Origin of the sequence: Bradyrhizobium sp. BEA-2-5 (assembly GCF_032918025.1) — a bacterium.
Classification (GTDB): domain Bacteria; phylum Pseudomonadota; class Alphaproteobacteria; order Rhizobiales; family Xanthobacteraceae; genus Bradyrhizobium; species Bradyrhizobium pachyrhizi.
This window is the reverse complement of sequence record NZ_CP136629.1, coordinates 1036384-1150666: the sequence shown is the minus strand read 5'-3', so window position 1 is coordinate 1150666 and position 114283 is coordinate 1036384. Positions and strand designations below refer to the sequence as shown.

101 protein-coding genes, 1 tRNA gene, 5 pseudogenes and 1 riboswitch (2 of these 108 running past the window's edge) are annotated in these 114283 nt (G+C 64.9%); of the genes and pseudogenes, 44 read left to right on the top strand and 63 right to left on the bottom strand.

The window, feature by feature from the left end; genetic code table 11:
- A protein-coding gene (locus RX327_RS05240) for a LysR family transcriptional regulator (RefSeq protein WP_028333616.1) crosses the window boundary here: on the bottom strand, positions 1–98 show its start. Its footprint begins 754 nt before the window's first position; 98 of the gene's 852 nt are visible here — the first part of the coding sequence; the start codon lies at positions 96–98; its stop codon lies beyond the left edge, outside the window.
- A gap of 110 nt (positions 99–208) precedes the next feature.
- Between RX327_RS05240 and RX327_RS05235 the strand changes: the two genes are divergently transcribed.
- From RX327_RS05235 to RX327_RS05225, 3 genes are read left to right on the top strand one after another with little or no spacing between them, the layout of a single operon-like run.
- On the top strand, positions 209–592 hold the full coding sequence (locus RX327_RS05235) for a tautomerase family protein (RefSeq protein ID WP_028333617.1): 384 nt from the start codon (positions 209–211) through the stop codon (positions 590–592).
- Entirely contained in the window at positions 589–1800 is a 1212-nt protein-coding gene (locus RX327_RS05230) for a pyridoxal phosphate-dependent aminotransferase (protein WP_050385674.1), read from the top strand. The genes RX327_RS05235 and RX327_RS05230 overlap by 4 nt, the downstream gene beginning before the upstream one ends.
- Positions 1797–1922 carry a hypothetical protein gene (locus RX327_RS05225; RefSeq protein ID WP_283809412.1) on the top strand — a complete coding sequence of 42 codons (126 nt, stop codon included), beginning with the start codon at positions 1797–1799 and terminating at the stop codon, positions 1920–1922. The genes RX327_RS05230 and RX327_RS05225 overlap by 4 nt, the downstream gene beginning before the upstream one ends.
- A 12-nt stretch (positions 1923–1934) precedes the next feature.
- Here RX327_RS05225 and RX327_RS05220 read toward each other — a convergent pair whose 3' ends face one another.
- From RX327_RS05220 to RX327_RS05200, 5 genes and pseudogenes are all read right to left on the bottom strand, one after another.
- The gene (locus RX327_RS05220; protein WP_317249667.1) at positions 1935–2816 is read right to left on the bottom strand and encodes a 3-hydroxybutyryl-CoA dehydrogenase; all 882 of its coding nucleotides are present in this window, start codon (positions 2814–2816) and stop codon (positions 1935–1937) included.
- 248 nt (positions 2817–3064) lie between these two features.
- On the bottom strand, positions 3065–4015 hold the full coding sequence (locus RX327_RS05215; RefSeq protein ID WP_317249666.1) for an electron transfer flavoprotein subunit alpha/FixB family protein: 951 nt from the start codon (positions 4013–4015) through the stop codon (positions 3065–3067).
- Positions 4015–4764, bottom strand: coding sequence for an electron transfer flavoprotein subunit beta/FixA family protein (locus RX327_RS05210; protein WP_317249665.1), 750 nt, complete (start codon positions 4762–4764; stop codon positions 4015–4017). Before RX327_RS05210 ends, RX327_RS05215 begins: the two co-directional genes overlap by 1 nt.
- Positions 4765–4881: 117 nt before the next feature.
- Positions 4882–5455: pseudogene (locus tag RX327_RS05205) on the bottom strand (cob(I)yrinic acid a,c-diamide adenosyltransferase).
- A 79-nt stretch (positions 5456–5534) separates the two neighbouring features.
- Positions 5535–5729, bottom strand: a complete 195-nt coding sequence (locus tag RX327_RS05200) for a twin transmembrane helix small protein (RefSeq protein ID WP_317249664.1) — start codon at positions 5727–5729, stop codon at positions 5535–5537.
- A gap of 166 nt (positions 5730–5895) precedes the next feature.
- Between RX327_RS05200 and RX327_RS05195 the strand changes: the two are divergent.
- Positions 5896–6757 (top strand): annotated as a pseudogene (locus RX327_RS05195) (YihY/virulence factor BrkB family protein).
- Here RX327_RS05195 and RX327_RS05190 read toward each other — a convergent pair.
- Both RX327_RS05190 and gluQRS read right to left on the bottom strand, forming a co-directional pair.
- Complete coding sequence (locus RX327_RS05190) at positions 6684–8045, bottom strand: ATP-binding protein (RefSeq protein WP_317249663.1); 1362 nt, start codon at positions 8043–8045, stop codon at positions 6684–6686. The pseudogene RX327_RS05195 and the gene RX327_RS05190 sit on opposite strands and share 74 nt — an antisense overlap.
- A gap of 115 nt (positions 8046–8160) precedes the next feature.
- Positions 8161–9030, bottom strand: a complete 870-nt coding sequence (gene gluQRS, locus RX327_RS05185) for a tRNA glutamyl-Q(34) synthetase GluQRS (protein ID WP_317249662.1) — start codon at positions 9028–9030, stop codon at positions 8161–8163.
- Between the two features lie 133 nt (positions 9031–9163).
- Here gluQRS and RX327_RS05180 point away from each other — a divergent pair, with 133 nt between their 5' ends.
- Together RX327_RS05180 and RX327_RS05175 are read left to right on the top strand one after the other, a co-directional pair.
- Complete coding sequence (locus RX327_RS05180) at positions 9164–9817, top strand: DNA-3-methyladenine glycosylase 2 family protein (RefSeq protein WP_317251206.1); 654 nt, start codon at positions 9164–9166, stop codon at positions 9815–9817.
- A gap of 166 nt (positions 9818–9983) precedes the next feature.
- The gene (locus RX327_RS05175; protein WP_317251205.1) at positions 9984–11546 is read left to right on the top strand and encodes a glycosyl hydrolase family 17 protein; all 1563 of its coding nucleotides are present in this window, start codon (positions 9984–9986) and stop codon (positions 11544–11546) included.
- A gap of 9 nt (positions 11547–11555) precedes the next feature.
- On the opposite strand, the gene RX327_RS05170 is transcribed toward RX327_RS05175, so the two are convergent.
- Positions 11556–12443, bottom strand: a complete 888-nt coding sequence (locus tag RX327_RS05170) for a LysR family transcriptional regulator (RefSeq protein ID WP_317249661.1) — start codon at positions 12441–12443, stop codon at positions 11556–11558.
- Between the two features lie 179 nt (positions 12444–12622).
- On the opposite strand from RX327_RS05170, the gene RX327_RS05165 reads away from it, so the two are divergent.
- The 6 genes from RX327_RS05165 (at position 12623) to RX327_RS05140 (ending at position 20512) form a co-directional block, all read left to right on the top strand.
- The gene (locus RX327_RS05165) at positions 12623–13594 is read left to right on the top strand and encodes a nitronate monooxygenase family protein (RefSeq protein WP_317249660.1); all 972 of its coding nucleotides are present in this window, start codon (positions 12623–12625) and stop codon (positions 13592–13594) included.
- 29 nt (positions 13595–13623) lie between these two features.
- Positions 13624–14820 carry an ABC transporter substrate-binding protein gene (locus tag RX327_RS05160; protein ID WP_317249659.1) on the top strand — a complete coding sequence of 399 codons (1197 nt, stop codon included), beginning with the start codon at positions 13624–13626 and terminating at the stop codon, positions 14818–14820.
- A 15-nt stretch (positions 14821–14835) separates the two neighbouring features.
- A complete protein-coding gene (locus RX327_RS05155; protein ID WP_317249658.1) occupies positions 14836–16353 on the top strand; it encodes an acyl-CoA synthetase in 1518 nt (505 codons plus the stop codon).
- 104 nt (positions 16354–16457) lie between these two features.
- A complete protein-coding gene (locus RX327_RS05150) occupies positions 16458–17543 on the top strand; it encodes a DUF2855 family protein (protein WP_050386333.1) in 1086 nt (361 codons plus the stop codon).
- A gap of 110 nt (positions 17544–17653) precedes the next feature.
- On the top strand, positions 17654–19441 hold the full coding sequence (locus RX327_RS05145) for an NAD(P)/FAD-dependent oxidoreductase (protein ID WP_317249657.1): 1788 nt from the start codon (positions 17654–17656) through the stop codon (positions 19439–19441).
- A gap of 93 nt (positions 19442–19534) precedes the next feature.
- The gene (locus RX327_RS05140; protein WP_317249656.1) at positions 19535–20512 is read left to right on the top strand and encodes a peptidyl-alpha-hydroxyglycine alpha-amidating lyase family protein; all 978 of its coding nucleotides are present in this window, start codon (positions 19535–19537) and stop codon (positions 20510–20512) included.
- Positions 20513–20702: 190 nt separating this feature from the next.
- On the opposite strand, the gene RX327_RS05135 is transcribed toward RX327_RS05140, so the two are convergent.
- Positions 20703–22463, bottom strand: coding sequence for a chloride channel protein (locus RX327_RS05135; protein WP_317249655.1), 1761 nt, complete (start codon positions 22461–22463; stop codon positions 20703–20705).
- A gap of 194 nt (positions 22464–22657) precedes the next feature.
- Here RX327_RS05135 and RX327_RS05130 point away from each other — a divergent pair, with 194 nt between their 5' ends.
- Positions 22658–23215: an HNH endonuclease gene (locus tag RX327_RS05130; protein WP_317249654.1), complete on the top strand. Its 558-nt coding sequence runs from the start codon at positions 22658–22660 to the stop codon at positions 23213–23215.
- A 53-nt stretch (positions 23216–23268) separates the two neighbouring features.
- On the opposite strand, the gene RX327_RS05125 is transcribed toward RX327_RS05130, so the two are convergent.
- From RX327_RS05125 to RX327_RS05090, 8 genes are read right to left on the bottom strand one after another with little or no spacing between them, the layout of a single operon-like run.
- Positions 23269–23481 (bottom strand): hypothetical protein, encoded by a 213-nt coding sequence (locus tag RX327_RS05125; protein ID WP_028333636.1) that lies wholly within the window; start codon positions 23479–23481, stop codon positions 23269–23271.
- A gap of 29 nt (positions 23482–23510) precedes the next feature.
- On the bottom strand, positions 23511–23747 hold the full coding sequence (locus RX327_RS05120) for a hypothetical protein (RefSeq protein WP_152977797.1): 237 nt from the start codon (positions 23745–23747) through the stop codon (positions 23511–23513).
- The gene (locus RX327_RS05115) at positions 23744–23971 is read right to left on the bottom strand and encodes a DUF6894 family protein (RefSeq protein WP_038377383.1); all 228 of its coding nucleotides are present in this window, start codon (positions 23969–23971) and stop codon (positions 23744–23746) included. The genes RX327_RS05120 and RX327_RS05115 overlap by 4 nt, the downstream gene beginning before the upstream one ends.
- A 16-nt stretch (positions 23972–23987) precedes the next feature.
- Positions 23988–24164: a hypothetical protein gene (locus tag RX327_RS05110; RefSeq protein ID WP_167350422.1), complete on the bottom strand. Its 177-nt coding sequence runs from the start codon at positions 24162–24164 to the stop codon at positions 23988–23990.
- A gap of 58 nt (positions 24165–24222) precedes the next feature.
- Complete coding sequence (locus RX327_RS05105; protein WP_092080478.1) at positions 24223–24393, bottom strand: hypothetical protein; 171 nt, start codon at positions 24391–24393, stop codon at positions 24223–24225.
- A gap of 18 nt (positions 24394–24411) precedes the next feature.
- The gene (locus tag RX327_RS05100) at positions 24412–24756 is read right to left on the bottom strand and encodes a cupin domain-containing protein (protein WP_050386329.1); all 345 of its coding nucleotides are present in this window, start codon (positions 24754–24756) and stop codon (positions 24412–24414) included.
- Between the two features lie 48 nt (positions 24757–24804).
- Positions 24805–26148, bottom strand: coding sequence for a sorbosone dehydrogenase family protein (locus RX327_RS05095; RefSeq protein WP_317249653.1), 1344 nt, complete (start codon positions 26146–26148; stop codon positions 24805–24807).
- Positions 26148–26621 carry a DUF2231 domain-containing protein gene (locus RX327_RS05090; RefSeq protein WP_050386327.1) on the bottom strand — a complete coding sequence of 158 codons (474 nt, stop codon included), beginning with the start codon at positions 26619–26621 and terminating at the stop codon, positions 26148–26150. Before RX327_RS05090 ends, RX327_RS05095 begins: the two co-directional genes overlap by 1 nt.
- Positions 26622–26758: 137 nt before the next feature.
- Between RX327_RS05090 and RX327_RS05085 the strand changes: the two genes are divergently transcribed.
- The 6 genes from RX327_RS05085 (at position 26759) to RX327_RS05060 (ending at position 31950) form a co-directional block, all read left to right on the top strand.
- On the top strand, positions 26759–26905 hold the full coding sequence (locus RX327_RS05085) for a hypothetical protein (protein WP_317249652.1): 147 nt from the start codon (positions 26759–26761) through the stop codon (positions 26903–26905).
- Positions 26906–27148: 243 nt separating this feature from the next.
- Positions 27149–28288 carry an MFS transporter gene (locus tag RX327_RS05080; RefSeq protein ID WP_317249651.1) on the top strand — a complete coding sequence of 380 codons (1140 nt, stop codon included), beginning with the start codon at positions 27149–27151 and terminating at the stop codon, positions 28286–28288.
- A 92-nt stretch (positions 28289–28380) separates the two neighbouring features.
- Positions 28381–28830, top strand: coding sequence for a MarR family winged helix-turn-helix transcriptional regulator (locus RX327_RS05075; protein WP_050386325.1), 450 nt, complete (start codon positions 28381–28383; stop codon positions 28828–28830).
- Between the two features lie 2 nt (positions 28831–28832).
- Entirely contained in the window at positions 28833–30884 is a 2052-nt protein-coding gene (locus RX327_RS05070; protein WP_317249650.1) for an FUSC family protein, read from the top strand.
- Positions 30881–31087 (top strand): DUF1656 domain-containing protein, encoded by a 207-nt coding sequence (locus RX327_RS05065; RefSeq protein WP_050386323.1) that lies wholly within the window; start codon positions 30881–30883, stop codon positions 31085–31087. The genes RX327_RS05070 and RX327_RS05065 overlap by 4 nt, the downstream gene beginning before the upstream one ends.
- On the top strand, positions 31084–31950 hold the full coding sequence (locus RX327_RS05060; protein WP_317249649.1) for an HlyD family secretion protein: 867 nt from the start codon (positions 31084–31086) through the stop codon (positions 31948–31950). The genes RX327_RS05065 and RX327_RS05060 overlap by 4 nt, the downstream gene beginning before the upstream one ends.
- Before the next feature lie 171 nt (positions 31951–32121).
- Here the strand turns inward: RX327_RS05060 and RX327_RS05055 are convergent, their stop codons facing one another.
- On the bottom strand, positions 32122–32985 hold the full coding sequence (locus tag RX327_RS05055; RefSeq protein ID WP_050386321.1) for a tetratricopeptide repeat protein: 864 nt from the start codon (positions 32983–32985) through the stop codon (positions 32122–32124).
- 37 nt (positions 32986–33022) lie between these two features.
- A complete protein-coding gene (locus tag RX327_RS05050) occupies positions 33023–33676 on the bottom strand; it encodes a FecR domain-containing protein (RefSeq protein WP_410712139.1) in 654 nt (217 codons plus the stop codon).
- Positions 33677–34082: 406 nt separating this feature from the next.
- On the opposite strand from RX327_RS05050, the gene RX327_RS05045 reads away from it, so the two are divergent.
- Positions 34083–38630, top strand: coding sequence for a DUF5801 repeats-in-toxin domain-containing protein (locus RX327_RS05045; protein ID WP_082190727.1), 4548 nt, complete (start codon positions 34083–34085; stop codon positions 38628–38630).
- An 88-nt stretch (positions 38631–38718) separates the two neighbouring features.
- On the opposite strand, the gene RX327_RS05040 is transcribed toward RX327_RS05045, so the two are convergent.
- On the bottom strand, positions 38719–40488 hold the full coding sequence (locus RX327_RS05040) for an alkaline phosphatase family protein (RefSeq protein WP_028333645.1): 1770 nt from the start codon (positions 40486–40488) through the stop codon (positions 38719–38721).
- A gap of 306 nt (positions 40489–40794) precedes the next feature.
- On the opposite strand from RX327_RS05040, the gene RX327_RS05035 reads away from it, so the two are divergent.
- The gene (locus tag RX327_RS05035; protein ID WP_028333646.1) at positions 40795–42225 is read left to right on the top strand and encodes a cytochrome c peroxidase; all 1431 of its coding nucleotides are present in this window, start codon (positions 40795–40797) and stop codon (positions 42223–42225) included.
- Positions 42226–42237: 12 nt separating this feature from the next.
- On the opposite strand, the gene RX327_RS05030 is transcribed toward RX327_RS05035, so the two are convergent.
- The 4 genes from RX327_RS05030 to RX327_RS05015 form a co-directional block, all read right to left on the bottom strand.
- Positions 42238–42924: a hypothetical protein gene (locus tag RX327_RS05030; protein WP_244482457.1), complete on the bottom strand. Its 687-nt coding sequence runs from the start codon at positions 42922–42924 to the stop codon at positions 42238–42240.
- Positions 42925–43044: 120 nt separating this feature from the next.
- Entirely contained in the window at positions 43045–45096 is a 2052-nt protein-coding gene (locus RX327_RS05025) for an alkaline phosphatase family protein (protein ID WP_050386318.1), read from the bottom strand.
- Positions 45097–45336: 240 nt separating this feature from the next.
- Complete coding sequence (locus RX327_RS05020) at positions 45337–46713, bottom strand: cytochrome c peroxidase (protein WP_317249648.1); 1377 nt, start codon at positions 46711–46713, stop codon at positions 45337–45339.
- On the bottom strand, positions 46710–47495 hold the full coding sequence (locus RX327_RS05015; protein ID WP_028333649.1) for an EfeM/EfeO family lipoprotein: 786 nt from the start codon (positions 47493–47495) through the stop codon (positions 46710–46712). Before RX327_RS05015 ends, RX327_RS05020 begins: the two co-directional genes overlap by 4 nt.
- A 298-nt stretch (positions 47496–47793) precedes the next feature.
- On the opposite strand from RX327_RS05015, the gene RX327_RS05010 reads away from it, so the two are divergent.
- Positions 47794–48231 carry a prepilin peptidase gene (locus RX327_RS05010; protein ID WP_063616551.1) on the top strand — a complete coding sequence of 146 codons (438 nt, stop codon included), beginning with the start codon at positions 47794–47796 and terminating at the stop codon, positions 48229–48231.
- 25 nt (positions 48232–48256) lie between these two features.
- On the opposite strand, the gene RX327_RS05005 is transcribed toward RX327_RS05010, so the two are convergent.
- Genes RX327_RS05005 through RX327_RS04960 form a run of 10 tightly spaced genes read right to left on the bottom strand, consistent with a single transcriptional unit; the run spans position 48257 to position 56439 of the window.
- Entirely contained in the window at positions 48257–48898 is a 642-nt protein-coding gene (locus tag RX327_RS05005) for a hypothetical protein (protein WP_244482454.1), read from the bottom strand.
- Positions 48898–49461: a type II secretion system protein GspM gene (gene gspM / locus RX327_RS05000; RefSeq protein ID WP_028352112.1), complete on the bottom strand. Its 564-nt coding sequence runs from the start codon at positions 49459–49461 to the stop codon at positions 48898–48900. The genes RX327_RS05005 and gspM overlap by 1 nt, the downstream gene beginning before the upstream one ends.
- The gene (locus RX327_RS04995) at positions 49458–50531 is read right to left on the bottom strand and encodes a PilN domain-containing protein (RefSeq protein WP_050386315.1); all 1074 of its coding nucleotides are present in this window, start codon (positions 50529–50531) and stop codon (positions 49458–49460) included. The genes gspM and RX327_RS04995 overlap by 4 nt, the downstream gene beginning before the upstream one ends.
- Complete coding sequence (locus RX327_RS04990; RefSeq protein ID WP_317249647.1) at positions 50531–51445, bottom strand: type II secretion system protein GspK; 915 nt, start codon at positions 51443–51445, stop codon at positions 50531–50533. Before RX327_RS04990 ends, RX327_RS04995 begins: the two co-directional genes overlap by 1 nt.
- Positions 51445–52152, bottom strand: coding sequence for a type II secretion system protein J (locus RX327_RS04985; protein ID WP_050386313.1), 708 nt, complete (start codon positions 52150–52152; stop codon positions 51445–51447). Before RX327_RS04985 ends, RX327_RS04990 begins: the two co-directional genes overlap by 1 nt.
- Positions 52149–52559, bottom strand: a complete 411-nt coding sequence (locus RX327_RS04980; RefSeq protein ID WP_244482452.1) for a prepilin-type N-terminal cleavage/methylation domain-containing protein — start codon at positions 52557–52559, stop codon at positions 52149–52151. The genes RX327_RS04985 and RX327_RS04980 overlap by 4 nt, the downstream gene beginning before the upstream one ends.
- The gene (locus tag RX327_RS04975) at positions 52534–52998 is read right to left on the bottom strand and encodes a type II secretion system protein (RefSeq protein ID WP_050386340.1); all 465 of its coding nucleotides are present in this window, start codon (positions 52996–52998) and stop codon (positions 52534–52536) included. Before RX327_RS04975 ends, RX327_RS04980 begins: the two co-directional genes overlap by 26 nt.
- Before the next feature lie 15 nt (positions 52999–53013).
- Positions 53014–53529, bottom strand: coding sequence for a type II secretion system major pseudopilin GspG (gspG, locus tag RX327_RS04970; protein WP_317249646.1), 516 nt, complete (start codon positions 53527–53529; stop codon positions 53014–53016).
- A gap of 17 nt (positions 53530–53546) precedes the next feature.
- Entirely contained in the window at positions 53547–54758 is a 1212-nt protein-coding gene (locus tag RX327_RS04965) for a type II secretion system F family protein (RefSeq protein ID WP_317249645.1), read from the bottom strand.
- 4 nt (positions 54759–54762) lie between these two features.
- On the bottom strand, positions 54763–56439 hold the full coding sequence (locus tag RX327_RS04960) for a GspE/PulE family protein (protein WP_317249644.1): 1677 nt from the start codon (positions 56437–56439) through the stop codon (positions 54763–54765).
- A 336-nt stretch (positions 56440–56775) separates the two neighbouring features.
- On the opposite strand from RX327_RS04960, the gene gspD reads away from it, so the two are divergent.
- Both gspD and RX327_RS04950 read left to right on the top strand, forming a co-directional pair.
- Complete coding sequence (gspD, locus tag RX327_RS04955; RefSeq protein WP_317249643.1) at positions 56776–59157, top strand: type II secretion system secretin GspD; 2382 nt, start codon at positions 56776–56778, stop codon at positions 59155–59157.
- Positions 59158–59233: 76 nt separating this feature from the next.
- A complete protein-coding gene (locus tag RX327_RS04950) occupies positions 59234–59707 on the top strand; it encodes a tetratricopeptide repeat protein (protein ID WP_028340292.1) in 474 nt (157 codons plus the stop codon).
- 7 nt (positions 59708–59714) lie between these two features.
- Here RX327_RS04950 and RX327_RS04945 read toward each other — a convergent pair whose 3' ends face one another.
- The 6 genes and pseudogenes from RX327_RS04945 to RX327_RS04920 all read right to left on the bottom strand — a co-directional run bounded on the left by RX327_RS04945 (position 59715) and on the right by RX327_RS04920 (position 69020).
- Positions 59715–61214, bottom strand: a complete 1500-nt coding sequence (locus tag RX327_RS04945; RefSeq protein WP_050386309.1) for a PepSY-associated TM helix domain-containing protein — start codon at positions 61212–61214, stop codon at positions 59715–59717.
- 2 nt (positions 61215–61216) lie between these two features.
- Positions 61217–63499 carry a TonB-dependent receptor gene (locus RX327_RS04940; protein WP_050386308.1) on the bottom strand — a complete coding sequence of 761 codons (2283 nt, stop codon included), beginning with the start codon at positions 63497–63499 and terminating at the stop codon, positions 61217–61219.
- A gap of 106 nt (positions 63500–63605) precedes the next feature.
- Positions 63606–63801: riboswitch (cobalamin riboswitch) on the bottom strand.
- A 225-nt stretch (positions 63802–64026) separates the two neighbouring features.
- On the bottom strand, positions 64027–64956 hold the full coding sequence (locus RX327_RS04935; protein ID WP_317249642.1) for a GTP-binding protein: 930 nt from the start codon (positions 64954–64956) through the stop codon (positions 64027–64029).
- A 1-nt stretch (position 64957) separates the two neighbouring features.
- Complete coding sequence (locus RX327_RS04930) at positions 64958–66448, bottom strand: amidohydrolase family protein (RefSeq protein WP_317249641.1); 1491 nt, start codon at positions 66446–66448, stop codon at positions 64958–64960.
- 153 nt (positions 66449–66601) lie between these two features.
- Positions 66602–67006: a hypothetical protein gene (locus RX327_RS04925; protein WP_244482449.1), complete on the bottom strand. Its 405-nt coding sequence runs from the start codon at positions 67004–67006 to the stop codon at positions 66602–66604.
- 152 nt (positions 67007–67158) lie between these two features.
- Positions 67159–69020, bottom strand: a pseudogene (locus tag RX327_RS04920) (ABC transporter ATP-binding protein/permease).
- A gap of 193 nt (positions 69021–69213) precedes the next feature.
- Between RX327_RS04920 and rpmE the strand changes: the two are divergent.
- Complete coding sequence (gene rpmE, locus RX327_RS04915; protein WP_317249640.1) at positions 69214–69441, top strand: 50S ribosomal protein L31; 228 nt, start codon at positions 69214–69216, stop codon at positions 69439–69441.
- An 801-nt stretch (positions 69442–70242) separates the two neighbouring features.
- On the opposite strand, the gene RX327_RS04910 is transcribed toward rpmE, so the two are convergent.
- Positions 70243–70815, bottom strand: coding sequence for a hypothetical protein (locus RX327_RS04910; RefSeq protein WP_028333669.1), 573 nt, complete (start codon positions 70813–70815; stop codon positions 70243–70245).
- 144 nt (positions 70816–70959) lie between these two features.
- Here RX327_RS04910 and RX327_RS04905 point away from each other — a divergent pair, with 144 nt between their 5' ends.
- Both RX327_RS04905 and RX327_RS04900 read left to right on the top strand, forming a co-directional pair.
- On the top strand, positions 70960–71871 hold the full coding sequence (locus RX327_RS04905; protein WP_160321801.1) for a LysR family transcriptional regulator: 912 nt from the start codon (positions 70960–70962) through the stop codon (positions 71869–71871).
- A 1167-nt stretch (positions 71872–73038) separates the two neighbouring features.
- On the top strand, positions 73039–75642 hold the full coding sequence (locus tag RX327_RS04900) for an MASE1 domain-containing protein (protein ID WP_050386304.1): 2604 nt from the start codon (positions 73039–73041) through the stop codon (positions 75640–75642).
- Between the two features lie 86 nt (positions 75643–75728).
- Here RX327_RS04900 and RX327_RS04895 read toward each other — a convergent pair whose 3' ends face one another.
- Together RX327_RS04895 and RX327_RS04890 are read right to left on the bottom strand one after the other, a co-directional pair.
- Positions 75729–76346, bottom strand: a complete 618-nt coding sequence (locus RX327_RS04895) for a LysE family translocator (RefSeq protein ID WP_050386303.1) — start codon at positions 76344–76346, stop codon at positions 75729–75731.
- A 14-nt stretch (positions 76347–76360) separates the two neighbouring features.
- A complete protein-coding gene (locus RX327_RS04890) occupies positions 76361–76987 on the bottom strand; it encodes an FMN-binding negative transcriptional regulator (RefSeq protein WP_317249639.1) in 627 nt (208 codons plus the stop codon).
- Between the two features lie 97 nt (positions 76988–77084).
- Between RX327_RS04890 and RX327_RS04885 the strand changes: the two genes are divergently transcribed.
- Positions 77085–78599: a PLP-dependent aminotransferase family protein gene (locus RX327_RS04885; protein WP_050386301.1), complete on the top strand. Its 1515-nt coding sequence runs from the start codon at positions 77085–77087 to the stop codon at positions 78597–78599.
- 13 nt (positions 78600–78612) lie between these two features.
- Here the strand turns inward: RX327_RS04885 and RX327_RS04880 are convergent, their stop codons facing one another.
- Together RX327_RS04880 and RX327_RS04875 are read right to left on the bottom strand one after the other, a co-directional pair.
- Positions 78613–79125 carry a DUF1465 family protein gene (locus RX327_RS04880; protein ID WP_317249638.1) on the bottom strand — a complete coding sequence of 171 codons (513 nt, stop codon included), beginning with the start codon at positions 79123–79125 and terminating at the stop codon, positions 78613–78615.
- A gap of 575 nt (positions 79126–79700) precedes the next feature.
- On the bottom strand, positions 79701–79892 hold the full coding sequence (locus tag RX327_RS04875) for a DUF1192 domain-containing protein (protein ID WP_016845225.1): 192 nt from the start codon (positions 79890–79892) through the stop codon (positions 79701–79703).
- Between the two features lie 265 nt (positions 79893–80157).
- Here RX327_RS04875 and metG point away from each other — a divergent pair, with 265 nt between their 5' ends.
- From metG to RX327_RS04860, 3 genes and pseudogenes are all read left to right on the top strand, one after another.
- The gene (metG, locus tag RX327_RS04870; protein ID WP_050386300.1) at positions 80158–81837 is read left to right on the top strand and encodes a methionine--tRNA ligase; all 1680 of its coding nucleotides are present in this window, start codon (positions 80158–80160) and stop codon (positions 81835–81837) included.
- A 69-nt stretch (positions 81838–81906) separates the two neighbouring features.
- Positions 81907–82901, top strand: a pseudogene (locus tag RX327_RS04865) (NAD(P)H-quinone oxidoreductase).
- Positions 82902–83021: 120 nt separating this feature from the next.
- Positions 83022–85898 (top strand): EAL domain-containing protein, encoded by a 2877-nt coding sequence (locus RX327_RS04860; RefSeq protein WP_317249637.1) that lies wholly within the window; start codon positions 83022–83024, stop codon positions 85896–85898.
- Between the two features lie 32 nt (positions 85899–85930).
- Here the strand turns inward: RX327_RS04860 and RX327_RS04855 are convergent, their stop codons facing one another.
- The gene (locus tag RX327_RS04855) at positions 85931–86872 is read right to left on the bottom strand and encodes an IS110 family transposase (RefSeq protein ID WP_283089494.1); all 942 of its coding nucleotides are present in this window, start codon (positions 86870–86872) and stop codon (positions 85931–85933) included.
- A 229-nt stretch (positions 86873–87101) separates the two neighbouring features.
- Complete coding sequence (locus RX327_RS04850; protein WP_028333678.1) at positions 87102–87380, bottom strand: hypothetical protein; 279 nt, start codon at positions 87378–87380, stop codon at positions 87102–87104.
- Positions 87381–87495: 115 nt separating this feature from the next.
- Between RX327_RS04850 and RX327_RS04845 the strand changes: the two genes are divergently transcribed.
- Complete coding sequence (locus RX327_RS04845) at positions 87496–88989, top strand: sensor domain-containing diguanylate cyclase (protein WP_317249636.1); 1494 nt, start codon at positions 87496–87498, stop codon at positions 88987–88989.
- A 246-nt stretch (positions 88990–89235) separates the two neighbouring features.
- Here the strand turns inward: RX327_RS04845 and RX327_RS04840 are convergent, their stop codons facing one another.
- The 4 genes from RX327_RS04840 to RX327_RS04825 all read right to left on the bottom strand — a co-directional run bounded on the left by RX327_RS04840 (position 89236) and on the right by RX327_RS04825 (position 93473).
- Complete coding sequence (locus RX327_RS04840; protein ID WP_317249635.1) at positions 89236–91269, bottom strand: DEAD/DEAH box helicase; 2034 nt, start codon at positions 91267–91269, stop codon at positions 89236–89238.
- Positions 91270–91609: 340 nt separating this feature from the next.
- Positions 91610–91957, bottom strand: coding sequence for a hypothetical protein (locus RX327_RS04835; protein ID WP_050382266.1), 348 nt, complete (start codon positions 91955–91957; stop codon positions 91610–91612).
- A gap of 178 nt (positions 91958–92135) precedes the next feature.
- The gene (locus RX327_RS04830) at positions 92136–92822 is read right to left on the bottom strand and encodes a haloacid dehalogenase type II (protein WP_050382268.1); all 687 of its coding nucleotides are present in this window, start codon (positions 92820–92822) and stop codon (positions 92136–92138) included.
- A 36-nt stretch (positions 92823–92858) separates the two neighbouring features.
- Entirely contained in the window at positions 92859–93473 is a 615-nt protein-coding gene (locus tag RX327_RS04825; RefSeq protein ID WP_050382270.1) for a CGNR zinc finger domain-containing protein, read from the bottom strand.
- Between the two features lie 176 nt (positions 93474–93649).
- Here RX327_RS04825 and RX327_RS04820 point away from each other — a divergent pair, with 176 nt between their 5' ends.
- The 4 genes from RX327_RS04820 to RX327_RS04805 are packed head-to-tail and all read left to right on the top strand — an operon-like array spanning position 93650 to position 96702.
- Positions 93650–94345, top strand: a complete 696-nt coding sequence (locus tag RX327_RS04820) for an alpha/beta fold hydrolase (RefSeq protein WP_050382272.1) — start codon at positions 93650–93652, stop codon at positions 94343–94345.
- Between the two features lie 33 nt (positions 94346–94378).
- Positions 94379–94978: a TMEM175 family protein gene (locus tag RX327_RS04815; RefSeq protein WP_028333685.1), complete on the top strand. Its 600-nt coding sequence runs from the start codon at positions 94379–94381 to the stop codon at positions 94976–94978.
- A 40-nt stretch (positions 94979–95018) separates the two neighbouring features.
- Positions 95019–95873: an alpha/beta fold hydrolase gene (locus RX327_RS04810; protein ID WP_050382276.1), complete on the top strand. Its 855-nt coding sequence runs from the start codon at positions 95019–95021 to the stop codon at positions 95871–95873.
- A gap of 31 nt (positions 95874–95904) precedes the next feature.
- Positions 95905–96702, top strand: a complete 798-nt coding sequence (locus RX327_RS04805) for an SDR family oxidoreductase (protein ID WP_050382362.1) — start codon at positions 95905–95907, stop codon at positions 96700–96702.
- Between the two features lie 126 nt (positions 96703–96828).
- Here the strand turns inward: RX327_RS04805 and RX327_RS04800 are convergent, their stop codons facing one another.
- Entirely contained in the window at positions 96829–98130 is a 1302-nt protein-coding gene (locus RX327_RS04800; protein WP_317249634.1) for a sorbosone dehydrogenase family protein, read from the bottom strand.
- Between the two features lie 436 nt (positions 98131–98566).
- On the opposite strand from RX327_RS04800, the gene RX327_RS04795 reads away from it, so the two are divergent.
- Positions 98567–98854 carry a hypothetical protein gene (locus RX327_RS04795; protein WP_075969423.1) on the top strand — a complete coding sequence of 96 codons (288 nt, stop codon included), beginning with the start codon at positions 98567–98569 and terminating at the stop codon, positions 98852–98854.
- Between the two features lie 109 nt (positions 98855–98963).
- Here RX327_RS04795 and RX327_RS04790 read toward each other — a convergent pair whose 3' ends face one another.
- Positions 98964–100232 carry a serine hydrolase domain-containing protein gene (locus RX327_RS04790; RefSeq protein WP_317251204.1) on the bottom strand — a complete coding sequence of 423 codons (1269 nt, stop codon included), beginning with the start codon at positions 100230–100232 and terminating at the stop codon, positions 98964–98966.
- A 213-nt stretch (positions 100233–100445) separates the two neighbouring features.
- Positions 100446–101507 (bottom strand): annotated as a pseudogene (gene glf, locus RX327_RS04785) (UDP-galactopyranose mutase); the annotation flags it as partial.
- A gap of 198 nt (positions 101508–101705) precedes the next feature.
- Between glf and RX327_RS04780 the strand changes: the two are divergent.
- The 3 genes from RX327_RS04780 to RX327_RS04770 all read left to right on the top strand — a co-directional run bounded on the left by RX327_RS04780 (position 101706) and on the right by RX327_RS04770 (position 104165).
- Positions 101706–102938, top strand: a complete 1233-nt coding sequence (locus tag RX327_RS04780) for a hypothetical protein (RefSeq protein ID WP_317249633.1) — start codon at positions 101706–101708, stop codon at positions 102936–102938.
- Between the two features lie 73 nt (positions 102939–103011).
- Positions 103012–103365: a caspase domain-containing protein gene (locus RX327_RS04775; protein ID WP_050382283.1), complete on the top strand. Its 354-nt coding sequence runs from the start codon at positions 103012–103014 to the stop codon at positions 103363–103365.
- Between the two features lie 47 nt (positions 103366–103412).
- The gene (locus tag RX327_RS04770; RefSeq protein WP_050382286.1) at positions 103413–104165 is read left to right on the top strand and encodes a caspase domain-containing protein; all 753 of its coding nucleotides are present in this window, start codon (positions 103413–103415) and stop codon (positions 104163–104165) included.
- A 40-nt stretch (positions 104166–104205) separates the two neighbouring features.
- On the opposite strand, the gene RX327_RS04765 is transcribed toward RX327_RS04770, so the two are convergent.
- Both RX327_RS04765 and RX327_RS04760 read right to left on the bottom strand, forming a co-directional pair.
- Complete coding sequence (locus RX327_RS04765) at positions 104206–104769, bottom strand: DUF488 family protein (protein WP_050382288.1); 564 nt, start codon at positions 104767–104769, stop codon at positions 104206–104208.
- Positions 104762–104971: a DUF2945 domain-containing protein gene (locus tag RX327_RS04760; protein ID WP_050382290.1), complete on the bottom strand. Its 210-nt coding sequence runs from the start codon at positions 104969–104971 to the stop codon at positions 104762–104764. Before RX327_RS04760 ends, RX327_RS04765 begins: the two co-directional genes overlap by 8 nt.
- Before the next feature lie 1281 nt (positions 104972–106252).
- Between RX327_RS04760 and RX327_RS04755 the strand changes: the two genes are divergently transcribed.
- From RX327_RS04755 to RX327_RS04740, 4 genes are all read left to right on the top strand, one after another.
- On the top strand, positions 106253–106705 hold the full coding sequence (locus RX327_RS04755; RefSeq protein ID WP_050382291.1) for a hypothetical protein: 453 nt from the start codon (positions 106253–106255) through the stop codon (positions 106703–106705).
- 701 nt (positions 106706–107406) lie between these two features.
- Positions 107407–108546, top strand: a complete 1140-nt coding sequence (locus RX327_RS04750; RefSeq protein ID WP_317249632.1) for a TRAP transporter substrate-binding protein — start codon at positions 107407–107409, stop codon at positions 108544–108546.
- 94 nt (positions 108547–108640) lie between these two features.
- Positions 108641–109309, top strand: coding sequence for a TRAP transporter small permease subunit (locus tag RX327_RS04745; protein WP_028333710.1), 669 nt, complete (start codon positions 108641–108643; stop codon positions 109307–109309).
- Entirely contained in the window at positions 109306–111054 is a 1749-nt protein-coding gene (locus RX327_RS04740) for a TRAP transporter large permease subunit (protein ID WP_317249631.1), read from the top strand. Before RX327_RS04745 ends, RX327_RS04740 begins: the two co-directional genes overlap by 4 nt.
- Before the next feature lie 39 nt (positions 111055–111093).
- Here the strand turns inward: RX327_RS04740 and RX327_RS04735 are convergent.
- From RX327_RS04735 to hisD, 6 genes are all read right to left on the bottom strand, one after another.
- Positions 111094–111169, bottom strand: a tRNA-Phe gene (locus RX327_RS04735).
- A 140-nt stretch (positions 111170–111309) separates the two neighbouring features.
- Positions 111310–111492, bottom strand: a complete 183-nt coding sequence (yacG, locus tag RX327_RS04730; protein WP_028333712.1) for a DNA gyrase inhibitor YacG — start codon at positions 111490–111492, stop codon at positions 111310–111312.
- Between the two features lie 189 nt (positions 111493–111681).
- On the bottom strand, positions 111682–112311 hold the full coding sequence (locus tag RX327_RS04725) for a Maf-like protein (RefSeq protein ID WP_317249630.1): 630 nt from the start codon (positions 112309–112311) through the stop codon (positions 111682–111684).
- 198 nt (positions 112312–112509) lie between these two features.
- Positions 112510–112974, bottom strand: a complete 465-nt coding sequence (locus RX327_RS04720; RefSeq protein ID WP_317249629.1) for a low molecular weight phosphatase family protein — start codon at positions 112972–112974, stop codon at positions 112510–112512.
- Positions 112975–113133: 159 nt separating this feature from the next.
- Positions 113134–113640, bottom strand: a complete 507-nt coding sequence (locus RX327_RS04715) for a UPF0262 family protein (protein WP_317249628.1) — start codon at positions 113638–113640, stop codon at positions 113134–113136.
- Positions 113637–114283, bottom strand: the 3' portion of a protein-coding gene (hisD, locus tag RX327_RS04710; protein WP_317249627.1) for a histidinol dehydrogenase. The gene runs 649 nt beyond the window's last position; 647 of the gene's 1296 nt are visible here — the last part of the coding sequence; the start codon falls outside the window, past its right edge; its stop codon occupies positions 113637–113639. Before hisD ends, RX327_RS04715 begins: the two co-directional genes overlap by 4 nt.

The window sequence follows — 114283 nt, the reverse complement described above, 5'->3', positions numbered from 1 at the left end:
GACTGCGTGGTCTCCATCGCCTGCGCCGCGCGCGTGAAGCTGCTGAGATCCGCCACCAGGACGAAGGCCTGGACTGCCTCGAGGTCGAGCGCCTTCATGGTCATTCATTTAAATATGAAATCATTGAAACAATTTACCATACCGTTTTGCAATGAACAAGGAGCCCCTAGGATCGGCAGCACGTGACGCCACCAGGAGAGCCACCATCATGCCGCTGACCCGCGTTTCATTGCGACGGGGCAAGCCCGTCGCCTACCGCAAGGCCGTTCTCGAAAGCCTTTATCGCGCCATGCGCGAGACCTTCGACGTGCCCGAAGGCGATCGCTTCATGACGATCTCCGAGCACGATGACGACGATTTCGTCTATGGCGCCGACTATCTCGGCATCAGGCGCAGCGATGATCTGATCATCATCCAGATCACTGTCAGCAATACGCGCCCGGTGGCGCAAAAGCAGAAGCTCTATCGACGGATCGCCGAACGGCTGACCGAAAGCCCCGGCCTGCGCGCCGAGGACATCTTCATCAACCTGGTCGAGGTGCTCCCCGAGAACTGGTCGTTCGGCAACGGTGAGGCGCAGTACGTCCGATGACCGCCGCACCGACCCTCTCGCCGCGCATGAGCGGCATCACAGCATCGCCCGCATCGGTGCTGCGCCGCCGCGCCCGCGAACTGCGCGCGGCCGGGCGCGACATCATCGAGCTGTCGTCGGGCAATCTGGACTTCCCGACACCTGACCATGTGATCGCGGCGGCGCATGCAGCGGCATTGCGCGGCGAAACCCGTTACACCGATGTCGACGGCACGCCGGAGCTGAAGCGGGCGGTGCAGGCCGCGCTGCTGCGCGACCATCATCTCGACTATGGTCTGGACGAGATCGTCATCACCAACGGCTCGACGCAGGCGCTGTTCAACGCGCTGCTGGCGACGCTGGCGCCCGGCGACGAGGTGATCATCTCCGCGCCCTATTGGGCGCCCTATCTCGATCAGGTGCGGCTCGCCGGCGCGGAGCCGGTGGTGGTGCCGTGCGCGCAGAACAACGGCTTCAAGCTGCGTGCGGAGGATCTGCGGGCGGCGATCTCGGCGCGAACCCGCTGGATCATCGTCAACAATCCGGTCAACCCATCCGGCGCGCTGTATTCGCGTGAGGATCTGTCCGAGATCGCCGCGGTCCTGCTGCGGCATCCGGACATCTGGGTGCTGGCCGACGGGCTCTACGAGCAGATCGTGTTCAATGGCGCGCCCGCGCCGACGCTTGCGGAAATCGAGCCGCGCCTGAAGCCGCGGACGCTGATCGTCAGCGGCTTCGCCAAGAGCTACGCCATGATGGGATGGCGCATCGGCTATGCCGCCGGACCCGCGGCGCTGATCCGCGCGATGGTCACGATCCAGTCGCAGACCACGTCCGGCGCGTCGTCGATCAGCCAGGCCGCGGCGGTTGCCGCGCTCGACGGCGCGCAGGATGTGCTGCTCGAGCGCGCCGCCATCCTTCGCGCCAAGCGCGACCGCTTTGCCGAACTCGTGAACGGATGCGCCGGGCTGTCCTGCACGCCGCCCGAAGGCACCTTCTATCTGCTGGTCGGCTGCGCCGGCGTGATCGGCAAGCGCGCGCCCGATGGCAGAGTGATCCGGACCGACCGCGATTTCTCGGCCTATCTGCTCGAGGCGTCCGATGTGGTGGTGTTTCCCGGCGAGGATCTCGGGCTGTCGCCCTATATCCGCCTCAGCTTCGCCAACCCGTCATCGACCATCGAGGAGGCCGCAAGGCGGCTGAAGCGCGCCTGCGCGGCGCTGCAATGACGTCTCACGCAAAAAGCCAGCGCCTCGCGCTGGCGGCGCATCTGCTTGGACTTGGAACGAGTGCGACGATGATTATCGGTCTGGTGCCTGCGGCGCTTGCGCTGCTGCGGGCACTGACCTGAAGGCGGGATGGATTACCGCGTCGGAACCGGCTTGGCGCCGCGGTAGTCGTAGAAGCCGCGCTGGGTCTTGCGGCCGAGCCAGCCGGCCTCGACGTACTTCACCAGCAGCGGGCACGGGCGGTACTTGGAGTCCGCCAGCCCCTCGTGCAGCACCTGCATGATGGAGAGGCAGGTATCGAGGCCGATGAAATCGGCGAGCTCGAGCGGGCCCATGGGATGGTGGGCCCCGAGCTTCATCGCGGCGTCGATCGCCTCGACGTTGCCGACGCCTTCATACAGCGTGTAGATCGCCTCGTTGATCATCGGCAGCAGGATGCGGTTGACGATGAAGGCCGGGAAATCCTCGGAGACCGCGACCTGCTTGCCGAGCTTGCCGACGAATTCCTTGGCGGTCTCGAAGGTGGAGTCGTCGGTGGCGATGCCGCGGATCAGCTCGACCAGCTCCATCAGCGGCACCGGGTTCATGAAGTGAATGCCGATGAAGCGCTCCGGGCGGTCGGTGGCGGCGGCAAGCCGCGTGATCGAGATCGAGGACGTATCGGAGGCGACGATCGCCTCCGGCTTCAACACCGCGCAGAGCTCGTGGAAGATCTTGCGCTTGACCTCTTCCTTCTCGACTGCGGTCTCGATGACGAGGTCGCAATCGGCGAGCGCGTCGAGCGACTCGGCGGAGGCGATGCGGTCGAGCGCCTGCTTGCGGTCGCTCTCGGTGATGGCCTTCTTGGAGACCTGGCGCGCCAGATTGCCGTTGATGGTGGCCATGCCCGACTTGAGACGGTCGGGCGAGACGTCGTTGAGCACCACGTCGAAGCCGGCCAGCGCCGCGACATGCGCGATGCCGTTGCCCATCTGACCCGCGCCGATCACGCCGACCTTCTTGATCACTGCCGCCATCATGTCATCCACCGGAACGGCGCGCACATCGCGCCTGCCCAATTCCAACGATACCCGAAGTAAAGCCTTCCGGGTTGCCCAATCCGCCGGAAAACGTTTCCCGGGACCATGATGTGATGACAGGTCATCATACCCGGGTCCCATTTTCCCCTGTCGAGCATGATCCTTTCGGAAAAACGTTTCCGGATCATTGCCTCGAAAATAATAACACCGGCCGGAGCTTACTCGTCCGGCCGGTGTCTTGTCGCTTACTTACCGAGCTTGCCGAGCGCGTCGGTCAGCTCCGGAACCGCCTGGTAGAGGTCGGCGACCAGGCCGTAATCGGCCACCTGGAAGATCGGCGCGTCCTCGTCCTTGTTGATCGCGACGATCACCTTGGAGTCCTTCATGCCGGCCAGATGCTGGATCGCACCGGAAATGCCGACGGCGACATAGAGCTCGGGGGCCACGACCTTGCCGGTCTGGCCGACCTGCCAGTCGTTCGGCGCATAGCCGGCGTCGACCGCCGCGCGCGAGGCACCGACGCCGGCGCCCAGCTTGTCGGCGAGCGGCTCGATGTACTTGGCGAAGTTCTCGCGGCTCTGCATGGCCCGGCCACCAGAGACGATGATCTTGGCCGAGGTCAGCTCGGGACGGTCGCTCTTGGCGACTTCCTCACCGACGAACGTCGACAGGCCGGGATCGGCGGCCGCCGCCACGTTCTCGACCGCAGCGCTGCCACCCTCGCCCGCTGCGGCGAAGGTCGAGGTCCGCACCGTGATGACCTTCTTGGCGTCCTTCGACTTCACCGTCTGGATGGCGTTGCCGGCATAGATCGGACGCTCGAAGGTGTCGGGCGCGACCACCTTGATGATCTCGGAGACCTGCATGACGTCGAGCAGAGCCGCGACGCGCGGCATCACGTTCTTGAAGCGCGAGGTCGCGGGCGCGACGATCGCGTCATAGCCGGACGCCAGCGAGACGATCAGCGCGGCCAGCGGCTCGGCGAGATCGTGCGCGTAGGCCTCGCCTTCGGCGACCAGCACCTTGGTGACGCCGGCAAGCTTGGCGGCCGCGTCGGCCGCAGCCTTGGTGCCCTGCCCGCCGCCAGCGACCAGCACGTGGACGTCGCCGCCGAGCTGGGACGCCGCGGTCAGCGCCTTGTTGGTGGCGTCCTTGAGGACCTCCTGGTCGTGTTCAGCAATCAACAGCGTCGTCATCAGAGCACCCCGGCTTCGTTCTTGAGTTTCGACACCAGCTCGGCGACGTCCTTGACCTTGACGCCCGCCTTGCGGCCCGCCGGCTCCGTCGTCTTGAGAACCTCGAGACGCGCGGCGACGTCGACGCCGTAATCGGCGACGGTCTTCTCCGCGATCGGCTTCTTCTTGGCCTTCATGATGTTGGGCAGCGAGGCATAGCGCGGCTCGTTGAGACGCAGATCGGTGGTGACGATCGCCGGTCCCTTGAGCTTGACGGTCTGCAGGCCGCCGTCGACTTCGCGGGTGACCTTGAAGTCGGAGCCTTCGACCTCGAGCTTCGAGGCGAAGGTCGCCTGCGACCAGCCGAGCAGCGCAGCCAGCATCTGGCCGGTCTGGTTCGAGTCGTCGTCGATCGCCTGCTTGCCGAGGATGATCAGGCCCGGCTGCTCTTCTTCGGCAACCTTCTTCAGGATCTTGGCGACCGCGAGCGGCTCGACGGCGCCTTCGGCCTTCACCAGGATGCCGCGGTCGGCGCCCATGGCAAGACCGGTGCGGATCGTCTCCGACGCCTGCGCCGGTCCGATGGAGACCACCACGACCTCGGTCGCCTTGCCGGCTTCCTTCAGGCGCAGCGCTTCCTCGACCGCGATTTCGTCGAACGGGTTCATCGACATCTTGACGTTGGCGAGTTCAACGCCCGATCCATCGCCCTTGACGCGGACCTTGACGTTGTAATCGACCACCCGCTTTACCGGCACTAAGACCTTCATCGATCCTCTTTCACTTTGATTTTATGGGTTTCGGTTGGCTGGCGCGGAACCTAAAGGTCCCGTTTCTCCCGGTCAACGCGCCAAAGCCAAAAAACCGTCCCCCGGTTTTGAACCAGTTTAGCGGTTCTGGCCCGGCACCCACAACACGTCTCCCGCTCCCTTATTGTTCTGGAAGCGGCTGGCAACGAACAGGAAATCCGACAGGCGGTTCATATACTGGATGCCAGCCTGATTGACCGGCTCATCGGGTTGGGCGGCGAGTTCCACCATGATCCGTTCCGCGCGGCGACATATCGTCCGGGCGAGATGCAGATAGGCAGAGGCAGGCGTGCCGCCGGGTAGCACGAAGGAGGTCAGCGGAGCGAGCTTGTCGTTGAGCGTGTCGATATCGCGCTCGAGCCGCTCGACCTGGCTCGTCACCACCCGCAGCCGCTCGGCCTTGCCCTCCCGTTCGGGCACGGCGAGATCGGCGCCGAGATCGAACAGATCATTCTGGATGCGGCCGAGCATCGCATCGAGGTCGGGCATGTCCCGCAAGATGGAGCCTGACCACGCCGATCGCGGCATTGGTCTCGTCAACGGTGCCATAGGCTTCGATGCGCAGATCGTATTTCGGACGCCGCTCGCCGGTTCCGAGCGCCGTCGTGCCGTCGTCACCGGTGCGCGTGTAGATCCGATTGAGAACAACCATGGCAGGCTCCGGTGTTCGATGTTCGAGTCCACCACTCCGATCGGGAGAGGTGGAGAATAGCCCGACAAATCTAGCTCACCTATCGCCCCATCGCCCAGACCGCGAGCATCGCGATGATGATCGCCAGGAACTGAAGCAGCACGCGCCAGCGCATCAGCTTCTGCGAGGTATTGGGCGAGCCGCCGCGCATCATGTTGATGAGCCCGAGCAGCAGCACCAACGCCACGGCGCCGGCGGCGATGGGAAGAATGATCGTGCTGAGGAGAGATGTCATTTGCGGTACATAACACCGCAGGACGCGGACTTCCACACAGCCCGGCCATGCAACCAACTGGCTTTTCAGCGCGTAATATCAGATGCTGGGTCCGTTCTCGGGCCGAGCGGTTTTCGACAATGCCGGGTGGAATGTGAAGCAGCTTCGTTACGTCACCCACGTCGTGATGGATGCGTTCTACACCTTCCTCGCCGATGACGGCTGGGCGATCGCAAGCCACATCGCGCTGTCGACGCTGATGGCGCTGTTCCCGTTCCTGATCGTGCTGACCTCGCTCGCCGGCGTCTTCGGCTCCAAGGAACTCGCCGACCAGGCGGCCAGCCTGATGCTCCAGGTCTGGCCCAAGCAGGTCGCCGAGGCGCTGTCCGGCCAGATCCACGACGTGCTGACCAACACCCGCGGCGACATTCTGACCATCGGCGCGGCGCTGTCGGTCTATTTCGCCTCCAACGGCGTCGAGGCGCTGCGGGTCGCACTCAACCGCGCCTACGCCGTGGTGGAGATGCGGCGCTGGTACTGGCTACGGCTGGAATCGATTGCCTATACGCTGATTGCCGCCTTCACTGCCCTTGCGATGGCGTTCCTGATCGTGCTCGGTCCGCTGATCATCGAGGCAGCGCGGCGCTATATCCCGTTCTTCGTCGAGTTCGAACGAGAGCCTGCTCAACACCGCCCGTTACGGGGTCACGATCCTGGCGCTGGTCGTCGCGCTGTTCATCCTGCACGCCTGGCTGCCGGCGGGACGGCGCAGCTTCCTCCAGATCATGCCGGGCATCATCTTCACGGTGGTGGCGTCCCTGGTCTCCGGCGTCGTCTTCGGACAGTATCTGGCGCGCTTCGCCAACAACTACGTGACCATGTATGCGGGGCTCGCCTCGGTGATCATCGCGCTGGTGTTCCTGTATTTCATCGCCGCGATCTTCGTTTACGGCGGTGAGCTCAACGCCGCGATCATCAAGTCGCGGCTTCCTCATGGCGTGTCGCTTCAAGCAGCGCAGTCGCTAAAGCCCGCGGAGACACAGGCTTGACCAGGAAGGCGTCGGCGCCGGCCGCGCGCGATGCTGCCTCGTCCTCGCCGCGGCCGGAAATCCCGACAATCATGATGCGGCCGTGCGGCGGCGGCAGCGCTCGGATGCGCTTGATCGCCTCGATGCCGCCGATGCCGGGCAACACCATGTCCATCAGCACGGCATCAAAGGCGCCCTGCACGAGCCGGTCGGGCGCGGCCTCGCCCTGACCGACGAATTCGGCGTGGTGGCCGAGCTCGGTCAGGATCGTGTTGAGCACGACGCGGCCGAACGGATTGTCCTCGACGCTGAGCAGCCGCAGCCCTTGCGACAGCAGCGCGGCCGCGCTCTCGCCGGAGGCGGAGCCCGCCGGCCCCTCGGCGGGCGCCAGTTCCACCTTGAGCGTGAAGGTGGTGCCCCCGCCGGCGCGCCGGTCGGCGACGATGTCGCCGCCCATGGCGCGCGCGAGCTGCCTGACGGACGACAGGCCGAGCCCGGCGCCGCCGAACCGCGCGGCGATCGAGACGTTGGCCTGCGAGAACGGCCGGAACAGGCGCTTGACCTCCGATAGCGTCAGGCCGATGCCGCTGTCGGAGATCGCGAACGCGACGCCGATCTTGTCGCCCGACCTTGCCTTGACCGTGCCTACCGGCGCGATACGCAGCTCGATGCCGCCCTGGTCGGTGAACTTCACGGCATTGTCGATCAGGTTCTCGAGCGCCGCGCGCAGGCGGACGGGATCACCGACCACAAAGGCAGGCAGCTGGTCGGAAACCTCGACGGAAGCCTGCAGCCCCTTGGCCGCCGCGCGGCCGGCCAGCGAATCCGCGGCGTGGCGCGCCAGCGTACGCAGGTCGAAGAAATCCTGCCGGATCTCGAGCCCCGGCCCCTCGCTCCTGGCGGCATCCACGAACAGCGTGGCAAGGCTCGCCAGATGCTCGGCACCGGCCTTGATGGTATCGGCCCACCGCCGTTCCCGTTCGCCGAGATCGGAAGTCGCGAGCAGATCGCTGATCGCCAGAATGCCGGTCAGGGGGGTGCGGACCTCATGGGCAAAGGCGGCAAGTGCGGTATCGACCATGCCGGGACCGGCCTTCGGGGCCGGCTTTGGCACGGCCCGCTTGCGGCGCGGCCTGGCCGCCACCTTGGCGGCGCGGGCCTTGGCCGTTCGTGTCTTGGCAGTCCGTGTCTTGGCAGTCCGTGTCTTGGCAGTCCGTGTCTTGGCAGCACGCGTTTTGGCGGCGCGTGTCTTCGGCGGCGTCCCTTTGGATGGCCGCTTGCTGCGCCGTGCGCGCGATTTTGACGCCATGGTCTCCGTGATCCCCGCCCCGGTCAACAACATGGCATGCCAGGCGGGCCGGAGTCACGGCGACGTTTACTGCGCGCCCGCGCAAAACGCCATGATGCGATCAAACGGCCAAAATCTACTGCAAACCCACCAGGCGGCGAATATCGGCCGGGCTCGCCCCAGCCGCCCGCAATTCGCGCAGTCCGGTCGCCTGGGTCGATTTCGACAGCTTTTGGCCGGTCACGTCTCGGATCAGCCGGTGGTGCCGATAGTTTGGCACGGGCAGACCAAGCAGTTCCTGCAACAGCCGATGCACGCTGGTCGACCAGAACAGGTCAAGGCCCCTGACGACATCGGTAACGCCCTGCAGCGCGTCATCGATCACGACCGAGAGATGGTAGCTGGTTGGGGTCTCCTTGCGCGCCAGGATCACGTCGCCCCAGGCCTCTGGCCGGGCCACGACGTCTCCGCTCTCGCCAGCCGGCCCCTCGCCCGCTTCCTGCCAGCGCAGCTCGCCGGCATGCGCGCGGGCTGACGCCATGTCGAGCCGCAACGCGAACGGCACGCCCTGCCCGATCAGCCGGTCGCGCGCCGCAGCCGACAGCGATTTGGCCGGCCCCGGATAAAGCGGCGCGCCGTCCGGATCGCGCGGCCACGCCCCGCCGGCCTCGCGCTCCGCGACCAGGCGCGCGACCTCGGCCCGGCTTTCGAAGCTCGGGTAGACCAGCCGCTGGACCGACAGGCGGTCGATCGCCGCGCCATAGGCGGCAAGATGCTCCGACTGCCGCCGCACCGGGGTCTCCCAGTCAATCCCGAGCCAGGCAAGATCCTCGTAGATCGCCGCCTCGTATTCCGGCCGGCAACGCGTCGCGTCGATGTCCTCGATCCGCAGCAACAGCCGCCCGCCGGTCTCCCGCGCGCGATCGAAGTTGAGCAGCGCGGAATAGGCGTGGCCGAGATGCAGGAGGCCGTTGGGGCTGGGGGCAAATCGGAAAACGGGTGGCATCGTGATCGGTCACGCGTCATTGCCGGGCTTGCCGCGGCGACTCTGGTTCATGCGCCCGGACAAGACTCTGTTACGATAGGAGATCGATGCGCGGGTCAAGCCCGCGCCTGACAAGCCCATGCAGACCCCGCAAATGCTGATTCATCTCGAAACCCAGGCCGACCTCGACGACGCGATCCACAAACTGGTCGACCAGGACCGCCGCCTGCGCCCGATCCTGGAGCTGACCGGCATGCCGGCGATCCGGCAGCGCGAGCCCGGATTTGCCGGGCTTGCCGCGATCGTCTGCGGACAGCAGCTCTCGACCGCGAGCGCGGCGGCGATCTGGGGTCGCGTCAGCACGGCGTTCGATCCGTTCCACCATGACGCGATCCGCAAGGCCCGGGCCGACCGGCTCGGCCGGCTCGGGCTGTCGGCGGCCAAGATCAAGACGCTGAAGCACATCGCGCGCGAACTCGCCGAGGAGCGGCTGAACCTCGACGTCCTTGCCAATGAGGAGGCCGATGCGGCGCACAACACGCTGATCGCGTTGCCCGGCATCGGCCCCTGGACCGCGGACGTCTATCTCCTGTTTTGCCTCGGCCACGGCGATGCCTGGCCGGCCGGCGACCTCGCCGTGCAGGAGGGCATCCGTATCGGGCTCGGTCTGAAGGCGCGGCCGACCGAGAAGCAGATGGCGCCGCTCGCCGAACCCTGGCGTCCGCTGCGCGGCGCGGCCGCGCATCTGTGGTGGGCGTATTATCGCGTGCTCAGAAATCGCGAGGGCGTGATCGCCGGTGCAAAGTAGTCGTCGAGAAAAACACGCCAACTGCGTGATCGCGTGATATAGAATCAGCAGACTTATAGTTTTTCAATTTGCCGGCCTCGCCCATTTTGCACGCGCAGCACGTCCTTATTGCAAGGAGACGGACCTGATTTCTCTCCGTATCCCGCTGACGCTTCTCTCGTTATCCCTGGGCGCGATCGCCGCGGTGTGGTGGTGGCTCGGCATCCCGGTCAGCCTGCCGCGCGCACCCATCGATCCGAACGACAAGGTCCAGTGCATCTCATACGCTCCATTCCGCAACCATCAGACGTCACTTTCGCCTGCGACGCAGGTATCGCGTGAGCAGATCGCGGAGGATCTTGCGCAACTCGCCAAGATATCCCACTGCATCCGCACCTATGCGACCGATCTTGGTCTCGATCAGATTCCGGCACTCGCGGCCAAGGCGGGGCTGAAGGTCATTCAGGGGATTTTCCTCGACAGGGACCGAAAGAAGAATGCAACGCAGGTGGAAACCGCGATCCGCCTCGCCAAAGACTATCCGGACACGATCATTGCGCTCGTGGTCGGAAACGAGACGCTGCTGCGCAAGGACATAACTGTATCCGATCTCGCCGACACGATCCGCTCGGTGAAGGCGCAGGTCAATGTCCCCGTCACCTATGCCGACGTCTGGGAATTCTGGCTGAGCAATCGCGAGCTCTCCGACGCGGTCGACTTCGTCACGATTCACATCCTGCCCTATTGGGAGAACGTGCCAATCCCGGCGGAAGATGCCGCCGCTCATGCCGACGAGATGCGCCGACAGGTCGCGGCGGCTTTTCCGGGCAAGGAAATCCTGATCGGAGAAATAGGTTGGCCGAGCCAGGGACGGATGCGGGAATCGGCGTTGCCGTCCCCTGTCAATCAGGCCCGGGTGGTCTCGGAGGTCCTCGACCTTGCGCGACGCGAGCATTTCCGCGTCAACCTGTTCGAAGCCTATGACGAATCCTGGAAGCGAGAGATCGAGGGCACGGTCGGCGGATCATGGGGTCTGTTCGATTCCGAGCAGCGCATGCCGAAATATCCGCCGGGCCAGCCCGTCAGCAACTTTCCGCTCTGGAAGCTGCAAATGTGCAGTGGAATTGCGCTGGCGACGCTGGTCTTCGGCGCGGCGTGGTTGACCTCGCGTCGCAAGCCGAGAAAGCCCGCATTCGCTCCATGGCTTGCGGTCGCGCTATCGGCGACCACGGCGGGAATCCTGTTTGGCGTCGCCGAGCAAAGATTGGTCTATGAAAGCTACGGAACGGGAGGCTGGCTTGTCTGGGGCTCGCTTCTGGTGGCGGCCACGGCTTCGCCGGTGTTGGGCGCCAACGCCCTGATGTCGGGCCGCGCACCGCCCAGCTTTTTCGAAGTGTTGGGTCCGAAGGGCCACCACACTGAATCGGTGCTGGTGACCCTGCACGGACTGGCCTTGATGATCACCGTCGTGATCGGCACGGCGACCGCAATCGGTCTCGTGTTCGACCCGCGCTTCATTGACTTCCCCTTTGCGCCTCTCACCATGGCGGCGGTGCCCTTTGCGGCCGTGACGCTGCTCAATCCTCCCACGAAGGGAATCCGCCCACTGGCGGAGTCGATCTTTTCCGGCATTTTCGTTGCAACGGCGATCTACACAGGATTCAACGAAGGGGCGGAGAACTGGCAGTCGCTGTGGACCTGCGCGGCCTTCCTTCTACTCGCGGTGACGCTGTTGCGGGCGCGCGCCTGACGACGCGCTCTAGCCGCGCAGCCTGACGCGGTCCTGGCGCGCGCAGTCGGTGACGAAGCCGATGACGGCGCGCACTGCGGGAAGCTCGACCAGATCGGGATGGGCGAGCAGCCAGAGATCGGAAAGGCTCGAGAGCTTTTGCGGCGCGACCCGCACCAGATCGGGGTAGTCGGCCCCGACCAGGCAGGACAGCGCGCAAATCCCGAGCCCGGCCCGCGCCGCCGCGAGCATGTCGCCCTGCGATGAACAGCGCATCACCAGCGTGCCCTGCCGGGTGATGACATCGCTCCAGCGCGCCAGATGCGCGTTGGAGGCCTGGTCGGCAAAGCCGATCACATGGTGGCCCCGCCACTCGTCCCGCCGCTCCGGCAGCTTGCGGCCGGCCGCATAGTCGCGGGAAGCGTAGAATCCCGTGCCGAGACGGCCGATCTTGCGACCGACCAGGTTTTCCTCGCCGCTGTCGAAGGGCCGCAGCACCACGTCCGCCTCACGCCGGCGCACGCTCGCCGGAAACGGATGGGTGATGATCTCGAGCTGGATATGATCGTGCGCACGCAGGAAGGCAGGCAAGCGCGGCATCAGCCAATGCGAGGCCAGCGTCGCGCCGATCGACAGCTTGACGATGCCGCGCGCCTGCCCGCCGGTGGCGGACGCGGCCGCCTCCGCGCGGAGGGCCGCCGCGGCCATCGCTTCGGCGTGCTCGCGGAATTTGCGGCCATGCGACGTCAGCGACAGGCCGTCATTGGAACGCGCGAACAGGCGGGTCCCGAGTTGCTGCTCGAGCGCCGCGACGTTGCGACCGACAGTGGGGTGACTGATGCGCAGCCGCCGCGCCGCCCCGGCAAGGCTGCGTGTCTCCGCCACCGCAACAAATGTCTTGCAAAGCTCCCAGTCCATGCCGCTCCCCTTGCTGCGACACTGTTCATTTCTGGTTGATCGGGTGTTCAATATTGAACGTCATGACCGAGCCGTCCAGCCTTATATTGCCGCGCCAAGAGCGCCACCGCTCCAACCATCACAATAAATCGCGATCCGCCCCGGCTGCCGGCCGGGCGACGCGCATGGAGGATCCGAAAATGTCGCTGCCCGCTTCGCTCGCCAACAAGCTTGAACTGCCGGTCGTCGGCTCCCCGCTGTTCATCGTCTCGGGGCCGGAGCTCGTGATCGCACAGTGCAAGGCCGGCATCGTCGGCTCGTTCCCGGCGCTGAACGCCCGCCCGGTCGAGAAGCTCGACGAATGGCTGACCCAGATCGAGAACGAACTCGGCGAGTACCAGGCGCTGCATCCGGAGAAGAAGGTTGCGCCCTACGCCGTCAACCAGATCTGCCATGCTTCCAATGACCGGCTGATGAAGGACATGGAGACCTGCGTAAAGCACAAGGCGCCCATCATCATCACCTCGCTGCGGCCGCCGGCGGAGATCGTCGACGCCGCGCATTCCTATGGCGGGCTGGTGTTCCACGACGTCATCAACGTCAAGCATGCCCGCAAGGCCGCCGAGCAGGGCGTGGACGGCCTGATCCTGGTCTGCGCCGGTGCGGGCGGACATGCCGGCACGCTGTCGCCCTTCGCGCTGGTGCGCGAGGTCAAGCAATGGTTCGACGGTGCGATCCTGCTGTCGGGCGCGATCAGCGACGGCTTCGGCATCGCCTCCGCGCTGACGCTGGGCGCCGACCTCGCCTATATGGGCACGCGCTTCATCGCGACAAAGGAAGCCAATGCCAATGTCAGGTACAAGCAGGCGCTGACCGAATATGCCGCGCACGACATCGTCTACACCAACCTGTTCACCGGCGTGCATGGCAACTATCTCGGACCGTCGATCGCGGCGGCAGGCCTCGATCCGGGCGATCTGCCGGTCGCTGACAAGACGAAGATGAATTTCGGCTCCGGCGGCAACATGAAATCGAAGGCATGGCGCGACATCTGGGGATCGGGCCAGGGCATCGGCCAGATCACCGATGTCCCTCCCGTCGCCGAACTGGTGGCGCGGCTCAAGTCCGAGTTCGCCGCGGCGCGCAGCGACTTCCTGCGCGCCAGCGCTTGACGCTGTTTCACAAAGTCCGGGAGTGAACCATGAAACGAGCGCAACACGCGCTGGCAGCCGTGCTTACGGTCTGCGCGATCGCCAGCACAGCCGCCGCCGACAACGGCAACGTCAACGAAGCGATCCGGATCGGCCAGACGCTGCCCTATAGCGGACCGGTCTCCGGCTTCGGCACCATCGGCCGCGCCCAGGAAGCGTTTTTCGAGAAGATCAATGCCGATGGCGGCATCAACGGCCGCAAGGTCAAGTTCATCACGCTGGACGATGCTTACTCGCCGCCGAAGACGGTCGAGCAGACCCGCAAGCTGGTGGAGCAGGACGAGGTGCTGATGATGTTCGGCTCGCTCGGCACCGCCACCAACAGCGCCGTGCAGCGCTACCTCAACGGCAAGAAGGTGCCCCAGCTCTTCGTGCTCTCCGGCGCGACGAAATGGGCCGACCCGCAGAAATATCCATGGACCATGCCCGGCATGGCCGCCTACGAATCCGAGGGCGTGGTCTATGCCAAGCACGTGCTGCGCACGAAGCCGGGCGCCAGAATCGCCATCCTGTCCCAGAACGACGATTTCGGCCGCGACTATGTCGCCGGCTTCAAGCGCGCGCTCGGCGACAAGGCCGCCAGCATGATCATCGCCGAAGCGAGCTACGAGACCTCGGCGCCCACGATCAGCTCGCAGCTCTCGACCCTGAAGTCATCTGGCGCCGACGTGCTGTTTGGCGTCGTGCTCGGAAAGTTCACCTCGCAGATGATCAAGGGCGTGGCCGAGATCGGCTGGAAGCCCGAGCTGTTCTTCGTGCCGACCTCGGCCTCGTCGATCTCGTTCCTGGAGCCGGCCGGGCTCGACAACGCGGTCGGCCTGATCTCGTCGAGCAATCAGAAGGACACGATGGACCCGCAATGGGCCAGCGATCCCGGCGTGAAGGAGTATTTCGCCTTCATGAAGCAGTACATGCCGAACGCGGACCTCTCCAACTCCAACTATGCGGCCGGCTACCACTACGCGACGCTGCTGATGACGGTGCTGAAGGCCTGCAAGGGTGATTTCAGCCGCGAGAACATCATGCGCCAGGCGGCCTCATTGCGCGACGTTCCGCTGCCGCTATTGTTGCCAGGCATGACGGTTTCGACCGGGCCAGACGACTATCTGCCGTTCCAGCAGCTTCAGCTCCGGCGCTTCAACGGCAAGAGCTGGGTCAGCTTCGGCGAGATCCTGGACGATCGCTAGCAGACGAGGCGCGACATGATCATCAGCGGCGACAGACAGATCAGCTACGGGGACATTCACGCCCGCATCGCGCGGGCGGCCAGCGGCTTCCGGGCGCTTGGCGTGCAGGGCGGCAAGCCGGTCGCGATGATGCTGCGCAACGACTTCGCCCTGTTCGAGGTGGTTGCGGCCTCGGCCGCACTGGGCAGCCCGGTGGTGCCGATCAACTGGCACCTCAAGGCCGAGGAGGTCCGTTACATCCTGACCGACAGCGGCGCGACGATTCTGGTCTGCCACGCCGATCTGCTGCCGCAGATTCGCGACGGCCTGCCGCCGGCAATCAAGCTGCTGGTGGTGACGACGCCGCCGGAGATCGCCGCGGCCTACGGCGTGGCGCCGGCGCTCACCCGCGTGCCCGACGGCATGACCGACTGGGACGTCTGGCGGGAGACGCACCAACCGCTGACCGAGGCGCCGATCGGCGCGGCGCCGATGTTCTACACCTCGGGCACAACAGGACTGCCGAAGGGCGTCAAGCGCAAGCCGATGCGGCCCGAGCAGCAGGCGGCGGCGGCGCGCGTCGGCGCCATCACCTATGGCGTCAAGCCGAACGAGGATCAGGTGATCCTGATGAACGGCCCGATGTATCATTCTGCGCCGCACTCCTATGGAATGCTCGCGTTCCGCAACGGCTGCGTGATCGTGCTCGAGCCGCGCTTCGATCCGGAGGATCTGCTACAACTGATCGAACGCCACCGTGTGACGCATATCCACATGGTGCCGACCATGTTCGTGCGCCTGCTCCGCCTGCCCGAGACGGTGAGGCAGCGTTATGACCTGTCGTCGCTGCGGTTCGTCGTTCACGGCGCGGCGCCCTGCCCGCCCGAGGTCAAGCGGGCCATGATCGCGTGGTGGGGACCCGTCATCAACGAATATTTCGGCTCGACCGAGACCGGCATCCCGGTGTGGCACTCGGCCGAGGAGGCGCTGAGGAAACCCGGCACGGTCGGCCGCGCCATCGAAGGCGGCATCGTCAAGATCTTCCGCGACGACGGAACGCCATGCGACGTCGGCGAACCCGGCGAGATCTACATGCGCCAGAGCGCGGTCCCCGATTTCGACTATCACGGCAAGGCGCAGGCGCGCGCCGAGGCCGGGCGCGACGGTCTCGTCAGCGTCGGCGACGTCGGCTATCTCGACGAGGACGGCTATCTGTTCCTGTGCGACCGCAAGCGCGACATGGTGATCTCGGGCGGCGTCAACATCTATCCGGCCGAGATCGAGAACGTGCTGATCGCCATGCCCGGCGTGCGCGATTGCGCCGTGTTCGGCATCCCGGACGCGGAATATGGCGAGCGGTTGTGCGCCTGCATCGAGCCCGAAGCAGGCAGCACGCTGTCGATCAGCGCGATCCAGGATTTCCTCCGCGGCAAGCTGGCCAACTTCAAGGTGCCGAAGGAGATCCAGTTCCTCGATGCGCTGCCCCGGGAGGCGACCGGGAAGATCTTCAAGCGCAAGCTGCGTGACCTCTACAGCGAAGGACAGCTCGGCTGAGCGATGTGACGGCGAAGCAAACGGCGTTTGAAACTTAGTTGCTGTTGCAAACGGCCGGCAATGGACGCAACGATGCGCCTGCATCCTGAGCCCGGATCATCGCCATGAACTCGACCGACTTCATCGTCATCCGCAACGATCTGCAGCAGTGCAAGGTGATCGAGACGCAATTGCCCGATGCCGCGGCGCTGCCCGCCGATGCGCTGCTGGTGAAGGTGACCCGCTTCGCCTTCACCGCCAACAACATCACCTACGCCGTGATCGGCGAGCAGCTGAAATATTGGCATCTGTTCCCGGCGCCCGAAGGCTGCGGCATCATCCCGGTGTGGGGCTTCGGCGAGGTGCTGGTATCGAAACATCCCATGATCGCAGTCGGCGAAACGCTGTTCGGCTATTTCCCGATGGCGACCCATCTCGTGATCGAGGCGGCCGACGTCAGCAAGCGCGGCCTGCGCGACGGCGCCGCGCACCGGCAGGAGGTCTCGCCGGTCTACAATGCCTACGCCCGCGTCTCAGGCGATCCGACCTATGCGGGCCAGCAGGGCGACTTCCGCGCGCTGATGCTGCCGCTGTTCATGCTGTCGTTCCTGGTCGACGACTTCCTGGCCGAAAATGCGTTCTACGGCGCACGCCGCGTCATCCTGTCGTCGGCCTCGAGCAAGACCGCGTTCGGGCTCGCCCATCTCGTGCACAAGCGGGGTATCCCGGTGATTGGGCTGACCTCCAGAGGCAATGTCGATTTCGTCAGCTCGCTCGGCTGCTACGACGAGGTCGTCACCTATGACCAGGTCACCGCGATGCCGCCGGCCGAGCCTGTCGCCTATGTCGACATGGCCGGCAACAGCGCGCTGCGCGAAAGCCTGCACCGGCACTTCGGGGCGCAGATGGTCTATTCCGGCCGGGTTGGGCTGACGCACCGTGCGAGCGAGCCGCAGGAGCCGACGCTGCCCGGCGGCAAGCCGGTCTGGTTCTTCGCCCCGGACCAGATCCGCAAGCGCGCCAAGGAATGGGGACCGGGCGGCATCGACCAGCGTTTTGGCGCCGCCTGGGCCGAGCTCGTGCCGCATCTGCCGAATTGGCTTGACGTGGTCGAGCGGCGCGGCCCGGCCGCGGTGCGCGAGGCCTATCTCGATACCCTGCAAGGCCGCGTTCCGCCGGATCAAGGCCTGATCCTGTCGCTGGCCGAATAGGCGATATCCCGTCGCGCCCTTTCTGCATGCCTTCGAATGGGTATAGGCTTTGCGGAAAGGGAACGCCGCCAAGAAATTTCAGCAAGGCGGCCGATGGCGAGAAACGCTCGATGCTCGACAAGACGGACGATATTTCGGTCGCCGCCGACAATTGGCTTGTACAGTTCGAGGATGCGCTGGCCAGCCCGGACGATGTGCTGCTGAAGCCGCTGTTCCATCCCGACAGCTACTGGCGCGACGTGCTGGCGTTGAGCTGGAACATCCAGACCGTCAATCGGGCCTTCGCGATCATCGAGGAGCTGCCGGCGCATGCGCGTCACAGCGCGCCGCATGACTTCCGCATCGATGCCGAGCGCGCGGCGCCGCGCCGGGTGACGCGCGCCGGCACCCATGCGATCGAGGCGATTTTCAAATTCGAGACGGCGGTCGGCCGCGGCCACGGCATCGTGCGGCTGATCCCCGATGCCGCCGACGACGATCGCCTGAAGGCCTGGACCTTGCTGACGGCGCTCGAGGAGCTAAAGGGTTTTGAGGAGCAGCAGGGCCACACCAGCCCGCGCGGCCAGGCCTATTCGCGCGACTTTCGCGGGCCGAACTGGCTCGACCTGCGCAACGCCTCGCGCGACTATGCCGACCGCGATCCAGCCGTGCTGGTGGTCGGCGGCGGCCAGGCCGGGCTCGCGATTGCGGCGCGGCTGAAACAGTTGAAGGTCGACACGCTGATCGTCGATCGCGAGGCACGGATCGGCGACAACTGGCGCAAGCGTTACCACGCGCTGACGCTGCACAATCAGGTGCAGGTCAATCACCTGCCCTACATGCCCTTCCCGCCGAGCTGGCCGACCTATATCCCAAAGGACAAGCTCGCCAACTGGTTCGAAGCCTATGTCGATGCCATGGAGCTGAACTTCTGGACCGGCACCGAATTTGTCGGCGGCAGTTATGACGATGCGAGCCGACGCTGGAGCGTCGAGTTGCGCCGCGCCGACGGCACGACACGCAAGATGAATCCGCACCATGTGGTGATGGCGACCGGCGTCAGCGGCATCGCCAATGTGCCCGACATCCCTGGTTTGGAGAATTTTTCCGGCACAGTGGTGCATTCCAGCCGCTACGAGGACGGCGAGAACTGGACCGGCAAGCGAGCCATCGTCATCGGCACCGGCAACAGCGGCCATGACATCGCGCAGGATCTCTATTCAAGCGGCGCCGAGGTGACACTGGTGCAGCGCTCGCCGACGCTTGTCACCAATATCGAGCCGTCGGCGCAGCTCGCCTACGCGACCTACAATGAAGGCACGCTCGAGGACAATGATCTGATCGCGGCCTCGATGCCGCTCGCGCTCGCCAAACGCAGCCATGTGCTGATGACCGAGCAGTCGAAGCAACTCGACAAGCCGCTGCTCGACGGCCTTGCGCGCAAGGGCTTCAAGCTCGACTTTGGCGAGGCCGGCACCGGCTGGCAGTTCAAATACCTCACGCGCGGCGGTGGTTATTATTTCAATGTCGGCTGCTCCGATCTCGTCGCGAGCGGCGCGGTCGCCCTGCAGCAATTCGCCGACATCGACACCTTCATGGGCGAGGGTGCGCGGCTGAAGAACGGCGAGACGGTTGAGGCCGACCTGATCGTGCTCGCGACCGGCTACCGGCCGCAGGAAGAGCTGGTGAAGAAACTGTTCGGCGAGGCGGTGGCCGCGCGCGTCGGTCCGATCTGGGGCTTCGGCGACGGCTTCGAGCTCCGCAACATGTATGCGCGCACGAAGCAGCCCGGCCTCTGGTTCATCGCCGGCAGCCTCGCACAATGCCGGATCAATTCGAAATATCTCGCGCTCCAGATCAAGGCGGTCGAGGAAGGCCTGTTGCCGCGCGACGTCGGGCCACGGGCGGATCTTTCATAACTCCCACCACCGCCATTCCGGGGCGCTGCGCAGCATCGAACCCGGAATCTCGAGGTTCCGCGCCCCGGAACGACACCCGAGAGGAGACATCTTATGCCAACCACCCTCGGCACCGGCGAACACCGCTATCGCGTGGTGGAGAACTTCGCAAAACTCCCCGACGGCTGGAGCCTGACCGATGTCGCCTCCGTCGCGGTCGACAGCAAGAACCGCGTCTACGTCTTCAACCGCGGCGCCCATCCGATGGTGGTGCTGGACCGCGCCGGCAATTTCCTGCGCAGCTGGGGCGAAGGACTGTTCTCCCGTGCGCATGGCCTGCACATCGATGCCGACGACAACCTCTATTGCACCGATGACGGCGACCACACGGTGCGCAAATGCACCACCGACGGCAAGGTCCTGCTCACGATCGGCATCCCCGCAAAGCCGGCGCCGTTCATGAGCGGCGAGCCGTTCCACCGCTGCACCCACACCGCGCTGTCGCCGAAGGGCGAGATCTACGTCTCCGACGGCTACGGCAATGCGCGCGTGCACAAATTCACCCCTGACGGCAAGCTGATCAAAAGCTGGGGCGAGCCCGGCACCGACCCCGGCCAGTTCAACATCGTGCACAACATCGCGACCGATGCCGACGGCTGGGTCTATGTCGCCGACCGCGAGAACCACCGCGTGCAGGTGTTCAACGGCGAGGGCAAGTATGAGGCGCAGTGGAACAATCTGCACCGGCCTTGCGCGCTGTGCTGCTGCGGCGGCGGGAAGAGCCCGACCTTCGTCATCGGCGAGCTCGGCCCCGGCCTCGCCATCAACCGCAATGTGCCCAATCTCGGCCCGCGACTGTCGATCGTCGATCACACCGGAAAGCGCATCGCGCGCCTCGGCGGCGAGCAAGGCCCCGGCGTCGAGACCGGAAAATTTCTGGCGCCGCACGGCATCGCGCTGGATTCCCGCGGCGACATCTATGTCGGCGAGGTCGGCGTCACCAACTGGGAGAGCAGCTTTCCGGACGAGGAGATGCCGGCCGCGGTCCGCACGACGCGGTGCCTGCAGAAGCTGGAAAAAATTCCGACCTGAGCTCCACCGCATCACCGCCCCCCCTGAGAAGCGCGCTCTTACGCGCGTCTCGAAGGGTCGACGGCCCGGCTAGTGGCCGTTCAACCTTCGAGGCTCGCAAGCGCTCGCACCTCCAGCGACAAAGGCGAAGCCTTTGCGCGGGGATGACGGGTTGGGCAGATTATATCGACCTGTACCTGCCACACGGCCCTCAAATCTCGCCGATCACCTCGCGGCGGCGCTGCTCGGATTCTTCCGCGTAGCGCCGCATCGCGTGCGCTTCGGTGAGCAGGCCGATCGGCCGCCGGTCGCCGTCGCCTTCGACCACGGCGAGCGATTCCGCTTCGGCCGCGTCGAACACCGCGATCGCCTCCTGCACGTTCATGCCGGGATGCAGCACCACGTCGGCGTAGCGCAGAATGGCGGCAAGTCCCTTGTCGGCCTCGAGATCGGGCGCATGCGCTTCGGCGACCAGCGCAAGCCCCGCGTAATGCCCCTCGCCGTCGACCGCGACGACCTGGGTCTTCGAGCCCGGCGGGAATTCCTCGCGGAACGCCTCGATCGGCATCGCGGCGTTCACCGTCGTCATGTCCTGCCGCATCATCTTGCCGACCGTGAGATCGCGGATCCAGCCGATATCGGCGGCGCTGCGGATGGTCTCGCCGCGCAGATGCAGCCGCCAGGTCGAGAACGAATAGCCGAACAGCTCGCGCGTGATCGTGGTCGAGATGATGACCGCGACCAGCACCGCGGTCGTGAGCCAGAGGTTGCCGGTGGATTCCAGCGCGATGAACGACATCGTGAGCGGGCCGCCGATCACCGAGGCCGACAACGCACTCATGCCGATCACCGCATAGGCGTTGGGGTCGAGGTTCAGCCCCGGCCACACGATGTCGACGCCGGCGGCGAACAGCCGGCCGCCGAGCGCGCCCATGAACAGCGTGGCGAAGAACAATCCGCCGCGGAAGCCGGAGCCGAGCGAAACGATCGAGGCAACCGCCTTCAGCGCGAACACGCCGGCGATGAAGGCAAGCGGCATCGCCACGATGCCCGCGAAGCGCAGCGCGCCATGGCCCGACGACATCACCTGCGGCGTCAGCAGCGCCATCGCGCCGACCGCAAGCCCGCCGAGCGCCGGCCGCAACGGCGGCCAGAGCCGGCTCTTGGTCAGTAGCGCCTCGCACAGCGTGACCCCGCGCATGATCGCGATGCCGGTCAGCGCCGCGACCATGCCGAGCAGCGCGGCGATCGCAAGATCCCGCCCGAGCACATCGCCGACGGTTCCGACGCCGACGCCGAGCGGCAACGGCTCGAAGGCATGGGCGACGAAGTAGCCGGTCACCGCCGCCACGCCGACCGGGGTCAGGCTGGCCGGCGTATAGCCGCCGATCACAAGTTCAAAAGCGTAGAACGCGCCCGCAAGCGGCGCGCTGAAGGCACCGGCGATCGCCGCCGCCGCGCCGCAGCCGACCATGATTCGCTGGTCGTTGCGGCGGAGGTGAAAGCCGCGTCCAAGCGAGGCGGCGAGGCCGCTGGAGAGCTGGGTGTAGCCGGCCTCGAGCCCGACCGAGCCGCCGACGCCGCTCGACCAGATCGTCTGCAGCGCCACGATCACGCTGCCGCGGAACGACATCCGCCCGCCATAAAGCGCGTTGGCCTCGATCGGGTCGATTTCGCGGGCCGGCCGGACCCGGAGCAACAGAAGGAACGCAAATCCAAGCAGCAGGCCGCCGATCGTGGGAACCACGAGCGCGCGCACGGGATCGATGCCGGGCTGGCTCGACAAGCGGTCGCCGAGCGGCAGATTGAACAGCACCGAATGCAGCACCGTGACGAGGCCGCTCATGACCGCCACCACGAGGCCGCCAATGGCGCCGATCAGCACCGCTAGCACCACAAGGCTCGTCTCGTGCGCGCGCACGAACGCGCGCAACCGGCGCGGCGCCTCGAGATAGCTTGAGGTCGTGGTCATCGGCAGGGTCCGTCACTGGCCGACAGGGCCTTGCGGCTCCCTTTACGGGCCTCGCGGGCGGGAGGCAATCGGGGCAGGAACATGGCAGGGCGCGGCGGATAAGCCGCTCATTGCTCTTCACAATCCCGTCACGCTGCATGTAGTATGTCAATACATGCTGCTTCGCAGCGTATATTGGAGGCCGGGAGCGTTACTTGAACGCACATGTCTCGCAAGGCAGTTGGCCGGTGTTGGTGCTGAATGCGGACTTCCGGCCGCTGAGTTACTACCCACTGTCGTTGTGGTCGTGGCAGGACGCGATCAAGGCGGTGTTCCTCGACCGCGTCAATATCGTCGAATATTACGACCGGGCGGTACGAAGTCCTTCCTTCGAAATCCAGCTGCCGAGCGTCGTCTCGCTCAAATCCTTCGTCAAGCCGACCACCCACCCCGCCTTCACCCGGTTCAACGTCTTCCTGCGCGATCGTTTCGCCTGCCAATATTGCGGCTCGCCCGAAGACCTCACTTTCGATCACATCATCCCGCGCAGCAAAGGCGGCCAGACCACCTGGGAGAACGTGGTCGCGGCGTGCTCGCCGTGTAACCTGCGCAAGGGCAATCTCACCCCGGCGCAGGCAAAGATGTTTCCGAAGCAGACGCCCTACGCCCCGACCGTGCATCAGCTGCATCGCAACGGCCGGCTGTTTCCGCCGAACTATCTGCACGAGAGCTGGCTAGATTATCTCTACTGGGATACTGAGCTCGATCCGTAGAGCGCGCTGGCGCGCGCCATCACCGAATGCAAGCCGTACTGCTGTGATTCGGATCAGGCGGGTCGCTTGGTGAGGGCCGCTTCCCCCTCCTCGCGTCCGGGAACGCTGACGTGGACCTCGTGCCCCATCCTGATCGCCAGTGCCGCGGCGGCCGCCGCCGATTCGAATGCAGCTTCCTTGGTGGCGTATCCGCCGTTGAGGTTGCCGTCGTGCAGGACGCCCCATTCCTCGCCGGCCGCAATCACCGCATATTGAGCCAATCCCATCGTCTCCTCCTTGCGCCAGCGGCGCTGCGTCAGGTCTCATTCCGCTTGTATCGCTTGCGGACAACCTCCTCGCCGACCTGCACCGCGCGCCTGCTGCGAAAATGGTGTTGAAGCACGCCGAAGATCAAAGCGGTCAGCAGCACGAGCGCTCCGATGCCGTAGATGATCTCAAGGCCCATATCCATTCGGTCTCTCCAAGCCTTGTTCTCGAAGCCTTGTTCTCGAAGCCTTGCTCTCTTGCCGCCCGCCGGGGCGGCATCGTTCATCCGCTCTTCGCGGCGCTATCGATGCTTTCGCGGTGAATTTCGCGGGCGTCGCCGCCGATCACCGAGATGTAGTAGCCGCGTCCCAGATATTCCTGTCGGGTCTCGGCAAGGTCGATGGCGAGCCGCTTGGCGACGGCGATGGCTTCATCGCGGTCGGCAACCGGTTGACCGGTTGCATCGATCACACGCTCATCATTCACGATCGCAAAGTGAAAGGCGGACATTCGCTCGCTCCGCGCATCAATGCGTGTTCGATTCATGCCACTTTTCCAGGTCCGGCTCCTCGTCTCCGGAGCGCTTCGCATCCCCAGAGCGCTGCTCCTTCTCCGGGTTTCCCTTCCACGGCTTGTCGGTTTGCACGTGGGAACCCCAGTCGCTCGAGCGTCCAGAATCCTGCGTTACAGGCTTTCTGCTCATGACAATCTCCTCAAGAACAGAAGCATCTGTATCCCGATGTGTTCCTAACCGGCCGCGCTCAAGGTCCGCCCGCAACCGAGCCTGCGATCACCATGACCAGTGCATCGAGGTCGATCGTGCCGCTGACCGACAGTTCCCCGGCATCCAGCACGCGGAGCAGATCCGGCCGATTGGCGGCCTGGCGCTTCAATTCGCCGATGATCGCATCCCTGAGCTTTTCTTCGAGCATGTTCGACACCGTGCGCCTCTATGACTTGGACTCGTCGCGACCGTGCACTTGCGCCGGTGGCGCGGTGGCTTCGACGGCCGTGAACGGCTCGAGAATGCGATAACGGTGCTCGGACCCGGCGGGCACGAGCCAGGAATCGCCCGGCTGCAGGCGGATGGTCTGCCCCTCCAGGGTCAATTCGGCGCGACCGCTGATGACATACCCAACCGTCTCGTAGTCGCGCCGATCGGAAGCGCCCGGTCGCGGCTGTTCGTTGTCCCAAAGCCGCATGGCAACGCGCCTGCCCGACACCAGATAGGTCTGGCCCATCGTGCCCTTCCGGGACGTGCTGACCGATACTTTCTTGATCGTGCTGTCGCTCATGGTGTTCTCCAATCGCTTGCGTGTGCGGGTGAGACAGCGGGAGCGCCGTCAGAGCCGCCCCGAGGCGGTCACGCGCCACACCGTGTTGCCGACGTCGTCCGCGATCAGCAGCGCGCCGGATTTGTCGATCGCCAATCCCACCGGCCGGCCGCGGGACTTTTCGTCCTCGCCGAGGAATCCGGTGACGACGTCCTGCGCCGGCCCGTTCGGATGGCCGTCGGCGAACGGCACGAACACGACCTTGTAGCCGTTGAGCACATGCCTGTTCCAACTGCCGTGCTCGCCGACGAACGCGCCGCCGCGATAGGCGGCCGGCAGACCGGCGCCGGTGTTGAAGGCGAGCCCGAGCGGTGCGACATGCGAGCTCAGGGCATAGTCCGGCACGATCGCCTTGGCGACGAGATCCGGCCGCTCCGGCTTGACGCGGGGATCGACGTGCTGGCCGAAATAGCTGTAGGGCCAGCCGTAGAAGCCGCCGTCCTTCACCGAGGTCATGTAGTCGGGGACGAGATCGGGGCCGAGCTCGTCGCGCTCGTTCACCACCGTCCACAGCGCGCCGGTCTGCGGCTCGAAGCTGAGGCCGTTCGGGTTGCGCAGACCGCTTGCGAACACGCGCCAGCGGCCGCTGGCGCGATCGACTTCGAGGATCGCAGCGCGATTGTGCTCGGCCTCCATGCCGTTCTCGGTGATGTTGCTGTTGGAGCCGACGCCGGCATAGAGCTTCGAGCCGTCGGGGCTCGCCACCAGACTCTTGGTCCAGTGATGGTTGATTGGTCCGCCCGGCAGCTCCGTCAGGGTCTGCCCCGGCTCGGTGATCTTGGTATCGCCCTCATGATAGGGATATCGGACGATCGCGTCGGTGTTGGCGACATAGAGATCGTTGCCGACCAGCGCGACGCCGAACGGCGAATTGAGATGGTCGAGGAACACGCTTTGCGTCTCCGGCACGCCGTCACCATTGCTGTCGCGCAGCAGCGTGATGCGATTGCTCGCACCGGTATCGCCGCCGGAGGTCGCCCAGGACTCCACCCATTTCATGATGAAGTCCTTTGGCCGCTTGATCGGCTCGGTCCCCGGCGCCTTGGACTCGACCACCAGGATGTCGCCATTGGGCAGCGCATAGAGCGACCGCGGATGCTGCAGGCCGGTGGCGAGCGCATTGATCTGCAAGCTGTCCGGCACCTTGGGCTTCTCGCCCTGCTTCCATCCGACCACGGAGGCGACGTGCATCGGCGGCATCAGATACTGCTCGAGCGCCGGCAGGTCCGGACGCCCACCGACCTGTGTTTTCGGGTCAGGTGCCGTCTCCTTGCTGCAGCCTGCGAGGCACAGCCCGGCCAGCAGCGTCATCGCGAGTTTGAGGTGCGTGGCATTGGTCAGGTCGATCCGCATCAGCCCGCCACTCCGACCCGGTAGCGATAGACCATGGCCCAGCCGAGCCAGCCCGTGCACAGCATCACGAGGACGGTCAGCACCGACAGCACCAGTCCGGTCGGCACCACGGAGGTCCAGGCATCGCGGCTGTGGATGAAGGCGTTGAACAGCGCGAGCAGCATCACGATCACATTGCCGATCATGTGCAGCCAGGCATAGCCCAGCCGGCGGATCAGGCGATTGCTCAGGAAGTCGATCAGGCCGGCGATCGCGGCGAGACCACCCATGATCAACCCCGCGAACAACAGCCAGGCCGAGAAGTTGGCCCACTGCATCTCGGCGGTCTGCCAGTATGCGATATCGGTCACCAGCGTCCCGACGAAGCACGCGATCGGAAACGGCACCAGCATGGGATGGATCGGATGCATACCGACCCGCGCCGTCGAGGCCGGGTTGGCCGAATGCGTGGCGACTGTCGCGACCTGGTGCATCTTTCGTGCCTCCGAAAGAAGCCTCAACAGCGCGTTCGGAGCGAGGTTCCTAAGCGCGCACCCGGCCCGGACACCATTTAGGAACGAAGCTGCGTCAGCCGCGTCGGAATAGAGGTGTGACAAGCAGGACGCCAACCATGGTCCGAGAAGGGCCCGCTGAACCAGCTCCCGCAAGCACGGCAGAGACGACCCAAGGCAGACAGGTACGTCCCTACGGCATGATGATCACGTCTGCGATCATCGCGCTCGCCGTCATCGTCGTCGTCTACGTGCTGATGCGATAAAAAGACTGACTTGGGCGATTTGGTCCGGCACACGCTTGCGCCGTGACGTTGCCCGGCCGTCTTGCGCAGAACGGAGAATCGCACCGCCGGCCGCCATGCACAGTGTGGCGTGAGCGGTTGCGCAGAACTGTCGGTCCATCGTCGCTTCGTTTCCGCGGTCCTGCGCGTTCGTGAATTATGCCCCACCGTAAAGCGAGAACGTCTCCTGCACGCCTGTGGCCGCTGCTGGCCGTGAACTTCTTCATGGCCGACATGCAGTCGGGCATCGGGCCGTTCGTCGGGGTTTTTCTGCAGGAGCGCGGCTGGGCCAGCGGGCTGATCGGCACCGCCATGACCATCGGCAACGTCGCGGGCATGCTGATCACGACCCCGATCGGGGGCTTCATCGATACCACGAACCACAAGCGAGCATGGGTGATCGTTCCCGGCATTGCGGTCGTGGTGGCATCGGCCGTCATCCTGATGTCGCAAAGTTTCTGGGCTGTCGCGCTGTCCCAGGTCGCCACCTCGATCGCGGGCGCCGCAATCGTTCCGGCGGTCACCGGCATCACGCTCGGCATCGTCAAGCAGCGTGGGTTCAACCGGCAGAACGGCCGCAACCAGGCGTTCAACCATGCCGGCAACATGGTCGGTGCCGCAGCATCGGGCTATCTCGGCTGGCAGTATGGTTATGTGGCGGTCTTCGTGCTCGCCGCCCTGTTCGGCGCGATCACGATCGCCTGCGTGCTCTTGGTCCCGCCCGGCAGCATCGATCACGGTGCCGCGCGCGGCAAGGAAGAAGATCCGGACAGCCAGCCCAGCGGCCTCTCCGTGCTGGTCAAGCACAAGCCGTTACTGGTGCTTGCCGTCGCACTGGCCGCGTTCCACCTCGGTAACGCGGCGATCGTGCCGCTCTACGGCCTTGCTGCAGTTGCCGGTGGTCACGCCGACGGCCCGAGCTTCGTCGCGACCACGATCGTGGTGGCTCAGGCGGTGATGATTGTTGCCTCGATCGCCGGCATGCACGCCGCCGAGCGCCGAAACTACTGGTCTGTCCTGCTGCTGTCGTTCCTGGCCTTGCCGGTGCGCGGCGTGCTCACTTGCTTCCTCTCCGGCTGGTGGAGCGTGCTGCCCGTGCAGATCCTCGACGGCATCGGCGCAGGCCTGCAAAGCGTCGCCGTGCCCGGGATGGTGGCGCGATCGTTGAACGGAACCGGCCGCGTCAATCTCGGACAAGGTGCCGTCATCACGGTTCAGGGAATCGGCGCCTCGCTCAGCCCCGCGCTCGGCGGCTGGATTGCGCAATGGGTCGGCTATGGCCCAGCCTTCCTGGCGCTCGGCGGACTGGGGCTTCTGTCGGTCGCATTCTGGATCGCCTTCCGATCGACCGTGCAGAAATACTGACGCTTCCTCACGCAGGATCGCATTCGCGTGATCGTCCGCGATGTTCGCAGTATATCATTGCATGCTAATAGTTCGTATCCTATCTAATTTGCATGCCTTCGCAATCCCATATCCACGCCGAGATCGGCCGCCTTGTGACCAGGCTCGCCCGGATCTGGCGTCGCGAGTCGGATCAGGCCTTGTCCGACCACGGCCTGTCCTACGCGACGGCGATTCCGCTGCTGGTGTTGTCGCGCCAGGGGGAAAACGTCCGGCAAGGCGTGCTGGCCGATGAACTGGGAATCGAGGGGCCTTCACTGGTGCGGCTGATCGATCTGCTGCAGTCCGAGCGCCTCGTCGAGCGTCGCGAGGACCCGACCGACCGGCGTGCCAAAACGCTGCATCTCACCGCTACCGGCGAAGCCAAGGTCGAGGAGATCAACCGGGTGCTGCGCCGGGTGCGGGCCAGCCTGCTGAAGGATATCGGCAGCGAGGAACTTGCGGTAACCTTCGAGACGCTCCAGCGCATCGAGCAACGGGCGACCGCTGTAGAGGCGAAATAATCATGCGCGCGGAAGAGCCGTTCCTGGTCCGCCACGCGGATCTCATTTTCGCGTTGAAGACGTTCGCGGCGTCGATGCTGGCGCTCGTCATCGCCTTGGCGATCGATCTGCCGCGTCCCTATTGGGCGATGGCGACGGTCTACATCACCTCCCAGCCGCTGGCCGGCGCGACCAGCTCGAAGGCGTTCTTCCGCGTGATCGGCACGCTGGTCGGCGCGAGCGTCACGGTTGCCCTCGTGCCGAACCTGGTCAATGCGCCGGAGCTGCTGTGCCTTGCGATCGCGCTCTGGGTCGGGCTCTGCCTTTATCTGTCGCTGCTCGACGGCACGCCGCGCAGCTATGTCTTCATGCTGGGCGGATATACCGTCGCACTGATCGGCTTTCCGTCGGTGGCCGACCCGGGCAGCATCTTCGACGTCGCGCTGGCACGGGTCGAGGAGATCTCGCTCGGCATCATCTGTGCGAGCCTGGTGTCGACGGTGGTGTTTCCCCGCAGCGTCGCGCCGGCGGTGGGCGGCCGTATCAGGAGCTGGTTGTCAGATGCGCGCCGTCTGTCACGCGACGCGCTGCTTGACCGCGGGACCAGCGAGACGCGCCGGGCCCAACGCCTTCGTCTTGCAACCGACATCGTCGAGATCGATACGCTGGCGACCCATGTCGCCTATGACCGGCTGGCCGACGCCGGCACCGTGCGTGGCCTCGGCGAGGTCCGGCTGCGCATGCTGATGCTGTTGCCGATCATCACGTCGATCGAAGACCGGCTTGCCGCACTCGGTGAGACGGCGCTGCGACGGCAACCGGAGCTGCAGCGCCTGATCGGCGATCTCGCCGCATGGATCGTGGACGAGGACCGCCAGCGGCAATCCGGCGAGCAGATCCGCGCTGCAATCGCCGAGCGGCAATCTGCGCTCGACGGCATCGCGCCGCGGGAGCGCATCATCACGATCAGCCTGCTGCTCCGGCTGCGCGAGCTTGTCGACATCTCGGCCGACTGCCGCGCGCTGGGCGATGCAATTACTGCGGGCCGGGATATCTCCACCGTCCCGCTGGCGTTCCACCCGGAGTCGGGGGCCGCACCGGTCCGTCATCGCGACCACGGCATGGCGCTGTGGTCGGCCGCAGGCGCAGCGGTCGCCATCCTAATCTGCTGCGGCCTGTGGATTGCGACCGGCTGGGCCGATGGCGCCTCGGCGCCGATGATGGCGGCGGTCGCCTGCTCCTTCTTCGCCGCGCAGGACGAGCCCGCGCGCAGCATCCGGGCCTTCGGCCTGTTTTCACTGGTCGCGATCGTCATCGTCGCGATCTATCAGTTCGCGCTGGTGCCGGGCATCTCCCATGTCGAGGTCCTGATCGCGGCGCTGGCGCCGACCTTCCTCCTGTACGGCTATTTGATCGCGCGGCCCAAAACCGCGCCGGTCGGCATGGCGCTCGCCGCCAACACCGCGACGCTGCTCGCGCTGCAATCAACCTACAGCGCGGATTTCGCCAGTTTCGCCAACACGTCGGTCGCCTTCTTCCTCGGTGTTGTCATCGCGGAGATCGTGACGCGGATCGCGCGCGGCGTCGGCGCCGAATGGATCGCCAAGCGGTTGATGACGTCGAGCTGGCAGACGCTCGCGATCGCGGCCGAGCGGCGCGGCCACGGCGATCGCGCGCAGTTTGCCGGCCTGATGCTGCATCGGCTCGGCCTGTTGGTCCAGCGGATCGCCTTCATCTCCGAGAGCGACCGGCGCGATGCCGACAGCCTGGTCCAGCTACGCATCGGGCTCAACATCATCGACCTGAGGAGGGCGCGTTACGGCCTCGCCGCATTCACCGTGCGTGCCATCGACGACATGCTGGACGACCTCGCGGCGGCGTTTCGTGCCCGTGCGGACCAGGCAATGCCGGCCGAACTGTTGTCATGCATCGATGCGGCGCTGACCGCGGTCGTCAAGGACCCCAATGAACGCGCGCGGGACGATGCATTGCTCGGCCTCGTCGGCATCCGCCGCGGCCTGTTTCCGGATGCACCCGCGTATCGATCGCAGTCCGAGGAGAGTTTCGCCGCATGAGATATGAGCTCGACATTTACGGCGTGCTCGTTCCGGCGCTGCTGCTGTGGCTCATCGTTGCCTATGCGCTGAGCGCAGTGGTGAGCCGGATCATGCAGCGCTTCGGATTCTATCGGCTGGTCTGGCATCGCGCGCTGTTCAATTTCGCATTGTACGTATGCCTGCTCGGCGTCGTGGTTTATCTTTCGGAGCTTCTGCCATGAAAGCGAATTTCGCCTGGCTCGGTCGGGTTGCGCTGACCGCGGTCGCCGTCGTCGCCGCGCTCGCTGTCGCTCGCGCGCTCTGGGTCTACTATATGGAATCGCCATGGACCCGCGACGGCAGGGTCCGCGCCGACGTGATCCAGGTGGCCCCCGACGTCTCCGGCTTCGTCACCGACGTGCTGGTCAAGGACAATCAACCGGTGCGTCGCGGCGACATCCTGTTCCGGATCGATCGCGCACGCTTTGCCCTGGCGCTGAAGCAGGCGGATGCATCGGTCGCCGGCCATCGCGCGACGATGGATCAGGCCGACGCCGACCTCAAACGCTACAGCTCGCTGACCACCGATGCGGTGTCGCAGCAGAAGCAGGAGCAGGTTCTGGCGACCCAGCTGCAGGCCAAGGCGGCCTATGACCAGGCGGTCGCCGACCGCGCCGTCGCGCAGCTCAATCTGGATCGCAGCGAGGTGCACGCTTCGGTGAACGGCACCATCACCAATATGGACCTGCGGCCGGGCGCCTACGTCACCGCTGGCAAGGGCGTGATGGCGCTGGTCGACACCGACACGCTGCATGTGGAAGGCTATTTCGAGGAGACCAAGCTCGCGCGCATCCGCGTCGGCGACAAGGCGCAGATCCGGCTGATGGGCGAGCCGGTGCGGCTCACCGGACATGTAGAGAGCATCGCAGCCGGCATCGAGGATCGCGACCGCGCGGCAGGCGCGAGCCTGCTCGCAAACGTCAATCCGACATTCAGCTGGGTTCGGCTCGCACAGCGCATCCCCGTGCGCATCGCGCTGGACCACCTGCCGGATCGCATCGCGCTGGTCGCCGGCCGTTCGGCGACGGTCGAGATCATGGACTAAAGCGCGATGAGATTAGGTTGAATCGTCATCGCGCCTTAGCTCTTTGTTTGAGCATGATCTTTTCGGAAAACCGCTTCGCACTTTTCCGGATCATGCTTTAGCCGGCTGGCCGCACCCGCAGCGACTGCATCGGGCCGGCCCGCTTGCTGCGGCTCCGTCGGCCGCGCTCGCCTATCGCACGCCGTAGCGTGTGAAATCGTCGCCGATGCTGCCCTGGATCGCCTTGGCCGCCGCCATGTCGATATTGCCGCCGGCCTTGTCACCCTGCTTCAACTTCGCCAGGCCGCGTCCATAAAGTGCGCTTGCGAGCTTGGGATCGATGCGAAGTGCGGAGCTGTAGTCGGCGATCGCCGCGCCAAGCTCGCCGGTCTTCAGATAGATCAGGCCACGCGAGTCATACGTCGCGGCGTTGGCTGACGCCGATTGAAGGGCCTTGTTGCAATCTTCCAGCGCCGCCTGCAATTCGCCGAGGATGGCCCGACTCCAGCAGCGTCCGTTCCACACCCCGTCCAGCTTCGGCTCGAGGCGAATGGCCTCATCGTAGTCCTGCGCCGCGCGCGCATAATCGTTCTTCTTCAAATAGGCGCCGGCGCGGTTGGCGAAGGCCTCGCCGTAGTTCGGGTTGAGCCTGATCGCCTGATCGAAGGCGTCGGTGGCGCGATCATATTCGCGCTTCCTGAGATAGGCCACGCCGCGGTTGTTGAGCGGCTTGGTGTAGGTCGGATTGAGCTCGATCGATCGATCGAAATCCCGGATGGCTCCGTCGTAGTCTCCCTTGGCGGCGTAGGCGTTGCCACGGTTGTTATAGGCGATCGCGAGGCCGGCCGCCGTCATGTCCTGCCCCGCATCGATCAGCGCCGTGCAGGCAGCAATGCGCGCGTCGGCCGGTGTGCGATCGAGGCCGCTGCACGATCCGATAGTGCGGAGATAGCTGTCCTTCTTCGGGTTCTGCGCGACCGCAGGCAACACAGGGAGCATCGCAACGAGAAGCGATATCAGGCTGACAATTGCGCCGGCGCTTGCACGAGGTTTCATATCGGGCCTTGCTTGCACGAAACGGGCTGCGCCTGGCCTAGCACCCTCGACAGATGTTGGGATTGAACTTGTGGAGGGTGTTTTGCTCAGGTTGCTGCGGCGTTCGTGTCCCGACCTTCCTGACCTTGCTCTTGCCCTCTTCAACGAGCGTGGCGAACCTCACCGTTCCATCGTCCGATATCTCGATGCGTGGCGTGGTGCCTCGAATGCCCATCGTTGCCACAGGAGTGTCGATCTTCATGTCACCGGTCTTCGCAATGTTGCCGGCAACGAAGGTGAAGGTGCCGTTGGTCAGTTTGAGCAAGGTCGAGTTTGACTTGCCGTTCGGATCGTACACGAACTCGGTCATCGCCATCTTGGCGTTGCTCGACAGATTGAACGAAGTGCCGTCGGTGAAATTGATCCCGACGCGTCCGTCCGCTCCAGTCTGCACCACGTCGCCCAGATAAACGGGATCGCCAACCTGCGCCTGAGGCAATTTGCCGGGCAGCCCTGCCTGAACGACCACTGCACTCGGATGCTCGATCGTGACCGAACCAGTGGCGGCCACGACCCTTCCGATGAATTTCAGTTGAATATTCTCAACCGCGGGCTGGGCCGGTTCGGTTTGCCCCTGCACCTGGCCGGGCGTGAGCGTTGCGAGCGCCAGGACGAAGCTTGCAAGCAATTGAACAATCAAATGGATGCGCACGATCCCCTCCACGAGAAGATCTTGTCGTGTCGTGGCTCGGTGGTGATCGGGACCGCCGGGCCGAGACCGCAGGACCTTAAGTGCCAAACGAGTTGTCGCAGACAAGCCTAAATGCCTGACGCAGTTCGACTAAAAATTAATAAGTGGACAATTTGCATGGTAATCATACTATTAATTTTGCGGGGCTGCACGCGCGATAAAGGACAGCTATTCTGTCCTTTTTGTAAGGCTCCCCCGCAGTATTGGAATTCCATTTTTACTGCCGAATTTGGTTTCAATCAGGACGTTTCAGCGGACAAGCCTATGGCTGACGGCGCGGGGTTTTTCGCCGCGTGGCCGAACCAAGCCAAAATAAAAAGACTGCGGCGCCACTTTCCGCTCGAACTGCCCAACAGGCAAAAAGCCAATGTCAGTTGCGTCCGGCGTAGAGTTCGGGGACGCGTGCATGGCCGTTTTGGGCCAGCCGCCCCGCGTAGTTGGCACTGTTCGGACGGCGATCGGCTGCGGCACGATCGCGCGTGCCCGCGGCATACCGATTCAAATCGTAACTGGCGATCCCGTTCGCCAGGGTGACGTCATCGAGGTCGGAGCCGGCGGGCGGATCGAAATCCGCCTGGTCGATGGCAGGTTGCTCAATTTGCCGGCCGGCACCGTGCTGGAGTTGGGCGACATCGCGCAGGACCCCGGCGAGGGCTTGCGGCCGGGCCTGTTCGCGAAAACCAGAAGCCTCTTCCGCCTCATCGGCAGCCGGCTCGCAGGGTCTGGCGTCCTGACGGCGGACACACCGGTTGGCACCATCCGCGCCAGCGGCCTCGGCATGCTGTCGTTGGCCGCCCTCACCTTCTCGCTGCTCGAGGACGCCCGGGCCGCGGAGCCGAACGTCACGTTCCTGGACGACGACAACATCAAATACAAGGACCTCCACCACGGCGTGTTCGAACTCGTGACCAAGGAGGCGATCCCCCGTCACATCATCGTCGAGGATCCCGAAGAGACGATCATCCTGAGCAGAAGAGGCTCCTCTGTCGGCGTGAACCATGCCACGAATTCCCCTGCGCACATGGAGGAATTACGGGAGGCCCAACAGGAGACCCTTGCCTATTTCGAGAAAGGACCGGCATCGAAAGGGTCCGGCATGCCTGCTCTCGAAGGCGGCCAACTGCTGCTGCCGATCAATTTTATTCAGCAGTCCCCGCTGTCGCCGGTGCAAGATACGCTCGGGCCGCTACCGGTGGCGACCTTCGCGAAAAATGATCTCTTCAAACTGCCGCCGGTTCCGCCGAAGCTGAACCTCGGAGCGGGGCCGACTGAAATCGATACGGTGATATTTGACGACTTCAATGCGGCGAGCGGGATCTTTTCCGCGAGCAGCATCAAGGGCGGCGCACTGAAATTCGGCATCAGCGGAGGCGCCACAGGCGATACGGTGCTGGGACAGGCGACATACGACGTGTCGAGCGTCGGTACATTTGGCACGCTCTATCTCAACAGCGCGACCGGAAACTACACCTTCGTTCCGAACAATACCGCAATCAACGCGCTGAAGGCCAACACGACCCAGAGCTTCGTGATCACGGTCTCGGACGGCTCGCTTTCGGCCAGCGAGAGCTTCGACATCAGCATCCTGGGCGCCGATGACGCCTCCATCATTTCCGGCACCAAGGCCGGCGCGGTGGTGGGTGCGGTCGGCGTCAGTCATGCCTCGCCCGGCCTGCTCATCGCAAAGGGCACGCTCACCGACACCGATGTCGACGATCCCGCCAATACCTTCACCGCCGTGAACGCGCCGACGACAAGCGTTGGCGGCTACGGCTCATTCACGCTCACAACGGCCGGCGTGTGGACCTATACGCTCGACAACGCCAACAGCTCCGTGCAAGCCCTCCATGTCGGCGACACGCTGACCGACAGCTTCTCGGTGACCACGATAGGCGGCACCCCGCAGACGGTGACACTCACCATCCACGGCCCCTTGATCGAGATCGGAACCGCGCCATCGCTGACGTTGAGCGAGACCCATCTGACAGCGACGACGCTGGACGACAACATCGCCGGCTCGGCACCGGACGCTGCGCTGACGACGACATCAGGCGAGTTCTCAGCGGCATTCGTCACCGAACCGGGTCTGACGGTCAGCTACGCACTGACGATCACCGGCGGCAACGGTTCGGCGTCAGGGCTGATCGATTCGCATACCGGCCTCGCTGACCTGCTGGTTCTGAACGGCAACACCATCGAAGGCCATGTCGGTGCAGCAAGCGGGGCGCTCGCGTTCACCATCACGGTTGACCCGGCCACGGGCCGCGTGACCTTCGTCGAGCACCGCGCGGTCGAACAATCGTCGGGCACCAGCCCTGACAGCGGCGAAGGGATCGCGCTGGGGACCGGCCTCGCCAACCTGATCGCGACGGTCACGGAGAGCGACGGCCAGTACCAGGATCTAAGCATCGATCTCGGCAAGCAGCTGACAATCACGGACGATGGCCCGCGCATCGAGGCGGCGGGCACAGCCCCATCGCTGACGCTGAGTGAGACGCATCTGACGGCAACGGCGCTGGACGACCACATCGCCGGCTCGGCGCCGGACGCGGCGCTGACGACGACTTCCGCCGATTTCTCGACGGCGTTCACTTCGGTGCAAGGCGCCGATGGCGCGACCATCCGCTACGCGCTGACCATCACCGGCGGCAACGGCACGGCGTCGGGGCTGATCGACTCGCATACCGGCCTCGCTGACCTGCTGGTTCTGAACGGCAACACGATCGAAGGCCGCGTCGGCGCGACCAGCGGCACACTGGCGTTCACCATTACGCTCGATCCGGCCACTGGACGCGTGACCTTCACCGACTACCGGCCGGTGGAGCAGCCGCTCGGCACCAGCCCGGACAGCGGCGAAGCCGTATCGCTGGCCGCGGGCATCGTGGGCCTGACTGCCACGATCACGGACAAGGACGGCGACTTCCAGAGCGCCGGCCTGGACCTCGGCAGCAGACTGGCCATCAGCGACGATGGCCCCTGCATCCAGGCCAATTGCACCGCTCCGTCGCTGACGCTGAGCGAGACGCACCTGACGGCAACGGCGCTGGATGACCATGTCGCGGGCTCGGCACCGGACGCCGCGCTGACGAAAATTTCCGCCGATTTCTCGACGGCGTTCACCTCGCTCCAGGGCGCCGACGGCGCGACGACTCACTATGCACTGACGATCAACGGAGGTGACTGCACCCCATCCGGTCTGATCGATTCGCATACCGGCTGCTCCGACGTGCTGGTTCTGAACGGCAACACGATCGAAGGCCATGTCGGCACAGCAAGTGGCGCGCTGGCATTCACCATCGCGGTTGATCCGGCCACGGGATGCGTCACCTTCACTGAATATCGCGCGGTGACGCATCCGGCCTGCGCCGGCCCTGACAGCGGCGAAGCCGTGTCGCTGACCGCCGGCGTCGTAAGCCTGGTTGCCACCATCACGGACAAGGACGGCGACTTCCAGAGCGCGTGCATCGACCTCGGCAAGCAACTGACGATCACGGACGATCACCCGACCATTTGCAGCTTCCCGGAGACCTTCATCGCCGCTCAGGATCATCAGACTGCGACAGGTACCTACGATGTCAATTTCGGCGCGGATGGCGATGCCGCGATGTTCGTTGCCGTCCACAACGGTCCAGTCGGCTGCACGGGATATGATCTGGCCACATCATGCCTGGGCAACGGCATCACCGCGGTGCACGTCACCGGACATGGCGATGATTACAACTTCTACTATACGACCCATGAGGTGGGCGGCGGCGTCGAACTCGACGCGTATCTTACCGATTGCGGCGGCAGGCTGGACGATCCTTATTTCAAGTTGCTGATCGATCCGGATGGAACATTCTGCTTTGATCTCGAGCAAGCCGGGCCGTCGAAGGACGTCACCGTCCATGGCTCCGATTTTGATGCCCCGATCTGCGGCACGCCGTCATTGACGGCTCCGGACGGACAACTGGTTATTACCGGATCGGACTGCGCCGGCCATCCGCTCGATGTCAAGGCATCGGACTGCGGTATTGCGGTCGGCGACAGTGGACTGCAGATGGACCCGGCCGAGCAGTTGAATCTCGCGTTCACCGAGAAGCAGTCGCAGGTCGGCTTCAATCTCACGGAATGGCGGGGCTACGGCACCGCCGGCGTGATCCTCAAAGTTCTTGATGGCAGCGCCGACGTTCACGACTTCTGCATCGATGTTCCCAGGCCGCTCTGCGGCAGTGCCGGCTTCGTGGTCCAGGAGACATCGGATGCTTCGCTGATCGACACCTACACCTTTGATGCCACGACGACGACGTATACGCTTTACGTTGACAGGTCGTTCAATCAAGTCCAGGTCGACTACGATCGGGTGGAAGCCGGGTGTCCCACCTTCGCGATCAACAACATCAGCTATACCGAAAAGACGAGCATCAACGCGGATCTGCTGTTCGATGTGACGGCGGTCGATGCGGACGGCGATGCGGCCACGAGCAACCTTCAGGTCGATATTCAGTGCCACGCGGCGGGGATGGACGCCTTCATATTCGCCGCCAGCCCGGACAGCCCCGCGCCGCCGGTCGGCGCCAGCGCTCCAGCGCCCGATGTTAGTCCGATGTCAACGAGTAGCCACGAGGACGCGGCGTTGTCTCAGGCAATCTTGCCCTTTGTAGACGGCGGAACGTCCGGAACGACCGAGCAGTCCTTTCATTTCGCGGAGCCTTCGAGCCTTGAACAGCAGGGAGCTTCGTCCCCTCTACAATTCGATCAAAGCCTCGCGTGGTTCGGCCGCCAGGCCGATTCCGCTGGATTTCAGCTGGCACAAGGAGTTGCAGCTGGTGGAACGCCGGCAGTTGGGCCGGTCCCGGAGCATCAAACAGATTTCTTCCCGGACCATACGCCGGACGCCATCGTGATCCATCCGCTACACGATCTGATCGTGTAGCGATCCCTTCGTGTAGCGATCACTTGGGCGCGTGGCCGGCATTCCGGCCCGCGTCGGACGTTGACGCGGGCCAGCAGCGCTCCTCGCGTCAGTGCCAGCCCTCGCCGGCCTTCAGCGCCGCCGAGAGGCTACGCACCGGGCGCGTCACCAGCGGATCGAGATCGAAGCGCTTTTCCAGCATCTTGAGGATCGACGTGGTGTCGAAGTCCTCATGCGCAACACCCGACTTGTTGAAGCGCTTGGCGATCAAGAGCGTCGGAATGCGAGTGCCCGGGCCCCACTGGTCCGCGGCCTTGGCTTCGGCACCATGACGGTTGAACGGCGGCGGGGGAACGTGATCCCACTGCCCGCCGAACTCGTCATAGGTGATGACGATCAACGTGTCCTTGCCATCCGGCCCCTCGACGATCGCCTTGACGAGATCGACGAGATGCTGGCTGCCTTCGGATTCGCTGGTGTAGCCCGGATGCTCGTTTTCCTCGCCGATCGGCTTGATGAAGCTGACCTGCTTCAGCCGGCCGGTCTTCGCCGCCTGGATGAACTCCGCCTCGTCCTTCAGGTGATCCTTGCGGGCCTGCGTTCCGGGCGCGTAGTTGGCGAAGTAGTTGAACGCCTGATGGTGGTACTGGAAATCCACGTCCGGGCAGTTCGGGAACACCGCCGTGGAGACATGGTTCGGGTCGGTGCAGGTTGTGCCGTTGCCGTTGGTCCAGCCCGAAGCGCCGACGTCACCGTTGGCGTTCGACCAGCCGCCCGAATACCAGGCCCAATCGATGCGCTTTGCCGACAGCCGATCTCCGATGTTCGGCGTGTGCAGCGGCGGCAGGCGCTTGATGTCGGCGGTGCCCGGGGAATAGGGCTGATAGAACGGCTGCGTGGTGTTGACCGCGTAGTCGCCGCAGGCGAGGCCCGCCGGCAGTCCGGCCTGATTGCACTTCGCCGTCAGCTGTGCATCCTTCACGGTCGAGAGCGGCGTGTAGAGCGGCGTGCTGGTCGGCATGCCGTTGGCATCGACGATCGAGTGGAAGTCGTTGGCGCTGCCGTCATTCAGGGCACCGACGAACTGGGGCGCCGCCGCGGCGACCAGGAACTGGTGGTTGAGGAACGAACCGCCGAAGGCGCCCTGGAAGAAGCTGTCCGCGATGATGTAGTTCGGCGCGCCGTGGCCGTGGAGATAGCTGTAGATCGGCAGCTTCTTGGTGTCGTAATAGCCCATCACCAGACCCGCCGCATCACTGCCGGTCATGTAGCGATTCTGCCGGCCGCCGTTCAGCTGATACTGCTCGCTGTAGAAGCGGTGCACGATGTCCGCGGTGCAGCCGCCGGGCGCGCCGGTGCCGTTGAGGAAACCGTGAGCCGCGAAAGCGCCGAGCGGCTTCGGGCAGGTGGTGGCCGAGGTCGGAATGAACTCGTTGATCTCGAACGGCTTGTTCTTGAAGGCGCTCAGGATCGCGACCGTGCCCGTATTGTCGGTGCAGCTGGTCGGTTGCGGCGACGGAGAGGTCAGGTTGACGTCGTTCTGCAGCAGGCAGGCATAGACGGTCTGGTTGTCCTGCCGAACCTGCAGGGTGTGCGCCTGATCGGCATAGGATGTGCCGTTGATCCGGTCGCGGCCGACATCGCCCCAGTGACCGTAGAGGTTATCGAAGCTGTGGTTCTCCTGATAGATGACGACGATGTGCTTGTACTGGTGCACGCCTTCATGGCCGCGATCCCGCAGATCGCGCAGCTCTTCCCTGATCTCGTGCTTGAACTCATCAACGATCTTTTCGACCAAATTCTCTGCGTTTGCTACCGGCGAGATGGCAACGGCGCCAGCAACAACCGCGAGCGCCGGAATGGCTCCCCAAAGCCGCATAGTGCTCTCCTGATTTAGAAAGAAATAGAAATGGAGCTACACGCTATGCAAAACACATTTCGCGGGGATGACTGTTTTTCGACGCGCGCACAAACGCGCGGAAAGATGCTCGCTCACCAACAGAATTTCATCCTGTCAAACGCAGACCGCGTTGCGGTGCGCCGATCGAGCGTCATCAAACCGCAATCAAAATTCGTCTATCCAGTCAGATGGTCATTGATCCTGCCGACAGGAAACTGTCACCTCCGTGACATCTTCCAACGCACGGCAGCGCATATGCATTTGTGACAGGGGCGTTTTCGCGCGATGGCTTGGGATATTCTGGCGTCCGGCTCCGGAAAACATCGTGCGACAGCTGCCGATCGCGGCGTCAGACCGGCACGGGTCGCGTGGCTGGCGCTCGTCGTTGCCCTGCTCCCGTTGCGCGCGTCGGCGTTCCCGCTCGGCGGCGACCAGACTGTGCTGCCGGCCGGCACCGAATTTTCCGAGGAGGCGCTGGCGCGGCCGCGCGAACTCTTTCATTCCGAAGCCGTCGGCGGACGAAAGTCCTATTTGGTCAATCTCGGCGATCTTGCGTTCAACTCGCCTTCCATCCTGGGCGGCAAGGCGCGTCAGGCCGAGATGAGCTGCGGCACCTGCCACGTCAACGGCGCATCGAACCCGAAACTGTTCGTTCCGGGCGCATCGTCCCGCCCCGGCACCTTCGATACGACCAGCCTTGTCTTCAACGCGAAAACGTTCAACAGCATCCTCGATCCGGTCAGGATTCCGAGCCTGCGCGGCGCCCGCTTCCTCGCCCCCTACGGACATGACGGGCGCATCACCTCGCTGCGCGACTTCGTCTATAATGTCATCGTCAATGAATTTTCCGGTCCGAGGCCGCGCGACGAGGTTCTCGACGGCCTCGTCGCCTATATCAACGATATCGACTTCCTCCCCAATCCGAAGATTGCGCCCGGCGGCAGGCTTGTCGCGCAGGCGAGCCTGGCCGAGCGCCGCGGCGAGGCGCTATTCTTCAAGCCGTTTCCGAAGCAGGCCGAGCTGAGCTGCGCCGGTTGTCATGTTCCGGGCGGTACCTTCAACGACCAGATGCGCCACGACGTCGGATCCGGTGGACTGGTGAAGACCCCGACTTTGCTGAACGCCAACTTCAACGCCCCGTATTTCCACGATGGCCGCTACGACAGCTATGAACAGGTGGTCGATCATTTCGATCGTGTGTTCGACCTCGAACTGTCGACCCAGGACGCCCAGGACCTTGTGGCCTATCTGAATGCGGTCGGCGACGGCGAACGCCCGTTCGACAAGGACGGCGTCATGCTCCGGATGAAAGAGGTGCTCGAGCTCGCGAGCGTCCTCGAGGTCGCGATCCCGGCTGCCGACACCGCGGTGGTGTCACTGGCCGTGACCGGGGTCGGGGCCGAACTGCGCGAACTGACCGAGCGCATCCCGGACATCAGGAACACCGCGATCGGTGGCAAGGACGAGCGGCTGGCGGCGCGCGCGATCCTGAAGGACCTCGTTCTCACCTTGCGCCGCATCGATCTCGACGTCGCCGCCGGCCGTATCGACGATGCGATGGCCGAATATCGCAACTTTGCGCAGCTGGTGCACTTCGACGTACCCGTCGCCCTGAAAAAGGCCGAACCCTGGTCGCTGTTCAACAGCAACGTGCATCAGTCGCACTACACAGCGCTCGGCCGGATTCTGCCGGTAACCAGCCAGCAGTCGCAGTAACGGAGGGCGTGCTCACTGCGAAGCCGACGGCTCAACCCATACGTCGCTCTGCTGGATCCGACGGATCAGCGCTTGCGGGTCGAACTTGCGCAAGCCTGCGGGAATTTCAAACGTTTGCGCCGCCTGTGGCTCGTCGCGGATGTGATCGGCAGCGATCACCGTCCCATCCGCGGTCCTGATCCGTACCGGAAATCTGCGCGCGCGGTCGATCCACCCGACAAAGCTCAAACCGGACGGCGCGGCGATTCGAAAGACGTCGGTATCGTGCCCCGCGATCCTTTCCTCTCCATCGCGCTGGCAGTGCCACGTTGCGAGGTCGATCGGCGCGGACAGCTGCGCCATCGCCAGCCATTGCCGGCAGGGATCATCCGGATCGACCGGAATGAACATCCGGGTGAGCGGGCTCGATTGCCGCGCGTCCATGTAAACCCGTGCGGCCGGACGGACGAAATAGGCCGCGGGCTTGCCCGTATCGATCAGGAAGAAGCCGTCGGGTAGCGCGCTTGTCTCGATCCGTGCTTTTCCGCCGGAGACCCGCAAGGCTCCCATGGCGGTTGCCGTGTCGTCCTTGTTCGCGACGAGGTCGGCGGAAAACTGCTGTGCCATGGCCGGGATCGCCGCGCCGGCCAGGATGGCAACGGCAAGCAGGCCGGCCGCGACGCTCCTGCTGATCGGGCACGTCTTCTCGTTGCGTTTCATCGCATGTCTCCGGTCGATCAGGTGGTGGGCGGGTAGAACAAGACAGCGCCGACCGAACCATTGGTTCGATCGGCGCCGGCCTTGGATGGAGTCAGGACCTCGCTGCGGGCGAGAGCTTGATCACTCGGTGTAGGACAACGTGACCGGCTTGCTGAAGTCGAACGCGTCGAACATGTCAGACAATGCCGGGCTGTTGGTTGGAATGTACTCGTTGTTCTTCGAGTAGGTCGGGTTCGGCAGGTTGTCGCGGCTGCGGTTCGTGAGCGGCTGGAGAGCCCAGTTGCGCTCGATGAACTTCAGCAGCGAAACGTGGTCGGCGTAGTTGTGGTTGACCTTGCCGCCCGTCGAATAGGGCGAAAGGATCAGGGTCGGAATGCGCGGTCCGTCGCCGAAGAAGTCGATGGACTGCTGGTAGCCGGAGTCCCAATAGCCGCCGGCCTCGTCCCAGGTGATGAAGACAGCGGTTTCAGCCTTCAGCTCCGGATTGTTGTCCAGCGAGTTGAGCACGTTCAGGACATAGGCCTCGAACAGGTCAACCTTCGAGCTCTGCGGATGACCGTCGAGCAGGCCGTCCGGCTTGCCGAACGACACCGCGGGCAGCGTGTTGTTCTGGATCGCCGTGATCAGATCGGCAGTGTCCTTCATGTGAGCCTGACGCACGGCCGGGTTGGCCATGATCGAGGTCGCATACTGGAACGGATTGCAGATCTGGCAGTAGGCAACACCGAGCGCGTGCGCCGGATCGGCGACCGCGGCGGCGCTAAGGTTGGGGTTCGACGGATTGGCGGCAACCGCGGCGTTCGAAAGCGCCACGGCGTCGTTGAACGCGCCACCATAGAACGCCCAGGAGATGTTCTTCTCCATGAGCGCATCGCCGATCGTGCGAACCGACGACGGCGGCACGTTGTTGCCACCCGACAGCGCGCCGTTCGGCAGATAGCCCGGGTTGACGTTGTTGAGCATGTAGTAGTGGTTGGGCTTGCAGTTCGGCTCCGCCGCGTACGGCAGATTGTTGAGGTAGGTGACTATCGGCTTGACGCCGGGCTGGAACACGTCAGAGCAATTGCTCCAATTGCCGTCGACGGTGTAGCGGTTGACCGAGCCCGCGACCGGATTCGGATTGGCGATCAGGTTGGCCGGCGGCGTCACCGGATTGCCCTTGCCGTCACTCCAGAAGGCCGCATCGCCGGTACCGAGCATGAAGTGATTCGCGCCGGTGCCGCCGTGGAACGACTGGTGGAAGTTGTCGCTCAAGGTGAAGCGGTCGGCGAGCATCTTCAGGACCGGAGCCTGACCCTGCTGGGCGTTGTAGAAGCCCATCGAGTTGGCCATGCTCTTGTTGGACGCCGAATAGGTCGCCATCACGAACGGGAACAGGTCGTTCAGGCAGCCCGAATTGTTCTTCTTGGTGGCATTGGCGGCGCTGCAGTCTTCCTGCTGCCAATCCTGATAGAAGCGATGCGTCGAGTCGCCGGTGTAGTCGTCGTCGCTGATCTGCTCGCCCTGCAGCTGGAACGGTCCGTTCAGACCGCCGGCGCCGGGAATGCGGGTATCCAGCACGCCGGTCGGCAGGCCGCTGAAGCCGGTGGTGAGGATGTCGAGATCGGCCGGATCCATGTCCTTCTCGACGCTGGCTTCGGCGATCGTCTTGAACGGAGCGCCGGTGTCGCTCTGCGCGGTCGGCGTACCGGCCGTGTTCGGCTGCGGCATCGGGTTTGTCGCGTTGTAGGGCGACTTCGCGATGGTCGGTGCGCCGATATAGTACAAGGGCTGGCCCGCGACCGAGGACTGCTGCGCCTGCGCAAAGTTCGGTCCCGGCGTGCCATCTTCGTTGACGATGCCCTTCGACAACAGGTTGGAGATGGTCTGCCCCTTGCCCTTCGGCTTGTAGATACCGAAGGTGTGATCGAGGCCGCGGTTCTCACCGATCAGGATGATGACGTGCTTGATCGGCGACGCGGTCTTCACGCCGTGATCGCCGTCACCATGATGGCCATGGTTCTCATGCTTCGCACGATCGCCCTCTTCGTGCGCCTGGTGATTGTGATGCGGACGCTTGTCCCAATCACTGCGGCCGCCAGGATAGTGAGCGGCATATGCGGCTGTTGCGACGAGCACCGTTGACGCGATGCAGAGCGCGGTGCTGGTTCGCCAGTGCTTTTTGTAATTCAAACTCATTGTCGACCTCAGGGTGTTTGCGGTTAGCAACACACACTGCTTAGTGCGACAATATGACGCATGGTTTTCGCTTACATGAAAGCGCGCAAGAAATTTCGAGACGTTCAAATATTTTCTGAGGAGACATCTGCCGCGCGCCGCATCTCCACGATTCAACGATGCAACTATTGATCGAAAATTGATCGAGCATCCGCGCCGCGGCACGGATCGCAAAATCACTGCAAAACAAAGCAATCAATGCGAAAGGTGCTTGGAGCGCATCACCTGGCGAAGCGCAGCATAATGCTGGTCATGCACGTCTTGATTGAAGAGCGACCATGGCTCGGCGCTGGCCAACAGCGCGGGCACTGCGGCAACCATCAGATTGCGATAATTCCTGAACTCGGTCGCGGCATCCGCGTTGCGCCCTGCTGCAACCGCCATCTCGATTCGCCGCAGCGTGAGAACGAGCTCCTTGAGGCCGCTGCGCGCTAGCACGCGCTGCTGCTCGCCGCCCGAGACGCTGGTGTTCTTGCGATCGGGATATTGCTCGGTCAACTCGCGCAGCTCGCGGCCGATCGTGTCGACCGCCAGCGCGACGATGTCGTTGTCGCCGGCCGGAATCGCGGTCGCGAGCACCGTCGAGAAATCGTTGATCTCCTTCAACGTTGCACCGGCGCCGTCGCGTTCATAGGGCTGCACGCCGTCGCCGACCGCCGTGAGATAGGCGACGAGGTCGTCCTTGTCCTGCGCCGAGAGGTCGAGCTGAAAGGTCCGGTCGAAATAGTCGACAACCTGGTTGTAATTGTCGAAGCGGCCGTCGTGAAAGTACGGCGCGTTGAAGTCGGCATTGCGCAGCGTCGGCGTCTTGAACAGGCCGCCGGAACCTACGTCGTGCTGCTGGTGATCGACAAAGCCGGACGACGGAACGTGGCATCCCGCGCAGCTCAATGATGGATCGTGCGGGAACGGCTTTGCGAACAGCGCTTCGCCGCGGCGCTCCGCGTCGCTGATTTTGCCGGCCAGCCGTCCGGCAGGACCAAGGCTCGGATTGGGCAGGAAGTCGATGTCGTGAATATACGCCACGATCGCATCGAGCGTTGCCGGCGACGGCTCAGGACCTGCGAACTCGTTGGTGATGACGTTGTGGACGAAATCGCGCAGCGAGGCGAACCGGCCGTCTGCGCCGTAGGGCGCAAGATAACGGGCGCCACGCAGGCTCGGGATCCGTACGGGATCGAACGCCAGATTGTTGGCCTTCGGATTGAACAGCGGACCGGTGGTGTCGAACGTGCCGGGACGGCTCGACATCTTCGGCATGAAGAATTTGGCGTTGTTCGCGCCATTGACGTGGCAGGTGCCGCAGCTCACGCCGGCCTGCCGTGCCACGTCACCGAGCAGCCCCGGCGAATTGAACGCGAGATCGCCGAGATTCACCAGATACGACTTGGTTCCGGTCCGCTCGGACTGGAACACCTCGCGCGGCTTGTCGAGCGCATCCTCGTTCAGCTCGGTCGCGACAGGCAGCACGGTCTTGTCACCGTCGACCGGAAATGCCACCGCACGCCCGAACAATGCCAGGGCGATGACACCGGAGAGCAGCGCAGCCAGACGCAGGTGAAGCGATGTCATCGCGCCTGGGCCTCCAGTGTCGGCCGCTGCAGCCCGAGCTTTGCCGAGGCGCTCTGCAGCGCAACCACCAGTTCCTCACTGGTCTGGCGCAGTTCGGCAATGTTGACACGCGGCAGGTCGGGCGTGGCGACAATCGCTTCGAGCTGCTCGATCCGGTTGGTCACCATCTCGTCGAGCTTGCCGTCGACCGTGTTGAGCGCGGCCGAGAAGATCGTGTGGTAGGCGAAGTCGATGCCGGCGATGTTGTTGCGCATGTCGTCCAGCGAGGTGCCGCTGATGCGCGACTCGCCGCCATCGGCCTTGCTCTCTCCGACTTCGTAGGCGAGCCGCACCGTGCCATCCAGAAGACCCTGCGGCGTCAGCTTGATATCCTTGAGCTTGCCGTGGAGATCGTTCAGATGCTCGGCAAGGCCGGTCGCATCGGTGGCAACGTCGGTGCTGGCAGCTCCGAACAGTTTCGCCTCGATGGCGTGGAACCCGCTGTCCGCGTTGGGCCAGGCGTCGATCTGCGCATCGAGCTCAGGCACGAAGCCTGCGGTGAACACCTCCGAGCGCTCCCAGCCGGCGCGCGCCGACAGCCAGGCCTTCTTCGCTCCGGGCAAATCCGCCGCCGCGGCGCGCTCGCGAAGCGCACGCGCGCCTGTCAGCGCACTGGCGACGCCCTCGATCAAATATGGCCGGTAGCGCTCGGCGCCCTCCTCGAGAGCACCGGCATTCGCGCCGCGCACGCCTGCGAACGCCGCCAGCAAAGCAAGGCACGCCGCCACTTGCATCTTGTGCATAGTCAACCCACTCGTCTGCCACGAAGGGCTCGCGGCATGTAGCGGGGCGAACTATTGTCGGTATCCTATGCGGATTTGTGACAGCGCGGACTTTTTGTCGCATCTTTTCTGCTCCGCGATCGTCGATGACGATCACAATTTTGCAAACTCGTTCGCGCTGCTGCAGACGGATTGAAATTGGACTGTTCAACGCGCGTGAGTTGTTGCAACACAACGTCCGCATCTGTCACACTTGTCCGTCGCCATGCAGATTGATCGCGAAGCCCTCTATCTTATCGGATCTTACGGCGCGCTTTGCATGTTTTGCTGCGCCGTCGCGCTGATCGATCTTCGCCACGGCATCATCCCCAATTGGCTGAACCTTGCGATCGCGGCGCTCGGTCTCGCAAACGTCGTCGTCGCCGAAGGCACGATGGCCGCCGTCACCGCCATGGGAATCGCGGTGCTGGTCGGCATCGTGTTCCTGCTATTGCAGCGTCTTTACTTCGCCTTGCGGCAAGTCGACGGATTGGGACTTGGCGACGTCAAGTTTCTCGCCGCCGCGGCGATCTGGGTCGGCGCGACAGGGATTCCGACCTTGCTGCTGATCGCGGCACTCGCGGCGCTCGGTGTTGCCGGCGGCCTGCAACTCGCCGGCCACGAGATGAAGCGCCAGACCTCGATCCCGTTCGGCCCGTTTCTGGCGCTCGGGCTTCTCGTGACGCCGGCCCTTCAGAGCTGGCTCGCGTTGAACTAGTCTAGCATCTCGGTCCGACGCGCGGTCACATCTGGCGCCGCGCGGCCAAGGGCTTCCTCTCCGTGCTGACCGGAACCAGGCGGACATCGCCGCTCTCGTCGCCGCCGGGCTGGGGCAATGTGAGCACGGCGCCCTGATCGTCCTTCTGCATCGTGACTTCGCGGCCGTTGATGGACCGCAGCTTCCATCCCTGGAAGTCATCGCCGATCTTCAGCCGCAGCGCCGTCTTGGTCGACTGATCGAGAAAGATCCCGAAGCTTTCGTCATCTCCCGCGATGGTGCCGACCAGCGACAGCGGCGGTGGCTCGATCGCGACCTTGCGCGGCGGCGGCGCTGGTTTGCTGACCTCCGGTTCCGCAACGACGGCAGGCGGCGGCCGCCGCGACGGCGAGAACACCGGCCGGTCGCGCGTGTTGGACAGCGTCTTGAGCGGGATGCCCCACAGCGGATTGGCGCTGATCGGCCGGGGCGTCGGTGCCGGCGACGGAGCCACCCGGACCGACGTCGCCGGTTCGGACGGTGGCGATGAACTCAGCACCGGTCCGCCGAGACGGGTATCGTCGAGCATCCCGGCGTCCAATGCATCGCCGGACGGGGCAGGCACCGCAGCCGGCGCCGAATAGGCCGACACCGCCAACAGCACGATGATCGCTGCGAAGCGTCGCATCATTTGGCTCCTCGCCATTGTCCGGAGACGCCGAGCAGCACGCGCAGCTTGCCGGGATCGGCGCCCTTGGCGGCCTCGTCGGCGACCGGTTGCACGATCAGCTGGTCGATGAACAGGAACGGCATGCCGGCTTCCAGATCGTAGAGCACCTGCTGCAATTGCGCCTGCTCGATCTCGCTGCTCGCGACCATGCTGATGAAGCCGGCCTTGGCCGGCGCGTTGGGAACATCGAGCTGCGTCGACAGCACATTGCCACCGGCCTTGATGACCGCGCCCGACACGCGTTGCAGCAAGGTGGCGCCGGCCACCGTGACGGTCGCGCCCTCGAGATAGGCCGAGCCGGTCGGCATCGCCGGCTGACCGGGCGCGGCGTTCGCCCTAGATCGTCCTTCCAGTTGCTCCAGCATTCCGGCCGCTGCCGCAACATCGCTGCGCAGGCTGATGATGTCCGAGAGCGACGAGATGACGACAAAGAGCAGCAGCACGAACAGGCCGAGATAGCTCGCGGTCGCGACCATTGGCGAGGTGCTGACAGCCGTCAGCGATCGGGATGCTGCGCTCATGAGCTGGACCCAAAATAAGCAGTGATGTTGGCCTCGACGTGGAACCGCTCGGCCGATTCATTCGCCGCGCGCGTCGTCGGCGCGAAAAACGTCGCGCGGGTGAATTGCGGCGACTGCTCCAGCAACCGGATCAGGGATGGCGCATCCTGCGTCAGTCCCACCACCTGCACCTTGTTGCCCTCGATGCGAAGCTCCGTCACATAGGTCGTGTCGGGCAGCACGCGCGAGACCGCTTCCAGAACCATGACGCTCGACGGCGTCGTCTGCTTGCGCTTGGCCAGCAGGCCGAGCCCGGACGAGTCGACATTGGCATCAAGACGCAGCGCGGCGCGGCGCTGCGCGATCCGGTGTTGCAGGTCGTCCTGCTCGGATTGGAGCCACCCGCCGAGATAGATGTTCAGCAGCAGCGAGACTGCGGCCGCGGCCGCCGTCGAGACCAGGCCGACGCGCAACAGGCGCGGAACCGAGGGCCCGGCAAGGCCGCGCAGCGACCTGTCGAGCAGCGTCACCTGCTGCGCGGTGCCGTCGCCGCCAACCGCCGGCGCGAAGACCGCGACGGAGGCGGCGCCGAACATCCTTGCCATCCGGATCAACGGATCGACCTTCGTCGCCGCGGTCGCGCCGAACGCGACTTCGATGCGGTCATTGGCGATCGGCTGCGGCGAACTCCAGCCAAACACGGCATCGGCGGCGCTCCACGGTGTCAGCCGGTCGACCTGCGCGCGGATCATGCCGTCAAGGAAGTCGCTTGCCTGGTTCGGGAAATCGAGCACGCGGCTGACGATCTGATCCGATCGCAAACGCACCTCGATGCGACTGCCGTCGAACGCGGTCTTCCACTCCGCTGGCAGCGCAGGCTGCGGCGCATCGTGATCGAGCCGGAACGAAACCGGCATCGAAGGCGAGCCATCCTTCGGGGCCGCGAGGCGGGCGGTGAACGTGCCGTCGCCATTCTCGTCGAGCTCGATGCTGCGCCGGCGCACGAACCTGCCTGCGACGCCGTCCACGGCGGTCGCGACCGCGCCGATCCATTGCTCGAACCATTGCCGTGCCTCGGCAAGCATTGCCATCATCCTCTCTTGCGCAGCAGAACCGGGTTTCGCGGCTCGACATCGTTTTGCCAGGACAACACCCGATAGGGCTCGACCTTGTCACCGAGTGCGATCACCGCCTCGGATGTGGTGCGGTGACCGTTGCGGAAGCGGACCGAGATTGCGATCCGGTAGCACGGGCTCTGCGCCGTCGATGCCGCGCTTTGCTGGTTCGGGGCCTGCGTTGCGGCAGCGATGCCGTTCGGCGAAGCCGGGCGCGCCCCGAAGCCATCCTGGTCCTTCCCCGATGCCTTATCGACGGCGAGAGCGACTTCCGGTGCGGCGATGGTCGGATCAACATCCGGACCGCCGTTGAACACCGTCACGAACGGCAACACGCGATCGACAAACGCTTCGGGGATGCCGGCGACCAGCGCCAGCTCGTTGACATGGGTGAACAGCCCCTGCCGCGGCGAATAGCCAAGCGCGTTGTAGCGCGCCGCCTCCACATTCTCGCTGCCTGGTGCGGGCCGGGTTCGCCAGCCGACGATCCGGTCGGCATATTCAGCGGCGGCGTCCTTGCGGGCGCCGAGCACGACGAACAGGCCGATCAGCATCTCCTTCGACGCGTAGTTCAGATCAAGGCGGCCGGCCTCCGACGTAAAGGTGACACCGACGCTGGCATCGTCGAGACCGAAATGAAACGTCCCCTGCTGCGGCCTCGTCTTGTCGTCCGTCAGCGTCAGCTGATAGGCGGTGAGCTCGAGCCCGGCCGACACCAGCGCCTCGGTCTGCAACGACAGGTCGCTGGCCGCCAGCGCGCGCGCCGACGCGGCCAGATAGGCCGAGAAGATGATCGCCAGCGACGACAGCGCCAGCAGGATCCAGAGCACCGCAACGATGACGAAACCGCGATTGGCCGGCGATCGGCCGATCTTGCCGGACGCATGCATCACGTCTTCCCCTGACCAGTGGCACTGCCGGAACTCTGCTTGTCGCCGCAATTGCCGTCCGGCTTGGTGCAGTCGCTCGGAATCTGGACATGGACCGGCGCGATGGTCGAAACCGACAGGACGCGCTGGCTCGCCGCATCGCGCACGGTCAGCCGGATCATCGCCGGCAGTCTGTCGGCGTCCTTCCAGGCGCTCTTCCAGGCCCGGTCAGCGCCGGCATAGGCGAACGACAGCCGATAGGGCGCGCGCAGCAGCACCACCGGACTGCCGAGATGGACCTGCTCCGACAGCGACACCCCGTCGGCAAGCGGCGTGAAGCGCGTCTGCGTGCGAACCGTGACGAACTCGCCGCGATCGCTGACCTCGCCAAGGCGCACCACATCGAGCCCCGGCCCGGCATTCGGCCCGACCGACGTGCGCACGAACATCACCGACAATTCCGATCCGTCGAACAGCGGCTTGTGGCTGTCGCGGTTGGCGGCAACGAACTCCGCGGCCGCAAGATCGGCGCCGATCCGCTCCAGCGCGATCCCGACCAATTCGCTGCGCTGGATCCGGTCGAGGCCCTTGTTCCAGCTCGGCAGCCATTGCGCGGTGATGCTGGCGAGCGCCGACAGCAACAGCCCCATCAGCGCCAGCGCGACGATAGTCTCGATCAGCGTGAAGCCGCGCTCGTCCGTTCGCTGGTCTGCCCATGCCCGGGTCATTCCGACGACCTCGGCATCAGGCGCACGGTGCGAATGTCGGACAGCGCACCGCCCGGGGATTTGACGCGAATCCGCACCAGCTCCGGGGCCCATGGCACATTGCCCTCCGGCACCTTCCAGTCGCCGCCGAGCGGAGCGACGTCGATGGTCCAGCGGTAGCCCTCCGCCTGCCCCGTCGAGGTGCCCGACTGCAATTCCGCGCGGGGCGGGATGCCGACCGTCATCAAGGTGCGCACCGCCTGCATCAGCGCCACGTGCTGCTCCAGCGCTCGCACGCCGCGCGTCTTGACGCCCATGACTGCGCCGATCGCAACGATCGAGACAGCCACCAGCGCCAGCGCCACCAGCACCTCGATGATGGTGAACCCCGCATCAGCACGGTTAGTTGGCAGCGACGTCGCGGGCAACGATTTCAACCCTTCCGGTAAGCCAGTTGACGCGAACCTCATATCCCGCATCGAGCCGCGTCAGCGCGATGGAGCCGCCGCAGGAACCGCCATTGGCGAAGAAGCGGATGGTCGACAGTGCGGCGCGACGCTGACAGCTCTGCGGCAGCACGGCATCGAACCGTACGTCCTCGGGGATCCGCACCGTCATGCGCGACGCCCCGGAGTGGATCACCCGGCTCGGCGCATCAACCAGCGTCGCAACGCTGGTGCTGCGCTCGATGGCGGCATTCCGGTCGGCCTTCAGCAGCGTCGCGGTTTGCAATGCATAGGCCTGCAGGCGCGATCGCGAGGTCTGGTGCGGAATGAACGGAAGCAGCACGGCCGCCAGCAGCGCGATGATGGCGAGCACGCACACCATCTCGAGCAGGGTGAAACCGCGCTGCGTCGCGTCACTCATGCTTGCCATGCATCCTTACTGGTCGTTGTTCGCGGCGGTGGTCTTCTCGAGCGAGATATCGGCCGAGGTACCGCTGCCGCCCTCCTGACCATCGGAGCCGTAGGAGACGATGTCATACGGTCCATGTTCGCCCGGCGAGCGATAGAGATAGGGGTGGTTCCAGGGATCGTTCGGCACGTTGCCGCCCTTCAGATACGGGCCATTCCAGGCCGCGACCCCCGGCGTGCGCCGGACCAGCGCGGCAAGCCCCTCAGCCGTGGACGGGAAGCGCCCGGCGTCGAGATAGAACAGGTCGAGCGCGCTGGAGAAGCTCTGCAGCTGAATGCGCGCCGTCTTGACCTTGGACTCAGCGAGATAGTTCAACACGCGGGGGCCGATCAGTCCCATGATCAGCCCGATGATCGTAATGACGACCAGCATCTCGACCAGCGTGAAGCCTTCCTGCCCCGAACGCCTCTGGCTTTGCGACGGCGTGCGAGCGCGTTCCGCTCGCGTGGCGAATGCCTTTATGATGATGTTGCGCGATATCATGGCCGATGACCCCTGCTCTAACCGACTAGCTGCGTAACCGAGAGCAGCGCCGTCATGACCGACACGATCAGTCCGCCGACCACGGTGCTGATCGTGATGATCGCCAGCGGACCGACGATGCCGACGACCCGGTCCAGGCTGCGCTGCAATTTTGCTTCGTAGAATTCCGCGACCCGCCCGGCCAGCACCGGCAGCTGCCCGGTCTCTTCACCGAGCCGCAGCATGCGGACCGCCATCGGCGGCAGGCTGTCCGCCACGGCGAGTGCTTCCGACAATTTGCCGCCATGGCGGACGCGGTCGGCGGCGGCGGTCCAGTTCGCCTCGCTTCCGGTCACCGACATGATGTCGACCAGGATGCGCAGCGCGGCGGTGAGGTTGACACCGCTGCCGAGCAGGACGCCGAGATTGCGGCAGAACAGGCTGGCCCGATAGAACTGGAAGGCGCTGCTGATGCCCGGCACACGCGAGATGGCGTTGACCAGCGCGGCGCGCACGCGCGCCTGCCGTAGCAGCCACCATGTGAGCGCAATCGTCGCCGCGCTGATCAGGCTTGCCGCGGTGGCATTGGCGCGCAGGAAATCCGATACTGCAATGAAGCTGGCGAGCGCCGTGTCCGACTTGCCGCCGAAATCGCCGAGCACGGTCGAGAATTGCGGCAGCACGAACAGCAGGAAGAACAGCATCACACCGGACGCCGCGACCAGCACGAAGGCCGGATATTGCATGGCGTCGGTCAGCTTGCGCCGCATCTGCTCGGAACGCGCGCGCTCGGTCCCCAGCATCTCCAGCACGGAATCGAGCGTGCCGGAGATTTCTCCCACCCGGACCAGGGCGATGTACATCGGCTGGAACAGGGTTGGATGATCGGCAACCGCATCGGCAAAGCTCTCGCCGGTGAGCAGGGCGGCGCGAATCTTCGCCACCACGGGTCGCATCCGGCCGACATCGGCGTCGCCGGACAGCAGCTCCAAGGCATCGTCAAGCCGCGCACCGGCCTTGAGCAGCAGCGCGAGATCACGCGCGAACGTAGTGACCTCGGCCGCACTCGGCCCGCCGAACAGGCTGCGGCCACCGGTGGCTCCGGATGCGCGCTTGTCCTCGGTGGTTTCGATCGGCAGCAGCTTGAGATATTCGATGCGCCGCGCCACCTCGGCCGCCGTCGGGGCGGAGATCGTGCCGTTCACGATCTCGCCGGCCTGAGTCAAAGCGCGATAGCGATAATTCGGCACGGCGTCACCGCACCGTTGCGACGCGGAGGATCTCGGCAGGCGAGGTCAATCCGGCGCGGCATTTGGCGACCCCATCGTCGAGCATCGTGGTCATGCCCGAGCGGATCGCCATCGTATCGATCTTCAGCCCGTCGGTTCGCTCCCCGACCAGTTCGCGCAGTTCATTGGACAGTTCGAGCAACTCGAACACGCCGAGGCGGCCGCGATAGCCGGTCCCGCCACAGCGCTCGCAGCCGCATGGCTCCTGAATGATCTCGTCGGCCTTGAAGCCGAGCGCGGCGAGCCGGGGGTCCTCGGCGAAATCGGCTGTTGCCAGCGGCCGCGCCGCCTTGCAGCGCTCGCAGAGTTGGCGGACCAGACGCTGTGCGATCACACCGCGCAGCACCGAACGCAACAGATAGCCTTCGACCCCGAGGTCGAGCAGACGCGGCACCGCGGCAGCCGCGGTCTCGGTGTGCAGCGTCGTTAGCACCAGATGCCCGGTCAGCGCCGCATGAACCGCGACATGCGCGGTCTCCGAATCGCGGATTTCGCCGACCATGATCACATCCGGGTCCTGGCGAACGAAGGACCGCAGCGCGGTGGCGAAGGTCAGGCCGATCGCGGGCTTGATCTGGGACTGGTTGACGCCGGGAAGCTCGTATTCGACCGGATCCTCGATGGTCAGGATCTTGCGGCTCGGCTCATTGAGGATCGACAGGATCGTGGCCAGCGTCGTGGTCTTGCCGCTGCCGGTCGGTCCCGTGATCACGACCATGCCGTGCGGCAGCTTCAAGAGCCGCCGCAGCTTGGCTTCGTCGGGCTCGGAGAATCCGAGCTTTTCGACCACCAGCAGGCCGCGATCCTTGGGCAGGATACGGATGACACAGGATTCGCCGTGCTGCGTCGGCATGATCGCGACGCGGATATCGATGTCGGTGCGACCGGCCCGCAGCCGCGCCGCGCCGTCCTGCGGCAGGCGGCGCTCGGCGATATTGAGATTGGCGATGATCTTGATGCGGGAGACCACCGCCTGGGGCAGCACGCCCGATAGCGCGGCGACCGGCCGGAGCAGACCATCGATCCGCAAGCGCACCATCAGCCCGCCGGAAAACGGCTCGATATGGATGTCGCTGGCGCGAAGCTCGACCGCCTTCTCGATGAGATCGTTGACCGCGCGCACCACCGGCGCGCCGCTGGCGAGATCGCGCAGACTCTCGATGTCGTCTTCGCGGGGCAGCGCCGCCGCGCTATCGGCGGCCTCGGCCTCCTCGGCGCTGGAAGAGTTGTTCAGCGCGATGGCGACGTCTTCCGACGAAGCCACCTTCACATGGATGCCGGCGCCAAGCACGATCTGCGCCGCCCGCAGCGTTGCCTGATCGGTCGGGTCGACGACCGCGAGCACCGTGGTCCCGTCGGCCGCCCGACACGGATAGACCATGGTCTCGCGCAGGAAGCGCGGCGAGAACGCCCCCACCAGCGGTTCGGCCGAGGTCATCTCCTGGAGCGTCAGCCGGCCGAACGAGAAAAAGCGCGCGGCTTCGTCTGCGAAGTCGGTCGGGGAGAGGCTGGTGACCTCCCACAGCTTCAACTGCCTGACGTCGGCGCCCTGCCCGGTCCGCTCAGCCGGTCCATCGCTCGGCGCCAGGTGATTGTTCTGACGCAGATAATCCACGAACCGAACGGACAGGTCGTTGGCCATTCTCGATATCCCGCCACACTATCCCGGATCAGTTCGTGCCAAGTGCCGCTGCGTGCCGTCACGTTCGGCTCCCGGCAATTGTGCGGTTATCGATCCGAAGTGTGACAGCTGTGCGAAGTCACATCATTCGTCCCGCTCAAGAAACTTTGAGGGTGGCATCGCGGACACAAGCAGCGCATCGGCTGCACAGTTTAGGTGCGATGCGATGCGCAGGTCGCGAACGACAATCATGTAACCAATTTATTTCTGTCATGTTCGATCGCTAAGAGTCCCTCCGGGGTAGGACCGATCGTCGCAAGCAATCGAAATTTCTGTTAGTCAAAGCGAAGGGCCTTCATGCAACGCGTAGGCACAGTGGGCCGCTGCCCGACGATCCGTGGCGGCCTCGCAGCCATTTTTGCCTTGACGTCATTGGGGTTGTTGGCGTCCTGCAATTCCGCGACGGTCGGCGAGAGCGTGGACGCATCCCAACTCGACGTCACCGACAAGGTGCGCTTGCTGGATCTGGCGCAGCGCCAGCCGCAACCGGTGAACGCACTGGCGGCGACGGGCGGCAGCCAGAGCGGCAGCGTCCGCGCGGCGATGTATGACGGAAGCGAAGTGACGGCGGTTGCCGATGCGCGGCCGCAACCGGCGTCGAACGGCAACGGCTTCGACCTGAATTTCGAGAGCACGCCGGTGGCGACCGTCGCCAAGGTGGTGCTCGGCGACATCCTGCATGTCGGCTACACCATCGACCCGCGGGTGCAGGGCACGGTCAGCCTGGTCTCGGTCCGCCCTGTGCCGAAGTCCGACATGGTGTTCGTGCTCGAAAACGCACTCCGCCTGAGCGGCGTCGTGCTGCTCAAGGATACGGCAGGCTATCGTCTGACGCCGCTCGGCGACGCCGTCGGCGGCGGCCGCGTCGATGCCGCAGCGGCCAATCCCGAACCCGGATTCGGCATCTCGGTGGTCCCCCTGCAATATGTGTCGGCGCAGACCCTCATGAAGCTGACCGACAGTTTCGCCACCAGGGCCGGCGCGATCCGCGCCGACACGACGCGCAATCTGCTGCTGATCCAGGGCACCGGCGCCGAGCGCCGCACCGCGGTCGATACCGTGCTCAGTTTCGACGTCGACTGGATGCGCGGCCAATCCGTCGGCATCTTCCCGATCTCGAGCGGCTCGCCCGCGCCTGTCATTGCCGAGCTGGAGAAGATCGTCGATTCCGGCGAGAACGGCCTCAGCCAGAACGTCATCAAGTTCATGCCGATCGCGCGCCTGAACGCGATCCTGGTCGTGACCAAGAAGGCCGACATGTTGCATACGGCCGCGACCTGGATCAAGCGCCTCGACCGCAACAACACGGCGCGCACCTCGGTCCATGTCTATCGCGTCAAATACGGCGATGCGCGCCAGATCGCGCGGGTCCTGACCGACATGTTCCTTGGCGGATCGTCCGGCAACCTGCTCGACAGTGCCGACAGCCAGCTCGCGCCCGGCTCCGGCACCTCGTCGACCTCGAGCGTCGCCGACCGTCTGTCGCTCAACAACAACAACGGCGCGAATTCAGGCATGAGCGGCTTCGCATCCCGCGGCACGTCGGGGACCGGCGTAACAGGCCTGGGCCAGGGATTCGGCGCCGGCGGTCAAGCGAACAATCCCAACAATCCGGGCCAGGGCAACAATGCTGCGCTGGATGCCGGACGCGGTGCTGGCGGCGGCAACGGGCAGCCCGTCATGCAGGACGTCCGCATCACGCCCGATGTCGTGAACAACAATCTCCTGATCTATGCCGACCAGGCCAACTACCGCATCATCGAGTCGACCCTGCTGCAGATCGACGAGCCGCAGCTCCAGGTCGCGATCGACGCGACGATCGCCGAGGTCACGCTCAACAACACCTTGTCCTATGGCGTGCAGACCTATCTCACCAGCCAGAACCTCGGCCTGAAGCCGAACACCGGCTCGATCCTCGGCACCCAGGCGACGTCCGCGCCCGCGACCACCACAGACGCGACCACCGGCGCGGTCTCGGTCGCGGGATCGCTTACCAATGCCTTCATCAACCAGAGCTTCCCGGGCTTCAACTTTCTGATCGGAAATGCAACGCAGCCGAGCCTGATCCTGGATGCGCTGCACGCCGTCACCAGCGTCAAGGTGCTCTCCAATCCCTCGCTGGTCGTGATCAACAACCAGGTCGCGACCCTACAGGTCGGCGACGTCGTCCCGGTCTCGACCGGCAGCGCGACGGTGCTGACCACGAGCAACACGGTGGTCAACACCATCGACTATCGCAACACCGGCATCATCCTGAAGGTCTCGCCACGCGTCAGCGTGAACGGCACCGTGCGGCTCGACGTCGAACAGGAGATCAGCAATGTTCCCCAAAGCAGCGGCAGCACGGTCAACCTGACGCCGACCGTATCGGAACGACGGGTCAAGAGCCAGATCTCGGTGGCCAACGGTCAGACCGTGCTGCTGGCGGGCCTGATTAGCGAGCAGCAGAGCGGCGCCCGCAATGCGCTTCCGGTGCTCGATCAGATTCCGGGCCTCGGTGACGCCTTCGGACATCAGAGCAACGGCACCCAGCGTACCGAGCTGATCATCTTCATCCGCCCGCAGATCATCCGCAACGGTTCCGACGCCCAGACCGTGGCCGAGGAGCTTCGATCGAAATTGCGCGGCAGCATCGCCACGACATCGACCAATGCGCCGATCACCACCAGCTATCACTGAGCCGGGCAGCAGGATGCGCCGCGTTCTCGCACAACGGACGGGCCTCTCGGCTTCGCTTGCGATCGTGGTTTGGGCGATGACCGCCTCTGTCGCGAGCGCTGACAGCGTGGCGCGCGGATCGGCCGCCTTCCATCGCGGCGACTATGTCCGGGCGGCTCGGGAGCTCGCGCCGGCCGCCGAGCGTGGCAACGCGCGTGCCCTCGGCATGCTCGGCTTCTTGTATGAGCACGGCTTCGGCGTGCCGCAGGCCTATGCAGCCGCCGCCGACTGCTACTATCGCGGCGCCGTGCAGGGCGACCCGTTCGCGCAAGCCCAACTCGGCCTGATGTACGACAAGGGTCACGGCGTTCCGACGGATTTCGTGCTGGCCTACAAATGGCTCAATCTGGCCGCGGCCCGCTCGAACGGGCGGCAGCGCGACGCCTATCTCCGGTTCCGCGATGCGGTCGCATCCAAGCTTTCGACCTATGAGATCATTGCCGGACAGCGGTTCGCACTGGAATGGGCGCCCGATCGGCCGGCGCCGGACGTGCACCTGACCGTCAAGTAATCGCGGCTTACGAGGGCGTGCGTATGAGGCTCGCGGACATGCGCCTGCCTCGTACCTTGCGCCGCCACAACCGGCGCCAGCCGATCACGATCCCGCTGATCGAGATAAGCGTGCCAGCCGCCGACAGCAGCCACACCACGACGTCGCGCGCCGGCGAGATGCGCAGCAGCAGCGGGACGTCGAGGCTGTGCAGCGCGTTGAACAGCCAGCGGTAGGACCGACGGCTATCGTCGCTGCGGTCGAGGATCTCGCCGGTGACGGGCGAAATGTGCAGCCAGGTGTGAGCAGGATCGTCGAAGCCGATCCGCAATACGGGAAGCTCGCGCGCCTGGTGCAGCGTGTACCAATAGGCATCAGGTTGATCCAGCTGTCGCGCCGATATCATCGTTGCTCCCGGCATGGCGCGCCGGGCCGCCGCGATGATCTCGTCACGCGAGATCGCTACTGGTGCGCCGGTCGCGGGATCGGCGAGGTTGCGCCCGCCACTACCATCGTCGAGGAACATCAACCGGTGTCCGCCGATCCAGACGAAGCGCGCCTCCACCGCGGGCATCGAGGGCGGCGACTGGAAGCCGGCGAGGATGTCGGGCGTGTCATGGCCGCTGTAGCCGATCGTAATCTCACGGGTGATGCCGCGAGCGGAGAACGCGCCGCCGGGATTGAGCGAGAGCCAGCCGCTGAACATCCAGGTGAGAACGAAGATGCCGCCGATCAGGCCGGCAATGTGATGCCAGGCCATCCAGCCGCGATAGGGCGAGACGGCGCCGCTCGCGTAGCGGCGCGTCAGCCGCATGCGCAAAATGCCGATCCAGAAGCCGGTAACCGCGACGACAAGACAGACACCCGAGATCCACAGCACCACATCCCGCCACAGCGGGCCGTCCTTGCGCAACACGGTCGGATAGATCCAGTGCGGGATCGCGCCGAGCCAATTCCAGATGCGCTCGCGCCGCGTGGTGTCGAGCGCGATCTCGCCGGTGCGCGAGGAAACGTAGAGTTCGGTGCCATCGGCGTCACCGAGGCGGATCAGATAGAGCGGCCGCAACGAATCGAAGCGCGCCGTGACCGACCATTGGTCGCGCGTGATCGTTTCGATCAAGCGCGGCTGCACAGCATGCGGATGATGAGCGGTAATGGCCAGCGCCTGGTCCGGCATGATCCGGTCGATCGCGCTGCCGTCGATCGCCGAAATGGTGATCATCCCTCCCTCCCAGCCGGCCACCCGATAGACGGGCGTGTCGTCCATCATCGAAAGTCGCAGATCACGCGGATAACGCTCGACACCCGCGATCGCCATCGCGCGATCAGGCGTGACCCGCACCTTGCTCCAGGGAATGACAGGAAGCGCGGCGAGGCGCTCGCTGTCGGTGAGGCGCGGAAAGGCCACGTACATCATGACGAGGCCGGAGATGAACCACATCGCGAACAAAAGACACGTCGCAATGCCGATCCAGCGATGGACGATATAGAGCCACCGCCGCCCGCGCCGGATCAGAGCGTTGCGCATGGTCAGAACTTCACGTTGACGGACAATTCGGCGGTACGCGGCATGCCCAGCAGCCACTGCCCGGTGCCGTTCGAGGTCACCGCGTAAGCCTTGTCGAACAGATTGTAGAGGCGGAACGCGACCGTGGTCCGGTCGTCCGGCTTCCACCTGACGCCGCCATTGACCACATTGTAGCCCGGCCGCAGCTGGGTGTTGGCGAGATCGGAGTACATCGCACCGACGATCTGCACGCCGCCATAGGCCGACCAGTTGGGCGCGAAGTCCCAGGTCAGCCAGACGTTCGAGACCTGCTGCGGCACGTTGACCGGGACATTGCCGTTGAAGCTCACGATCTTGCCGCCGACCACCTGGCTGTTGTTGTCGTATCTGGCGCGCAACAGCGCAACATTGGCATCGACGCGCCAGCCGTCGTTCAGCGCGAGCCCGATCGATCCTTCGACCCCGCGGGATGATTGCTGGCCGATCTGCAATGCCAGGCCGCCGGTGGGGTGGCCGGGATCGGGAATCGTGAGCCCGGTCTTGACGATCTCGTAGGCAGCCAGCGTCCACTCGCCGCGACCGCCCCAGAACGACTGCTTGACCCCGATCTCGGTCTGCTTGCCCGTCGCAAGCTGGAACGTTTTCTGCGTGGTCGACAGTGAGATCAAATTGCTGACCGGATCGACGCCGACCGCGTACTGGCCATAGAATGCGAGGTTCTTGATCGGCTCGTAAACGAGGCCAGCGCGCCAGCTCGTGCCTGATAGCGTCGTCTCGAAACTGTTTGCCGGCGCCTTGTAGTCGGTGCGGTCCACCTCGGGGCGATCATACCTGACCCCGGTGACGAGCGACAATTGATCGGTCAGCGAGAGACGATCCTCGGCGAACAGCGCGTATTGATTGACGATCGCATTGAAGCCCGGCGTGGTCGCCGTCGTCGTCGCGAAGAACGACCCGGGATCGAACACATAAGGATTGACCGACGACGCGCCGCCATAGGGCGAGTTATTGGTGTGGGTGAAGTCGATCCGGTTGACGTCGAAGCCGGCGACAAACTGGTTCGCAAGTCCAAACACGTGACCGCTGAAGGTCGCATCCATCCGATTGCCGAGCTGCTTCTGGTCGTGGAAGATCTCGATATAGCTCGTGCGATCGATCAGCTGGGTCTTCGGATTCCAGGTGTAGTTCTCGATGTCGCGCCAGTGCCGCTCGCTGGTCAGGTAATACAGCGTGTTGTTGATCTTGAAGCCGTCGGCGACGTCCCACTCGGTCTTGAACCGGGTCCAGCTGTCCTGATAGCGGATCGCGCTGTCCAATGCATTGTAGTTCTTGAAGCGCAGCGCGTCCTGGATCGAGCCGTTGATCAGCGGCGTGCCGAAATAGCGCGACGGGCTGCGGTCGCCGTAGTCCTCCGAGAGCGTGAAGGCGAGATTGTCCGACGCCTGCACCCGCACGGCAGCGGAGACTACCGCGTTCGAGGTCTTGTCGCGATCGACCCAGCCGTCCGACATGTTGCCGGTAGCGTTGATGCGGTACGACACATTGGGATCGATCGGACCGGTGCTGTCCACGGACAGCCGCCGCGTCATGTTGCTGTCGAGCGAGACCTCGGCCTCGTTAGTGGGCGTATTGAGCGGTTTTTTCGGGATCACGTTGATGACGCCACCGATCGCGCCTTCGCCGTACAGCACCGAGGCCGGACCGCGCAGCACTTCGATGCGCTGCGTCGACCAGGTGTCGTAGGGGAATGTCAGGGTGCCGGAGCCGATATAGAAGCGCGTGCCGTCATACAGCGTCATCACCGAGTTGCTGCCGGCAAAGCCGCGGGTGCTGAACGACAGGCCGCCATTGCCGGGCGCCGGCGTCGCGACGAACCCGGCCGCGTCCTGGGTGACGGCATCGAGCACATTGTGCTGGCCGCGTTCGGCGATGGTCTGCGCCGTGATGATCTCGACGCTGGCCGGCGTCAGCAGCGGTGTCAGATTGAGACGACTGCCGGTGCCGCCCTGCGTGGTGGCATTGAGCGTCGGCGATGCCGATCCCGATGCGCCCGACGCTGCGACGCGCGGCGCGTTGCCGGCTGTTGCGATCGTCGCGGGCCTCGGCCGTGGCCGCGCCGCAGCGGCCATGTCACGGCTGCGCGCCGCAGGCTTCGGCTTGGCGGTCACCGAGGGCGCGACCTCGATCGGATCGAGCCTGGTTGGTGGAGGTGTTTGTGCCGAGCCTTCGGCCGGCAACAACAGCGATGACAGGGAGCAGACGAGACCGAGGCGCCATTTGCGCGCAACGGGAAAGGACGGAGACATGAAAGGGACTCGCGATAACGTGGCACGTCACCGCGAACGCGGACTGGCGCATTGCCCAAAAGGCAGTGCTCCGATCCCACCAGGACACCCCCGCCCAATGTGCTCGCGTGTGACCACGACTGACGGCAGGTCTCCTGGCTCGCGGGTCGTTGCCTGTCGCCGCCTTCCCGGGCCGATGGCCCAGTGGCAAATTGACGAAAGGCTCGCCGTTTACAGTTGCGGGGACAGCTGCGGCATTGGGGTTACCCTCGCACCGCATTCCCTTTTGATCCCCGAAGGGAACCGTCGGCAAAAACGATAGGTGGTGCCGGCAAGGCTGTCAATTCGATGCGATTGTCGCACAAATGCTTTGGCGGATGGAGCTGCGGCGATGACACAGCGGCATCCGCGGATGACGCGCAGATGTAATCCCGTCATCGTGAGGAGCCGCGAAGCGGCGTCTCGAAGGATGCATGGCCACAGCCGGGCGTCCATCCTTCGAGGCTCGCTCTGCTCGTGCCTCACGATGACGGAAACATAAGCTCACATCACTCGATGTCGACACATCCCTGCATGATCGCATCGATCTCGGTGCGCGACAGAGCCCCCATCTCGGCGATAAACACGATGCGCGTGCGCGGCACGCCGGGCGACGGCACGCCGCCTGCAGCTAAGGTCGCGCGGCCGCCGGCGAGTTGAAACACCGTCAGCCGCCCGGGCTGTTCCACCGTCTCGAACAGTCCCTTGGCGCGCGCCAGCTTCGGCGCCAAGCGGTTGATGGCCTGCTGCAAGCGGGGCAGCGAGACCGGCTTGTCCGAGGTCCAGCTCAGCGTCTCGAAGCGCTCCGACGACGGCCGTCGCGGCGCGGTCTCGCGCGGCGCCGACACATGATCGAGGTCCGCCGGGAACAGTAGCGCGGCCGGCACCTCGCCATGCAAGGCATCAACCACCACGGCCGCCGGACGCACCGCGCGCACGGCGTCGCGGATCGCGGCGCACGCGGCGGCGTCGGCCAGATCGACCTTGCTCAGCGCCACCACATCCGCCGCCCGGAGCTGCGACCGCAGCAGAGCATCGTTCAGCACCGCCGCAGGCTGCGCCGCGTCGATCACGCAGAGCACCGTCTCCAGCCGCGCCTCGCGCAGGATCACCGGGTCCATCAGATTGCGGACGATGTCGGCGGGATCGGCGACGCCGCTGGTCTCGATGACGATATAGTCGGGCCTGGGATCGCGCCGCAGCAGCGTCGAGAGCGTGCGCAACAGATCACCCTCGAGCGAGCAGCAGATACAGCCATTGGCAAGGCTGACCACGCCGTCGCTGGCGCCCGCGATCAGCTCCGCATCGATGTTGATCGCGCCGAAATCGTTGACCACGGCGGCGATGCGCCGCCCCTCCGCATGCGCCAGCAGATGGTTGACGACCGTGGTCTTGCCCGCCCCGAGGAAGCCCGCGACCAGCAGGATCGGGACCGGCACCTCAGCCCCCCGTGACGGGGCGGCGCACCGGCTTGCCGGGCCGCGCCGCCACGTCCAGCACGCCATCGGAAATCAGCACCTGGCCGCTGACCACGAGATGCCGCACGCCCTCCGAGGGACGGTTCATCGCGGAAAAGGTCGCGCGATCGCTCAGCGTCTCGTAGTCGAACACCACGACATCGGCGTCGGCGCCGACCTGCAGCCGGCCCTTGGCGCGCATCGCGGGCGTGCTCTGCGACAGGATCTCCGCCGGGATCAGCGCGCATTTGCGCACGCCTTCCAGCAGCGACACGGTCTTGCGCTCGCGCACCCATTCGCGGATGAATTTCGTGAAGCAGCCGGCCGAGCGCGGATGCGAGGTGGCATCATCCGGCAGCGGCCAGGCATCGCCGGTATAGGTGGTGCCGTCGGACAGCGTCCACGGCATCGCGTCGGAGGCGATGGCGCCACCGGGATACAGCACCGACATGTCGAGCAGGTCGCGGTGATGTGCATTGTTCTCGGTGTCGAGGATGTGCCAGAGCACCAAGGTCGAGGGCTCTTCGGCCTGTGCCGCCAGCAGCTCCTCGCGGCTGCCGAAACGGTGACCGTCGGTCACGCGCTGCACCGAATCGTAACCGAGGCCGTTGCGCTCTTCGAATTTCGGATCGCTGAAGAAGGTCGCCGCCAGCACGGTGGAGCCGGTGCCGTAAGGATAGGCCTCGACCGTGATCGGCAGACCCTGCGCCTGCGCCTTCTCGATCAGCACGCGGCAGCGCTCGACGTCGGTCTTGCTCGACGAGTTGAAATGGCAGATGTGCATGTGCGCGCCGGTGGCGCCGGCATAGCCGATCAGGCGGATATAGGCTTCCGCCGCGCTCTCGGGGTCGATGCGCGACATGAAGGCGACGTGGGTGAAGGTCGGCACGTCCTTGGCCGCAGCCAGCTGGCAGACCGCCGTCAGCTCCTGAACGCCGGCGCCCGGCGCATAGGCGTTCAGGATGCCGATACCGATGCCGCCCTCGTTCAGGCCGATCGCGAGGCGGTCGAGGATGCCGCCGACCTCGCCATCGGTCGCGACGTTGTCCATCCAGCGCCGATCGCGCATGGCATTGCCGAACGCCTCCAGCGAGCTCTCGGCATTGGAGCCCGTCATCGCGCCGATGCGGGCAAAGGCCCAGTTGGTGGCGGCGCCGTAGTTCAGCACGCGGCCTTTCCGCGCCTGGCGCTCGTACCAGGATGCGACCGGCAGCACGCCGGCCTCGAGATCCAGCGTCGTCGTGACGCCGTCGAACGCCTGCATGCGGTCGGCCGGGACCGACTGGCCATGCGCGTGCAGGTCGATGAAGCCGGGCGCCACCACGAGCCCGGTCGCGTCGATCACCCGCTCGGCGCCGCCGAGGCCCGTGCCGACAGCGGCGATCCTGCCATCCACCACCGCCACGTCACCAACGGCATCCATCCCGCTCGCGGGATCCACCACCCGGCCGCCGCTGATCACCAAGCCACCCATCTCGCCACTCCCCGCATTCCGAAACCGACCGGTCCCTTGTCGAGCACAGAGAAGCGCATCGTACTGATCGCAGCAAGCCGGCCAGGGTTGTGGCGACATGCTGTGACGGAATATCCGCCGCGCGGTGATGGCGATTGCAGAGCGAGGCCCTTCCTACGCTCCGGTTGCACGCCGCGACGGCAGCCCGCGCCAGAGATCGGGGCCGGGCTTCACGCGGCTCGCCACGAGTTTCGGCGGCGTGCGGTCCTTGGTGTGGTCCTTGGCGATCGCCGCTTCGACCGCCCGCTTGAGCCTGACATTGTCGATCTGCGCCAGGAATCGCCGGACGACGGCATCCTGATCCGCGCCCTGACCGGAGATCGCCGCGCACAGCTCCGCGGTCGTCCTGCGGAAGAAGTGGAAGGCGTCATCGGCCGCGCCACCCAGCCGGTCGACCTCGCCGGCCACACCGAGCGCGTGCATCCGATCGTCGTCGTCGAGCGTCACTGCGAAGCGCAGCACGGCAAGCTGCCAGGCACGGAGCAGCTTGCTCTCCGGTTCGGTCGCATTCTCGCGCATTAGTCGAACACCCCGCGCGCCTGACTTCCTTCGGCTGTCGAGGGAGGTCGGGCGTGGCGCGACTATCCTTGTGCGGGAATAGGTTTTCGAGGGGAGCGCGCGCCCGATCGCATAGGAATCGCATAGGCAGAGCGCACCGAGCCCCAATTCGCTCAGATCCCCTCGAACTGCAGCCGGGCCAGCCGGGCGTAGAGGCCGCCAGCGGCGACCAGCTCGGCATGCGTGCCCTGCTCGACGATCCGGCCCTGGTCCATCACCAGGATGCGGTCGCAGGACAGCACGGTTGCGAGGCGATGCGCGATCACCAGCGTGGTGCGGTGGCGCATCAGCTCTTCCAGTGCGGTCTGCACCAGCGTCTCGCTTTCGGCGTCGAGCGCGGAGGTGGCCTCGTCCAGCAGCAGCAGCGGCGCATCGCGCAGGATGGCGCGCGCAATCGCGATGCGCTGGCGCTGGCCGCCGGAAAGCGTCACGCCGCGCTCGCCGAGTGCCGTCTCGAAACCTTCGGGCAGGCGGCGGATGAACTCGGCGGCATGCGCGAGCTCGGCGGCACGCTCGACCTCGGCATCGGTGGCATCGGGCCGGCCGAAGCGGATGTTCTCGCGGGCGGTCGCGGCGAACACCACCGAGTCCTGCGGCACCAGCGCGATGCGGGCGCGCACCTCGGCCGGATCGGCCTGCCGGATCGGCACGCCGTCGAGCGAGATCGTCCCGCTGCGATTTCGGATCGTAGAAGCGCAGCAGAAGATGAAAGATCGTGCTCTTGCCGGCGCCGGAGGGACCGACGATCGCGACCTTCTCACCTGACCGGACCGAGAGCGACACTTCATCGACCGCAAGCGCGTCGGGCCGGCTCGGATAGGCGAAGCTGACATTGTCGAAACCGACCTCGCCGCGCGCCGGCACCGGCAGCGCCTGCGGCGCCGCGGGCGCGGCGATCTCGGGCTTCACCTGCAGGATCTCGAACAGGCGCTCGGCCGCGCCCGAGGCCGCCGAGACCTCGCCCCAGACCTCGCTGAGCTGGCCGAGGCCCGCTCGCCGCGAACGCCGTGTAGAGAATGAACTGGCCGAGCCGGCCCGGACTGATGGTTCCGACCAGCACGTCGTGCGAGCCGATCCAAAGGATGGCGACAACGCTTGCAAACACGATGAAGATGATGATGGCCGTGAGCACGGCGCGGGCCTGGGTCGAGGTTCGCGCGGCTTCATAGGCCTGTTCGACCTCGCCGGCAAAGCGCGTCCTGGCGAGCCGTTCGCCGGTATAGGCCTGCACGGTGCGGATCGCATTGACCAGCTCCGAGGCATAGGCGCTGGCATCGGCCAGCGTGTCCTGGGCGGTGCGCGACAGCCGCCGCACCCAGCGGCCGAACGCCACCAGCGGAATCACGATGATCGGAATCGCGAGCAGCACGAAGCCGGACAGCCGCGGGCTGGTGATCACCATCATCGCGGCGGCGCCGAAGAACAGCATCAGATTGCGCAGCGCGATCGACACCGACGCGCCGACCGCGGACTTGATCTGCGTGGTATCGGCGGTGAGCCGCGACACCAATTCGCCTGACCGGGCGGAATCGAAGAAGGCGGGGGAGAGCGAGAGCAGATGGGCGAAGACGTCGCGCCTGAGGTCGGCGACGATGCGTTCGCCGATCGTCATCACGAGGTAGTAGCGCGAGGCGCTGGCACAGGCGAGCACCGCGACGACCGCGATCATCACGCTGAAATAGCTGTTGATCATCGCGATGCCTTCGGGCGTGAAGCCCATGTCGATCATCCGCCGCACCGCGACCGGCACGATCAGCGTGGTGATCGCGGCGATCGTCAGCGAGATCAGCGCGAGGATCGCCCGGCCCTTGTAGCGCGCCACATAGGGCGCGAGCGCAAGCAACGGCCGCAACCGGGCACGGCTCTTCGCCGGCTCCGTGATCTGGCTCTCGATGAAGGCTTCCTCATCGAGCAACGCGTCGCGCGGGGGCTGCGGGGCGCCACGCGGGGTCTCAAGCTGTTCGGCTACGCTCATCAATCTAGACCGGTTCTATCGCCCCCCACATAGGCCCGCCGACCCCCGGCTGGCAAATCCGGTAAAGTCCCAATCCGGTGATGGGCTTAGGCCCTTTCTTGGCTTGTTTTGGCGGGCTCCATGGGTTATAGACCCGCGCAAATCCCGTATTCCAGACATCTTGAGACAGGCGCCGGAGCGCCGAGGAATTGCCATGAAAGCCGAAATTCATCCGGATTATCATACGATTAAGGTCGTCATGACCGACGGAACCGAGTACCTGACCCGCTCGACCTGGGGCAAGGAAGGCGACACGCTGAACCTCGACATCGACCCGAAGTCGCACCCGGCCTGGACCGGCGGCTCCACGCAGCTCATGGATCGCGGCGGCCGCGTTTCGCGCTTCCAGAAGAAGTTTTCGGGCTTTCTCAAAAAGGACTAAAGTCCGCTTCGGGATCGCCCCGGCACCACACGCAAAACGCCCCCGACTCGGGGGCGTTTTTGTTTTGGGGGCCGCTCCTGATTGGCGGGCTGAACGGGCCCGCGATTCTCCTGCTGCGTCGTCCTGGCGAAAGCCAGGACGACACCAAATGTGTTGCACCGGCTGCGAGTCACACATCCGCCCTCTCGCGACATGATCTGTCCGAGCTTTGCATTTGTTTCGCCGCTCTGGAAACAGAGGGCGCAGGGAAAGTCGGGTGCCGATCGCACCCATGGGCCCCGAGCAATGGGTAGAAAGCTCGGGGGTAGGACCACAGGTGTAACCGGAAACAACCCGGCTTTCCCTGCGCGATGGGTTACGGCTTATACGTGCTCACCCCGGTGAGACTGGGCTTTGTTGTCACCGCTTTCGCAAACGCTTGCGCACTTTGCGAAAGGACACCTACCGCTAGGGCGTCAGGCCTGCACGATTTCACCGTCCGCCGCATGCGCACTCGTCAGTTGCACACTCGGCGTCCGCAAACACCGTGACGATGCGCAGCGCCCCTCGATCGGGTGAGACGGGTGTTTCTATACACTGGGTTATCCTTCGGATAAAGCGAAATATTTTCGCGCGCGAGGATTGACAGGTTTTACTGAGTTGCCCGTCGAGTTGTTTTGTCGCACCCGACGCAACAGGATTGATCGCGCACCGCATGAACGGGCTAATTCAGTCATGGATTCGCCATGCACGGCTTGTCCCGTGCGTCCACTTCTTCTGCGAGGAAGCATGGATGGGGCGACTTCTTTAAGCCCGTTGCGGTCAGCCGGCGGCTTCGCGCAAACTTGCTTCGTAACGCGCGCTAGCCCGCTCGAAGTCGCGGCGCGCTTCTTCGCGGTCGGAGCGGCCCTCTTCAAGCGTCAACGAATCCCATTTGCTCCGTTCTGTGGCGAAAAAATCGCCGCCATAGACGTGGATTGCGCCGCTCAGCCGGTCGATTGGATTGATGACCGAATGGATGATGTCGGTGCCGAGCGGCACGGTATCGCGCACGCACAAGGCCCTGGCGCCGGCAGCCTCGATCCTGTTCGGCTCGCCCGGAATGCGCCGCCAGAAGACGTTGTCCTCACGGCCCGCATAAACGCCGATCACGGCCCACATGTGATGGTCGTGAGGTGGCACGATATAGCTTGGGGGCCACACCACGTTGAGAATGGTCAGCGTCTCGGAATGGAAGAGCGCGCGGCTTTCGGGACGCTGCGGCTCGCCGAGTCCCTTGAATACCGCGGCCGGTTCAGACATCGCGCGGGCAACGATCTCGTGAATGGCTCGGTGCGACGGGTCCGCCGCGAACGCTGCGCGGCAGTCGGCAACGAAACGCTCGGTGTCAAACATCGCGATTCCCCTTTGGACAAATGTCGGGTGGGCGGCTTAAGAATGTCGCGGCTTGCTCAATGTGTCTAATGCATTTATTATTCATCTATTCATGCAAGTGGCGCATTAAAAATGGACCTTCGACAGCTGCGCACCTTCGTCGTCGTGGCCGAGGCAGGCGGCTTTGCCGCCGCTCACCAACAGCTGCGTCTGAGCCAGCCGGCGGCCTCTCGCCAGATCCAGGCGCTCGAGGACGAACTCGGGATTCCGTTGTTCGATCGCGTCGGCCGCGGGATCAAACTAACTTCAGAAGGCGAGGATCTGCTACGACGCGGCCGCCGTCTCCTGCAGGATGCCGAATCGTTCGGCGAGCGTGCCCGCGCGCTGAGAACCGGCAAGGCCGGCGCGCTGCGCGTCGGCTGCAGCACCCAACATATGGAAACGGTGCTCGCCAATTTCCTCCCCATGTTCCGGCGCAAGCACCCCTCCGTGGTCATCGATTTGATCGAGGATGGTGGTGCCCGCGTTCCGGATCGTCTGCAGCGCGGCGACGTTCATCTCGCGATCATTCCAGCCGCCGAAGACGGCTATCACCGCCGGTTGCTGGCTCCCGTGCATATGCTTGCTGCGGTTTCGCCGCGGCATGGCTTCGCAAGCAGGCGGAAGCTGGAGATTGCCGAACTCGCCGAAGAGTCATTGCTGCTCCTGCGGCGGGACTTCGCATCTCGCGGCTGGTTCGATGCCGCCTGCAACGTCGCACACATCAGGCCACGTGTGATCCTCGAAAGCGCAGCGCCTCACACCCTGCTCGCGCTGGCAAAAGGCGGCAACGATGTCGCCATCGTGCCGTCGAATGTCCAGATCCCGTCCGCGGGCGTCCGCGCCTTTCCGCTGATTCACAGGGGCGCCTCGATCGGGCGATGGACTGCCGTGGCTTGGGATCCGCAGCGCTTTCTGGCCCCTTATGCCAAATCCTTTATCGACGAACTCGTCGCCTATTGCGGCCAGCACTATCCGGGACGCGAGTTTGCCAAGCGCGTCTCCCCTCTACCGAGGCCGGAAGAAACAAAGGCGTAGCCGCCTTGCGGGAATCGCTGCGGATAGCCCGCTTCCGGGACCCGCCACGACGGCTCAATCACGAACAGGAAATGGTAGCTCGCGCCGTCGCGCGGATTCCAACGGCGAACCTAGCGCGGACGCTTCGGTCGCTTGAGTTCGGCGACCTTAAACTTCCCCGCGGCCTGCAGGCTGCTGCAAAGCCACCAGGCCCTGTTTCGGTACTCGCCCAGGAACCATTTGGTTTCGACGCAATCGACGTAGGATTTGTAGGTGAGGTTGTCTCGGCACGTCGACGAGAACGGTCCGTATGTTTGTCCGCCCGCCGACTCGCTGCACCCGACCCAAGGGTCCTTGCCATGCGGGAGGCTCGATTCGCAGCCACCGTTGCAATTGCTCGCGACTTTCTCCAGCGCGGCAATCCTGCCCAGCACGGAATCCGGCGCCGGCGACGGCGCTCGAGCGGTTGACGACGACGTCTGGGTAGTTCTCGATCTCCGGTGAGATACCCCCGTGGTCACCACCTGTGTCGCACGATTTGGCCTTGCCACCGGCTTCGGCGCCTCGACCGTGATGGAAGGAAGCGGCTTGGCTGGGTCTGTTTGCGACGCTGCCGGGCCGCACAGCCAGACAGTTGACAACACGGCGACGGCTGAAGGCGCGACAAGGCTCGACGGCAATCTCATGACATAGCCCTCCCAAATCCGGGACGGAAATGCCGTCCCGACGAGGGCACGGTACCATATAGCCCGAGTTTTGCTACCTAGGGTTGACGATAAATCTCCCAGTGTCTCACGATCGACATCGACATGGCGGCGAGAGAACGCCGACCGCTCGCACCTTTCCGGCGTCTGCTCCCGGCCCAAAGCCGAGCTCGAACGGCTCTTGCCGATATTCGCCTTTTGACCCGAAGCGGTTACTTGAACGACACCGACACGCGGTGGGATCGGATCGATTTTGCAGGCCCACGCCGTTAGGTCAACGGTTCTGCCCCATGGTCTCTTGTTCAGAAGTTGCCGGCGCCCCCTACTCTCGATCCAGCGGCCATGCTTTGGTCAAAACTGCGTTGAGTGTTTGGCAGGGTCATCGACTTGGAGAAAATACGATCGCCCTCCTTCGGGTGACATGGAACCGGGTGCCAGGTCGTTCCCTACCGCATTTTTGAGGTGCCCACCGCAAAGGCTTGTGATGGAACGGGCAAGGTTCGATAAGGCCGGGATTTTCGCTTTTGGCGATGCTCGGAGCGCTGTGACCTACTCGGTCGAAGTTTTTATCGTCACCGCGATCTACGGGAGCCTTGCGGCCTCCACACATTTCCTTCCCGCTATCAATCCAGCCGCGACACCGCTGTGGCCGCCAACCGGGGCTGCGCTCGCGCTCATGCTGCTGCGTGGCTACCGGATCTGGCCCGCGATCCTGGTGGGCGCTGTCGCGCCTTACCTGATGACCGACCGATCGCTCCTGGAGTTTGTCGCCGCCGGGATCGGCTGCCTCCTTGCTGCATTGGCCGGAACATGGCTGATCGGACGCTGGTCGAACGGACGCCAGACGTTTGCCACGCCATCCGGTGTCGCAAAGTTTGCAGGCATTTCCTTTGCGCCGACCGCGATGATCGGTTCATTCACCGCTTTGGCCGGATTCATCTTCGTCAACGAACCGAGCTTTCCCGATTCCATCGCCGCCGGGCTGACCTGGTGGCTTGCCGACGCAGCCGCGACCCTGCTGATTGCTCCGGTCATCGTGCTCTGGGCGATGATGTCCTTACGGATTTCCTCCAGGTGGGATCTGTTGGAATCGATCGCAGTTATCGCTCTCGCTGGTCTCATTGGGATCGTGGCCTACAGCCCGCTCATCGGCAGTGACCTCGTCAGCGACGATCTCAACGTGCCGTTGCCGCATCGCAGCCTGCTGGGCTTTCTGGCTTTGCTCCCGTTGATCTGGACCGGTCTGCGCGGCAATCGATGCACCGCGGCTACGGCTGCGCTCATTTTCACCGGAATGGCAGTCTGGGGGTTCGCGTTCGGTCATGATCCATTTCCGAAAACGGATCCGAACGGAGCGTTGTTGTCGCTGCTCGTGCTTTCGATCAGCGTATCGGCGCCCCCTCTTGCCCTGGCTGCGGCAATTGCCACGCGTCAGACCACGGAAGCCCATCTGCTTTCCGTGCAGGACCAACTGAACGGTCAACTTGAACGGAACGCCTTGGCGCTCGACAGCATCAGACGGCACTTCCAAACCCTTATCGAAGGCGTCGTCGACTATGCGATTTTTGCGCTTGATAGAGAAGGACACGTTACGAGTTGGAATAGCACCGCTCAAAAAATCATCGGCTACACCTCGGAAGAAATCATCGGCAAGCATTTTGGAATATTTTATCGGCCGGATGAACGCCGCGCGGGTTCGCCAACACACGCGCTGGAGACGGCAATCGAAAGAGGCAAGTACGACGTCGAGGGTTGGCGCATCAGAAAGAATGGTACGCCGTTCTTCATCACGGGCTCGGTCTCGTCGAGCCATGATGACTCAGGAAATCTGATCGGCTTCATCAGCATTCTGCGGGACGCAACCGAGCGACGCGACGCAGAGGAGAAGCTGGTTCAGGCGCGCGAACAGCTCGCGATGTCGCAGAAGATGGAGGCAATCGGCAAGCTGACCGGCGGAATTGCACACGACTTCAACAATCTATTGATGATCATCGGAGGCAGTGCCCAGATTTTCACTCGCCTGCTTGATCCAAAACTGCCCAAGGCAATTGAAGCCATACAGACCGCGGCCAAACGAGGCGAAAGCCTCACACGCCAATTGTTGACATTCTCTCGCCATCAGCATCTCAGCCCGACGGTCGTCGATCTGAATGCGTCCATCAAGAACATGCGGACCATGATCGAGAGCTCGCTGCGCGGGAACATCGTGTACAATGAGAACGTCGGCGAGGGTGTCGCGTCGGTCAAGGTGGACCTCGCCGAGCTGGAACTTGCGATCGTCAACATCGCCGTTAATGCGCGCGATGCAATGCCAAGCGGCGGCACGTTCACCTTATCCGTCCATGCGGTGACCGCGAACCAGGAAACCGGCGGCGATCGCCGCGCAAAGGCTTTCTTTGCGATAGCGCTTGGCGATACCGGCACCGGTATTCCGCCAAACCTGCTGTCCAAGATGTTCGATCCGTTTTTCACGACCAAAGAGGTCGGCAAGGGTACCGGGCTCGGCTTGTCCCAAGTCTATGGTTTCGCGCACCAGGCCGGCGGCACGGTGACGGCGGACAGCAAGGTTGGACAGGGAACAACGATTACAATCTACTTGCCGTCCTGCGCAGACGAGCAAATCACCAGCAAAGAGCTGGCCGCCGCCAGAACAAGAGCAAGGCAGCCGCAGCGGCAGACGGTTCTCGTTGTCGACGACAGCCCCGAGGTGGCGGATGTGACATCTTCGCTGTTCGAGCATCTGGGCTATGACACGATCTATCGAGATTCGGCCGAAGCGGCGCTGAAATTGCTCGAAGCCGGTACAAAGATCGATCTCGTCTTCAGCGATATCGTCATGCCTGGGACCATCGATGGCGTCGGGCTCGCGAGAGAAGTCAGGTCGCGATACCCCGGTTTGCGCATCGCCCTTACAACCGGTTACAGCGATGCCGCAAAAGCGGCTCCGCCAAGTCTAAGGATCCTCCGCAAGCCGTTCGACACCGACGCACTGAGAGATTTTATCCACGATCTTGCGCCGCCACGACCACCGCGATCATCCGGCACGTCCATGACGTCAGACACGACTGAAGCCTCGCGCAGAAATTGACCGGTCGCACCATTGCAGAAGCAGCTCGTCGCGCAGCTTGACGAAGCGTTGATCCGCACCATCACTGCTGGTGGACATGACTGCTTCTAGCGATCCTGGAAGGCTAGCCGCGCACCGAGCGCGACCATGATGCTGCCGCCGATCCGCTGCATGATGCGCTGCGACGTCTTCGAGCGCTGCAGCCTCGACATCACGGCGCTGGCGAAGAACACGCAGACGATGTCGACCGCGGAGAAGGTCAAGTTGACTGTTGTGCCGAGCAGAAACAGCTGGGCCCAGACCGGCAGGCTGGCCGACGCATCGACGAATTGCGGCAGGAACGCGAGGAAGAAGATCGCCGTCTTCGGATTGAGCACCTCGACGACGATGCTTTGCGCGAAGGCGCGCTCCGCGGAGAGCGGGGCAAGTGTGGGGCGCTTTGCAGTGTCGCGGTCGCGGAACAGCGACAGCCCGAGCCAGACCAGGTAGGCCGCACCGGCAAGCTTCATTGCCATAAACAACGGCGGCACCGCATGAAACAGCAGAGCGAGGCCGGCCGCCGCGGCGACGACATGGACATAGCCGCCGAGATGCAGCCCGAGCGAGGCCATCAGCCCCGCGCGCCGGCCGCCCGCCAGCGTGCGCGCCGCGGCGTACAGCATGGCGGGACCCGGGATCAGCGCGAAGGTCGCGGTCGTGATCGCGAAGGCGAGGTACAATTCCATCGGGCGCTTTCGTCTCAACTCGCCGGGATCATCGCGGCGACCTCGCGGTCATGGGGATTGTCGCTTGCCTCAAGCCCTGCGATGACGCTGGCGCGATCCTCGAGCTTGCGGTTCTGGCTCATCTTCTTCTTGGCGTCGATCCGCGTGATCGGCATCCGGAAGCCGACGATCCCGCGCAGCTGCGCCTTGATGAAATCATCAGGCGCGTCGCTGACCTGCCAGACTTCCGGACGCGCATTCTCGTGCAGCTCGGTCAACCGGGTCACGACGTCGAGCAGACGGTCGGCATCCTCGAAGAACTCGGCCGCGCCATAGGCGTGGACAGCGACGTAATTCCAGGTCGGCACCACCTTGCCGTGCTCGGCCTTGGTCGCGTACCAGGACGGTGTCACATAGGCGTCGGGACCGCTGAAGATCGCCATCGCCTCGCCGATCGCGGGCAGCTTCCACTGCGGATTGGGCCGCGCGACGTGACCGTACAGCGTGCCGTAGTCGCCCTCGTTCTCATTGAGGATCAGCGGCAGCGGCGTGCCGATCAGGCCGTCGGCGGTTGCGGTGACCAGCGTCGCGAGCCGCGACGCCCGCATAGCGGCGTGGACCGGACCGAGCTCATCCATCCTGAAATGCGGCGGCAGGTACATGGTAGACCTCTGGTGGACCTCATCAATTGCTGCTCGCACCATAGCGCTGAAGTGGCCTATGATAAGAGCCACTTTCGATCATCTTGATTGGTCCACTATGCCCCGCCTGCGCGCCACCATCAGCATCCCTTCGCTCCGGGCCGTCGACCGCGCCGCCGGACAGGTCGGGCGCCAGATCGCGCAGGCCCTGCGCGCCGCGATTGCGAGCGGCGAACTGAAGGCCGGGGAATTGCTGCCGTCGACGCGCGCGCTGTCGGCCTCGCTCGGCGTTGCGCGCGGCACGGTCACGGAAGCCTTCGAGCAGTTGCTGGCCGAGGGCTATCTGGAATCGCAGGTCGGTGCCGGCACCCGCGTCGCGCCGACGCTTGCCGAACAGGCTCGGCCCGTCGTGGTCCATCGCAAGCCGAACAAATCAGCGCCGATCCGGTTGCCGCCGCGCGCGGCGCGGCTTGCCAAAGTGGCGGCGGCCTTCACGCCGATGCCGGAAGTCCCGTTTGCGATCGCGGTCCCCGGCGGCGCGGTCGCGCCCGACGACCATTGGCGCCGCCTCGGCAACCGCGTGCGCGCATCGCGCGCGGCGGCGCCTGCGAGCTATGGCGATCCGCGCGGCTTGACGGAGCTGCGGCAGGCGATCGCCGACTATGTGCGCAAATCCCGCGCGGTGCATTGCGAGCCCGAGCAGGTCGTGATCACGGCCGGCACGCAGCAAGGCCTCTATCTTGCCGGCCGTGTGCTGCTGTCGTCAGGCGATCGCGTCTGGGCCGAGGATCCCGCCTATCCCGGCATGACCGCCGTGCTCGACGAGCTCGATCTCGTCACCACGCGCGTATTGGTCGATGCGCAGGGCATCGACGTCGATGCCGCGATCGCCGCGTGCCCGCACGCACGCGCAGCTTTCGTGACGCCGTCGCATCAATATCCGCTGGGCATGCCGATGAGCATGGCCCGCCGCAATGCGCTGGTGGCGTGGGCGCAACGAAGCAATGCCTGGATCGTCGAGGACGATTACGACAGCGAGCTGCGCTATGCCGGGCATCCCTTCCCGTCGATGCAAGGCCTCGCCCCATCGCGGGTGATTTATCTCGGCACGCTGAGCAAGGTGCTGTTCCCCTCGCTGCGGCTTGGCTACGTCGTGGCGCCCGCGCCGCTGATCGACGCCTTCGCCGGCGCGCGCGGGCTGCTCGACCGGCATTCGCCGACCGCCGATCAGCACGTGCTGGCGGCCTATATGCGCGAGGGGCTGTTCGAGGCGCATATCAGGCGCATTCGCGGCGTCTATGCCGCACGGCGTGCGACGCTGATCGCGGCGCTGACGCGTCACATGCCCGACGACGTCACGCTGCAGCCGAGCGACCAGGGCATGCATCTGCTGTTGTGGCTACCAGAGCGCTTCGATGATGTGCAACTGGCAAAGGCAGCGCTTTCCGCAGGCATCGTCGTGAGGCCGATTTCGACGATGTATAAGGCAGCGGCGCAGCCTGGCCTGATGCTCGGCTTCGGCGGCTTCGAACCGGAGGAGCTGGAGGCAGCCGCGATCAGGCTGCGGCGCGTGATGGATCAGCACACGTCGCCGCGGCGGACCAAGCCACGCCGCGCGGACGCGTCACACTGATTTGCTGTCCGGATTACTGCTCGAACGCCGCCTTGAGGCGGTTGAGCTGCGGCACCAGCGGGTTGCCGATGGTCGAGCGATCCGGCGCCGGCGCATGGATCGTGGTGTCGAGGCGGCGGACGCGCGCCTGCAGATCCATCGAACGGGCGATCAGCTGCTGCAATTGCTCGGGCAGCTTGGTCACCATGTCGGCCGGGCCGGGATCGGCCGCGGTGAGCTTGACCTTGGTCTTCTCGCGGTTGGCCTGGCTCAGCGTCATCTCGCCCTCCTTCACTGCGCGATGCAGCAGCAGCCAGGAAGCAAGCTGCATCAGGCGCGTGGTGAGGCGCATGCTCTCGGTCGCATAGGTGAGGCTGACGGCGCGATCGAGTGCCTTGGCCTCGACGCGGCCGGCGCCGTCGAGATAGGCGGCGGTCTCTTCGACGAGGTCCATGCCTTCACGGAACAGAGCGCCGAACGCCGCAGAATTGGTCAGCCGTTCACTGAACAGTACAAGCCCGGCTTCGCTCTGGGAACGATCGGCCATGGTAAACGCCCTCACACCACCGTAACGCCCGCTGGCATCTGACGCGCCGGCTTATGATGAACAAATCATTGCGCGGGCGCGCCGAAGAGTCCAGCCGCAACCGGATTTATGGTTTCCAGCCGATAGGACCGCACAAAAAAGAGCCGCCGTTTCCGGCGGCTTTGAAAGTTGATAACAGGGAGGCGTCAAACAGAGTGGACAGGAGCCACTCGGTGTCCAAACGAGGACAGTGCAGTCATAATCGAGAAAGCTTAACCGATCGTAAATGAACGGATTTCTTGACGCTTTGTTTGCCATGTCGGCCATTGACCTAGTTTGGGACAGGCCTCTTCTTCCCCCTGAAAAGGGGGAAGGTCGGATGGAGGTCAACCGCAAGCGACGGCGTATTTGGAGAGAGCTGATCCCCACCCGCTTTGCTCTGGTGAGCAAAGCGACCTCCCCTTTTCAAGGGGAGGTAGAGCAGCGTAGCTCCGGATGGAGCGCAGCGAAATCCGGGAACGGTCCATCCGCGGATAGCGCGGCCCCGGATTGCGCTTCGCTCCATCCGGGCTACGAGGACCGAGTGATGTGGCGACCTACGACTTGAAGAACGCGTTGGCGGCGTCCTTCGACGCGCGCTTCTTCGTCATCGCTTCTTTCAGGCGATCGACTTCGGCGTTGAGCAGCGCGATGCGCTCGGTCAATTCCTCGACCGACAGCAGCGAGAGATCCTGTCCGATCTCGTGGCTGATTTTCTTCCGCGGCCGGTCCTCATCCTCAATCGGCATGTGTCTTCCCCGCGATGCTGATCTGGCGCCCTGCGCCCAGCGATGATAGATATCCGTCCAGAGGAGAATTTTGCAGTGACTTTCGTGTGCGCGCAACATCTGACGCGAATGCCCCGGCCCGACCGCAAGGAGTCTGACCGGACGGGATAGTTGCGCGCCTGCGCGCGAGGCATGAGCCGACCCCAAGCCCTTCCGATCATGCGGGAGGGCTTTTTGATTTTTGATTGTCCGGGATCGGCATCACCGAACGTGAAAGACTGCACCCATGACCAGGATTCTCATCACCAGCGCGCTGCCCTACGTCAACGGCGTCAAGCATCTCGGCAACCTCGTCGGCTCGCTGCTGCCCGCCGACGTCCACGCCCGCTTCCGCCGCCAGACCGGCTGCGACGTGCTCTTCATCTGCGCGACCGACGAGCACGGCACACCGGCCGAGCTCGGCGCCATCGAGGCCGGACAGGATGTCCGCGCATTCTGCGCCGCGCAGCACGCCGTCCAGGCCGACATCTACCGGCGTTTCGGCCTGTCCTTCGATCATTTCGGCCGCACCAGCTCGTCGCACAACCATGCGCTGACGCAGCACTTCTATCGCCGGCTCGATGACGCCGGGCTGATCGAAGCACGCACCTCGCGACAGGTGTTCTCGCCCGCCGACCGGCGCTTCCTGCCCGACCGCTACGTGCTCGGCACCTGTCCGCATTGCGGCGACGCCGGCGCGCGCGGCGATCAATGCGACCATTGCGGCACGCTGCTCGACCCGCCGGACCTCATCGATCCCCGCTCGGCGCTATCAGGCGACCGCGCGCTCGAGATCCGCGACAGCCGTCATCTTTGTCTGCGCCAGTCGCAGCTGGTCGACAGCATCGGCGCATGGATCGACAGCCGCACCGGGTGGCCGCCCTTCGTGGTGTCGACCGCGAAGGGCTGGCTCAATGCGGAGCTGCGCGACCGCTGCATCACCCGCGATCTCGCCTGGGGCATCGCGGTGCCGCGCGACGGCTTCGACGGCAAGGTGTTCTATGTCTGGTTCGACGCGCCGATCGGCTACATCGCGGCGACACAGGAATGGGCCGACGCCGCGCCTGGCCGCGACTGGCGGCAATGGTGGTGGCAGGCCGATGACGTCAGCTACATCCAGTTTCTCGGCAAGGACAACATCCCGTTCCACACCGTGAGCTTTCCGGCGACGCTGATCGGCTCCGGCGAACCGTGGAAGACCGCCGATGTGATCAAGGGATTCCATTGGCTGAATTACGAGGGCGGCAAGTTCTCGACCAGCAGGAAGCGCGGCATCTTCACCGATGCGGCGCTGGAGGAATTGCCGGCCGATCTCTGGCGCTGGTGGCTGATCGCCAACGCGCCGGAGAGCGCCGACACAGATTTCAGCGTCACCCGGTTCGTTGCCGATGTGAACAAGGATCTCGCCGACATCTTCGGCAATCTCGCCAACCGCATCATCAGCTTCGCGCATCGCGCCTTCGACGGCCGCATCCCGGATGGTGGCGCTCCCGGCGATGCCGAGCGACAACTCGCGCTTGAACTGGAGCTGCGCATCGCAGCGCTGCACCGCCATCACACGGCGCTGGAGTTTCGCGCCGCTGCGGCCGCGACCCGCGCGATCTGGGACACCGCGAACGCTTATCTGCAACACACGGCACCCTGGACCGCCATCAAGTCCGATCCGGTCCGCGCGGCGGTCATCACCCGCGTCGGACTCAGACTCGTCGCGCTCAGCGCCACGCTGGCGTGGAGCATCGTGCCTCACCTCGCGGCGCGCGTGCTCGGCGCGCTCGGTCAGAGCGATGCCGTACCGCACTGGCCCACTGGCCCACTCCTTCCGCTGCTCGATCGTGGCGCGGGCACGCCGGTCGCAAGGCTCGGGCCGCTGGTCGAGAAGATCACGCCTGAGAGAGCCGGTCAGCTCGCGGCGCGGTTCGGGGCTTAATGGCGTTTCGCTTCGGTGGAAAAGGCGGTATGCCATCCGCCAATCCTCTCCATTGACCAGGGACCAGCCATGCCAAATCTGCCCGCGCAAATGACCGTCGTTGCCATCAGCAAGCCGGGTGGCCCTGAGGTGCTGGTGCCGGAGACCCGCGCGGTGCCGGTGCCGAAGGCCGGCGAGATTCTGGTCAAGGTCGAGGCCGCGGGCGTGAACCGGCCTGACGTCGCGCAGCGCTCCGGCGCGTATCCGCCGCCGCCCGGCGCCAGCGACCTGCCGGGCCTCGAGATTGCGGGCGAAGTGGTGGCGGTCGGCGAAGGCGGCACAAGGTCGGCGACAAGGTGATGTCGCTGGTCGCCGGCGGCGGCTATGCGCAGTACTGCATCGCCCAGGATGCCCAGGCGATGAGCGTGCCGCCGGCCTTGTCGATCAAGGAAGCCGGCGCGCTGCCGGAAACCCTGATGACGGTCTGGCACAACGTGTTCGAGCGCGGCGCGCTCCAGGCCGGGGAGACGCTGCTGATCCACGGCGGCTCGTCCGGCATCGGCACGATGGCGATCCAGCTCGCCAAGGCGTTCGGCGCCAAGGTGATCGTCACCGTCGGCTCGCAGGACAAGGCCGATGCCTGCCTCAAGCTCGGCGCCGATCACGCGGTGAATTACAAGACCGAGGATTTCGTCGAGGCGGTGAAGAAGGCCACCGGCGGCAACGGCGCCGATGTCATCCTCGACATGGTCGCCGGCGACTATGTCGATCGCAACTATGATGCCGCGGCGGTCGATGGCCGCATCGTCCAGATCGCGTTCCTGTCGGGAGCACCGAAGGCCACGGCCAATTTTGCCAAGGTGATGGTCAAGCGCCTGACCCATACCGGCTCGACGCTGCGTCCCCGTACTAATGCGGACAAGGCGGCGATGGTGGCCGCGATCGAGGCGAAAGTGATGCCGCTTTTGCGCGAAGGCCGCATCAAGCCGGTCATGGACAGCGCTTTCCCGCTGGAAAAGGCGGCGGATGCCCACCGGCGCATGGAAACCAGCGCACATATTGGCAAAATTGTGTTGGCGGTTTAACCCTCGCGCCGGAAGCAGGGGCGGAAACCCTTTGATTCCCTTCGCTTTCGTGTCATTTATCGCGCCACCGCCGGGCCGGTCGCCGGGCCCGGTCAGTTTGTCGATCGCGGAGTACTGACATTGCGTCTGATCAGGTGCCTTGCGCTGCTCGCGCTGGGCCTCATGATGTTTGCCGCCGCGCCTGCCGCGTATGCGATCGACGCGGTCAGCGTGCGCAGCGATGCGCCGGCGATCGATTTGACGGCGGTTCTCGAGCATCAGCGCAGCGATGCCGATCGCATCCAGGTCTCCACCGCGCCCGGCACCGACGGCATCGTCCGCCGCATCGAGGTGCGCGCCCGCGAAGGCGGGCAGAACTGGGTGGTGTTCGCGCTCGCCAACAACACCGACGACCAGCTCGACCGCCTGATCGTCGCCCCGCATTATCGCATCGTCTCCTCGGGGCTGCTGTGGCCCGACCTCGGCCTGTCACGCATCGCGACCATCACGCCCTCGATCGGCGACCGCCCGGAACGTCAGGAAAGCGCCACCGCCGACGTGTTCCGCATCACGCTCGACCCCGGCGCCGTCGTCACCTTCGTCGCGGAGCTGCGCACCGACAAGCTGCCGCAGCTCTATCTGTGGGAGCCGGAATCCTACAAGGACAAGGTCAATTCCTTCACGCTCTACCAGGGCATCGTGATCGGCATTTCCGGCCTGCTTGCGCTGGTGCTGACCATCCTGTTCGTCGTCAAGGGCAGCATCATGTTCCCGGCGGCCGCGGCGCTGGCCTGGGCGGTGCTGGTCTATATCGGCGTCGATTTCGGCTTCTGGGGCAAGGTGCTCGACATGTCGAACAACGCCGAGCGCATCTGGCGCGCGGCGGGCGAGGCCATCCTCGCGGCAACGCTGCTGGTGTTCCTGTTCGCGTACCTCAATCTCAGCCGCTGGCACGTGCGCTATTCCCACATCACGATCGGCTGGCTCGCCTTCCTCGGCTCTCTGGTGGCGCTGGCGCTGTTCGATCCGGCGGTGGCCTCCGGCATCGCGCGCATCTCGCTGGTGCTGATCGCCTTCGCCGGCTTTGCGCTGATCGTCTATCTCTCCACCCACGGCTTCGACCGCGCGGTGCTGTTGATCCCGACCTGGTTCCTGCTGGTGGTCTGGGTGGTCGCGGCCGGCATGACCGTCGCGGGCTCCGTCACCAACGACATCGTCGGCCCAGCCCTGCTCGGCGGCCTCGTGCTGATCGTGATGCTGATCGGATTCACGGTGATGCAGCACGCCTTCGCCGGCGGCGGCGCCACCACCGGCATCGTCTCCGACATCGAGCGGCGGGCGCTGGCGCTCGCCGGCTCCGGCGATCTGATCTGGGACTGGGACGTGTCCGCCGACAAGGTGTTCACCAGCCCCGAGACCGAGGCCCTGCTCGGGCTCAAGCGCGGCACGCTGGAAGGGCCCGCGGCGTCCTGGCTCGAAGTGCTGCATCCGCTCGACCAGGACCGGTTCCGCGCCGCGCTCGACAGCGTGCTCGACCAGCGCCGCGGCCGGCTGGTGCAGGATTTCCGCCTGCGCACGCCGGACGGTCATTTCATGTGGTTCGCGCTGAAGGCCCGTCCGGTGGTCGGCTCCGACGGCGAGGTCTCGCGCGTCGTCGGCACGCTCACCGACGTCACCGAGTTCAAGAACTCCGAAGAGCGGATGCTTCATGACTCCGTGCACGACAACCTCACCGGCCTGCCCAACCGCAAGCTGTTCATGGACCGGCTGGGTGCTGTCGCCAACTTCGCCAAGACCATGCCGACGCTGCGGCCGACGCTGATGGTGATCGATCTCGACCGCTTCAAGCAGGTCAACGATTCCGTCGGCATCGCGGTCGGCGATTCCATCCTGCTCACCCTCGCCCGCCGCCTCACCCGCATCCTGAAGCCGCAGGACACGCTGGCGCGACTGGCCGGCGACCAGTTCGGCCTGATCCTGCTCTCGGAACAGGACCCGGCCCGCATCACCGCCTTCGCCGAGACCATCCGCAAGACCATCCGCGCGCCGATCGCCTTCAACGACCGCGAGATCTTCCTCACGGCCTCGATCGGCCTCGCCTTGTCCGATCCGCAGACGCAGCTCACGGACGAGATCATCAAGGACGCCGAGCTGGCGATGTACCACTCCAAGCGCATCGGCGGCGACCGCATCGACGTCTACAAGCCCGCCATGCGTGCGCGAAAGACCGACCGGCTGACGCTGGAGAGCGAATTGCGCCGCGCCATCGAGCGGCAGGAGATCACCATCCTGTACCAGCCGATCGTGCGGCTGGAGGATCGTTCGATCGCCGGCTTCGAGGCCCTGGCGCGCTGGGATCACCCGAAGCTCGGCCGCATGGCGCCGTCGGAATTCATCACCATCGCCGAAGAGACCGGGCTGATCGTCGACCTCGGCATGTTCGTGCTCGACCAGACCGCAAAGCAGCTCTCGGTGTGGCAGCGCGCGATGCGCTCGCGCGACCCGATCTTCGCCTCCGTCAACGTCTCCTCGCGGCAATTGCTGCGCCACGATCTGATCCACGACATCCGCACCGTGCTGTCGCGCTCCTCGGTGGCGCGCGGCACGCTCAAGCTCGAACTGACGGAATCGCTGGTGATGGAGAATCCGGAGCACGCGGCGCAGATGCTGACGCGGATCCGCGAGCTCGGCACCGGGCTGTCGCTCGACGATTTCGGCACCGGCCATTCTTCGCTGGCCTATCTCCAGCGTTTCCCGTTCGACACCATCAAGATCGACCAGTCCTTCGTTCGCACCACCAGCCGCGGCACCCGCCCGGTGATCCTGAAGTCGATCATCGCACTCGCGCATGATCTCGGCATGGACGTGGTGGCGGAGGGCGCCGAGACCGATTCCGATGCGGTCGAGCTCTACCAGATGGGCTGCGAATACGCGCAAGGTTTTGCCTTCGGCGAGCCGATGGACGCCGATGCGGCGACCCGGCTCCTCACCGAGGAACGGCTGGAAGCCGCGAGCTAGCTCTTGTCGTCCCGGCCTTGAGCCGGCAACTGTTATGTCGGCTTGGTCTGCAGGTAGGGCTTTCTGTCGCGCATCATGGCGTTGAGGACCGTTAGGAGCTTCCTGGCAACGGCAATGAGAGCGAGCTTGGCTGGTTTGCCGACCTGTCGCAGCCGCGCGTAGAAGGCCTTGAATGGATCGGCCCGACGAACCGCGTTCAGAGCCGCCATATAGAGGGCGTCACGAACGCGCTTTCGGCCGCCGGCGATCTTGCGTTTTCCACGGAAGGCGCCGCTGTCGACGTTGAAGGGGGCAAGGCCCGCGAGCGCGGCGATCTGCTTCGCTCCAACATGTCCAAGTTCCGGCATCTTCGCGATCAGCTGCATGCAAGCCACGGGACCCACGCCCGGCAGTGAGCGCATCAACCGCGCATCGTCCGCGATCTCCGGCTCGGCCTTGGTCAATGCGTTGATATCGGCCTCGATCTCGGCGATCTCGCCGTCGAGAACCTCAATGAGCCGACTGATCCGTTCGGCCATGGCGCGGTCGTCGGCCTCGCTGCGCCGGTTCTTCTCCTGCGCGCGCATGAGAACCAGTTGGTCCCGCCGTTTTGCAAGCCCTGCCAAAGCGTTGCGGGCGGGATTGGCGGCCCGCTCGGTTGCCGGCTGCATGACCCGGCCAAAGGCCGCCAGCATCCGTGCATCGATCGGATCGGTTTTGGCAAGTTGGCCGCTGGCCCGCGCAAAATCGCGAGCTCGAGCCGGATTGATCCGAGCGAAGCGGACACCGGCCTGGCTTAGGGCCTCGCGAAGCGCGAGGTCATAGGCGCCCGTGGCCTCGAAGACGACCAGCGCATCGCATCGCCAACGCGCCACCTGCTGTGTGATGGCCTGTGCCGCGTTGGCGATGCGCCTGGACACGCCGTCAGCTTCATCAAAGATATCGAGATGCTTCTTGGAGACGTCGATTCCGACATAACGAGGGGGTATGATCACGGTGCCTGTCCCTGTGATGCGAGGTCTGTTGGCGCAGCCTCGTGCAACTGTTCAGGTTGGTAATGGAACGGGCGGGAGGCCGAGCCGGCTCACGGCGTCAAGCGCCAAGGACCCAACGGCTTCCCGCCCAACCCATCATGACAGACTTCCAAGACACAGGGACCCATTCGCCGAGGCCCATCCATGACGCGCTGGGGCCAGTTGCCTTCGTAACGACAACGCCCTGTGGTTATGGGTCCCGGCGTTCGCCGGGACGACGGTTGGGCATTCGCTTGAACTTGACGCTCTTGCCGTCGGCCTGGCGGGTGGCGATGTAGCCGGCCTCGAGGCAGGCCTCGCGCTGCGGCATCCTCTCCTGCGGGCTGCGCAACGTCTCCCACCACGAGGCCCGGTGCGCGGCGCGCGGCAGTGCCGCATCGATGATCGCCTCGATCTCCTCGAAGGTCAGCACGAATTCAGGCAGATGCTGCTTCTTCAGATAATCCCGCAATGCGTCGTAGTCGTTCACAACGTCCTCGATGACAAAAGTCCGGCAACCACCCGTTAACCCATTCGGCGGCCGCTGTCGCCATTTAAGGCGACAACAAGATTTCCCGTTGCATGACGACGCATTGGAGCGGGACATGTCATTTCGACGGGGAAACGACGCAAGGCGGCGCTGGCGGCTATCGGCAAAGCTGCTGATCGCGGCGTCGGTTGCGACCGTCCTCGGCTTTTCCGCGGTCTGCGCCGGCGTGATGTTCGACATGCGCCGCGGCGAGGAGCAACTGGCCCGCCGCACCCTGGAGAATCTGGCGTCGGGCATCGAGGCCGATATCAGCCGCAACATCGAGCTCTACGACCTGTCGCTGCGCGCGGTCGCCAGCAATCTCGAGATGCCGGAGATCCGCAATATCAGCAAGGAACTGCGCCAGCTGATCCTGTTCGATCACGCCGCGACCGCAAAACATTTCGGTGCGATCCAGGTGTTCGACACCAAGGGCAATTTGACCATCGACGCGGCGAGCCTCGATCCGCGGCCGGAGAACCGGAGCGAGGAGGACTATTTCACGGTCCACCGCGACAATCCCGGAGCCGGGCTCTTCATCAGCCGCCCGATGCTGTTCCGCGGCGCCTATTCCATCGTGCTGAGCCGGCGCATCAGCGATACCGACGGCGGCTTCCTCGGCGTCGTCGCCGGCTCGATCCGCTTCAGCTATTTCCACGAATTGTTCGAGCGGCTGAACCTGAACCCTGAAGACACCATCACCGTGCTCAGGCGCGACCGCACCATCATCATGCGGCGACCGTTCGATCTCGACATCATCGGCACGAACCTCGCGGAGCAGCTGGACTGGAAGGCCGAGAACCTGAAGGCGGGCCGCGCCTTCTCAGGCAAGGGCCCGGTCGACGACATACCGCGGCTCTATGTCAGGCGCAGCAGCTCCGGGCCGCTTTACGTGGTGGTCGGCAAGCCGCTCGAAGCCGTTTTCAACCTCTGGCGCACCGAGGCCATTCGCATCGGCGCGATCATGGCGTTTCTGATCCTGTTCGTGCTCAGCGCAACGCTGGTGCTCGCCCGCGAGATCGTCCGCCGCGCCGACGCCGAGGACAAGCTCGAGGAGATGGCGACCACCGACGCCCTCACCGGCCTGAAGAACCGGCGCAAGTTCGACGGCGAGATCGAGCGCGAATGGCGCCGTGCCGGCCGTTACGGCCAGCCGGTCGCGCTCCTGATGATCGATGCCGATCATTTCAAGGCCTACAACGACACGTTCGGCCATCAGGCCGGCGACCAGGTGCTGGTCGGCATCGCCATCTGCATTTCGGATTCCGTGAGCCGCGCCGGCGACTGCGCCGCGCGCTATGGCGGCGAGGAATTCGCCGTATTGCTGCCGAACATGACCGCGCTCGAGGCCTTCAACCTGGCCGAGACCATCCGCCACAAGGTCCAGCAATGGTGCGCGGGCGAACTGATCACAACAGTCAGCATCGGCGTCGCCAGCATGCGGCCGACCGCGGGCCAGCAATGGTCCGATCTGATCGAGGCCGCCGACAAGGCGCTCTACGCCGCCAAGGCCAACGGCCGCAACCAGTCGGTGCTCGCAACCGTGCCGAAGATCGCGCTGGTGGCGTGAGGGGCCAAGCGGCTGCAAAATGCCGGGCTTCACGCGCAATAGAGTTGAACGCGGAGCTCTCTCCACATCGTCGTCCCTGCGAAAGCAGGGACCCATAATCACAGGGCTTCGTTGTCGAAACGAGCTGTGGCTCCAGCGTTACGCAGCAGCAAGCATCGGTGGTTATGGGTCCCGGGTCGCGCTGCGCTTGCCCGGGACGACACTGAGTTTGTTGCAGCGGCGAGACTGATACACACGCACGCCGCCTCAGCCCCGCCGCTTCTTCTTTGGCTTCTTGCCGAACTTCGGCTTCGCCGACACGTCCGGCCACTGCGTGTGTCCGGCGTGGCTGGACTTGCCTGGATGCTTCTTTTTCTTTCCGAACCGCGGCTCGTCGCCGGATTTCGGCCTGAAGCCTTTTCCGTCCCGATCGGATCGGAACGAGTCCCTGGATTCCTTTTTTGAAGCGTGTTCCTGACGCGAACTGCTCGCGCCTTCGCTCGAAAATGCTCTGGCGTCGCGGTCCGACGTGCCGCGCCGCTTTCCTGCACCCTCGGCGCGCGGCGCGCTGTATCCGACGCCGTCGTCGTCGCGCCAGGGCTTGCGCGCCGGCTTCTCGCGCACCTCTCCCTGCGGCGCGCCCGCCATCGGCTCGATGCGGATGCTGTCTTCCTTGTCCGGACGCTTGATCTTGGCGGCAAAAGACTCCGCGGCCCGCTCGGAAATCTCGAACTCGGTGGTGGTGTCCATGATCTTGATGGCGCCGATGTCGCGCTTGTCGATGCCGCCGCGGCGGCAGATCATCGGCAACAGCCAGCGCGCCTCCGCATTCTTGCGTCGTCCGATGGCGGCGCGGAACCAGACGGTCGCCTCCTCCATGCCATGACGCGCGGATGACTTGCCGGTCTTCGATCGCGGCCCGGCGGCACGATCATCGCGGCGCGAGGCGCGCTCACCGCGGCGATCGTCGCGGTCCCGACCGCGTCCCTCGCCGGGATCGAGAATGTCTTCGGGCGCAGGCAGCCGCGCGCGGTAGAGCCGGGCGAGCGCTGCGGCAATCGCATCGGGCGCGCGTTCGGCGAGCAAAGCCTGCGCCAGCGCCAGATCGTCTGATGTCGCCTCTTCGGAGAACACTGCATCCTGCAGCAGGCGATCATGATCGAGCTTGCGGATTTCCTCCGCCTGCGGCGCGGTGCCCCAGGCCGCATCGATGCCGGAGACATTGAGCAGCAGCTCCGCGCGCCGCCGACGTGCGGGCGGCACGAGGAGGACGCTCGTGCCCTTGCGGCCCGCGCGCCCGGTGCGGCCGGAGCGATGCTGCATCACCTCGGCGTCGTTGGGCAGATCGGCATGAATGACGAGGTCGAGGCTCGGCAGATCGATGCCGCGGGCGGCGACGTCGGTCGCGACGCAAACGCGGGCGCGCCCGTCGCGCAGCGACTGGAGTGCCAGGGTGCGCTCGTTCTGCGTCAATTCGCCGGAGAGAGCGACGACCGAAAAGCCGCGCTCCAGCAGCGCCGCCTGCAAATGCCTGACGGCATCGCGCGTGCTGCAGAACACCAGCGCGCTCGGCGCCTCGTAGAAGCGCAGCACGTTGACGACGGCGTGCTCGACGTCGGCGGGCGCGATGCGGATCGCGCGATACTCGATATCGGCGTGACCGCCTTCGTCACCGGCGACCTCGATCCGGAAGGCGTCGCGCTGATATTGCCTCGCCAGCGCGACGATGCCGCGCGGAAACGTCGCCGAGAACAGCAGCGTGCGGCGCGTCTCCGGCGTGGTCTCGAGAATGAACTCCATATCCTCGCGAAAGCCGAGATTGAGCATCTCGTCGGCCTCGTCGAGCACGACGGCGGCGAGCTCGGAGATGTCGAGACGGCCACGGCGCAAATGATCGCAGAGCCGGCCGGGCGTGCCGACGACGATGTGAGCGCCCGCCGCCAGTTCGCGCTGCTCGCGCCGCGGATCCATGCCGCCGACACAGGAGACGACGCGCCCGCCGGCATGCCCGTAGAGCCAGGCCAGCTCGCGCTGAACCTGAAGTGCGAGCTCGCGGGTCGGCGCCACGATCAGGGCGAGCGGCGCTGCCGCGGGCCCGAACTGCTCGGCGCCGTCGAGCAGGTCCTTTGCCATCGCCAGGCCGTAGGCAACGGTCTTGCCAGAGCCGGTCTGGGCCGAAACCAGGAGGTCACGGTCGACGGCGTCGGCCGCGAGCACGGCTAGCTGCACAGGGGTCGGTTGATCGTAGTTGCGCTCAGCCAAGGCGCGGGCGAGCGGCGAACTTGTGGTCGGAAAGGGCACGAGATGGGAAACCTTGACTGGTCCGGGCGCAGAACGTCGAGCGGGACGACCTGGAGCTGCGTACCCGGCAAGCGGCACAGCCGCATGACGATTTGGGGTGCTTTACGCCAAGCAGCGCCAAATCGCCATGCCCCATCGCAGAAAAGCTGGTGCGCGGATCAGGCGGGCTGCCCGATCGGGGCCGTAGGGCCGGTCAGCGCGATGGCGGGTGACGGCTTCGCCTGATCCGCAAGACCGTCCGATCGGCGAGAGCCGCCGCTACTTGCCGCCTTGGCGCATCTGAGAGGTTAAGAGGAACGAGAACGGGACAAGCACCGTCGCGGAACTCCCGGATGCGGCATCACTTCGCCTTGAGTGCCTTCTCGTGGCTCTCGAGCGCCGCTGTCATCAGCTTCGGCAATTGCGCGGCATAGACCTCGATGAAGGTGGCATCGCCGCAGGCCTCCGGCTCGCGCGCGGCCTGCTCGGCGATGCGCGCGGCCCTGGCTTCGGATTTCGCGAACATGTGCCAGAACCAGTCCGCGTTCTTGCCGAGTGCCGGCTTGTTCTTCTTGATGACGGCGGCACCGACCGCGCTCATCGCGCTGACGACGCCGGCGCCCAGCGTGCTGATGGCACGCGCGTTGAGGATGTCCTCGCGCCCTTGCGCGGTGGCGTTGGTCGCGGTCGCTCGTCCCTTGGCCGGCATGCTGTGAGCTCCTTCGATCCCTGCGGCGGATGCAGCATCGGCCGCGGAAGTTGAGGAAAGCTCAAGGGGCATGGTTGAAAACCGCTATGGATTTCATTCCGGTTTTATGCGCTTCCGAGCGATCGGACCTGGAGGGGCGTTTTGCCCTCTCCTCCGCACGGGAATCCGTCAGGTGCCGTTACCCTTTGGCGCCGTAGCGGCGGATCAGCTGATCGGCGACATCGTCGAGATCATTGCCGACGACCTGCGGCTGCGGGCCGACGCCGAGGACATCGTTGCCGGGACGCCTGATCAGCGTGGCCTCCCAGCCGGCCGCGACCGCGCCCAGCGTGTCCCAGGTGTGGCAGGCGATCAGGCAGAACTCCGAGGGCTTTGCCCCGAGCTCCTTCTCGACATAGCCATAGGCCTGGCGTGACGGCTTGTGGTGCTTGACGCCGTCGGCGGAGAAGCGCCGCTCGAACAGATCGACGATGCCGCCATGGGTCAGCTGCCGGGTCTGTACTTCGAGCAGATTGTCGGTCAGCGTGAACAGACGGAAACCCGCGGCGCGCAGCTTGCGCAGCGCGCCGGGCACTTCGCCGTGCGGCGGCATGGTGGAGAATTTCTCGGTCAGCTCCTGCTTGTCGGCATCGTCGATCCTGATGCCGCGGGTGTCGGCCAGCATCTTCATGACCGCGGCGCCGATATCGGTGAACGGCACGTAGCACCCCGCGACGGTAAGCGAGGCCGAGTACATGATGAAGTTGGCGAACCACAGCCGCATCGCGCTCTTGTCGTTGAAGATGCGCGCGAACACCGGCTCCATGGTCTCGAGGTCGAGCAGGGTTTCGTTGACGTCAAACACGATCAGGGGAAGTGCCGCCATTTTGTTGGCCTCCGTTGGTTGGTCTTTTTGCTGGTCTCAGCCCCTTTCCTTCATCCGGCTGCGGTGCGCGGCCTGCTTGGCGCGGTTGCCGCAGATCGCCATGCTGCACCATCGGCGCGCACGCGCCCGCGTGTGGTCGGCGAACATCAGCGTGCAGGCCGGGCCCTCGCACGCCTTGATGTCGGAAAAGCTTTCCTCGCAGACGACCCTGGCCATCGTTTCCCCGATCGGCAGCAGCAATGTTTCGGCCGAGCGCCAGCGCCGCGTCCGCTCCAGCGCGAAACCGTCATGGCCGTCATCGCCGTCCCTGTGGCGATGCGCCACGATCTTGCTGAACGCCTGATCGCTTTCCAGCAGCCGGTTCAGCGGCTCGAGCTCCTTGAGCGCGCGAGGCGCCAGCGGCCGGCCCATATGCTCGCGCACGAAGCCGCGGAACCATTCGCGCAGATCGCGGGCCTGACCGGCGACATCGTCGAGCTCGCCAGGCGTCGCGTGCGCCTTGATCTCGTCGAGCACATCGGGCGGCACCAGCTGCGCCTGCGCGAGCCAGCGCAACAGGCCGTCGCCGTCGCCGATCCAGTCGACCGGCGTATCGACCGGGGTCGCGATCGAATTGATGAAATCGAGGCCCAGGCTGTCTGCGATGAACATCGCGGGCGGATGGGATTGCACGGTGACGCCCTCCTGGCGGCTTCCTCAGTCGCGCCAGTAGTAACCTTATAAAATCCATTTGACAAGTTACGCACATTGGATCACAAGCGTAGTAACCTATCAAAATGTATTTTAGCGGTTACAGCCGGAATCGGCCTGAAACGAGGGAGCGGATAATGTCGAACAAGGATGTCAGGGTGGTGCTTGCGCATGGCGCGTGGGCCGATGGCTCGAACTGGGCGCGGGTGATCACGGCGCTCGATGCAGAGGGCATCATGGCGGTGGCGGCGCCGCTGCCCCTCACCTCGCTCGCCGACGACGTCGCGGCGCTGAATAGCACCCTGGACCGCGTCGCGGGCCCGGTGGTGCTGGTTGGTCATGCCTATGCCGGCGCCGTGATTGCCGAGACCCGCTCGCCGCGCGTCAAGGCGCTGGTCTATGTCGCGGCGCTGGCGCCGGATGAAGGCGAGACGGTCGCCGACGTATTCTACCGCCGGCCGCCGCATCCGTTCGCGCCGAAGCTCGCGCCCGACGCCAATGGCCTGATCTGGCTGCCGGAGTCCGCTTTCGCAGCGGCGTTCGCGCAAGGCGCGCGGTCCGAGGACCTCGCGGTGCTCGCCGCGGTGCAGCGGCCGATCTCGCCGGCCTGCATCACCGTGCCGGTCGGTCGCCCGCTGTGGAAGGACGTCCCGAGCTGGTTTCTGGTCGCCGAGGACGACCGGATGATCGCACCCGAGACTCAGCGCGGCATGGCGGCGCGGATGCAGGCGACCGTGCGTTCACATCCCGTCGATCACGCCCCCATCGTCACCGCGCCGAAGCTCGTCACCGACATCATCCGGGAAGCGGTCGAGAACGTTACAGAGCACTGACCTCTTCCCACGATTTCGGACAGGAGAGCTGCCATGCAGGAGAAACGTCTCTCGGCCGACCGGCTCGGCGCGTTTTCCGATGCGGTGATCGCCGTCATCATTACGGTGATGGTGCTGGAGCTGAAGCCGCCGGAGGGCTCGCGATTCGCCGACCTGTTGCCGCTGTGGCCGACCGCAATCAGCTACGCCGCAAGCTATCTGTTCATCGCGGTGATCTGGGTCAATCATCACCATCTGCTGCATCTGGTGCGGCAGCCGACGCCGCGGCTGATCTGGCTGAACTTCGTGCATCTGTTCGCGGTCTCGCTGCTGCCGTTTGCCACCGCGTGGGTCGCGCGATCGCACATGGCCGCCGCGCCGGTAGTGGTCTATGCGGTGATCTTCCTCTTGATCGACCTCGCCTACCTCGCCTTCGAGCGGGCCGTGCTGGCGCAGGCGGACCAGAGCCTGATCTCCGAGCGTGTGCGGACATGGACGCAGCGCCGCACCTTGCTCGCCGTGCTGGTGTTCGCGGCCGGCGCCGCCATCGCCCCGTTCATGCCGCTGCTGGGCTTTGCCACCGTGTGCTGCGCCCTGCTGCTCTATCTGCGTCCCGAAGCGATCAGCGGGCTCGCGAAGCAAATCAGATCCTAAGTCTCAGTACTCACCAACGCACGACCACAAGGAGTGACAGATGTCTCAGGTCAAATACCGCACCGCCGATGTCGACGGCTTTAACATCTTCTATCGCGAAGCCGGTTCGCCCGGCGCGCCAAAGCTGCTGCTGCTGCACGGCTTCCCGAGCGCCGGCCACATGTTCCGCGATCTGATCCCGCAGCTCGCGGACAAATTCCACATCGTGGCGCCGGATTTGCCCGGCTTCGGCCAGTCGGACATGCCGCCGCGCGACAAGTTCAACTACACCTTCGACAGCATCGCCGGCGTCATCGATCGCTTTACCGAGGTGATCGGCTTCGATCGCTTCGCGGTCTATGTGTTCGATTATGGCGCGCCGACCGGCTTCCGCCTGGCGGTCAAGCATCCGGCGCGGATCACGGCGATCATCTCGCAAAACGGCAACGCCTATGAGGAAGGTCTCAGCGACGGCTGGACCCCGATCAAGGCCTATTGGAAGGACCCCTCGCCGGCGAACCGCGACGCGCTGCGCGCCTTCCTGACGCCGGACACCACGCGCTGGCAGTACACCCACGGCACATCGGATCCGGCGGCGGTGTCGCCGGACGGCCAGAACCTCGACAACTACTACATGGCGCGGCCCGGCGCGCACGACGTGCAGCTCGATCTGTTCGGCGACTACAAGAGCAACGTCGCGCTCTACCCGGCCTTCCAGACTTACTTCCGTACCCACCAGCCGCCGTTCCTCGCGGTGTGGGGCAAGAACGACCCGTTCTTCCTGCCGCCGGGCGCCGAGGCGTTCAAGCGCGACAATCCAAAAGCCGTCGTCAAATTCCTCGACACCGGCCACTTCGCGCTGGAGACGCATGCCGCCGAGATCGCGCAAGCCATTCGCGAGTTCCTGAGCCGCTGACTCGAGCGCGCCGATCCATCGGGGAATGCACATGACCACATCCGTCGCCATCGTGACCGGCGCCAGCTCCGGCATCGGACACGCCACCGCGCTGCGGCTCGCGCGGGATTTTTCCGCCATCGTCCTCGTCGCGCGCAGCGGCGAGAGGCTGCGCGAGGCAGCTCAGGAGATCGAAAGTCGCGGCAGCACTCCGTTGGTGCTCGAGCTCGATCTTGCCGCGCCTGATGCCGCTGACGAAATCGTCAAGGCCACGCTGGATCGCTTCGGCCGCATCGACACGCTGGTCAATGTCGCCGGCGCAGTGGCGGGGCTCGATTTGTTCGAGCTGACCGATGCGCAATGGGACGCCGGCCTCGCGCTCAAGTTTCACGGCGCCAGGCGGCTGACGATCCGCGCCTGGAACGCGCTGAAAGCGTCGCGAGGCGCCGTCATCTTCACGTCAGGCAATGCCGCCATGCTGCCCCGCACCGGCGCCGCCGCAGTAGGCACGATCAACGCTGCGATCGAGGCACTTGCAAAAGCCTTCGCCGAACGCGGCATCGACGACGGCGTGCAGGTGAACTGCGTGTCGCCGGGCGCCGTGATGACCGGACGCCGCCTTGCGATGCTGGAGAAGGCCGCGGCGGCCAGGCAGGTCGATATCGACACCGCCAAGGCCGGCTTCCTCAGGCAGGCCGGCATCAGGCGGTTCGGCGCGCCGGAGGAGATCGCCGACCTCGTCGCCTACGCCGTGTCGCCGCCGGCGCGCTGGATGACCGGCACCGTGCTGCGCATGGATGGCGGCGAGATCAGGACGGTGTCGCCCGAGCTGGTGTCGATGCGCCCGTGATCACTTCGGCCCCCTGCGCGGGTACATACTTACGGTAAGTCAAGGCTAACGCTCGGTTCCAAATGAAACGGCGCGGCTTCGATCGAAGCCGCGCCGTTCAAGTCGTCTTGCCGCAAGTGCAGGCGCTTAAGCGCCCGTCACGCGCCAGATCACGTTGCCGACGTCGTCGGCCATCAGCAGCGATTTGTCCGGGCCGATCGCGACGCCGACCGGGCGGCCATAGGACTCCTTCTCGTCCGGCGCGAGGAAGCCCGACAGGATGTCGCGCGCGGGACCGGACGGGCGGCCGTTCTCGAACGGGATGAACACGACCTTGTAGCCAGACAATTTGCTGCGATTCCACGAGCCGTGCTGGCCGATCACCATGCCGTCTCCGAAGCCCGGCAGCGTGCCCGCGGGCATCCAGCACAGGCCGAGCGAGGCGGTGTGGCCGCCGAGCGCATAGTCCGGTTGAAGCGCCTTGGCGACCATCGCCGGATCCTGCGGCACGCGGTCGTCCACCGTCCTGCCCCAATAGCAATAGGGCCAGCCGTAGAAGCCGCCGTCGCGCACCGAGGTGAGATAATCGGGCGGGGTCTCGTCGCCGAGGCCGTCGCGCTCGTTGACGACGGTCCAGAGCACATTGGTGGTCGGCTCCCACGCGATGCCCACTGGATTGCGCAGGCCGCCGGCGAAGATGCGGCTGGTGCCACCTGCGAGGTCGAGTTCGTAGACCGCGGCGCGGCCTTGCTCGACCTCCATGCCCATCTCGGCGATGTTGCTGAGCGAGCCGACGCCGGCATAGAGCTTCTTGCCGTCGGGGCTTGCCAGAAGACTGCGCGTCCAGTGTCCGCCCGGCTTGAAGCTGACGAGCTTGCGTCCCGGGGCGGTGATGTGGTCGGCGTTCGCGGCGTAGGGAAAGGCCATCACGCCGTCGGTGTTGCCGACATAGAAGGTGTCGCCGACCAGCGCCATGCCGAAGGGCTGGCTGAGATTCTCCATGAAGGCGCCGCGATATTCGGCGACGCCGTCGCCGTCCTTGTCGCGCAAAAGCGTGATGCGGTTGGCGGAAACGCCGAGCGCCGCGGCACGCCGCATCGTCGCCTGCATGGCATAGTGGAACACGGAGCGCGGGGGACCGGCGATCTGCGTTGCTTCCGCGATCAGCACGTCGCCATTGGGCAGCACCTCGATCCAGCGCGGATGGTCGAGGCCGGTCGCGAACGCATTGACCTTGAGCCCGGGCGCGACGACCGGCTTCTGGTCCCTGTCCCAGCCCCGCGCCGTTGGCATCTTGAGCGTCGGGATCGCGCCCTGCGGTTTGGCCTCCGGGATTTCTGGCGCGCTACCCCAGGCCGGCGCGGGCTGCGCGCCCTGCATCCGCCGCCACGCCAAGGCGCCGGCCCCGATCGCCGCGACGACGCGGGCAAAAACTCCAGACGTGCTCATGAACTTCCCCTGTATTTGCGCCGTGTTAGCGCGCCTTGCCGGCCGGCCGCGCCCCCTGCAGCATTCGCATAATGCCGGCCCTGATGACAGTAGTTATACGATCTTCGCAGCCGCGCACGAATTGGGGAGACTGGCCGCACGCTCCCTTGTCAGGGCGCTTTCCTCCCTGAGACCTTGCCCGCCGCAGTGGCGGGCTTCCTTTTACGAATCGCCCCGGGTTTTCGAGGCGCCGCTCGCGCATTCGCCGTTATAGCCATATAAGCATAACGGGCCGGCGACGGATGCATCCTGCCCGGCAGTGCCCTCCCGGAGCACAAGCCCCTTCACAAGAACCTGATCCCACGCTCGCGCAGATTTGCCTTTGCGAGATGCATGGCAGATCAGGAACGCCGCTCCATGGCGGTCGTTGGTCGGGACACCAGCAAGGAGAGTGTGAATGCAACGAAAGACCAAGATATTGTCCCTCGCCGCGGCGTCCCTGATCGCAACAACGGCAGGCGCGTTCGCACAAGGCTATTATCCTTACGGGAACCCTGGACCGAGATACTATGGCGGCCCCCGCTATCAGGCCGTGCAGCCTGACGTGATGTACTCTCCGGCGGAGCCAGGCTGGTACGGTTCATTCAACGGCACCAACCACCCGACGCCGAGCTCGACCCAGGGCGACGTAGGTCCTGAAGGGAACAACAACGGTACGCTGACCGGCGTGTACAGGCGCTGGTAGGCCCGCGAAATTGAGGCCCGTCGCTCGCTTGAGCGACGGGCTTTTTTGCTGTTCCACGCTCACTTGTGCAAAACGTGAGTACGTGAGGTTCGACTTTTCCGCTGAGGCGTTACTTCACCATCGCGCCATAGACGATGTCCTGAACCTGCTCGCGGTAATATTTCCTGAGCTCGCCAGGCGCGGCCGTTCCCACCACCACGACGAGACGCTCCTTGGGATCGCAGAAGAACTGCGTTCCGTAGGCACCATTCCAGGTGAACTCGCCGGGATTGCCGGGGACCGACGCCAGCCCCTCGCCGGTTCGCACTGCGACCGAAAGGCCGAAGCCGAAGCCGCCGCGATGCGGCTCGACATTGGCCACCTTGTTCTTGATCCCGGGGCCGAGGTGATTGGACGTCATGTGATGCACGGTCTTCGGACCGAGGATGCGCTGGCCGTCCAGCTCGCCGCCGTTGAGCAGCATCTGTCCGAAGCGCAGATAGTCGCCGACGGTGGCGAACGAGCAGGCGCCGCCACAATCGAACTTGGTCGGGGTGTCCAGGAGCTTGATGGCCTGCGGCTTGCCGGTCAGCGGATCGTTCGTGAACGGGCGGGCAAGGCGAGGGCGCTGCGCGTCGGTCGGGTGGAAGGTCGCATCCTTCATGCCGAGCGGCTGCCAGACGTTGGCGGCGAGATAGTCGCCGAGCTTCTGCTCGCTCACCTTCTCGACGACCGCGCCGAGCACGTCGATCGAGAAACCATATTCGAACTCGGTCGAGGGCTGATGCGCCAGCGGCAGCTTGGTGAGGCGGTCGATGAAGGCCTGGGTGTCGCCTTCGATCGCCGGCGCGACGCCGTCGGGATATTGCCGCGCCACCGGGCTCGATCTGTCGGGCCGGCCGCCATACATCAGGCCGGAGGTGTGGCGATAGAGATCGTGGATGAAGATCGGCTGCGCCTGCGGCTCCATCTTCAGCGAGCCGTCCGCTTGCTGAACGCCGACCTTCATGTCGGCGAAGCCCGGGTAGTAGTCGGACAGCTTGGCCTGGAGCGGCAGCCGTCCCTGCTCCATCAGGGTCAGGCCGGCGACAGCGGCCATCGGCTTGGTCATCGAGGCCAGCGCAAAGATCGCATCGATCGGCATCGGCGTGCTCTTGGCGGGATCGAGCATGCCATAGGCCTTGTAGTGGACGAGCTTGCCGTCGCGCGCAATGGCGACCACTGCGCCGGGTACGCGCTTGGCCGCGATCTCGCGCGCGAAGAAGCTATCGAGGCGCGCCAGCCCCCGCTCCGAGAAACCGACCTGGTGCGCCGACGTTTCCGGGAGCGGCGCGGCGCGGGCGATGCTGAAAGCAAAGCTAGTGGCGGCGGCAGCCGCGGCAATGACGATTTTTCTCATTGTTTCCTCACCGGGGACCGCGGGCGATTTGTTATGGCGTTCGTTGCCCGCAGCTCGCAGGATTAGATCACGCCGGCAAGGGCGACAAGACTTCGCGGCGCGCGGCCGCGTCACGCAGGGCATGCCTTGCCGGGCGAGGAACGGCTCGACCTCGTGCTCGAACGTCTTCAGCGCGGCGCCGATCGCCTGGTGCATGTCGAGATATTTGTAGGAGCCGAGCCGGCCGCCGAAAATGACATTCGGCCGCGACGCCGTCATGGCACGGTAGGAGCCGAGCATGGCGCGGTCGGCGGCGGTGTTGATCGGATAATACGGCTCGTCGCTGCGGCCCGCGAAGCGGGAATATTCGCGGTAGATCGTCGTCCGGCCTTGCGCATGCGCGCGCTCCGGATGCAAATGCCTGAACTCGTGGACGCGGGTGAACGGCACCTCGGCGTCGGCATAGTTGATGACCGCGGCGCCCTGGTAGTCGGCGACATCGTGGACCTCGCGCGCGAAGTCGACGGTACGCCAGCCGAGATGGCCGCAGGCATAGCCGAAGAAGCGGTCGATCGGACCGGTATAGACCACGAGCTGCCGCGGATTGATGCGGTCGGCGACGTCGAAATAGTCGACACCGAGGTGGACCGCGATCCTGGGATGACCGAGCATTCCGCGGAAGATCGCGGTGTAGCCGTCGAGCGGCATGCCCTCATAGCGATCGGCGAAGTAGCGATCGTCGAAGGTGAAGCGGACCGGCAGGCGGCCGATGATGTCGGCCGAAAGCTCACGCGGATCGGTCTGCCATTGCTTCTGCGTATAGCCGCGGATCAAGAGATCGTAGAGCGTGCGGCCGACCGAGGCGATTGCCTTGTCCTCAAGATTGCCGATCCCTGCGGCGCCGTGCGCGGCCGCCTCCGCCGCGATCACGGCGCGGGCCTCGTCCGGCGACATGACGCGCCCGAACGCAGCGCACACGGTCGCAAGGTTGATCGGCATCGAATAGACGCGGCCGTTCGCCACCGTGAAGACGCGATGGCGGTAGCCGGTGAACTCGGTGAAGCGGTGCAGATAGCGCCAGACGGTCTCGGAATTGGTATGGAAGATATGCGTGCCGTAGCGATGCACCTCGACGCCGCTGTCGGGATCGAGCTCCGAATAGGCGTTGCCGCCGATATGCGGACGGCGGTCGAGCACGCAGACGGAGCGGCCGAGCCTGCTCGCCACCTGCTCGGCGATCACAGCGCCGAAGAAGCCGGCGCCCACCACAACGACGTCGAAGCCATCAAGCTGCATGCGCTCTCGCCCCTCATGTCGGGTCGCGACGGCGCCCGACGGAGCTTCAACGTGACGACACGGCCGTTTCCGGCGAAATAAATCCGCCCGTCAGGATTATTCCGAGCCCGGAACGGCCGGCTCGGCCGTTCAACTGACAGCATGCAAGGCGACGGAAATGCCCGCGCGAGCAGCCACACCATCGAGCGCGGAGGTCCCATGTCCGTGATCTGCGTCCTGTATTCCAGCAACACCACCTATGACTCGCTGCGCGGCATCCTGGCGATGGCGGCGGCGGAGCTCGACCGGCTCGGGCACGAGGTCAAGATGCTCGATCTGCTGGCGCCGGATTTCTCGGCCCGGCTCAACGCCCTGCTGCCGCGGCGCGCCGAGACCATGGCGCTCGGCTTCTCCGGCATCGGACTCGATATCCACACCAAGGACGGCAGATTGTTCTGGGACGTCGCCCAGATTCCCGTCTTCACCTGGTTCTGCGATCACCCCTGCTATTTCGCCAGGCGTCACGGGCTCGAGAGCCGCTACACCGCGCATGGTTACGTGTTTCCGGACCATGCCGCATTCAACCGCGATCATCTGGGAGCCAACGGCGCCGTGTTCGCGACCCATATGGGTATCCCCAATCCCGGCTTCTTCGGCGGCCTGCCGCCGGAGAAGCGCAACGGCCGGCTGGTCTTCGCCAAGTCCGGCTGGAATCCGCTGGCGCTCGAGCGCGGCTGGCGCAAGACGATGCCGCCAAAACTGTTCGCGCTGCTGTTCGATGCGATCGCCGAGGCGCGCGGCAAGACCTGCGGCGCATTTCCGAAGATCATCGTCGACGTCGCCGAGCAGCATCTGGTCTATCTGAAGCCCGGCGGCGACCTGTTCAACGTGATCCTGACCCGGCTCGACAACTACACGAGGGGCATGCGCACCCGCGAGGTGGGCGCGGTGCTCGCCGACTATCCGGTCGACTTCGTCGGCGGCGGCTGGAGCGATCTCGACGTCAGCGGGCGTCCGGCCCGCGTGCTGGGCGCGATGACCTTCGATGCGGTGCGCGAAGGCCTCGGCAGCTACCTTGCCGCGGTCTCGCTCAATCCCAATATCGACTTGTCGGTGCATGACCGGGTGTTCTTCGCGCTCGGCGCCGGCACCGTGCCGGTGTTCGACGCCAACCGCTTCTCGGCCGCGGAGATGCCGCATCTCGCCCGCTTTAGCTTCGGCCAGGACACGACCAGCATCGCCGCCGCCGTCGAGGCCGTGCTGGCCGATCCGTCAGCGGCGCAGGCGGCGGCCGCGACCACCTTGCGCGAGCTTTATCCGCGCTTCTCGATGCAGCGGTCGGTGCAGGACATCCACGAGATCACGATGTCGATCGCGGGCGCCGCCGGCGCCAGTATGTTGCCGGCCGAGCCGGTGCCGGCCGGCGTCTGGACGCCGAAGCAGGCGGCCTGATCGCGCTCCATTTCCGTGGCCGCGTCGCGCCCGCTACGCTACCATGCACCCGTCACCTCCGATCGGGGCCAGCATGAATCGCCGCGCGTTTGTTTCGGGACTGGCCGTTGCCGCGGCGCTGGTGGGCTTCGCCGCGCCGGCGGCGGCCGACGGCAAGCGGGTGGCGCTGGTGATCGGCAACGGCGCCTACCGAAGCGTGCCGGCGCTCTCCAACCCACCGAATGACGCCGGCGATATCGCCACGGCATTGAAGCGTCTCGGCTTCGCGGTGACGCTGATCACCAATGCAGGCTTCGACGAGATGCGGCGCGGGCTGATCGCATTCGGGCGCAATGCCGCCGGCGCCGACATGGCGGCCGTGTACTTCGCCGGCCACGGCATGGAGATCAACGGCGACAACTGGCTGATCCCGGTTGATGCCGACTGAAGCGCGATACTGACGCCGCCAATGAAGCGATCAGCCTGCAAAGCGCGATGCTGCAGGTCTCGAACACCGGAAGTCTCGGCCTCGTCATCCTCGATGCCTGCCGCAACAATCCGTTCGCGGCGAAGATGAGCCGCTCGCTCGCCACCCGCGCTACTGCCGGCAGCGGGCTCGGCCGCATCGAGCCGGTCGGCAATGTGCTGGTCGCCTATGCCGCGCGCGACGGCACCACCGCGCTCGACGGCGACGGCCGCAACAGCCCGTTCGCCGCGGCGCTGCTCCGCAATATCGAGACAACGGGCGTCGAGGTCACCTTCATGTTCCGCAACGTCCGCGACGACGTGATGGAGGCGACGCGCAACGCGCAGCAGCCCTTCGTCTACGGCTCGCTGTCGCGCAAGGCGATCTATCTGGTGGCCGCGCCGCCGGCCGACGCCGCCGCCACGAAACAGGCGAACGCTGCGCCGGCAACCGCCGCATTGTCGGCGCCATCGGCGACGGCAGCCGGCGCGATCGATCCTGCGCTGGTCGGCACCTGGGAGATCATGGTGCCTAATGGTCGCGGCCAGTCGCGCTGGGTCTGGCGGATCATGGCCGACGGCACCTACCAATTCCACGCCGAGCCCTCGCGCGCCGCGCGCCCGCACGAAGGCACCGTCAGCTTTGCCAACGGCCGCTGGACGCTGCATGCGCTGAGAGGACTGAGGAATTACAACGACGGCGGCTCCTACGAGGTCCGTGGCACCATTGCCGTGATCACCGGCAAGCTCGGCACCGGCTATTGGAAACGCAGCGTGGAGTGAGTGGGCGCGGCGCGACGGTGCAGCCGGAAGCGTCGCCCTTTCACAAGTCCAGTTCACCCGTAGCCGGATAGACCACCGTGCCGTCGCCCTGGACGACGGCGCCTTCGGTGAGGCGGGCAGGCTCGAGGCGGCCCTCCCCCATGATGTGGAGGACGGTCTCGCCGGACGCGATGAGATAGTCGGCGACGATGCGGCGGTGGCAGCGCCACCACACGGCTTCCGAGCACATCATCGCGCAGCGTTGCCGGTGCCCTTCCTCGCGCAGATGTTGGAGCGCCGCGTGAAACTGCGGCGACAACGCATAGTCGGCGTAATTGTGAAAACTCTCGTTGCTCCAGAACCCGTTGACGGACGGCGCCACGCTTCGCGCCTTGCCGCGGAGCCCGCCGAGATCGGCCAGATGCTCATACGAGATATCAGCAGCCTTGAGCGACGTGGGCAGCGTGTCCTTGTTGAACTGCGGGTTGGTGCGCGACCGCGGCACCGTTCGGATATCGACGATACGCTCGATATTGGCCACGCCGAGGAGAGCGATGAAATCCTCGAGGCTGCGGGTGGAATGACCGATCGTGAAGAACGGAAGCGCCACGTCTTTGCTAGGCATGATGCAGCGCGCTGCCCTTGTGGGCCGCGACGTGATCGGTCTTGTCGCTCTTGATCTCGTATTGCGGATCGATCTCCGAGGCGCGGTGGGTGTGCCCCTTGTAGTCGAAATCGCTGGTGTGAACCGCGATGATGGTGCCCGAGACGCGGCCGGCCTCGGAATTCCAGCTGACGCGATCGCCGACCTTGAATTTCCTGGCCATGTTCGAAGCCTCCTTCAGGCGCGGAATTGCTCGTACAATACGGCGCCAATCGTCGGCACCGGGAAAGTGCAGCCGGGGCAAGCGAGCCGGCACCGGCCAGGTTCCCACCTCGCGCCTGCCGGAATTTCGCAGAACGGGTTCCGATGCTCAAGCGCGCGATCGAGCATCTCTCGGAGGATGAGCATGAGGAGATGCTCGGCGTTGTCGAGAAGCCTGCCTTGCGCGATTCCGCGCGTCGGCCAAGTGTTGAATGCGCCTCGCCGCAGCCACCGCTTTGATTATGCATTTCGCGCCAGCGTGGCACGCAGTTGAACCAACGGAACGAAGCTCGTTCAGCGGGATTGATCGCGACACCCTTGCAAGGAGTCCGGATATGCGACCAACCAAGGCTTTGCTGGTTCTCAGCTTCATCGCATCTGCAGCAACGATACTTCCTTATGACGCACAAGCCCGCCGCTTCGGAGGGGCCGGCGCTCGATCGGCTCACTTCCATGGAGGAGGAATGCGGCCTGGTTGGCATGGCGGCGGCACGCGATGGCATGCCGGCGGCTGGCACGGCGGCGGCGCGCGTTGGGCGGGCGGTGGCCATTATCGCGGTGGCCGTTACTACGGAGGCGGTTGGGGATGGCCCGGAGCTGCCGCAGCCGGCTTGGCGACCGGCGCAGCCATCGGAGCCGCGACGGCCTATAACTCCTGCTATCAGACGCGAAACGTGTGGAACGGTTACGCGTATGTTCAGCAAAGCGTGAGGGTCTGTTAGGCAATCCCGCGTCTGCGATGACATCTCAGCCGAATTCGAGATCACGGACCCGCCTGATCAACTTGCGCGAGCGAGTTCGGTAACGAGGCCTGCGGCGACATCGCACCGCAATGGGCCGCCTTGCGCCGAAGTCCGCGCGATCCTGATCACCGAAACCGATCAGGATCGTCATCGCGCTCGCCCTAGGGCTTTTCTACCAATTGATACAAAGGCCGGACTTTCCCCGTATGCGCGAAGCCGTCACCGCCGAACGCAGCTTGCGGCTTCGCCGATGGCGAGCGGCATTTTGATCCCTGTCGTGTCGCGTGGCCCATCCTCGGTCGGCACTGCCGCCGCGCTTGTTCCTCCTCGCTGGAGTCATCCTTCGATCTTCCATCAGTCACGTCGATTTGATGCGTCGTGCGAGGCGCGCAGGAACCACTTCCTGAGGTTGCATTTGGTTGAATGCGAGAAGAACCGGGAACGTTCCGGTGTGGCTTTAGCGAGCCCTGTCGCAAGCAAACCAATCTAGGGAGCAACGCATGACGAACCTGAGAATCCTTGGCGCGGCCGTGATCGTGGCCTGCGCAGTCTCCAGCCCCGCATCGGCGCAAGCGGTCTTCTCCAATCCGGCCGCCTGTTCATCTCAATTCGCCAGCGCCAACTGCCTCAACCGAGGAGCCGGGAGCCCGTACGACAGCAGGAGGGGCTATTATCAGCGGCGAACCGCCTATCGCGAACCCGTGGGGCCGGTGGGGGCCGCCGCCGGCGTGGCCGGCGCTGCCGTCGGAACGGCCGCGGCGATCGCGACCGCTCCCTTCGGCGGCTGGCGCAATTCCTACGCCGCGTACGGCACCTACGATCGGCCCGCCGCATATGGCGACTACTACGCCTGGAACGGCGACTGGAGCGCCTACGCCTCGCACAATGGCATCGTCTGCAGGCCCGGTACCTTCTTCAAGGGATCCGACGGACTCCAGCACCCCTGCCAATAGAGCTCGTCCGCGCTCAGGTTAATCTACCCAGGCGGCCTGCAAGGGCCGCCTGCTCCAGTCCTGCCGGTCGCGTCGACAGCGCCTGCGCGGCTGAAGGATCGTGTGCGCGCGAACTGCCTAGTCTGATCGACGACAACATGTGGCGCAGGTTCGCGGCATCGTGAAATCCACAATCGCGGGAGTTATTGGCGGGGAGCTGGCTCCGCTGGGGGACATGCGCGGTTCGTTGGCGATGGGTCCGTTTATCCAGCAAAACAGGCGTCTGGCTACTGACGAGTGATGACCCGCACCCCAGTGGACGGGCCACCTACAGCAAAGTTCGACCCGTCATTCAGGCCGGCCGGCGGATTAACCCTCGCTCCACTGTGGTTGCTGTTGCCGGATGACCGGGTTGGTGCTCCCCGAAGCACGAGGTTGCCGGACGGGGATACTCTATAACCATAACTACTGCCCACACTTTGGGCGAAGGCATCGGTAGTTACCGCAAAAGCGCCCAGCATCAGCGCCGCACCTGCAACAGCAACGACTTTCGTAAACACCGTGGTCTGGTCCTCGTGCGGCGCGTCATCACCGCAGTCCGCGTCGTAGCGTCGCATCATTCCGAACATTCTTGCCAAACCCCTGCGCAAGATTTTGACTTGTTCCAATAAAAAAAGGGGCTGATCCGCAAGGGATCGCTATTCCAAGGGGAGGAGGCAGTCATGACCAAATCAAACAAGGGCAGCACTCCGAACCGCCGCGGCTTTCTCAAGGTCGCTGCTGCGGGGGCCGCCGCGACGGTAGCCGCGCCGAGCGTCGTCAGCGCCCAGGGGCCGATCAGCATGCGCTGGCAAAGCACCTGGCCGTCAAAGGACATTTTCCACGAATACGCCCTCGACTACGCCAAGAAGGTCAACGACATGACCGGCGGCGAGCTCAAGATCGAAGTGCTGCCGGCAGGCGCTGTCGTGCCCGCCTTCGGCCTGCTCGATGCCGTCTCCAAGGGCGTGCTCGACGGCGGCCATGGCGTGCTGGTCTATCACTACGGCAAGCAGACCGCGCTGGCGTTGTGGGGCTCGGGACCAGGCTTTGCGATGGACGCCAACATGCTGCTGGCCTGGCACCGCTATGGCGGCGGCAAGGAGTTGCTCGCAAAACTTTATGAATCGATCGGCGCCAATGTCGTCTCGTTCCCCTACGGGCCGATGCCGACCCAGCCGCTCGGCTGGTTCAAGAAGCCGATCACCAGGCCCGAGGATATCAAGGGTCTGAAATTCCGCACCGTCGGCATCTCGATCGATGTGTATTCGGGGATGGGCGCTGCCGTGAACGCGCTGCCCGGTGGCGAAATTGTAGCTGCCATGGACCGCGGCCTCCTGGATGCGGCGGAGTTCAACAATGCCACCTCCGACCGCGTACTCGGCTTCCCCGATGTCTCCAAGGTCTGCATGCTGCAGAGCTATCATCAGAACGCCGAGCAGTTCGAGATCACGTTCAACAAGGACAAGTACAACGCGCTGCCGGACAAGATGAAGGCGATCATCGCCAACGCGGTGGACGCAGCCTCGGCAGATATGTCCTGGAAGGCGATCGACCGCTATTCTAAGGACTATGTGGAGCTGCAGACCAAGGACAACGTCAAGTTCTACAAGACCCCCGATGCCATCCTGAAGCAGCAGCTCGAGATCTATGACGGCGTGGTGCAGAAGAAGGCGGCAGAGAACCCGCTGTTCAAGGAGATCGTGCAGTCGCAGATCGCGTTCGCCAAGCGTGCGACACAATGGGAGCAGGACACGGTGGTGAACCGCCGCATGGCCTACGATCACTATTTCGGGCCCAACGCCGCCGCCAAGAAACTCTGATGCCGAAATAAACCCGGCAAGGGCGCCGTCCGGACCACCCTCCGGACGGAGCCTTGTGCTATGTTGGGATCGTTTTTATGCCGAACCGTATCACATGAGCGTCCAGAGCTTACTGTACAAGATCGACGGCATCTCGACCTGGGTCGGCAAGGCGACCGCCTGGCTGATGATCGTCCTGATGAGCGTCGTCTGCATCGAAGTGTTCAAGCGCTACGCCGCGAACATGCCGACGGCATGGATCTTCGACGCCGAGAACATGCTGTACGGGTCTCTGTTCATGCTGTGCGGCGCCTATACGCTGGCGCAGAATGCCCATGTCCGCGGCGACTTCCTGTACTCCTCGATGCGGCCGCGCACGCAGGCCACGCTCGATCTTGTTCTCTACTTCGTGTTCTTCATTCCGGGCATCGCCGCGCTGATCTATGCAGGCTATTTCTACGCCGCGGATTCCTGGCACATCAACGAGCATTCCAACGTCACGGCGGACGGCCCGCCGGTCTACCACTTCAAGACCGTCATCCCGATCGCGGGCGCGCTGATCATGCTGCAGGGGATCGGCGAGATCATCCGCTGCATCGTGTGCCTGAAGACCGGCGAATGGCCGAGCCGGCTTGCCGACGTCGCCGAGACCGACGTCATCGGGGAGCAGCTCGCGCACTCTGAATTCGTGGACGAGGAATCGCGCAAGCTCGCCATCGAGGGCGCGGCGCGCATCGATGAAATGGCGCGGCAACGCGGCATGGGCGGGGACCTGAACACATGAGCGATCCCGCGCTCGGCCTGTTGATGCTGACGCTCATCGTCGTCGTCATCATGATGGGCTTTGCCACGGCGTTTACGCTGATGGGCCTTGGCATGTTCTTCGGCTTCATCGCCTTCTACGACCCGTCGCAGAACTGGACGCACAACAAGGTTTTCGAGCTGATGGTCCAGCGCACCTACGGCGCGATGACCAACGACGTGCTGATCTCCATCCCGTTGTTCGTGCTGATGGGCTATGTGATGGAGCGCGGCGCCCTCGTCGACAAGATGTTCTATTCGATCCAGCTCGCCTTCCGCCGCCTGCCCGCCTCGCTCGCGGTCGCGACCCTGATCGTGTGCACGTTCTGGGGAATCGCCTCCGGGCTCGTCGGCGCGGTGGTGGTGCTGATGGGCGTGATCGCCTTCAACCCGATGCTGCGCGCCGGTTATGACGTGAAGCTCGCCTCCGGCGTCATCACCGCGGGCGGCACGCTCGGCATCCTGATCCCGCCTTCGGTGATGATCATCGTCTATGCCGCGGTCGCCGGCCAGTCCGTGGTCAAGCTCTATGCGGCGGCGATGCTTCCCGGCTTCTTCCTGGCGTTCCTCTACCTTGTCTATGTCGTGGGCTGGGCGATGATCAACCCGAAGATCGCCCCGCCGCTGGCGGAGGAGCAGACCCGCGTCAACGTGCCCGAATGGATCAGGAATTTCGCGGCGCTGTATTCGCCGAACCTGTTCGTCGGCCTGTTCCAGGCGCTGCTCTCGCCCGCAAAGGCGAAGACGCTCCAGATCGACGGCAAGCCGATGGGCTATGGCGCGATCGTGCAGAACTTCCTCATTTCGCTGGTGCCGTTCCTGATGACCGCAGCCGCGCTCGGCACGGTCTGGTGGTACGTCGTGATCCACCAGCAGGCCGGCGCCGCGAGCGGAGCCGTCGAAGGCCTGCAGCAGCTTGGCAGCCCGGTCGAGCCGAAGGAGCTGTCGCCCGCTGAAAAGGGACCGGACACCCAGTTCTACGTCTGGTTCGCGATCTCAGTCGCCGTGCTGGCGGCGTGGACGGCGCGCTCTTACTTGCGCATGGACGGCGAACGCTTCGAAGTGTTGAAGCTCTTGACGTCGTCGGTGATGCCGCTCGGCATCCTCACCGTCGTGGTGCTGGGGGTGATCCTGTTCGGCATCACGACCGCGACCGAGTCCGCCGGCGTCGGCGCCGCCGGCGCCTTCATCCTCGCTTTCCACGCCCGCACGCTCGACTGGAAGCGCACCAAGGAAGCGGTGTTCCTGACCGCAAAGACGACCGCGATGGTCTGCTGGCTGTTCGTCGGCTCGGCGCTGTTCTCGGCGGTGTTCGCCATTCTCGGCGGTCAGGCGCTGCTGGAAAGCTGGGTGCTGTCGCTCAACATGACGCCCGTGCAGTTCATGATCTTGTCCCAGGTGATCATCTTCCTGCTCGGCTGGCCGCTGGAATGGACCGAGATCATCATCATCTTCGTGCCGATCTTCCTGCCGCTGCTGAAGCACTTCAACATCGATCCGATCCTTTGGGGCACGCTGGTGTTCGTGAACTTGCAGGCCGCGTTCCTGTCGCCGCCGGTCGCGATGTCGGCGTTCTATCTCAAGGGCGTCGCCCCGAAGCACGTTACGCTGAACCAGATATTCGCCGGCATGATGCCCTACATGCTGATCGTGATCCTGTGCATGGTGATCATGTATCTCTGGCCCGGCATGACGCTGTGGCTGCCGAACTATTTGTACGCGAGTTGAGGCGCAGCGGGGAGCACCGGGCGCTGGTCAAAAACGGAATGGTGCCCAGGGGCGGAATCGAACCACCGACACTGCGATTTTCAGTCGCATGCTCTACCAACTGAGCTACCTGGGCATACCCGCGGGGCCGAAAAGGCCGGAGCGAGCGGGCGGTTTATAGAGAGGTCGGAGCGCCGTGTCCACCCGGCTTCGCGAAACGCTTCGCCGGCCGCGGCCCGCCCGGCGCTCTTTCCCCAACTTGTTGGGAAATCTGGGCTATTCCGGGTCCTCCGCGTCGTCCTCGCGGCCTGGGACGACATAGCGGCCGGTCAGCCAGCGGTTGAGGTCGACGTCGCGGCAACGCGCCGAGCAGAACGGGCGGAAGGCCTGCTCGACGGGCTTGCCGCAGATCGGACAGGCGCGCGGGGTGGCCGGGGGCGTTCGGGCTTGGTCAGTCATGGCTGGGCCGGAGTCTATATCAACTGGCAATCGAGGAGGCGGTCGCATGTTCCACGTTCGCCGCAGGTCACCTCCCTCTGTCCGCGGAGACAAACCCCTCACCCGACTCGCATCTGCGATGCGATGTGGCCGCTCCCACAAGGGAGAGGTGCAGAGCCGATGCGGCGCAGGAAGAATGTCCCGTCAGCGCTACACCGCGACGGAGTTGAGCCAGCCGTGGCGGATCGGAAAGCCCTCGCCGCCGAGCAGGGTCATGGTCTCGTACAGCGGCAGGCCGACGACGTTGGTGTAGGACCCCACCATCTTCACCACGAAGGAGCCGGCGATACCCTGCACGGCGTAGCCGCCGGCCTTGCCGCGCCATTCGCCTGAACCGATATAGGCCTGGATGTCTTCCTCCGACAGACGCTTGAAGCGCACGCGGGTCTCGACCAGGCGCTGGCGGAACGCCTCGCGCGGCGTGACGAGGCAGATTGCGGTGTAGACGCGGTGGTTGCGGCCCGACAGCAGCCGCAGGCATTGCGCGGCTTCGTCGACCAGACTGGCCTTGGGCAGGATGCGCCGACCGACCGCCACCACGGTGTCCGCGGCAAGGATGAAGGCGCCGCGCAGCTCGTCGTCCAGCTGCACCGATTTCAGCGCCGCATCGGCCTTGGCCCGGGCGAGGCGGTTGGCGCAGGCACGCGGCAGCTCGCCCCGCTTCGGCGTCTCGTCGACGTCGGCCGGCCGGAGCGCGTCGGGCTCGATGCCGGCCTGGTTGAGCAGCGACAGGCGACGCGGCGAACCGGAGGCAAGTACGAATTTGGGGCGGCCGAGCATGCGGGCTTTTGGGCTGAATCGGGGGGACGGACGCGGGCGGAACCTATCGGATGGGGCATGGATGCACAACCTTGGAACCGGCCGCGAATCGCGCCCCCGCCTGGAGACAAGGCCCCATAAGCACAGCTGTTTGTCAGTCTGGCGACAAGCGGCGGTTCTGCGAATCGGAACACGCTGGTCCCCTCGCCTCGCCGAGCCTCACAGGTTTGCCGCGCCGGCCTTGGCAAAGCGGCGGCGGATGCGCAGCAACAGGCCGTCGCAGACTTCGCGGTAGGCGGCGAGCTTCTGCTCGCGATTGCCGCTGGTGCCGGTGGGATCCTGCGTCGGCCAGTATTCGACCTCGGCGGCGAGTGTCCGTGTCAGCTCCAGTGCCTTGTGATGCGCCTCGGGCGAGAGCGTGATGATGAGGTCGAAATTCAGCCCTTCCCAGTCCTCCAGCTCCTCGAAGGTCTGCGGCTTGTGGCTGGAAATGTCCTGGCCGAGTTCGGCCATCACCGAGACGGCGAACGGGTCGAGCTCACCCTTCTTGACGCCGGCCGAGCGGACATAGAGGCCTCGGGGAAACATCTGTTGCAGCAGGCTTTCGGCCATCGGCGACCGCACGCTGTTCAGGCCGCATGCGAACAGCACGGCCTGGGGGTTGCGCGCGCGCGGCGCTTCCATGCGATCAGGCTTTTTTCGATCGGGGTACGCCCCCGTCAATCACCGCGTCACCGATCATGCGCCTCGTCTTCTGGCGCATGATCTCCGCGCAAACGCACGCGTTTGTCGCGACCGAAAACCGGCATCCACTTTGCGCTAACGCGGCCCTCCGGGTCGGGATCATGCGCCTTCGCCCTTCCAGTGCAGCACGGTGATCAGCGTGAACAGGCGGCGCGAGGTCTCGAAGTCGACCCGCACCTTGCCCTTCAGTCGCTCCTGGAGCGTGCGCGATCCCTCGTCATGAATGCCGCGGCGGCCCATGTCGATCGCCTCGATCTTGTCCGGGGTCGCGGTGCGGATCGCCTGGTAGTAGCTGTCGCAGATCATGAAATAGTCCTTCACGATCCGCCGGAACGGCGTCAGCGACAACAGATGCGCGACGACAGGCGAGCCGTCCTCACGGCGGATGTCGAACATCAATCGGTTGCCGGTGATGCCGATATGCAGCGTGAACGGGCCCTTGCCCTCCGCGCCCTCGGGCGCGAACAGATTCTGCTCGATCAGATCGTAGATCGCGATCGCCCGCTCATGCTCGATGTCCGGCCCGGAACGGCCGATCGACTCCTCGTCGAGCGTGACGCCGACGATGCGATTGGTGGAATCCTCGTCGTCTGGTGGCTTGTTCATGAGAGGTTGAGGCGCAATCCGACGGAACGTGAATGGGCATCGAGACCCTCGGCCTGGCCGAGAGTCATCGCGGCGGGCCCGAGCGCACGAAGCTGATCCGGCCCGCACCGCAGGATCGAGGTTCGCTTCATGAAGTCAAGCACCCCGAGGCCCGAGGAGAACCGCGCCGAGCGCGCGGTCGGCAGCACATGGTTGGAGCCGCCGACATAATCGCCGATCGCCTCCGGCGTATGGGCCCCGAGGAAGATCGCCCCGGCGTTGCGGACCTTGTTCGACAGGCCCTCGGCGTCCGCGGTCATGATCTCGAGATGCTCGGCCGCGATCGCATTGGCGAGCTCGACCGCGTCGTCGAGTTTTGCCACCTTGATCACGGCACCGAAGTCGTTCCACGAGGTGCGGGCGATCTCGGCGCGCGGCAGCGTCTTCAACTGCGCCTCGACCGCCTTTGCGACGTCGGCGGCAAGGCGTGCCGAGTCCGTGATCAGGATCGACTGCGCGCTCGCATCGTGCTCGGCCTGCGCCAGCAGATCGGCGGCGATCCAGTCGGCGTTGCCGGTATCGTCGGCAATCACCAGCACCTCCGAGGGGCCGGCGATCATGTCGATACCGACCTTGCCGAACACCAGCCGCTTTGCGGCGGCGA

Excerpts from the sequence above, each read along its gene's own strand:
- RX327_RS05230 (WP_050385674.1), top strand. The coding sequence starts at position 589 with ATGACCGCCGCACCGACCCTCTCGCCGCGCATGAGCGGCATCACAGCA.
- RX327_RS04825 (WP_050382270.1), bottom strand. The coding sequence starts at position 93,473 with ATGTTCATCGCAGACAGCCTGGGCCTCGATTTCATCAATTCGATCGCG.
- RX327_RS05075 (WP_050386325.1), top strand. The coding sequence starts at position 28,381 with ATGCCTTCGCAATCCCATATCCACGCCGAGATCGGCCGCCTTGTGACC.
- RX327_RS05045 (WP_082190727.1), top strand. The coding sequence starts at position 34,083 with ATGTCAGTTGCGTCCGGCGTAGAGTTCGGGGACGCGTGCATGGCCGTT.
- RX327_RS05200 (WP_317249664.1), bottom strand. The coding sequence starts at position 5,729 with ATGACATCTCTCCTCAGCACGATCATTCTTCCCATCGCCGCCGGCGCC.
- RX327_RS04940 (WP_050386308.1), bottom strand. The coding sequence starts at position 63,499 with ATGTCTCCGTCCTTTCCCGTTGCGCGCAAATGGCGCCTCGGTCTCGTC.
- RX327_RS04945 (WP_050386309.1), bottom strand. The coding sequence starts at position 61,214 with ATGCGCAACGCTCTGATCCGGCGCGGGCGGCGGTGGCTCTATATCGTC.
- RX327_RS04795 (WP_075969423.1), top strand. The coding sequence starts at position 98,567 with ATGCAACGAAAGACCAAGATATTGTCCCTCGCCGCGGCGTCCCTGATC.
- RX327_RS05080 (WP_317249651.1), top strand. The coding sequence starts at position 27,149 with ATGGCCGACATGCAGTCGGGCATCGGGCCGTTCGTCGGGGTTTTTCTG.
- RX327_RS04835 (WP_050382266.1), bottom strand. The coding sequence starts at position 91,957 with ATGCCGGCCAAGGGACGAGCGACCGCGACCAACGCCACCGCGCAAGGG.
- RX327_RS04885 (WP_050386301.1), top strand. The coding sequence starts at position 77,085 with ATGCCCCGCCTGCGCGCCACCATCAGCATCCCTTCGCTCCGGGCCGTC.
- RX327_RS04790 (WP_317251204.1), bottom strand. The coding sequence starts at position 100,232 with ATGAGAAAAATCGTCATTGCCGCGGCTGCCGCCGCCACTAGCTTTGCT.
- RX327_RS04770 (WP_050382286.1), top strand. The coding sequence starts at position 103,413 with ATGCTGCAGGTCTCGAACACCGGAAGTCTCGGCCTCGTCATCCTCGAT.
- RX327_RS05035 (WP_028333646.1), top strand. The coding sequence starts at position 40,795 with ATGGCTTGGGATATTCTGGCGTCCGGCTCCGGAAAACATCGTGCGACA.
- RX327_RS05235 (WP_028333617.1), top strand. The coding sequence starts at position 209 with ATGCCGCTGACCCGCGTTTCATTGCGACGGGGCAAGCCCGTCGCCTAC.
- RX327_RS04895 (WP_050386303.1), bottom strand. The coding sequence starts at position 76,346 with ATGGAATTGTACCTCGCCTTCGCGATCACGACCGCGACCTTCGCGCTG.
- RX327_RS04800 (WP_317249634.1), bottom strand. The coding sequence starts at position 98,130 with ATGAGCACGTCTGGAGTTTTTGCCCGCGTCGTCGCGGCGATCGGGGCC.
- RX327_RS05210 (WP_317249665.1), bottom strand. The coding sequence starts at position 4,764 with ATGAAGGTCTTAGTGCCGGTAAAGCGGGTGGTCGATTACAACGTCAAG.
- RX327_RS05125 (WP_028333636.1), bottom strand. The coding sequence starts at position 23,481 with ATGGGATTGGCTCAATATGCGGTGATTGCGGCCGGCGAGGAATGGGGC.
- RX327_RS04820 (WP_050382272.1), top strand. The coding sequence starts at position 93,650 with ATGTCGAACAAGGATGTCAGGGTGGTGCTTGCGCATGGCGCGTGGGCC.
- RX327_RS05120 (WP_152977797.1), bottom strand. The coding sequence starts at position 23,747 with ATGAACGATGCCGCCCCGGCGGGCGGCAAGAGAGCAAGGCTTCGAGAA.
- RX327_RS04975 (WP_050386340.1), bottom strand. The coding sequence starts at position 52,998 with ATGAGTGACGCGACGCAGCGCGGTTTCACCCTGCTCGAGATGGTGTGC.
- RX327_RS05105 (WP_092080478.1), bottom strand. The coding sequence starts at position 24,393 with ATGCTCGAAGAAAAGCTCAGGGATGCGATCATCGGCGAATTGAAGCGC.
- RX327_RS04775 (WP_050382283.1), top strand. The coding sequence starts at position 103,012 with ATGAATCGCCGCGCGTTTGTTTCGGGACTGGCCGTTGCCGCGGCGCTG.
- RX327_RS04900 (WP_050386304.1), top strand. The coding sequence starts at position 73,039 with ATGGAACGGGCAAGGTTCGATAAGGCCGGGATTTTCGCTTTTGGCGAT.
- RX327_RS04925 (WP_244482449.1), bottom strand. The coding sequence starts at position 67,006 with ATGCGCGAGAATGCGACCGAACCGGAGAGCAAGCTGCTCCGTGCCTGG.
- RX327_RS04960 (WP_317249644.1), bottom strand. The coding sequence starts at position 56,439 with ATGGCCAACGACCTGTCCGTTCGGTTCGTGGATTATCTGCGTCAGAAC.
- RX327_RS04805 (WP_050382362.1), top strand. The coding sequence starts at position 95,905 with ATGACCACATCCGTCGCCATCGTGACCGGCGCCAGCTCCGGCATCGGA.
- RX327_RS05090 (WP_050386327.1), bottom strand. The coding sequence starts at position 26,621 with ATGCACCAGGTCGCGACAGTCGCCACGCATTCGGCCAACCCGGCCTCG.
- rpmE (WP_317249640.1), top strand. The coding sequence starts at position 69,214 with ATGAAAGCCGAAATTCATCCGGATTATCATACGATTAAGGTCGTCATG.
- RX327_RS04985 (WP_050386313.1), bottom strand. The coding sequence starts at position 52,152 with ATGACCCGGGCATGGGCAGACCAGCGAACGGACGAGCGCGGCTTCACG.
- gspM (WP_028352112.1), bottom strand. The coding sequence starts at position 49,461 with ATGAGCGCAGCATCCCGATCGCTGACGGCTGTCAGCACCTCGCCAATG.
- RX327_RS04995 (WP_050386315.1), bottom strand. The coding sequence starts at position 50,531 with ATGGCAATGCTTGCCGAGGCACGGCAATGGTTCGAGCAATGGATCGGC.
- RX327_RS05115 (WP_038377383.1), bottom strand. The coding sequence starts at position 23,971 with ATGTCCGCCTTTCACTTTGCGATCGTGAATGATGAGCGTGTGATCGAT.
- RX327_RS05145 (WP_317249657.1), top strand. The coding sequence starts at position 17,654 with ATGCTCGACAAGACGGACGATATTTCGGTCGCCGCCGACAATTGGCTT.
- RX327_RS04930 (WP_317249641.1), bottom strand. The coding sequence starts at position 66,448 with ATGGGTGGCTTGGTGATCAGCGGCGGCCGGGTGGTGGATCCCGCGAGC.
- RX327_RS04715 (WP_317249628.1), bottom strand. The coding sequence starts at position 113,640 with ATGAACAAGCCACCAGACGACGAGGATTCCACCAATCGCATCGTCGGC.
- RX327_RS04890 (WP_317249639.1), bottom strand. The coding sequence starts at position 76,987 with ATGTACCTGCCGCCGCATTTCAGGATGGATGAGCTCGGTCCGGTCCAC.
- RX327_RS05155 (WP_317249658.1), top strand. The coding sequence starts at position 14,836 with ATGATCATCAGCGGCGACAGACAGATCAGCTACGGGGACATTCACGCC.
- RX327_RS04745 (WP_028333710.1), top strand. The coding sequence starts at position 108,641 with ATGAGCGTCCAGAGCTTACTGTACAAGATCGACGGCATCTCGACCTGG.
- RX327_RS04845 (WP_317249636.1), top strand. The coding sequence starts at position 87,496 with ATGTCATTTCGACGGGGAAACGACGCAAGGCGGCGCTGGCGGCTATCG.
- RX327_RS05225 (WP_283809412.1), top strand. The coding sequence starts at position 1,797 with ATGACGTCTCACGCAAAAAGCCAGCGCCTCGCGCTGGCGGCGCATCTG.
- RX327_RS04875 (WP_016845225.1), bottom strand. The coding sequence starts at position 79,892 with ATGCCGATTGAGGATGAGGACCGGCCGCGGAAGAAAATCAGCCACGAG.
- RX327_RS05215 (WP_317249666.1), bottom strand. The coding sequence starts at position 4,015 with ATGACGACGCTGTTGATTGCTGAACACGACCAGGAGGTCCTCAAGGAC.
- RX327_RS05085 (WP_317249652.1), top strand. The coding sequence starts at position 26,759 with ATGGTCCGAGAAGGGCCCGCTGAACCAGCTCCCGCAAGCACGGCAGAG.
- RX327_RS04880 (WP_317249638.1), bottom strand. The coding sequence starts at position 79,125 with ATGGCCGATCGTTCCCAGAGCGAAGCCGGGCTTGTACTGTTCAGTGAA.
- RX327_RS04815 (WP_028333685.1), top strand. The coding sequence starts at position 94,379 with ATGCAGGAGAAACGTCTCTCGGCCGACCGGCTCGGCGCGTTTTCCGAT.
- RX327_RS04740 (WP_317249631.1), top strand. The coding sequence starts at position 109,306 with ATGAGCGATCCCGCGCTCGGCCTGTTGATGCTGACGCTCATCGTCGTC.
- RX327_RS04990 (WP_317249647.1), bottom strand. The coding sequence starts at position 51,445 with ATGCATGCGTCCGGCAAGATCGGCCGATCGCCGGCCAATCGCGGTTTC.
- RX327_RS05020 (WP_317249648.1), bottom strand. The coding sequence starts at position 46,713 with ATGACATCGCTTCACCTGCGTCTGGCTGCGCTGCTCTCCGGTGTCATC.
- RX327_RS04755 (WP_050382291.1), top strand. The coding sequence starts at position 106,253 with ATGACGAACCTGAGAATCCTTGGCGCGGCCGTGATCGTGGCCTGCGCA.
- RX327_RS05165 (WP_317249660.1), top strand. The coding sequence starts at position 12,623 with ATGTCGCTGCCCGCTTCGCTCGCCAACAAGCTTGAACTGCCGGTCGTC.
- RX327_RS04950 (WP_028340292.1), top strand. The coding sequence starts at position 59,234 with ATGACCGCCTCTGTCGCGAGCGCTGACAGCGTGGCGCGCGGATCGGCC.
- RX327_RS05005 (WP_244482454.1), bottom strand. The coding sequence starts at position 48,898 with ATGCGACGCTTCGCAGCGATCATCGTGCTGTTGGCGGTGTCGGCCTAT.
- yacG (WP_028333712.1), bottom strand. The coding sequence starts at position 111,492 with ATGACTGACCAAGCCCGAACGCCCCCGGCCACCCCGCGCGCCTGTCCG.
- RX327_RS04725 (WP_317249630.1), bottom strand. The coding sequence starts at position 112,311 with ATGCTCGGCCGCCCCAAATTCGTACTTGCCTCCGGTTCGCCGCGTCGC.
- RX327_RS04750 (WP_317249632.1), top strand. The coding sequence starts at position 107,407 with ATGACCAAATCAAACAAGGGCAGCACTCCGAACCGCCGCGGCTTTCTC.
- RX327_RS05095 (WP_317249653.1), bottom strand. The coding sequence starts at position 26,148 with ATGCGGATCGACCTGACCAATGCCACGCACCTCAAACTCGCGATGACG.
- RX327_RS05180 (WP_317251206.1), top strand. The coding sequence starts at position 9,164 with ATGCTGATTCATCTCGAAACCCAGGCCGACCTCGACGACGCGATCCAC.
- RX327_RS05070 (WP_317249650.1), top strand. The coding sequence starts at position 28,833 with ATGCGCGCGGAAGAGCCGTTCCTGGTCCGCCACGCGGATCTCATTTTC.
- RX327_RS04765 (WP_050382288.1), bottom strand. The coding sequence starts at position 104,769 with ATGCCTAGCAAAGACGTGGCGCTTCCGTTCTTCACGATCGGTCATTCC.
- RX327_RS05040 (WP_028333645.1), bottom strand. The coding sequence starts at position 40,488 with ATGCGGCTTTGGGGAGCCATTCCGGCGCTCGCGGTTGTTGCTGGCGCC.
- RX327_RS05190 (WP_317249663.1), bottom strand. The coding sequence starts at position 8,045 with ATGGCGTCAAAATCGCGCGCACGGCGCAGCAAGCGGCCATCCAAAGGG.
- RX327_RS05065 (WP_050386323.1), top strand. The coding sequence starts at position 30,881 with ATGAGATATGAGCTCGACATTTACGGCGTGCTCGTTCCGGCGCTGCTG.
- RX327_RS05010 (WP_063616551.1), top strand. The coding sequence starts at position 47,794 with ATGTTTTGCTGCGCCGTCGCGCTGATCGATCTTCGCCACGGCATCATC.
- RX327_RS05015 (WP_028333649.1), bottom strand. The coding sequence starts at position 47,495 with ATGCACAAGATGCAAGTGGCGGCGTGCCTTGCTTTGCTGGCGGCGTTC.
- RX327_RS05170 (WP_317249661.1), bottom strand. The coding sequence starts at position 12,443 with ATGGACTGGGAGCTTTGCAAGACATTTGTTGCGGTGGCGGAGACACGC.
- RX327_RS05060 (WP_317249649.1), top strand. The coding sequence starts at position 31,084 with ATGAAAGCGAATTTCGCCTGGCTCGGTCGGGTTGCGCTGACCGCGGTC.
- RX327_RS04760 (WP_050382290.1), bottom strand. The coding sequence starts at position 104,971 with ATGGCCAGGAAATTCAAGGTCGGCGATCGCGTCAGCTGGAATTCCGAG.
- RX327_RS04780 (WP_317249633.1), top strand. The coding sequence starts at position 101,706 with ATGTCCGTGATCTGCGTCCTGTATTCCAGCAACACCACCTATGACTCG.
- RX327_RS05110 (WP_167350422.1), bottom strand. The coding sequence starts at position 24,164 with ATGAGCAGAAAGCCTGTAACGCAGGATTCTGGACGCTCGAGCGACTGG.
- RX327_RS05220 (WP_317249667.1), bottom strand. The coding sequence starts at position 2,816 with ATGGCGGCAGTGATCAAGAAGGTCGGCGTGATCGGCGCGGGTCAGATG.
- gspG (WP_317249646.1), bottom strand. The coding sequence starts at position 53,529 with ATGATATCGCGCAACATCATCATAAAGGCATTCGCCACGCGAGCGGAA.
- RX327_RS04910 (WP_028333669.1), bottom strand. The coding sequence starts at position 70,815 with ATGTTTGACACCGAGCGTTTCGTTGCCGACTGCCGCGCAGCGTTCGCG.
- RX327_RS05030 (WP_244482457.1), bottom strand. The coding sequence starts at position 42,924 with ATGAAACGCAACGAGAAGACGTGCCCGATCAGCAGGAGCGTCGCGGCC.
- gspD (WP_317249643.1), top strand. The coding sequence starts at position 56,776 with ATGCAACGCGTAGGCACAGTGGGCCGCTGCCCGACGATCCGTGGCGGC.
- RX327_RS04720 (WP_317249629.1), bottom strand. The coding sequence starts at position 112,974 with ATGGAAGCGCCGCGCGCGCGCAACCCCCAGGCCGTGCTGTTCGCATGC.
- RX327_RS05160 (WP_317249659.1), top strand. The coding sequence starts at position 13,624 with ATGAAACGAGCGCAACACGCGCTGGCAGCCGTGCTTACGGTCTGCGCG.
- metG (WP_050386300.1), top strand. The coding sequence starts at position 80,158 with ATGACCAGGATTCTCATCACCAGCGCGCTGCCCTACGTCAACGGCGTC.
- RX327_RS05150 (WP_050386333.1), top strand. The coding sequence starts at position 16,458 with ATGAACTCGACCGACTTCATCGTCATCCGCAACGATCTGCAGCAGTGC.
- gluQRS (WP_317249662.1), bottom strand. The coding sequence starts at position 9,030 with ATGCCACCCGTTTTCCGATTTGCCCCCAGCCCCAACGGCCTCCTGCAT.
- RX327_RS05055 (WP_050386321.1), bottom strand. The coding sequence starts at position 32,985 with ATGAAACCTCGTGCAAGCGCCGGCGCAATTGTCAGCCTGATATCGCTT.
- RX327_RS05100 (WP_050386329.1), bottom strand. The coding sequence starts at position 24,756 with ATGAGCGACAGCACGATCAAGAAAGTATCGGTCAGCACGTCCCGGAAG.
- RX327_RS04810 (WP_050382276.1), top strand. The coding sequence starts at position 95,019 with ATGTCTCAGGTCAAATACCGCACCGCCGATGTCGACGGCTTTAACATC.
- RX327_RS04830 (WP_050382268.1), bottom strand. The coding sequence starts at position 92,822 with ATGGCGGCACTTCCCCTGATCGTGTTTGACGTCAACGAAACCCTGCTC.
- RX327_RS05135 (WP_317249655.1), bottom strand. The coding sequence starts at position 22,463 with ATGACCACGACCTCAAGCTATCTCGAGGCGCCGCGCCGGTTGCGCGCG.
- RX327_RS05140 (WP_317249656.1), top strand. The coding sequence starts at position 19,535 with ATGCCAACCACCCTCGGCACCGGCGAACACCGCTATCGCGTGGTGGAG.